The 110,312-nt window shown below is 64.4% G+C and carries 114 protein-coding genes, 1 tRNA gene and 1 other RNA gene (1 of these 116 only partly in view); 62 read left to right on the plus strand and 54 right to left on the minus strand.

Going from position 1 to position 110,312, the window contains the following annotated elements:
• Positions 1 to 33: 33 nt before the first annotated feature.
• Positions 34 to 807 carry an MBL fold metallo-hydrolase gene (locus NP_RS02850; protein ID WP_011322295.1) on the minus strand — a complete coding sequence of 258 codons (774 nt, stop codon included), beginning with the start codon at positions 805 to 807 and terminating at the stop codon, positions 34 to 36.
• Between the two features lie 72 nt (positions 808 to 879).
• On the opposite strand from NP_RS02850, the gene rnpB reads away from it, so the two are divergent.
• An RNA gene (gene rnpB, locus NP_RS13240) (RNase P RNA component) lies at positions 880 to 1,250 on the plus strand.
• Positions 1,251 to 1,278: 28 nt separating this feature from the next.
• Here the strand turns inward: rnpB and NP_RS02855 are convergent.
• From NP_RS02855 to NP_RS02865, 3 genes are all read right to left on the minus strand, one after another.
• On the minus strand, positions 1,279 to 1,662 hold the full coding sequence (locus tag NP_RS02855) for a hypothetical protein (protein ID WP_158303752.1): 384 nt from the start codon (positions 1,660 to 1,662) through the stop codon (positions 1,279 to 1,281).
• 84 nt (positions 1,663 to 1,746) lie between these two features.
• On the minus strand, positions 1,747 to 2,871 hold the full coding sequence (locus NP_RS02860; protein ID WP_011322297.1) for an aminopeptidase: 1,125 nt from the start codon (positions 2,869 to 2,871) through the stop codon (positions 1,747 to 1,749).
• Between the two features lie 24 nt (positions 2,872 to 2,895).
• Positions 2,896 to 3,648 carry an HFX_2341 family transcriptional regulator domain-containing protein gene (locus NP_RS02865; protein WP_011322298.1) on the minus strand — a complete coding sequence of 251 codons (753 nt, stop codon included), beginning with the start codon at positions 3,646 to 3,648 and terminating at the stop codon, positions 2,896 to 2,898.
• Between the two features lie 109 nt (positions 3,649 to 3,757).
• Here NP_RS02865 and NP_RS02870 point away from each other — a divergent pair, with 109 nt between their 5' ends.
• Positions 3,758 to 4,102, plus strand: a complete 345-nt coding sequence (locus NP_RS02870) for an ArsR/SmtB family transcription factor (RefSeq protein WP_011322299.1) — start codon at positions 3,758 to 3,760, stop codon at positions 4,100 to 4,102.
• Here NP_RS02870 and NP_RS02875 read toward each other — a convergent pair.
• Entirely contained in the window at positions 4,099 to 5,853 is a 1,755-nt protein-coding gene (locus tag NP_RS02875) for a nitrite/sulfite reductase (RefSeq protein WP_011322300.1), read from the minus strand. The genes NP_RS02870 and NP_RS02875 overlap by 4 nt on opposite strands.
• A gap of 86 nt (positions 5,854 to 5,939) precedes the next feature.
• Positions 5,940 to 6,281 carry a hypothetical protein gene (locus tag NP_RS02880; protein WP_011322301.1) on the minus strand — a complete coding sequence of 114 codons (342 nt, stop codon included), beginning with the start codon at positions 6,279 to 6,281 and terminating at the stop codon, positions 5,940 to 5,942.
• A gap of 306 nt (positions 6,282 to 6,587) precedes the next feature.
• Here NP_RS02880 and NP_RS15060 point away from each other — a divergent pair, with 306 nt between their 5' ends.
• The 3 genes from NP_RS15060 (at position 6,588) to NP_RS02890 (ending at position 7,551) form a co-directional block, all read left to right on the plus strand.
• The gene (locus tag NP_RS15060) at positions 6,588 to 6,713 is read left to right on the plus strand and encodes a hypothetical protein (protein ID WP_011322302.1); all 126 of its coding nucleotides are present in this window, start codon (positions 6,588 to 6,590) and stop codon (positions 6,711 to 6,713) included.
• A 70-nt stretch (positions 6,714 to 6,783) separates the two neighbouring features.
• Positions 6,784 to 7,437 carry a DUF7119 family protein gene (locus NP_RS02885; protein WP_011322303.1) on the plus strand — a complete coding sequence of 218 codons (654 nt, stop codon included), beginning with the start codon at positions 6,784 to 6,786 and terminating at the stop codon, positions 7,435 to 7,437.
• A 40-nt stretch (positions 7,438 to 7,477) separates the two neighbouring features.
• Positions 7,478 to 7,551, plus strand: a tRNA-Lys gene (locus NP_RS02890).
• A gap of 45 nt (positions 7,552 to 7,596) precedes the next feature.
• Here NP_RS02890 and NP_RS02895 read toward each other — a convergent pair.
• Positions 7,597 to 9,084, minus strand: a complete 1,488-nt coding sequence (locus NP_RS02895) for a sensor histidine kinase (protein WP_011322304.1) — start codon at positions 9,082 to 9,084, stop codon at positions 7,597 to 7,599.
• 99 nt (positions 9,085 to 9,183) lie between these two features.
• On the opposite strand from NP_RS02895, the gene NP_RS02900 reads away from it, so the two are divergent.
• The 4 genes from NP_RS02900 to NP_RS02915 are packed head-to-tail and all read left to right on the plus strand — an operon-like array spanning position 9,184 to position 13,036.
• Positions 9,184 to 10,128: a rhomboid family intramembrane serine protease gene (locus tag NP_RS02900; RefSeq protein ID WP_011322305.1), complete on the plus strand. Its 945-nt coding sequence runs from the start codon at positions 9,184 to 9,186 to the stop codon at positions 10,126 to 10,128.
• 3 nt (positions 10,129 to 10,131) lie between these two features.
• Complete coding sequence (locus NP_RS02905; RefSeq protein WP_011322306.1) at positions 10,132 to 10,878, plus strand: endonuclease V; 747 nt, start codon at positions 10,132 to 10,134, stop codon at positions 10,876 to 10,878.
• 48 nt (positions 10,879 to 10,926) lie between these two features.
• Complete coding sequence (locus tag NP_RS02910) at positions 10,927 to 11,754, plus strand: SDR family oxidoreductase (RefSeq protein WP_011322307.1); 828 nt, start codon at positions 10,927 to 10,929, stop codon at positions 11,752 to 11,754.
• On the plus strand, positions 11,729 to 13,036 hold the full coding sequence (locus tag NP_RS02915; protein ID WP_049939448.1) for a glycerate kinase type-2 family protein: 1,308 nt from the start codon (positions 11,729 to 11,731) through the stop codon (positions 13,034 to 13,036). Before NP_RS02910 ends, NP_RS02915 begins: the two co-directional genes overlap by 26 nt.
• On the opposite strand, the gene NP_RS02920 is transcribed toward NP_RS02915, so the two are convergent.
• The 4 genes from NP_RS02920 to NP_RS02935 form a co-directional block, all read right to left on the minus strand.
• Positions 13,033 to 14,145, minus strand: coding sequence for an ArsA family ATPase (locus NP_RS02920; RefSeq protein ID WP_011322309.1), 1,113 nt, complete (start codon positions 14,143 to 14,145; stop codon positions 13,033 to 13,035). The two genes, NP_RS02915 and NP_RS02920, sit on opposite strands and share 4 nt — an antisense overlap.
• Positions 14,146 to 14,277: 132 nt before the next feature.
• Complete coding sequence (locus NP_RS02925; protein WP_011322310.1) at positions 14,278 to 14,922, minus strand: hypothetical protein; 645 nt, start codon at positions 14,920 to 14,922, stop codon at positions 14,278 to 14,280.
• Between the two features lie 340 nt (positions 14,923 to 15,262).
• Entirely contained in the window at positions 15,263 to 16,564 is a 1,302-nt protein-coding gene (gene aspS / locus NP_RS02930; RefSeq protein WP_011322311.1) for an aspartate--tRNA(Asn) ligase, read from the minus strand.
• A gap of 83 nt (positions 16,565 to 16,647) precedes the next feature.
• Positions 16,648 to 17,223: a cysteine hydrolase family protein gene (locus tag NP_RS02935; protein ID WP_011322312.1), complete on the minus strand. Its 576-nt coding sequence runs from the start codon at positions 17,221 to 17,223 to the stop codon at positions 16,648 to 16,650.
• An 85-nt stretch (positions 17,224 to 17,308) separates the two neighbouring features.
• On the opposite strand from NP_RS02935, the gene NP_RS02940 reads away from it, so the two are divergent.
• On the plus strand, positions 17,309 to 18,715 hold the full coding sequence (locus NP_RS02940; RefSeq protein ID WP_011322313.1) for an Hvo_1808 family surface protein: 1,407 nt from the start codon (positions 17,309 to 17,311) through the stop codon (positions 18,713 to 18,715).
• Between the two features lie 30 nt (positions 18,716 to 18,745).
• Positions 18,746 to 19,882 carry a nicotinate phosphoribosyltransferase gene (locus NP_RS02945; RefSeq protein ID WP_011322314.1) on the plus strand — a complete coding sequence of 379 codons (1,137 nt, stop codon included), beginning with the start codon at positions 18,746 to 18,748 and terminating at the stop codon, positions 19,880 to 19,882.
• 88 nt (positions 19,883 to 19,970) lie between these two features.
• Here NP_RS02945 and NP_RS02950 read toward each other — a convergent pair whose 3' ends face one another.
• Positions 19,971 to 20,249: a MarR family transcriptional regulator gene (locus NP_RS02950; protein ID WP_011322315.1), complete on the minus strand. Its 279-nt coding sequence runs from the start codon at positions 20,247 to 20,249 to the stop codon at positions 19,971 to 19,973.
• 291 nt (positions 20,250 to 20,540) lie between these two features.
• Between NP_RS02950 and NP_RS02955 the strand changes: the two genes are divergently transcribed.
• The 5 genes from NP_RS02955 to NP_RS02975 all read left to right on the plus strand — a co-directional run bounded on the left by NP_RS02955 (position 20,541) and on the right by NP_RS02975 (position 26,013).
• Entirely contained in the window at positions 20,541 to 21,251 is a 711-nt protein-coding gene (locus NP_RS02955; protein ID WP_011322316.1) for a class I SAM-dependent methyltransferase, read from the plus strand.
• 49 nt (positions 21,252 to 21,300) lie between these two features.
• Positions 21,301 to 22,200, plus strand: coding sequence for a glycosyltransferase family 2 protein (locus NP_RS02960; protein ID WP_011322317.1), 900 nt, complete (start codon positions 21,301 to 21,303; stop codon positions 22,198 to 22,200).
• Between the two features lie 145 nt (positions 22,201 to 22,345).
• Positions 22,346 to 23,926 (plus strand): thermosome subunit alpha, encoded by a 1,581-nt coding sequence (thsA, locus tag NP_RS02965; RefSeq protein ID WP_011322318.1) that lies wholly within the window; start codon positions 22,346 to 22,348, stop codon positions 23,924 to 23,926.
• 110 nt (positions 23,927 to 24,036) lie between these two features.
• Positions 24,037 to 25,245: a mechanosensitive ion channel family protein gene (locus NP_RS02970; protein ID WP_011322319.1), complete on the plus strand. Its 1,209-nt coding sequence runs from the start codon at positions 24,037 to 24,039 to the stop codon at positions 25,243 to 25,245.
• Between the two features lie 45 nt (positions 25,246 to 25,290).
• A complete protein-coding gene (locus NP_RS02975; RefSeq protein WP_011322320.1) occupies positions 25,291 to 26,013 on the plus strand; it encodes an SDR family NAD(P)-dependent oxidoreductase in 723 nt (240 codons plus the stop codon).
• On the opposite strand, the gene NP_RS02980 is transcribed toward NP_RS02975, so the two are convergent.
• The 5 genes from NP_RS02980 to ppsA all read right to left on the minus strand — a co-directional run bounded on the left by NP_RS02980 (position 26,014) and on the right by ppsA (position 32,731).
• Positions 26,014 to 26,661, minus strand: coding sequence for an NfeD family protein (locus NP_RS02980; protein WP_011322321.1), 648 nt, complete (start codon positions 26,659 to 26,661; stop codon positions 26,014 to 26,016). It abuts the gene before it with no gap.
• Positions 26,662 to 26,772: 111 nt separating this feature from the next.
• Positions 26,773 to 26,985, minus strand: a complete 213-nt coding sequence (locus NP_RS02985) for a DUF7312 domain-containing protein (protein WP_011322322.1) — start codon at positions 26,983 to 26,985, stop codon at positions 26,773 to 26,775.
• Positions 26,986 to 27,184: 199 nt separating this feature from the next.
• Positions 27,185 to 29,281 carry a methionine--tRNA ligase gene (gene metG, locus NP_RS02990; protein ID WP_011322323.1) on the minus strand — a complete coding sequence of 699 codons (2,097 nt, stop codon included), beginning with the start codon at positions 29,279 to 29,281 and terminating at the stop codon, positions 27,185 to 27,187.
• A gap of 54 nt (positions 29,282 to 29,335) precedes the next feature.
• The gene (mfnA, locus tag NP_RS02995) at positions 29,336 to 30,388 is read right to left on the minus strand and encodes a tyrosine decarboxylase MfnA (protein WP_011322324.1); all 1,053 of its coding nucleotides are present in this window, start codon (positions 30,386 to 30,388) and stop codon (positions 29,336 to 29,338) included.
• Positions 30,389 to 30,451: 63 nt separating this feature from the next.
• Entirely contained in the window at positions 30,452 to 32,731 is a 2,280-nt protein-coding gene (gene ppsA / locus NP_RS03000) for a phosphoenolpyruvate synthase (protein WP_011322325.1), read from the minus strand.
• Positions 32,732 to 33,039: 308 nt separating this feature from the next.
• On the opposite strand from ppsA, the gene NP_RS03005 reads away from it, so the two are divergent.
• Both NP_RS03005 and NP_RS03010 read left to right on the plus strand, forming a co-directional pair.
• Positions 33,040 to 33,948, plus strand: coding sequence for an ABC transporter ATP-binding protein (locus NP_RS03005; protein ID WP_011322326.1), 909 nt, complete (start codon positions 33,040 to 33,042; stop codon positions 33,946 to 33,948).
• Entirely contained in the window at positions 33,945 to 34,745 is an 801-nt protein-coding gene (locus NP_RS03010) for an ABC transporter permease subunit (RefSeq protein WP_011322327.1), read from the plus strand. The genes NP_RS03005 and NP_RS03010 overlap by 4 nt, the downstream gene beginning before the upstream one ends.
• Before the next feature lie 20 nt (positions 34,746 to 34,765).
• Here NP_RS03010 and NP_RS03015 read toward each other — a convergent pair whose 3' ends face one another.
• Positions 34,766 to 35,668: a PhzF family phenazine biosynthesis protein gene (locus NP_RS03015; protein WP_011322328.1), complete on the minus strand. Its 903-nt coding sequence runs from the start codon at positions 35,666 to 35,668 to the stop codon at positions 34,766 to 34,768.
• A 90-nt stretch (positions 35,669 to 35,758) separates the two neighbouring features.
• Between NP_RS03015 and NP_RS03020 the strand changes: the two genes are divergently transcribed.
• Positions 35,759 to 36,451: a phosphoribosyltransferase gene (locus tag NP_RS03020; RefSeq protein ID WP_011322329.1), complete on the plus strand. Its 693-nt coding sequence runs from the start codon at positions 35,759 to 35,761 to the stop codon at positions 36,449 to 36,451.
• Positions 36,448 to 37,044 carry an HD domain-containing protein gene (locus tag NP_RS03025; protein ID WP_011322330.1) on the plus strand — a complete coding sequence of 199 codons (597 nt, stop codon included), beginning with the start codon at positions 36,448 to 36,450 and terminating at the stop codon, positions 37,042 to 37,044. The genes NP_RS03020 and NP_RS03025 overlap by 4 nt, the downstream gene beginning before the upstream one ends.
• A gap of 1 nt (position 37,045) precedes the next feature.
• Here the strand turns inward: NP_RS03025 and NP_RS03030 are convergent, their stop codons facing one another.
• A complete protein-coding gene (locus tag NP_RS03030; RefSeq protein WP_011322331.1) occupies positions 37,046 to 37,609 on the minus strand; it encodes an RAD55 family ATPase in 564 nt (187 codons plus the stop codon).
• Positions 37,610 to 37,785: 176 nt separating this feature from the next.
• Here NP_RS03030 and NP_RS03035 point away from each other — a divergent pair, with 176 nt between their 5' ends.
• A complete protein-coding gene (locus NP_RS03035) occupies positions 37,786 to 39,027 on the plus strand; it encodes an RNA-guided endonuclease InsQ/TnpB family protein (protein WP_011322332.1) in 1,242 nt (413 codons plus the stop codon).
• Positions 39,028 to 39,336: 309 nt separating this feature from the next.
• Here NP_RS03035 and NP_RS03040 read toward each other — a convergent pair whose 3' ends face one another.
• The 3 genes from NP_RS03040 to NP_RS03050 are packed head-to-tail and all read right to left on the minus strand — an operon-like array spanning position 39,337 to position 44,181.
• On the minus strand, positions 39,337 to 40,284 hold the full coding sequence (locus NP_RS03040) for a segregation and condensation protein A (RefSeq protein WP_011322334.1): 948 nt from the start codon (positions 40,282 to 40,284) through the stop codon (positions 39,337 to 39,339).
• Positions 40,277 to 43,855 (minus strand): chromosome segregation protein SMC, encoded by a 3,579-nt coding sequence (gene smc / locus NP_RS03045; RefSeq protein WP_011322335.1) that lies wholly within the window; start codon positions 43,853 to 43,855, stop codon positions 40,277 to 40,279. Before smc ends, NP_RS03040 begins: the two co-directional genes overlap by 8 nt.
• Before the next feature lie 23 nt (positions 43,856 to 43,878).
• Positions 43,879 to 44,181, minus strand: coding sequence for a DUF7518 family protein (locus NP_RS03050; RefSeq protein ID WP_011322336.1), 303 nt, complete (start codon positions 44,179 to 44,181; stop codon positions 43,879 to 43,881).
• Between the two features lie 140 nt (positions 44,182 to 44,321).
• Here NP_RS03050 and gatB point away from each other — a divergent pair, with 140 nt between their 5' ends.
• The 5 genes from gatB (at position 44,322) to mce (ending at position 51,392) form a co-directional block, all read left to right on the plus strand.
• Entirely contained in the window at positions 44,322 to 45,812 is a 1,491-nt protein-coding gene (gene gatB / locus NP_RS03055; RefSeq protein WP_011322337.1) for an Asp-tRNA(Asn)/Glu-tRNA(Gln) amidotransferase subunit GatB, read from the plus strand.
• Positions 45,813 to 45,896: 84 nt separating this feature from the next.
• Positions 45,897 to 48,395 carry a DNA topoisomerase I gene (locus NP_RS03060; RefSeq protein ID WP_011322338.1) on the plus strand — a complete coding sequence of 833 codons (2,499 nt, stop codon included), beginning with the start codon at positions 45,897 to 45,899 and terminating at the stop codon, positions 48,393 to 48,395.
• 76 nt (positions 48,396 to 48,471) lie between these two features.
• Positions 48,472 to 49,179, plus strand: coding sequence for a phosphoglycerol geranylgeranyltransferase (locus NP_RS03065; protein WP_011322339.1), 708 nt, complete (start codon positions 48,472 to 48,474; stop codon positions 49,177 to 49,179).
• A gap of 107 nt (positions 49,180 to 49,286) precedes the next feature.
• Positions 49,287 to 50,957: an acyl-CoA mutase large subunit family protein gene (locus tag NP_RS03070; RefSeq protein ID WP_049939798.1), complete on the plus strand. Its 1,671-nt coding sequence runs from the start codon at positions 49,287 to 49,289 to the stop codon at positions 50,955 to 50,957.
• Positions 50,958 to 51,008: 51 nt separating this feature from the next.
• Positions 51,009 to 51,392 carry a methylmalonyl-CoA epimerase gene (gene mce / locus NP_RS03075; RefSeq protein WP_011322341.1) on the plus strand — a complete coding sequence of 128 codons (384 nt, stop codon included), beginning with the start codon at positions 51,009 to 51,011 and terminating at the stop codon, positions 51,390 to 51,392.
• A gap of 138 nt (positions 51,393 to 51,530) precedes the next feature.
• Here mce and NP_RS03080 read toward each other — a convergent pair whose 3' ends face one another.
• Positions 51,531 to 52,178, minus strand: coding sequence for an FAD-dependent oxidoreductase (locus tag NP_RS03080; RefSeq protein WP_011322342.1), 648 nt, complete (start codon positions 52,176 to 52,178; stop codon positions 51,531 to 51,533).
• A 151-nt stretch (positions 52,179 to 52,329) separates the two neighbouring features.
• Here NP_RS03080 and NP_RS03085 point away from each other — a divergent pair, with 151 nt between their 5' ends.
• Both NP_RS03085 and NP_RS03090 read left to right on the plus strand, forming a co-directional pair.
• Complete coding sequence (locus tag NP_RS03085; protein WP_011322343.1) at positions 52,330 to 54,093, plus strand: 2-oxoacid:acceptor oxidoreductase subunit alpha; 1,764 nt, start codon at positions 52,330 to 52,332, stop codon at positions 54,091 to 54,093.
• Between the two features lie 2 nt (positions 54,094 to 54,095).
• Positions 54,096 to 54,965, plus strand: coding sequence for a 2-oxoacid:ferredoxin oxidoreductase subunit beta (locus tag NP_RS03090; protein WP_011322344.1), 870 nt, complete (start codon positions 54,096 to 54,098; stop codon positions 54,963 to 54,965).
• Between the two features lie 6 nt (positions 54,966 to 54,971).
• On the opposite strand, the gene NP_RS03095 is transcribed toward NP_RS03090, so the two are convergent.
• On the minus strand, positions 54,972 to 55,550 hold the full coding sequence (locus NP_RS03095) for a DUF7090 family protein (protein ID WP_011322345.1): 579 nt from the start codon (positions 55,548 to 55,550) through the stop codon (positions 54,972 to 54,974).
• A 182-nt stretch (positions 55,551 to 55,732) separates the two neighbouring features.
• On the opposite strand from NP_RS03095, the gene NP_RS03100 reads away from it, so the two are divergent.
• Together NP_RS03100 and NP_RS03105 are read left to right on the plus strand one after the other, a co-directional pair.
• The gene (locus NP_RS03100; protein WP_011322346.1) at positions 55,733 to 56,491 is read left to right on the plus strand and encodes an RlmE family RNA methyltransferase; all 759 of its coding nucleotides are present in this window, start codon (positions 55,733 to 55,735) and stop codon (positions 56,489 to 56,491) included.
• 42 nt (positions 56,492 to 56,533) lie between these two features.
• Positions 56,534 to 56,911, plus strand: coding sequence for a hypothetical protein (locus tag NP_RS03105; RefSeq protein ID WP_011322347.1), 378 nt, complete (start codon positions 56,534 to 56,536; stop codon positions 56,909 to 56,911).
• Positions 56,912 to 56,920: 9 nt separating this feature from the next.
• On the opposite strand, the gene NP_RS03110 is transcribed toward NP_RS03105, so the two are convergent.
• Both NP_RS03110 and nasA read right to left on the minus strand, forming a co-directional pair.
• The gene (locus tag NP_RS03110) at positions 56,921 to 57,106 is read right to left on the minus strand and encodes a hypothetical protein (RefSeq protein ID WP_011322348.1); all 186 of its coding nucleotides are present in this window, start codon (positions 57,104 to 57,106) and stop codon (positions 56,921 to 56,923) included.
• Between the two features lie 43 nt (positions 57,107 to 57,149).
• Positions 57,150 to 59,210, minus strand: a complete 2,061-nt coding sequence (gene nasA / locus NP_RS03115; RefSeq protein WP_083761657.1) for an assimilatory nitrate reductase NasA — start codon at positions 59,208 to 59,210, stop codon at positions 57,150 to 57,152.
• 560 nt (positions 59,211 to 59,770) lie between these two features.
• Here nasA and hemL point away from each other — a divergent pair.
• Positions 59,771 to 61,111, plus strand: a complete 1,341-nt coding sequence (hemL, locus tag NP_RS03120) for a glutamate-1-semialdehyde 2,1-aminomutase (RefSeq protein WP_011322350.1) — start codon at positions 59,771 to 59,773, stop codon at positions 61,109 to 61,111.
• Here hemL and NP_RS03125 read toward each other — a convergent pair.
• The 6 genes from NP_RS03125 to eif1A all read right to left on the minus strand — a co-directional run bounded on the left by NP_RS03125 (position 61,108) and on the right by eif1A (position 65,141).
• On the minus strand, positions 61,108 to 61,488 hold the full coding sequence (locus NP_RS03125) for a DoxX family protein (protein ID WP_011322351.1): 381 nt from the start codon (positions 61,486 to 61,488) through the stop codon (positions 61,108 to 61,110). The genes hemL and NP_RS03125 overlap by 4 nt on opposite strands.
• A 79-nt stretch (positions 61,489 to 61,567) precedes the next feature.
• Positions 61,568 to 61,816: a glutaredoxin family protein gene (locus tag NP_RS03130; protein WP_011322352.1), complete on the minus strand. Its 249-nt coding sequence runs from the start codon at positions 61,814 to 61,816 to the stop codon at positions 61,568 to 61,570.
• A gap of 79 nt (positions 61,817 to 61,895) precedes the next feature.
• Entirely contained in the window at positions 61,896 to 63,341 is a 1,446-nt protein-coding gene (locus NP_RS03135; protein WP_011322353.1) for an NCS2 family permease, read from the minus strand.
• A gap of 127 nt (positions 63,342 to 63,468) precedes the next feature.
• Entirely contained in the window at positions 63,469 to 64,185 is a 717-nt protein-coding gene (locus tag NP_RS03140; RefSeq protein ID WP_011322354.1) for a phosphoribosyltransferase family protein, read from the minus strand.
• A 90-nt stretch (positions 64,186 to 64,275) separates the two neighbouring features.
• Positions 64,276 to 64,797: an orotate phosphoribosyltransferase gene (gene pyrE, locus NP_RS03145; RefSeq protein ID WP_011322355.1), complete on the minus strand. Its 522-nt coding sequence runs from the start codon at positions 64,795 to 64,797 to the stop codon at positions 64,276 to 64,278.
• A gap of 50 nt (positions 64,798 to 64,847) precedes the next feature.
• A complete protein-coding gene (eif1A, locus tag NP_RS03150) occupies positions 64,848 to 65,141 on the minus strand; it encodes a translation initiation factor eIF-1A (protein ID WP_011322356.1) in 294 nt (97 codons plus the stop codon).
• 233 nt (positions 65,142 to 65,374) lie between these two features.
• Between eif1A and NP_RS03155 the strand changes: the two genes are divergently transcribed.
• Entirely contained in the window at positions 65,375 to 66,442 is a 1,068-nt protein-coding gene (locus NP_RS03155) for a zinc-dependent alcohol dehydrogenase family protein (protein ID WP_011322357.1), read from the plus strand.
• A 48-nt stretch (positions 66,443 to 66,490) separates the two neighbouring features.
• Complete coding sequence (locus NP_RS03160) at positions 66,491 to 66,700, plus strand: DUF7470 family protein (protein ID WP_011322358.1); 210 nt, start codon at positions 66,491 to 66,493, stop codon at positions 66,698 to 66,700.
• A 4-nt stretch (positions 66,701 to 66,704) separates the two neighbouring features.
• Here NP_RS03160 and NP_RS03165 read toward each other — a convergent pair whose 3' ends face one another.
• Positions 66,705 to 68,678 carry a DUF460 domain-containing protein gene (locus NP_RS03165; protein WP_011322359.1) on the minus strand — a complete coding sequence of 658 codons (1,974 nt, stop codon included), beginning with the start codon at positions 68,676 to 68,678 and terminating at the stop codon, positions 66,705 to 66,707.
• Between the two features lie 123 nt (positions 68,679 to 68,801).
• Between NP_RS03165 and NP_RS15065 the strand changes: the two genes are divergently transcribed.
• Entirely contained in the window at positions 68,802 to 68,936 is a 135-nt protein-coding gene (locus NP_RS15065; RefSeq protein WP_269764017.1) for a hypothetical protein, read from the plus strand.
• Here the strand turns inward: NP_RS15065 and hisA are convergent.
• Positions 68,933 to 69,652 carry a 1-(5-phosphoribosyl)-5-[(5-phosphoribosylamino)methylideneamino]imidazole-4-carboxamide isomerase gene (gene hisA, locus NP_RS03170; protein WP_011322360.1) on the minus strand — a complete coding sequence of 240 codons (720 nt, stop codon included), beginning with the start codon at positions 69,650 to 69,652 and terminating at the stop codon, positions 68,933 to 68,935. The genes NP_RS15065 and hisA overlap by 4 nt on opposite strands.
• 66 nt (positions 69,653 to 69,718) lie before the next feature.
• Here hisA and NP_RS03175 point away from each other — a divergent pair, with 66 nt between their 5' ends.
• Together NP_RS03175 and fer are read left to right on the plus strand one after the other, a co-directional pair.
• Positions 69,719 to 70,870 carry an inorganic phosphate transporter gene (locus NP_RS03175; RefSeq protein WP_011322361.1) on the plus strand — a complete coding sequence of 384 codons (1,152 nt, stop codon included), beginning with the start codon at positions 69,719 to 69,721 and terminating at the stop codon, positions 70,868 to 70,870.
• Between the two features lie 92 nt (positions 70,871 to 70,962).
• A complete protein-coding gene (gene fer, locus NP_RS03180; protein WP_011322362.1) occupies positions 70,963 to 71,352 on the plus strand; it encodes a ferredoxin Fer in 390 nt (129 codons plus the stop codon).
• A gap of 84 nt (positions 71,353 to 71,436) precedes the next feature.
• On the opposite strand, the gene NP_RS03185 is transcribed toward fer, so the two are convergent.
• Positions 71,437 to 72,027, minus strand: a complete 591-nt coding sequence (locus NP_RS03185; protein ID WP_011322363.1) for a cysteine hydrolase family protein — start codon at positions 72,025 to 72,027, stop codon at positions 71,437 to 71,439.
• Between the two features lie 116 nt (positions 72,028 to 72,143).
• Here NP_RS03185 and NP_RS03190 point away from each other — a divergent pair, with 116 nt between their 5' ends.
• Together NP_RS03190 and NP_RS03195 are read left to right on the plus strand one after the other, a co-directional pair.
• A complete protein-coding gene (locus tag NP_RS03190; RefSeq protein WP_232503980.1) occupies positions 72,144 to 73,145 on the plus strand; it encodes an A24 family peptidase in 1,002 nt (333 codons plus the stop codon).
• 83 nt (positions 73,146 to 73,228) lie between these two features.
• The gene (locus NP_RS03195) at positions 73,229 to 75,016 is read left to right on the plus strand and encodes an SLC13 family permease (protein WP_011322365.1); all 1,788 of its coding nucleotides are present in this window, start codon (positions 73,229 to 73,231) and stop codon (positions 75,014 to 75,016) included.
• A gap of 18 nt (positions 75,017 to 75,034) precedes the next feature.
• Here NP_RS03195 and NP_RS03200 read toward each other — a convergent pair whose 3' ends face one another.
• Positions 75,035 to 75,625 carry an RPA family protein gene (locus tag NP_RS03200; protein WP_011322366.1) on the minus strand — a complete coding sequence of 197 codons (591 nt, stop codon included), beginning with the start codon at positions 75,623 to 75,625 and terminating at the stop codon, positions 75,035 to 75,037.
• Positions 75,626 to 76,555 carry a replication protein A gene (locus tag NP_RS03205; protein WP_011322367.1) on the minus strand — a complete coding sequence of 310 codons (930 nt, stop codon included), beginning with the start codon at positions 76,553 to 76,555 and terminating at the stop codon, positions 75,626 to 75,628. It abuts the gene before it with no gap.
• A gap of 160 nt (positions 76,556 to 76,715) precedes the next feature.
• Here NP_RS03205 and NP_RS03210 point away from each other — a divergent pair, with 160 nt between their 5' ends.
• The 4 genes from NP_RS03210 to NP_RS03225 all read left to right on the plus strand — a co-directional run bounded on the left by NP_RS03210 (position 76,716) and on the right by NP_RS03225 (position 78,268).
• Positions 76,716 to 77,159, plus strand: coding sequence for a universal stress protein (locus tag NP_RS03210; RefSeq protein ID WP_011322368.1), 444 nt, complete (start codon positions 76,716 to 76,718; stop codon positions 77,157 to 77,159).
• 37 nt (positions 77,160 to 77,196) lie between these two features.
• Positions 77,197 to 77,505 (plus strand): DUF7091 family protein, encoded by a 309-nt coding sequence (locus NP_RS03215; protein ID WP_011322369.1) that lies wholly within the window; start codon positions 77,197 to 77,199, stop codon positions 77,503 to 77,505.
• A gap of 74 nt (positions 77,506 to 77,579) precedes the next feature.
• Positions 77,580 to 77,819, plus strand: coding sequence for a hypothetical protein (locus NP_RS03220; RefSeq protein ID WP_011322370.1), 240 nt, complete (start codon positions 77,580 to 77,582; stop codon positions 77,817 to 77,819).
• Between the two features lie 44 nt (positions 77,820 to 77,863).
• Positions 77,864 to 78,268, plus strand: a complete 405-nt coding sequence (locus NP_RS03225; protein WP_011322371.1) for a universal stress protein — start codon at positions 77,864 to 77,866, stop codon at positions 78,266 to 78,268.
• 8 nt (positions 78,269 to 78,276) lie between these two features.
• Here NP_RS03225 and NP_RS03230 read toward each other — a convergent pair whose 3' ends face one another.
• The 4 genes from NP_RS03230 to NP_RS03245 form a co-directional block, all read right to left on the minus strand.
• Positions 78,277 to 79,038: a DICT sensory domain-containing protein gene (locus NP_RS03230; RefSeq protein WP_011322372.1), complete on the minus strand. Its 762-nt coding sequence runs from the start codon at positions 79,036 to 79,038 to the stop codon at positions 78,277 to 78,279.
• Positions 79,039 to 79,116: 78 nt separating this feature from the next.
• Positions 79,117 to 79,905, minus strand: coding sequence for an SDR family oxidoreductase (locus NP_RS03235; RefSeq protein ID WP_011322373.1), 789 nt, complete (start codon positions 79,903 to 79,905; stop codon positions 79,117 to 79,119).
• A gap of 52 nt (positions 79,906 to 79,957) precedes the next feature.
• Complete coding sequence (locus NP_RS03240) at positions 79,958 to 80,413, minus strand: Tfx family DNA-binding protein (protein ID WP_011322374.1); 456 nt, start codon at positions 80,411 to 80,413, stop codon at positions 79,958 to 79,960.
• Positions 80,414 to 80,421: 8 nt separating this feature from the next.
• Positions 80,422 to 80,898 (minus strand): TRAM domain-containing protein, encoded by a 477-nt coding sequence (locus tag NP_RS03245; protein WP_011322375.1) that lies wholly within the window; start codon positions 80,896 to 80,898, stop codon positions 80,422 to 80,424.
• Between the two features lie 87 nt (positions 80,899 to 80,985).
• On the opposite strand from NP_RS03245, the gene NP_RS03250 reads away from it, so the two are divergent.
• Positions 80,986 to 81,444, plus strand: a complete 459-nt coding sequence (locus tag NP_RS03250; protein ID WP_011322376.1) for a DUF7109 family protein — start codon at positions 80,986 to 80,988, stop codon at positions 81,442 to 81,444.
• Positions 81,445 to 81,468: 24 nt separating this feature from the next.
• Positions 81,469 to 82,068 (plus strand): NUDIX hydrolase, encoded by a 600-nt coding sequence (locus NP_RS03255; RefSeq protein ID WP_049939452.1) that lies wholly within the window; start codon positions 81,469 to 81,471, stop codon positions 82,066 to 82,068.
• On the opposite strand, the gene NP_RS03260 is transcribed toward NP_RS03255, so the two are convergent.
• The 3 genes from NP_RS03260 to NP_RS03270 form a co-directional block, all read right to left on the minus strand.
• The gene (locus NP_RS03260) at positions 82,065 to 82,802 is read right to left on the minus strand and encodes an HNH endonuclease (protein WP_049939453.1); all 738 of its coding nucleotides are present in this window, start codon (positions 82,800 to 82,802) and stop codon (positions 82,065 to 82,067) included. The two genes, NP_RS03255 and NP_RS03260, sit on opposite strands and share 4 nt — an antisense overlap.
• On the minus strand, positions 82,780 to 84,948 hold the full coding sequence (locus NP_RS03265; protein ID WP_011322379.1) for an ATP-dependent DNA helicase: 2,169 nt from the start codon (positions 84,946 to 84,948) through the stop codon (positions 82,780 to 82,782). The genes NP_RS03260 and NP_RS03265 overlap by 23 nt, the downstream gene beginning before the upstream one ends.
• A gap of 100 nt (positions 84,949 to 85,048) precedes the next feature.
• Positions 85,049 to 85,210, minus strand: coding sequence for a preprotein translocase subunit Sec61beta (locus NP_RS03270; protein WP_011322380.1), 162 nt, complete (start codon positions 85,208 to 85,210; stop codon positions 85,049 to 85,051).
• A 100-nt stretch (positions 85,211 to 85,310) separates the two neighbouring features.
• Between NP_RS03270 and NP_RS03275 the strand changes: the two genes are divergently transcribed.
• A complete protein-coding gene (locus NP_RS03275) occupies positions 85,311 to 85,577 on the plus strand; it encodes a thioredoxin family protein (RefSeq protein WP_011322381.1) in 267 nt (88 codons plus the stop codon).
• Positions 85,578 to 85,583: 6 nt separating this feature from the next.
• Here NP_RS03275 and rio1 read toward each other — a convergent pair whose 3' ends face one another.
• On the minus strand, positions 85,584 to 86,453 hold the full coding sequence (rio1, locus tag NP_RS03280; RefSeq protein ID WP_011322382.1) for a serine/threonine-protein kinase Rio1: 870 nt from the start codon (positions 86,451 to 86,453) through the stop codon (positions 85,584 to 85,586).
• A 71-nt stretch (positions 86,454 to 86,524) separates the two neighbouring features.
• On the minus strand, positions 86,525 to 87,661 hold the full coding sequence (gene citZ, locus NP_RS03285; protein WP_011322383.1) for a citrate synthase: 1,137 nt from the start codon (positions 87,659 to 87,661) through the stop codon (positions 86,525 to 86,527).
• Between the two features lie 144 nt (positions 87,662 to 87,805).
• On the opposite strand from citZ, the gene NP_RS03290 reads away from it, so the two are divergent.
• A complete protein-coding gene (locus NP_RS03290) occupies positions 87,806 to 88,762 on the plus strand; it encodes a succinylglutamate desuccinylase/aspartoacylase family protein (RefSeq protein WP_011322384.1) in 957 nt (318 codons plus the stop codon).
• A 119-nt stretch (positions 88,763 to 88,881) separates the two neighbouring features.
• Here NP_RS03290 and NP_RS03295 read toward each other — a convergent pair whose 3' ends face one another.
• Entirely contained in the window at positions 88,882 to 90,159 is a 1,278-nt protein-coding gene (locus NP_RS03295; protein ID WP_011322385.1) for a tRNA(Ile)(2)-agmatinylcytidine synthase, read from the minus strand.
• 105 nt (positions 90,160 to 90,264) lie between these two features.
• On the opposite strand from NP_RS03295, the gene NP_RS03300 reads away from it, so the two are divergent.
• On the plus strand, positions 90,265 to 91,218 hold the full coding sequence (locus NP_RS03300) for a transcriptional regulator (protein WP_011322386.1): 954 nt from the start codon (positions 90,265 to 90,267) through the stop codon (positions 91,216 to 91,218).
• Here the strand turns inward: NP_RS03300 and NP_RS14940 are convergent.
• Together NP_RS14940 and NP_RS14945 are read right to left on the minus strand one after the other, a co-directional pair.
• On the minus strand, positions 91,215 to 91,988 hold the full coding sequence (locus tag NP_RS14940) for a methyl-accepting chemotaxis protein (protein ID WP_011322387.1): 774 nt from the start codon (positions 91,986 to 91,988) through the stop codon (positions 91,215 to 91,217). The two genes, NP_RS03300 and NP_RS14940, sit on opposite strands and share 4 nt — an antisense overlap.
• Complete coding sequence (locus tag NP_RS14945; RefSeq protein WP_011322388.1) at positions 91,969 to 92,775, minus strand: protoglobin domain-containing protein; 807 nt, start codon at positions 92,773 to 92,775, stop codon at positions 91,969 to 91,971. The genes NP_RS14940 and NP_RS14945 overlap by 20 nt, the downstream gene beginning before the upstream one ends.
• A gap of 219 nt (positions 92,776 to 92,994) precedes the next feature.
• On the opposite strand from NP_RS14945, the gene hemC reads away from it, so the two are divergent.
• The 3 genes from hemC to NP_RS03320 are packed head-to-tail and all read left to right on the plus strand — an operon-like array spanning position 92,995 to position 95,616.
• Complete coding sequence (hemC, locus tag NP_RS03310; RefSeq protein ID WP_011322389.1) at positions 92,995 to 94,080, plus strand: hydroxymethylbilane synthase; 1,086 nt, start codon at positions 92,995 to 92,997, stop codon at positions 94,078 to 94,080.
• Positions 94,077 to 94,859 (plus strand): uroporphyrinogen-III C-methyltransferase, encoded by a 783-nt coding sequence (cobA, locus tag NP_RS03315; protein WP_011322390.1) that lies wholly within the window; start codon positions 94,077 to 94,079, stop codon positions 94,857 to 94,859. The genes hemC and cobA overlap by 4 nt, the downstream gene beginning before the upstream one ends.
• 37 nt (positions 94,860 to 94,896) lie before the next feature.
• Positions 94,897 to 95,616, plus strand: a complete 720-nt coding sequence (locus tag NP_RS03320) for a uroporphyrinogen-III synthase (RefSeq protein WP_011322391.1) — start codon at positions 94,897 to 94,899, stop codon at positions 95,614 to 95,616.
• On the opposite strand, the gene NP_RS03325 is transcribed toward NP_RS03320, so the two are convergent.
• A complete protein-coding gene (locus NP_RS03325) occupies positions 95,613 to 96,227 on the minus strand; it encodes a histidine phosphatase family protein (RefSeq protein WP_011322392.1) in 615 nt (204 codons plus the stop codon). The two genes, NP_RS03320 and NP_RS03325, sit on opposite strands and share 4 nt — an antisense overlap.
• A 90-nt stretch (positions 96,228 to 96,317) precedes the next feature.
• Here NP_RS03325 and NP_RS03330 point away from each other — a divergent pair, with 90 nt between their 5' ends.
• The gene (locus tag NP_RS03330) at positions 96,318 to 97,070 is read left to right on the plus strand and encodes a CDP-alcohol phosphatidyltransferase family protein (RefSeq protein WP_011322393.1); all 753 of its coding nucleotides are present in this window, start codon (positions 96,318 to 96,320) and stop codon (positions 97,068 to 97,070) included.
• Here NP_RS03330 and NP_RS03335 read toward each other — a convergent pair.
• Positions 97,049 to 97,774 carry a ParB N-terminal domain-containing protein gene (locus NP_RS03335; protein WP_011322394.1) on the minus strand — a complete coding sequence of 242 codons (726 nt, stop codon included), beginning with the start codon at positions 97,772 to 97,774 and terminating at the stop codon, positions 97,049 to 97,051. The genes NP_RS03330 and NP_RS03335 overlap by 22 nt on opposite strands.
• Before the next feature lie 40 nt (positions 97,775 to 97,814).
• The gene (locus tag NP_RS03340) at positions 97,815 to 98,189 is read right to left on the minus strand and encodes a DUF7475 family protein (protein ID WP_011322395.1); all 375 of its coding nucleotides are present in this window, start codon (positions 98,187 to 98,189) and stop codon (positions 97,815 to 97,817) included.
• Positions 98,190 to 98,355: 166 nt separating this feature from the next.
• Between NP_RS03340 and NP_RS03345 the strand changes: the two genes are divergently transcribed.
• Genes NP_RS03345 through NP_RS03360 form a run of 4 tightly spaced genes read left to right on the plus strand, consistent with a single transcriptional unit; the run spans position 98,356 to position 101,577 of the window.
• Complete coding sequence (locus NP_RS03345; protein WP_011322396.1) at positions 98,356 to 99,372, plus strand: zinc-dependent alcohol dehydrogenase; 1,017 nt, start codon at positions 98,356 to 98,358, stop codon at positions 99,370 to 99,372.
• The gene (locus tag NP_RS03350; protein WP_011322397.1) at positions 99,372 to 99,743 is read left to right on the plus strand and encodes a 6-pyruvoyl trahydropterin synthase family protein; all 372 of its coding nucleotides are present in this window, start codon (positions 99,372 to 99,374) and stop codon (positions 99,741 to 99,743) included. The genes NP_RS03345 and NP_RS03350 overlap by 1 nt, the downstream gene beginning before the upstream one ends.
• Positions 99,743 to 100,795: a glycosyltransferase family 4 protein gene (locus tag NP_RS03355; protein ID WP_011322398.1), complete on the plus strand. Its 1,053-nt coding sequence runs from the start codon at positions 99,743 to 99,745 to the stop codon at positions 100,793 to 100,795. The genes NP_RS03350 and NP_RS03355 overlap by 1 nt, the downstream gene beginning before the upstream one ends.
• Positions 100,780 to 101,577 carry a class I SAM-dependent methyltransferase gene (locus tag NP_RS03360; protein WP_011322399.1) on the plus strand — a complete coding sequence of 266 codons (798 nt, stop codon included), beginning with the start codon at positions 100,780 to 100,782 and terminating at the stop codon, positions 101,575 to 101,577. Before NP_RS03355 ends, NP_RS03360 begins: the two co-directional genes overlap by 16 nt.
• A 62-nt stretch (positions 101,578 to 101,639) precedes the next feature.
• Here the strand turns inward: NP_RS03360 and tatC (NP_RS03365) are convergent, their stop codons facing one another.
• Positions 101,640 to 102,413 (minus strand): twin-arginine translocase subunit TatC, encoded by a 774-nt coding sequence (gene tatC, locus NP_RS03365; RefSeq protein ID WP_011322400.1) that lies wholly within the window; start codon positions 102,411 to 102,413, stop codon positions 101,640 to 101,642.
• 134 nt (positions 102,414 to 102,547) lie between these two features.
• Between tatC (NP_RS03365) and tatC (NP_RS03370) the strand changes: the two genes are divergently transcribed.
• The 6 genes from tatC (NP_RS03370) to NP_RS03395 all read left to right on the plus strand — a co-directional run bounded on the left by tatC (NP_RS03370) (position 102,548) and on the right by NP_RS03395 (position 108,605).
• The gene (gene tatC / locus NP_RS03370) at positions 102,548 to 104,773 is read left to right on the plus strand and encodes a twin-arginine translocase subunit TatC (RefSeq protein WP_011322401.1); all 2,226 of its coding nucleotides are present in this window, start codon (positions 102,548 to 102,550) and stop codon (positions 104,771 to 104,773) included.
• Positions 104,774 to 104,857: 84 nt separating this feature from the next.
• Positions 104,858 to 105,037 carry a ribbon-helix-helix domain-containing protein gene (locus tag NP_RS03375; RefSeq protein ID WP_011322402.1) on the plus strand — a complete coding sequence of 60 codons (180 nt, stop codon included), beginning with the start codon at positions 104,858 to 104,860 and terminating at the stop codon, positions 105,035 to 105,037.
• Positions 105,030 to 105,749, plus strand: a complete 720-nt coding sequence (locus tag NP_RS03380) for a queuosine precursor transporter (protein ID WP_049939455.1) — start codon at positions 105,030 to 105,032, stop codon at positions 105,747 to 105,749. Before NP_RS03375 ends, NP_RS03380 begins: the two co-directional genes overlap by 8 nt.
• Before the next feature lie 53 nt (positions 105,750 to 105,802).
• On the plus strand, positions 105,803 to 106,396 hold the full coding sequence (locus tag NP_RS03385; RefSeq protein ID WP_011322404.1) for a riboflavin synthase: 594 nt from the start codon (positions 105,803 to 105,805) through the stop codon (positions 106,394 to 106,396).
• Positions 106,397 to 106,446: 50 nt separating this feature from the next.
• Positions 106,447 to 107,571: a 60S ribosomal export protein NMD3 gene (locus NP_RS03390; RefSeq protein ID WP_011322405.1), complete on the plus strand. Its 1,125-nt coding sequence runs from the start codon at positions 106,447 to 106,449 to the stop codon at positions 107,569 to 107,571.
• Positions 107,568 to 108,605, plus strand: coding sequence for a class I SAM-dependent methyltransferase (locus NP_RS03395; RefSeq protein WP_011322406.1), 1,038 nt, complete (start codon positions 107,568 to 107,570; stop codon positions 108,603 to 108,605). Before NP_RS03390 ends, NP_RS03395 begins: the two co-directional genes overlap by 4 nt.
• Here NP_RS03395 and NP_RS03400 read toward each other — a convergent pair.
• The gene (locus NP_RS03400; RefSeq protein WP_049939456.1) at positions 108,599 to 109,837 is read right to left on the minus strand and encodes an MFS transporter; all 1,239 of its coding nucleotides are present in this window, start codon (positions 109,835 to 109,837) and stop codon (positions 108,599 to 108,601) included. The genes NP_RS03395 and NP_RS03400 overlap by 7 nt on opposite strands.
• A gap of 199 nt (positions 109,838 to 110,036) precedes the next feature.
• Here NP_RS03400 and NP_RS03405 point away from each other — a divergent pair, with 199 nt between their 5' ends.
• Positions 110,037 to 110,312, plus strand: partial view of a hypothetical protein gene (locus NP_RS03405; RefSeq protein WP_011322408.1) — the 5' portion only. Its footprint extends 261 nt past the window's final position; the window shows 276 of its 537 coding nt (coding positions 1-276); it begins with the start codon at positions 110,037 to 110,039; the stop codon falls past the right edge of the window.

Below are 110,312 nucleotides of genomic sequence, written 5' to 3' on the forward strand. Positions count from 1 at the left end.
GCCAGACTGCGATAGCACGGCTCCCGAGCCGGCCTAGCCGGCCGGGTCGGCGTGTGCGCCGTCCCACGTTATGTGTCCCTCGTGGGCCAGTTTGTCGAGGTGTGCTCGAACCGTCTGCCCCGCAAGGTCGCGGACGCCGTCGAGGTCCTTTTCGTAGGCCGTATCCAGTATCGATGCCACCGTTCGGCTACCGTCTTCGACGGCCGCCAACACGCGGCGCTCGCGGTCGCGACGATGGTTGATGAGCCGCTCACAGACCTTCCGTGGCTCATCGATGACCGGTCCGTGGGCCGGGTAGAGCCGCTCGGGGTCCATCGCCCATACCCGGCGGAGCGATGTCAGGTAGGCGCGCATATCGCCTTCGGGTGCGCCGACGACAACGCTGCCCGCCGCGACCGCGAGGTCACCGACGACGAGCGCGCCAGCGGCATCGAAAGCGACATGCTCGGGCGCGTGTCCCGGCGTTTCCCGGACGATGACGTTGCTGCGGCCCGCCGGTACCTCCGTTCCGTCCCGGAACGTCCGGTCGGGGCGGATACCCGTTGCCGCCTCGAAGCCGTCGCCACGGCCATACCGACACCACACGGTCGCGTCGGCAATCCGGGCGTACTCCGAAACCGCCCCGACGTGGTCCGGATGGTGGTGGGTGACCGCGATATGTTCGACGCGGTCGAGCACCTGTTCGATTCGGGTGTCGGGTGCCGGCGGGTCGACAAGCAGCGCTTCCTCCCGGCCGATACAGTAGGCGGCGGTTTCGCCGCTGGGCGCCCGGGTCGGCACGGCGACCGGTAGCCGTTCGATGTGCATGTGTGTCTCTCTGGCCGCCGGCGGCTAAACACCACCGAGTCACTTAACCGGGGGAACCGACTAGTTAGAACTGGCAGAGGAAGCCCGGTCCCCGTGGGCGCGCTTTGTGCGCCCATGAGGAAAGTCCCCCCACCCTCCGGGCAGGTGACCGGACGCAAGTCCGGAGCGGGAGACCGCTGGCACTGGAACAGAAACGAGACCCCTTCCGCCGAGCAATGAGGCGTGCGACCCGACCCGCGAGGGAAGGAAGCTAACCCGCCGAGCGCGCGTCGCCGTACGGCGACGCCCGGGCGAGCGGCATCAGCCGCGAGCCGACGCGGAAGAAGGGATGGAACGGCGAATCCTCACCGGTGCAAGCCCGTCGCAACATGGTAGCCCGGAGACGCGACGGGCGCTCAGCCGAATGCCGGGTCAAAACAGAAGGGGGCTTACTCTCCTCAGCCGTGTTTTCTCCGCGAGCCGCCGGCTCGGTCAGTTGAGCTCCCGGCTTCCGGGAATGACTTCGTCAACGGAGCTATCGACGAACGCCGCGTACTCGGCGGCCAGTTGGCTCGTCGAAACCATCGCGGTCAGCACCCGGTCCTCTGTCCGGTTTGAGAACGCCTCGGCCGCCTCGAACTGGCTGCCGACGACCTCGTGGGCCGGGTCGACATCGGCTCCGGTCGTCTCGTCGACCGTAGCCAGCGGTAGCTCCGCCGCCGCCTGCACCGCCCGAAAGCTCTCGCGGTTGAGTGTCGACCCAGTCGAGACGAGGTTGAACGCCGCCCGACTGAGCCGCTTCTGTGCCGTCGTCGCCTCGGGGAGCGGCGAGAGGTCGCCGCCGGGGAAGAACTGACGCATGCTAGTATCTATCACGGCAAAGCAGCCTGACAGTAATAAACATTCGGAAGAAATCACCGAAACGGTGTTCGACAATAGTTGTTCGTTGCTTGCTGCCGTTCAATCCGGCCGCTTAGCCGCCTCGAAGCCGTCTTCAAAGTAAAACACGCCGTTCCGCTGGACGACGTCGCCGTCGACCTCGATGCGGGAGGCTTCCGAGAGGTCGGTAATCAGGTCGACGTGAACCGCCGAGTCGTTGCCGGACTCGCCGTCCGGCAGGTTCGCATCGTACGCCCGTCCCAGCGCCAGATGCGCCGTCTCACCCATCTTCTCGTCGAAGAGGATGTTGTCGGTGACGCGGTCGATGCCGCGGTTCATCCCGATACCGAGTTCGCCCAGTCGGCGTGCCCCCGCATCCGTCTCAAGTACCGACTCGATGACTGATTCTCCCTGTGCGGCCTCGTAATCGACGACTTCCCCCGCCTCGAAGACGAGCCGAACGTCACGGACCCGGCGGTCGGATATCGTCATCGGGACGTCGAAGAATACTTCGCCGTCGGCGTCGGCGGGGGCGGTAAAGACCTCCCCCGACGGCAGGTTGTGTGAATCGTAGGCGACCGATGCCGCGGAGTTGACCGCCGTTCGGTCGGCTATCGACAGTTGGATGTCGGTCCGCGGCTGGTCGTCTCGCTCTTTGACGATGCGGACCCGCTCGCCGTCGTCGAGCAGCGCTTTGACAGTCGCCATCCGCTCGGCGAGCGCTTCCCAGTCTCGGAGTACGGCGTTGTAGACGAACTCCTGATACGCCTCGTAGGCCATGCCGGCCTGCTGGGCGAGGCTCCGGGTCGGATGGACCGTCGAGACCCAGTCAGTGTCCATCCGCGCGTCGCGAATATTGGCCCGGGCACGGGAGTAGGCCTGTCGCGTCTCGCTTTCGACATCGGCTGTCGCGGCGGTGTTCCGTCCGCCGCCGAGCCGGAGATACACGTCGGCCGCCGAAAGCAGCGCCGCCTCGTGGTCGCCGGCCTCGAAGTCGCCGTCGTGGGCTTGGAGGTACGCCCGCTGAAGCTCCGCGGAGCCGTACGTCGTCACGACGTTCGCGCCGACCTCGCCGAGGCGTTCGGCGACGGCGACAGCCAGTTCGTGTGCGTCCTCGGCGACGCTGATGACGACATCATCGCCGGGGTCGACCCGTGCGCTCCAGTCGACGAGCACCGCCGCGTGCTCCCGTACGCGTTCGTCCATGTAACCGCTATGTGGCGTCGGCGCTCAAAGCTTGTGTCGGAACGCCCGCAGCGCGTTCTCGCCGGTGTCGGTTAGCGACACCTGTTTCGTCCGGCCGACCGGCTCGATGTGAACGTAGCCGTTCGCCGAGAGCGGCTCCAGAATCCGGTTGTTCAGCAGCGCGAACTTCGCCTTATCGTTTGCCGGCTCCGAGCGGGTGAGGAAATCCAGCTGCTCGTCTTCGGCGAACTCGATGAGGTCGCTTTTCTTCGGCGTATAGGTCTCGCTGTCGCGTCTGTCGATGTAGTCGAGGACCCGCACCTGGTCTTCGGTCGGGGTCTCCAGCGGATACGAGGGGAGCTGTTCGGCGAACTGCATCCCCTCGGTGCGCGGCTGTTCGTCGAGTGGGTGGGCTCGCGTCTCCGGGTGGACGTGGTAGCCGCTTGCGTCGGTCGCCATACACGCCAGCGCCGCCCCGACTGTCGAGAGCTTCGGGCCGCTGGAGACGTTGACACGGACGATGTCGCCGTCGTGGCCGTGGACAATGGTTGTCACCTCGCCGAGCACGTCGTACATGTCATCGAGGTCGACCTCGCGGGAGCGGACGGTCATTCCTCTGTCTGTCAACTCAGTCACCAGTCGGTCGTGATACGACAGCTCCGTCCGCTCCCGCTCGCGGAGCAGATACAGCGTGTCAGCCCCGTATTCGAGCGCCGGGCGCTTGATGCGGTCGTACTCGTAGCCGACCGGCGCGACGTGGACCTCTTGGACGGGTCGGAGTTCGGTTTCCGAGCGCATAGATAGTATAGACTGTATTGATAGTACTGATACTATAATTGTATCTATTGTACCGATAGTATCTCGGTAAAAACGAATAGAAACTCCCTCGAATAATGGATTGCAAGCCATGTGCGTCAATGAACTGGTCCCCACCGAACTCGACGCCGACAGCGACCGTGACCTCGAAACCGTTACTATCGACGACGGTGACGTACTTGAGGCGCTCTCCTCAGAGACCGCCCGGCGCGTGCTGCAGGCCCTCGACTCGGGGCCGGCCCCCGCCTCAGCGGTCGCCGAGACGGCCGGCGTCTCGATTCAGGTCGCGGCATACCACCTCGACCGGCTCGAAACCGCCGGGCTCGTCCGGACTGTCGCGACAAGCTACTCCGAAAAAGGACAGCCGATGGATATCTACGGACTGACGACGGACTCGTTCGTCGTCGAGCTATCGGGCGGTGACAGCCCGCGCTAGTCGTCAGCCGGCGACGGGGCCGGGGAGGCGTCCATCTCCGTCTCCTCGGCGTACGGATACCACGTCATCTTCGTGTTCTCGAGGTACGGGTCCTCGTAGGAGGTCTCCTCCGGCTCCGCGAGGCCGCCCAACTCGTCTTCGCCGTGGCGGGCAATGAACTCCCGGAACGACTCGTCGCCCTCCCGTTCGGCTTCGTAGACGGCAAGGAGGTTCTGGATGTAGCCGGGCACTTCGTCGGCGGCCACGCGCATCTCGACCCAGTCGGCAAACTGCGGGTTCTCGCCGAGGCCGCCGCCGAGCCCGATGTCGAAGGCCTCGACCGGCTCGCCGTCCTTGCGGGTTTTCATACCGCGCAGGGAGATGTCGGCAATCTGCGGCTGGGCACAGGAGGCCGTACAGCCCGACAGATGGATGTGGAACTCGGAGACGCCCTCGGGGACATCGACGTTGTCCTTCAGCCAGCGGGCATAGCGGACCATTCGGTTTTTCGTCTCGACGATGGACAGCGAGCAGAACTCGGTGCCCGTACAGGCGATAGACCCGCGCAGGAAGGGATGGGGGTCCGGCGAGTGGTACTCCAGCAGGTCCTCCTCGAGGAATGCATCGAGGTCCTCCTCGGCGATGTCGGCGACGACGATGTTCTGTCGCTGTGTGAGGCCGATGAGCTCCGAGCCGTATTCGTCGGCGAGGTCGGCCAGTTCGATGACCTCTTGTGCTCCCATTCGGCCGACAAGCACCGAGAGACCGACGAAGTAGTTGCCGTCCGTCTGCTCGTGGACACCGACGTAGTCGCCGACCTCGTCGTTCCGTCCGGCGTTGTAGCTGTACTGCTCGCGGAGGTCCTCGCCGGCCGTCTTCAGCTCGAAGTCGACGTAGTCTTCCTGCAGCACGCGCCGGAGCTTCTCGGTCCCCCACTCGTCGACGAGGAACTTGATGCGGGCGTTGAAGCGGTCCTCACGGTCGCCGTGGTCGCGGAACAGCGCCGAAATCCCGCCGGCAACGTCGGCGACCTCCCCGGGGGTGACAAAGACGTCAATATCGCGCGCAAAGCGCGGCTCCTTCCGGGAGAGGCCGCCGCCGACGCGGATGTTGAACCCTTTCGTCTCCGTGCCGTCGATTTCCTTGACAGCGGGCTCGAAGCCGAGGTCGTTGATTTCGGCCTGTCCCGACCCACGGGTGTCGCCCGTGACAGCGACCTTCCACTTGCGAGGGAGGTTGGAGTGGTCGTCGTTGCCCTTGAACGTCTCGTTGAGCTCCTTGATAACCGGCCACGCGTTGATGTGCTCTTTGGCGTCCCGGCCGGTCATCGGCGAGCCGACGATGTTCCGCCACGAGTCGCCACAGGCCTGCATCGTCGAGAGGCCGTTCGCCTCCAGCTTGTCGAAGATTTCGGGGACGTCCTGCAGCTGAATCCAGTGGAGCTGAATCGCCTGTCTCGTCGTCCAGTCACAGTATGCCCCGCCGAATTCGGGGTTGTCGACGGGTCCGCGGGCGTACTCGTCGGCGATTTCGCCGACGACCCGAAGCTGGTCGGGTGTCAGCCGACCGTTCGGCGTCCCGATACGCATCATGAAGTAGCTCTCTTGGCCCTTCCGCTGGTGGTACAGCCCCCACCATTTGAACCGCTCGAACCACGCGTCACGTTCGTCCTCGGGGATGGCGCTCCAGCCCTCCTCGGCGAATTCGAAGAGGTGGTCACGGATTTCCGTTCCGTAGACCTCGTCTTTCCAGGCTTCGACCTTGCTCGGCATATCCATTTCCAATACGCCCACCCATATACGACGCCCTCTGTCGTCAATCCTCCCCGTGTCTCGCTACTCCCGGAGATAGTTGCTGACTATTCGGACGCGTCGGCGAGTCGCTGCCGGCGGCGGGGGATGTGGACGCTTTCGGTATCGACCGGGGAGAACGTTCCCTCCTCGGGGTCGACGACGCGGCCGAGCGTCAGCCAGTCGGTGACGCCGCTCTCGCCGCAGGCAATACACTGGCCGGCGATGCGCCCTTCGACGTTCGGGTAGTCGACGCCGATTTCAACGAAGCCCTCTGCCAGAAAGTCGGCCATTGCACAGTCGCAGAACTCGTGTCTGGCGAGCCACCAGAGGTCGCTGACGTTTACCTCCCGGGAGTCGTTGACGCTCAGCCACGCACCGTCGTCGAGTTGGTGTACCGAGGTCGGCATACGGGTACCACGCCCCCTGTCGGCCTAAGGCCGTCGGCCCTCGCAGTGGTTGCCGTCCGTCAGCGAACGCGGTGACGCCGTCTACGACTCGAACCCAACGAGGGCTCCCGAATATCTGCCTATACGGCCGTCAGAGAAACCGGAAGCAGCGGCCGGGACCGGAGAGCAGGGGAAATGGTTACGGGTGCGGAGCGGCTTAAGATACTGCCCCGTTTAGGGTGGCGTGATGACAGCACAACAGCGGGAGTCGGCGCGGCAGCACACCTCTGCCGACGTCGCTCCCGAGCTGTACGAGGTGACGCACCGATGACGGAGACACGCGAAGAAAACGGCGACGATGTCGACACGAGCCACCTCGACAACGTCGAAGACGGCTGTGGCTGCACCGAAATCTGGGAACATATGTCTGACGAGCGGGACGACGCGGAATGACGACGCTATCGGATGTCGCCGTCGCATAACTGCAGGAAATTTTTTAACCCTCGTTACGTACGCGGCAGTAATGACGCCGCAACCTGACGGCGAGCCACCGACGGACCGTGAGTCTCCCGTCGGAGAGCCCGTCATTCGAAGCGACCCTCGTGTCGCGGGCGAACAGGCCGTCCAGTTCGACCCTGACGACCCTGAGAGCCTCAACGAAGCAGCCGATGTCGTTCGGCGCTTCGCGACCAACACCGCCGGCAGCAAAGACAACGTCTTCATGCTCCGCGGCGCGGCGGCGTGTGCGGCGCTCGTCAGGGGCACCGGCTCGTACAAGGCCGCCGCCGAGCGCGCCGGTGGCGAGGCGACGGTGTCGTTCATCCGGAAGTGGGCGCGGGTCCACGACCTGCCTCGCTCCATCCGGCGCCACGTCGCACTCGGCGAAATCGCTCCCACCGCGGCCAAACACATCGCCCGTGTCTCTGGGGAGTCTCGCTTTCTCTTGGCGTGGGCGACGCTCGACCACGACCTCACCGTCCGCGAGGTCCGCGCTATCGCCTCCCGTGTTAACGAGGGCGCAAGCGTCGACGAGGCCCTCGCCGCTGAGGGCATCGACCTCGGTCAGCTTTCGGTGTCGCTGCCGCCCGAGACCTACCGCGAACTCCGACGACACGCCGCGCTTGAGGAGACTGACCCCGACGAAATCGTCGCCCGGGCGCTCGCCGAGTATCTGTAATCGAAAGAGTTTATCGCCGGCCGCAGTAACCACTTGGTGTGGGCCGATAGCTCAGCCCGGCAGAGCGTCTGGCTTTTAACCAGATGGTCGGGGGTTCAAATCCCTCTCGGCCCGTCCTGTATGCGTTTACTCCCCGACAGCGGCGCATACTGATTGCTCTCAGTCGGCGACCGGTAGCCTGACGACGAAGACGCTGCCCTCCGGCTCGTTGTCCTCGACACACACGTCGCCGCCGAAACTCTCGACGAGCGTCTTGACCAGATACAGCCCAATACCGGTCCCCTCGCTTTCGAGGCCTCTCTCGCCCTTGCCGAATATCGCCTCCTTGTGTGCGTCCGGGACTCCCGGGCCGTTGTCAGCGACCCGAATCTCTACCTCGCTGTCGTGTTCGGTGACGCTGACTGTCACCTCGGGGAGGGCTTTGTCGTTGTGCTGGATGGCATTCGAGAGCAGGTTCCGGAACACCGCCTCCAGCATGTCCGTGCCGGCCACGTGGATATCCGGTACCGACCCGTCGATTGTCACCGCTGCCCCGGAGTGTGCGGACCGCACCGCCTCGACCTGCTGTTCGAGCGATCGTTCCAAGGATACCCGCTGTGTCTCGGCGTCATCCTGCAAGAGTACCGTCGCCAAATCGCGGGCCGTCCGCGTCAACTCGACGGCGTTTGCGGTGCTGGACTGCAGAATATCCAGAAACTCCTGGCCCTCCTCGTCGACGTGGTCTTCGAGCATCTCCGCGTAGGCGGTCACAAGCTGGAGGTCGTTGCGGATGTCGTGGCGAACGACCTCGTTGAGCACCTCGAGGTCGGACCGCTGGGATTCGAGTCGCTCCTCGTAGGCCTTTCGTTCCGTGATGTCGCGGGCGCTCACCAGAAATCCCTCGATGGGCGGTGTATCGAGCAGGCTGCGGACCCTCGTTTCGTACCACCGCCACTCGCCGTCCGGCGTCCGGTAGCGGTGCTCGCCGCTGATAACCTCCTCTGGTGAGTCCAGGGCCTCTGCTAACATCGCTTCGACGCCGTCGCTGTCTTCCGGATGGATGTATTCGGTCACGGACGCGCCGGTCAGGTCTCGGGTGCTGTGTCCCAGCACAGCCTCGTCGGCGTGGTTTTGGTATCGGATACGTCCATTCTCATCGACCAACAGCACGACATCGGTCGTGTGCTGTAGCATCGCTTCCTTCCGCTGGAGTTCGGTCCGTCGCTTGTTCCGTTCGGTCACGTCCCGTGCCACCCCGACGATACTGGTCGCTGTCCCTCCCTCGACGACGGGTGTAATCTTCGTCCGCCACTCAACGCTCCCCGTCCCGTGTTCGAGCGTCGTCTCGTAGGTTACCGTCTCCTCTGTTTCGACACATCGCCGGTATTCATCGAGCAGCCGCTCGCCGTCCCCATCAAAAAGCTCCCGTAGTGGCGTCCCGAGACAGCCGTCTGCTTCCATCTCTGTCGCGCGTTCGTGCGACGGGTTGCCGCCCCGGAAGACGAACCGCGGTTCGCCGTCGCCGTCGCGCTCGACATCGAAGAGGAAGACCGCATCCTCGACCGCTTTGAAGACGGTTTCGTACTCCATCTTTCCCAGCCCCGTCTTGGGGTTGTCATCTTCTGCTCCGGTGCCCCCTCCTTCGGTCCCCCCGGTTTCTTCGGCCATCCCGGCTTAAATATGGGAGTTACCGATTAACATGTTTCGGCTGATATATCCGGCTGGGGACCCCAACGACTTTGCCGACCCACCGGCTAGTGCGGCCCAATGGCGACGTGTGACGCGTGCGGCGAACACGAAAACATGCCGTACAACTGCCGGCACTGTGGCGGGACCTTTTGTGCCGACCACCGGCTCCCGGAAAATCACAACTGTCCGGGGCTGGAAAGCTGGAACGACCCCGACAAGGTCTTCGACAGCGGCTTCGATGGCTCGGTGCAAGCCGGCGGCAGCGGCGGTCGGTCGCCCGGCCTGCTCGAACGGCTCGGTATCGATACCGGCCCCGGCGGTCCGCTTGCCTACTTCCGGAACAACGTCTCGTATCTCTTCTTGGCGATTATCGTCGTCGTCTTCGGGCTGCAGTGGCTCATTGCGCCGCTGTTTATGGCCCTGCCGCCCGAGGGCGTAAACCCCGGCCACTTCCTGTGGGGCCAGATATTCACCCTCACGACGGTCCACCCCGAGTACGTCTGGACATGGGTCATCTCGGTGTTCTCCCACGGGAGCCCGATGCACCTGCTTTTCAACGCCATCGTGCTGTACTTTTTCGGCCCGCTGGTCGAGCGACAGATCGGCTCGAAGAAGTTCGTCGGGCTCTTTCTCGCCAGCGGCATCATCGCCGGCCTCGGGCAGGTCGGCGTCGGTCTCGTGACCAGCGAAGGTGTCGCGGTTTTGGGTGCCTCCGGCGCGCTTATGGCGATTATGGGCGTGCTCGCGATTACCTCGCCGGACCTGAAGGTCCTGCTGTTCTTTTTCATCCCGATGTCGATTCGAACGCTGACGATTCTTTTCGCCGCTTTCTCGATTTTCGCCTTCGTCTCCGACGGCGGCATCCTTGATGGGGTGGCCCACTTCGCACACCTCGTCGGTCTTCTCATCGGCCTCTGGTACGGCAACCGCATCAAGGACCGCGTCGGCGGCGGTCCTCGTCAGCTCAACCTCGGTCCGGGCCGCGGCGGTGGCGGGCCGGGTGGCCCCGGCCGGTTCCCCTGACCGATGGAGCTTGCGACCCCGCGATTCCGCCCCGACCCCTCGCTTTCCCGCGAAGCGATGGAGACACTCCAGCACGACATCGCCGCTGCAGCGAGCTTCGAGAATGAGGCCTCGCCTTCCCCGGCAGCCATCCGTGACGGCGACGCGCTTGTCGCTGGTGTCGACCAAGCGTTTCTCGACGACCGGGCGGTCTCTGCGGTGGTCGTCCTCCGGGGTGGCGAGGTCGTCGCCCGCGAGCACGCGGTGACACCGCTTTCGATACCGTACATCCCCGGACTCTTGGCGTTCCGCGAGGGTGGGCCGATAATCGACGCGCTCTCGCGGCTCGACGTGGAGCCGGACCTGCTCGTCGTCGACGGCAGCGGCCGCATCCACTTCCGGGAGGCTGGGCTGGCGACCCACGCCGGTCTTCTCTTCGACGTGCCGGCGGTCGGCGTCGCCAAGCGCTTGCTGTGTGGCGAGCCGAGCCGAACGGTTGCGTCGCTCCCCGAAGGAACGCGGGTTCCCATCGAAGCCGACGACTCGATGACTGCCGCCGACGGAACCGTCGTCGGCTACGCCTACCAGAGCCGACAGTATCCGGACTCGAAGCGTATCAACCCGCTGTATATCTCCCCCGGCCATCGACTGTGCGCCGAAACGGCCGTCGACTGCGTGGCAGCATGCGGCGGCGAGTACAAGCTCCCGCGGCCGACTCGGCTGGCCGACGGCCACGCCGACGACCTGAAAGCCCGCTACGGCGACGGCTAATTCCGACAGACACCAACGCCTAACTACCTCCCCCACGACCGACCCGGTATGAGCACACGGACCGTCCTGATAACCGGCTGTTCGTCGGGCATCGGCCGGGCGGCGGCGTACGCCTTCCTCGAAAACGAGTGGCGTGTCTACGCCACCGCCCGCAACCCCGCCGACATCCAGACGCTCGGCGAGGCCGGTTGCGACATCGGTACTATCAATGTCCGGAGCACCGAAGACGTCGAGCGCGTCGTTGACCGCGTCATCGACGAGGCCGGCCGCATCGACGCATTGGTGAACAACGCTGGGTACGGCCAGCACGGCCCAATCGAGGACATCAACGACGAACTGTTCGAAAAGCAGTTCGATGTCAACGTCTTCGGTCCGCACCGGCTCGTCCGCGCCGTGCTGCCTCACATGCGCGAGCGCCGTGATGGGACAATCATCAACGTCTCGTCGGTCGCCGGCCGGCTGGCCGCGCCCGGCATGGGCGTTTACTCTGCATCGAAACACGCCATAGAGGGCTACAGCGACTCGCTTCGCCGTGAACTGGAGCCGTTCGATATCGATGTGAGCGTCGTCCAGCCCGGTCCCGTCGAGACATCATTCCGCGACCGCGTCGACGACGAGCTCGGTCGACTCGACCGGACCGATGCCTACGAAGACCTCTATGCGTTCCAAGAGGACGCCTCGCTCTTTGGCGGCGACAGCCCCGTTGCTTCCCACCCGGGCGAAGTCGCCGATGTCATCCTCGAGGCGGCTTCCTCGACGGACCCACAGCCGCGCTATGTCGTCGGGACGGCCGCACAGTTGCTCGTCTATGCCAGCTACCTCCCGGACCCCATCGCCGACAGCGTCTTCGATGCCATCAGACGGTTCGTCTCCTGACGTGTTCGACCCGCTTTCGACCCCCTCGCCGGCCCACGAACTCGCTGTCGAGTGTCTGACAGCGGGTGTCCGAGCGGCACAGCCGAAACGGGCCGTCGAACGACACTGCGATATCGAGGGGTCGACGCTCCGCATCGGCGACGGTTCCTACGACCTCGATGCCTACGACTCGCTTCGAATCCTCGGCGGCGGCAAGGCGGCAGACGGGCTTGCGGCCGCGCTCGAAGGGCTTCTCGGAGAGCGGCTCGACGGCGGCATCGTCGTCACTGGCCATCGGACGGCCGCCCCCGACCGCGTCACGGTCCGTGAAGGAAACCACCCGTCGCCCGGCCCTGACAGCGTCGACGGCGCGACGGCACTGCTGGAGCGGGCCGAAGCGGCCGACGGGCAGACGCTCGTGCTCGCGCCGATGACGGGCGGCGGCAGCGCACTGCTTTGTGCGCCCGCTGATGGACTGTCCGCTGCCGACATCCGTACTGTCACCGAAGCGCTGCTCGACGCCGGGGCGTCCGTCGACGAACTCAACGCCGTCCGCCGGGTCTGTTCTGAAATCAAGGGTGGCGGACTGGCGGCGGCGGCCGCCCCCGCAACGGTCGTTGGCGTCGTGATGAGCGACGTTGTCGGTGACGACCCGGCGGTCGTCGCCAGCGGCCCAACTGTCCCCGTCGAGGCGGCTCCGGATGTCGCCGCGACAGTCCTTGACCGGTATGGTGTTGACGCGCCCGCCGTCCGTCGGTGGCTGTCGTCGGCGACCCCCGAATCGCCGTCGGTCGCCGCCCGCAACCACGTCATCGCCTCCGGCTGGGACGCCGTCGACGCGGCGCGTGCCCACGCCGCAGCCGCGGGGTATCAGACCTGCGTGCTCTCGACGCATCTCGAAGGGGAAGCCGAACAGTCCGGCCGGTTTCACGCCGCCGTCGCAACCGACGTGGCGTTGCGCGACGTGCCTGTTGAACCCCCCGCGGTCATTCTCTCCGGCGGTGAGACGACGGTCTCCGTCTCCGGCGACGGCGTCGGCGGGCCGAACATGGAGTTTGCTCTCGCGGCCGCCCCGAAGCTTCCCGACGAGGCTGTTGTCGGTGCTGTCGACACTGATGGCAGCGATGGTAGCACCGACGCTGCCGGAGCGCTCGTCGACGCTGATACAGTTGACCCACAGGTCGCTCGAACGGCCCTCGATGAAAACGACAGCTACCGGGCGCTTGCGGACGCTGGGGCGCTTTTGTTTTCGGGGTCGACCGGTACGAACGTCAACGACCTCCGGGTCGTCGTTGTCGACTAATCGAGGCAGGCCCCGACGACGCCGAGCATCTCCTCGCCGTGGACCGGTTCGGCGAAAAGCGGCACGCGCTTTATCTCGCGGCCGCGGAACAGCCCCTGTGCCCGTTCGAGGGCCGTCCGCTGGACCTCCCAGCGCCGCCGACAGAACGCACAGTTTTCGGTGTCGGGGGCGACAAACCACTCCTCATCGAAGGATGCGACGTCGGCTAGCTCTTCGCTGACGCGGTTGACAACGAGCGTACCGACCGGAATCCCGAACTCCTCGAGCCGGTCGACGAGCCGTTCGCTCTCGACGACGCTCATCTCCTCGGGCACCATCACGACGCGGAAGTCGGTTCGGTCGGGGTCCCGGAGCGCTGTCCGGAGCCGCTCGATTTTCGTCGACAGCTCTTGGAGGTCGTCCATTCCCGCCTCCATCTCCGCTTCGGGGTCGTCGCTGCCGCCGAAGAGGCCGCCGACAGAGCCCATCATCCCCGAAAGCTTCTCGCGGAAGGACAACAACCGCCCCACCATCGAATCCATCACGTCCGGTAGCTCCAGCAGCCGGAGAGTGTGCCCGGTCGGGGCGGTGTCGACGACGACGCGGTCGAACCGCGGGTCGTCGAGATACTCTAACAGAAGCTGGACTGCCGCTGCCTCGTCCGCGCCGGGCATCGCCCCGCCGGCGAGGGGGTGGCCGTCGCCGCCGAGCAGGTCTTCGAGCCCGCCCATGCCCATCCCCAGGCCGCCGTCCTCCGGGCCGGCGGCCCCGTCAGGACCGGCCGCCCCTTCGAGTGGGTCGGCATCCGGGCCGTCCTCTCCGGGAGCGAACGGGCCGGCGGCCGTCTCCGGGTCGATTTCGACCGCAAAAAGCGGTGTCTCCTCGGCGATACGCGTCGGCTCGTCGGGGACGTCGACGCCGAGTGTATCGGACAGCGAGTGTGCGGGGTCGGTCGAGACGACGAGCGTCGGCGTCCCGTCGCGGGCGCTGGCAAGCGCCGTCGCGGCAGCACAGGTCGTCTTCCCGACGCCGCCTTTGCCGCCGTACAGTACGTACTCCGGTGCGTCGACGCCGGCCGGCAGGTCGGCCTCGTCGACGGAGTCGATGGGCTCGACGGAGAGGTCGCTCATATCGGGGGTCGGGGAGGGCCGCTTGTGTACCCGTCGGTATGGGCTGAGAACACGGCGACGGCGAATTCGCCGCCGCCGATGGGACACGACAGAGGGGACTGGTGTATGCCAGAAACGAGGGGGCCGACGACGTTAGGCCGAGTCGTCGTCCGGGTTGGTGGCGTCTTGGACCTGCTCGGTCACGTCTTCGACCTGATTCTGCAGGGTGTCGGCCTGGTCCTCGATTTGCTCTTGGAGGGTGTCGACTTGGTCTTCAAGCTGCGACTGGAGCTCTTCGCCGCGCTCCTCGAACTCGTCTTGCAGGTCCTGCAGCTGGGTTTCCAGCTCTTCGAGGGCCTCGACCGTCTGGTCTTCGAGGTCCTCGTGGGCGTCCAGCAGGGTGTTGACCTGCTCTTCGAGCGTTCCGAGGAAGTCATCGAGCAGTTCGTCGACCGACTCGGAGCCGTCCTGTAGGTTCTCCTCAAGCTGGTCGAGCGCGTCCGTCTGGCTCTCTTCGAGGGTGTCGAGCTGCTCGTCGATGCTGTCGCGGATGTCCGCAACGACATCTTGGCTCCCCGGGACGGCGGACTCGATGGCGTCGAAGTAGGTATCGACGCCCGTGCGGAGGAGACCGCTGCTCCGCTCGGAGAGGTCGCGGGCCGGGTCGAGCCCGTCAACGATGGTCTCGTTGAGGTTCTTCTGGACTTCAACGCCGTTTTCGACGGCTTCGTGGGTCTGCTCGATGGCGCTCCGCTGGAGGTCGAACACGATGCTTACTGGGGAGGTACTTTCGCTCATCTGTACCTGTACCTATTACCCGAAACAATATAAGACTACCGGCTGCTGCCATCTGTTGCCACTGAGATACACTGAGGTACAGAATGGTGTTCAATAGGTGTTGTTGTATCAAACAACGAACCGCGGCGCTCTGCCGACTGGCGATAGATAGCACAGTCGCTCGTGGCGGAGCCACCCAAAAGAAATCGTGGTCGGTCGTTGCCGAGCCGCCGTGTCTTCGTCTACGGGCTCAGACGTTGGCGGTCTCGCGGGAACGCTGGAAGACGGTTCCGCTTGCCTTGCTTCGCTCGGCCGCGCGGACTGCGACTTCCGTGCTCCCGCTCGACAGTTGCGCCTTCGCCTACGGACTCAGGCGCTGCCTGTCTCGCGGGAACAGCACTGCTTCCCGGATGTTATCGAGGTCGAGCATCGTCATCAGCAGCCGCTCGCCGCCAAGCCCCCAGCCGGCGTGGGGCGGCATGCCGTATTTGAACATCTTCGTGTAGTACTCGAAGGCCTCGGGTTCGAGCCCCTGCTGTTCGAAGCCGGCGATGAGCTCCTCGCGGCGGTGTTCACGCTGGCCGCCGGAGACGAGCTCCATCCGCGGGTGCATCATGTCAAAGCCCGTCGAGAGCTCGCCGTCCTCGTGGTCCATGATGTAGAACGGCTTGATTTCGGCGGGCCAGTCGGTGATGAAGTAGTGGCCGCCCACGTCGTCGCCGAGCGCCTTCTCGCCCTCGGTCGGGAGGTCATCGCCCCACACGAGCTGCTCGTCGAGCTCGCCGGTTGCGTTGATGCGTTCGATGGCTTCCTCGTAGCTGAGTCGCGGGAACGGCGTCTCGGGTACCTCGAACTCCTCTGTGATGCCGAGGGCTTCGAGCTGGTCCGTGCAGTTCTCGGCGACCGCCTCGTAGGCGGCGGTGACGACCTGCTCACAGACATCCATCGCGTCGGTGTGGTCACAGAAGGCCCCCTCGAAGTCGATGGAGGTCGCCTCGTTGAGGTGGCGGGGCGTGTTGTGCTCCTCGGCGCGGAAGATGGGGCCGATTTCGAAGACACGCTCGATGTTCGAGCCCGCCACGAGCTGTTTGAAGAGCTGCGGGCTCTGGTTCATGAACGCTTCCTCGCCGAAGTAGGTAATCGGGAAGAGTTCGGTGCCGCCCTCAGTTCCCGTGGCAACGATCTTTGAGGTGTTGATTTCGGTCGCGTTGGCGTCGCGGAACGCCTCCCGGACGGCTCGCAGGACCTCTGCGCGAATCTCGAAGATGGCCTGTCCCTCTTCGCTACGGAGGTCGAGCGTGCGGTTGTCGAGCCGGGTCGAAAGCTCCGCGTCGACCTTGCCGGTCGGGTCCAGCGGCAGTTCGGTGTCGGCTTCCGAGAGCACCTCAACGGTCTCGGGGGTGACCTCGACGCCGGTCGGCGCGCGTGGCTCCTCCTCGACATCGCCGGAGACGGTGATGACTGATTCGCGGGCAACGTTCAGCCCGGTCTCGACCAGTTCGTCGTCCATCTCGTCCTTTTCGAACTTGACCTGAATCTGTCCGGTCGTATCGCGCAAAATCAGAAACGCAATGCCGCCGAGGTCGCGGACTTCGTGGACCCAGCCGGCGACCGTGACGGTCTCGCCGGGTTCGGCGTCCGCGGTGTACGTTCGGTTCTCCATACCCCGCATTCTCGCCGCCCCGACTTAAGCGCGGGGAAACCACACGCATTCGTTCCGCTGCGTTCACAGACACCCTGCCGCGTTCAGCCGTCGAACGACAGCGCTCCGCGCTCGTAGACGTCGCCGAAGAGCCACTCGGCGTGGTCGAGGGCGTACTCGCGGTGGTCGTCTTCGATAGCGCCGACAGCGTCCTCGACGAGTATCGGCCGGTAGTCCCGCAGCCCGGCCGAGCCGGCGGTGTGGAGAACACACACGTTCGCGAGCGTCCCACAGATGAGGAGGTCGTTGATGCCGTGGCTCTCCAGCCAGCCGTCCAGTTGGGTCTGGTGGAAGGCGTCGTAGGTGTGCTTGACGACGACGAGTTCGTCGTCCCGGGGCGAAAGCTCCGCAACGAGTTCGGCGTCCCAACTGCCTTCGAGGACGTGTTCCCCCCAGCGGTCGAACTCGTCGTAGTAGTGGGTGTCCTCGAACTGCTCCGGCGGGTGGACATCACGGGTAAACACCACCGACGCTCCGGCCTCCCGGGCATCCGCAACGAGGTCGGCACAGGGCGTTATTGCCGCCTCGCTCCCGGGCGCGTACAGCGACCCGTCGGGGTGACAAAAGCCGTTCTGCATGTCGACGACGACGACGGCGGTGGTCTCCGGATTAAGCTCCATGTTCGCCCGCAGCTTCGGGTCGAGCCGACAAACCGTTTTCCCGGCATGCGTGGGTTTTTGCCGCCGCGGTGCCGAACCCCACTGAATGGACCGACGCCTGCTGGCGGCGACCGCGCTCGCCGCCGTCCTGCTTTCGGCCGGCTGTACGGTCGGCTACCAGCCGGCGGCGGACGCGCCGCCGACGTCCGAGCCCCCCGCGGAGCCGCATCCGGGCTACCACGACGGCTACTGGTACAACGACACCTTCGACCTTGACGCTGAGGCGGGCCTGACCGACCCGCAAGTCGACGCTGTCACCGCTCGTGCGATGGCGCGGGTCCAGTTGCTGCGGGGCCTTGAATTCGAGTCCGATGTCGATGTCGAACTCCTCACCCGCGAGGCGTTCCAGGCGGAGTACGGCGATGTCTGGGGCGACCCGCCTGCGGACGCCCAAACGCTCGATAACGTCCAGCACGAGGCGCTGTTTCTGGTCGAGTCCGACGAAGATGTCACCGACGCGAGGGCGGTAAACCGTGGTGACACCGTCCTCGGGTTCTACCAGCCGACGACCGAGCGGCTGGTCGTCGTCAGCGAGAACGACCCGGCGACCTTCGACGACGAGATGACATTGGCCCATGAGCTGTTGCACGCGCTACAGGACCAGCACTTCGGTCTCGAAGACGTTGGAGACGGTACGATCGACGGCACCAACGCCCGCAACGGTCTCATCGAGGGCGATGCCGTCGTCATCGAAACCGAATACGAGGCCCGCTGTGAGACCGACGAGTGGCAGTGTCTCGGGACCGACGACGACGGGGGCACGGTCGGTGTCCCGGCGGCGTTCAATTGGGGGCTTTACGTCCTTGATTTCTTCCCGTACACCGCCGGCCCGCCCTTCATTGACCACCACCGCGAGCGGGGCGGCTGGAGCGCCGTCGATGCGGCCTACGACGCGCCGCCGACCGCCAGTGCCGAGGTCATCTATCCGGAAACGTACGGCAGCGGCACCTACGGCGAGGCCCGTATCGAAGACCAGCCCCGAAACGGCTGGCAGCGAGTCACCGTCGACAACGGCACCGACCACGCACGCGTCGGGCAGGCCGGTCTCGTCGCGATGTTCGCCCGAACGGCCTATGACGACCGCGCCTCCGGTGTCGTCCCCCACACCGCCTTTACCGGCGACGACACCCGGTATACGTACGACATCGAATACGCCGACGGCTGGACCGGCGACCGGCTCCACGCCTACCAGCGCGACAACGAGACCGCCTACCGATGGAACGTGACCTTCGAGAACGCCGACGAGGCGGCGACGTTCCGCCGTGGCTACGAGCGGGTCCTCGACTACTGGGGCGGCGAGGAAACCGCCGACGGCCACTGGCGGTTCGACGGGGCGGCCGGCTTCGAAAAGACCGTCAGCGTCTCCGACGCCGACGCATCGGTCCGCGTCGTCGGCGCGCCGACCCCCGAAGCTGTCGGCGATATCTCGCCGGCGGTCGCGCCGAACGCGTAGCTTTTTCGAGCCGGCGACCGATGGCTCGGTATGTTCGATACCGTTCCCGGCTCGGCAATCGAGTCCGGGCGCGCGACCGACGCGTACTTTCTCCGCACAGAGGAGGCGCTGGAACACGCCGGCAGGAACCCCCACGTCGTCGCTGAGGTGACCGCCGACCAGTTCCCGACCGGCGAGTTCGAGCTGCTGGCGGGGCTGGAAGACGCTGCTCGGCTCCTCGAAGGGCGGGACATCGACGTCGACGCGCTCCCCGAGGGAACTCTCTTCGACGGCGGTCCAGTGATGCGAATCGAGGGACCGTATCTGGAGTTTGCCCGGCTCGAAACCTCGCTTTTGGGCTTTCTCTCGCACCCGACCGGCATGGCGACCGCCGCGCTTGAAGCGAGACAGGCCGCTCCCGACACCTCGCTTCTGAGCTTCGGTGCCCGGCACGTCCACCCCTCGATTGCGGGAACGGTCGACCGGAGTGCCTTGATTGCGGGCTTCGATGGCTTCTCCCACGTCGCTGCCGGCGACATCCTCGACCGCGAGGCGTCGGGGACGATGCCACACGCGCTGATGATATGCTTTGGCCCCGGCAACCAAGAGGAGGCTTGGCAGGCCTTCGATGAGGCCGTTGCCCCGGACGTTCCCCGTATCGCGCTGTGTGACACGTACGACGACGAGGTAGACGAGGCCGTCCGGGCCGCCGAACTCGGATTCGACAGTGTTCGGCTCGATACGACCGGCTCCCGACGCGGGGATTTCCGCCACATCGTCCGCGAGACTCGCTGGAAGCTCGATGTCGCCGGCCACGAGGACGTCGATATCTTCGTCAGCGGTGGCATCACGCCGGAGGCGATTCGGAACCTCAAAGATGTCGCCGACGGCTTCGGCGTTGGCAGCCACATAACCAACGCCGACCCGGTTGATTTCGCGCTCGATATCGTCGAGGTAGAGGGCGACCCGGCAGCAAAGCGTGGGAAGCTCTCGGGAACGAAGGCGGTCTACCGGACCACCGATGGCGGCCACCACATCGCGCTGGCCGACGCCGACCCACCGGACGACGCCGACCCCCTCTTGGAGCCGCTGATTCGGGACGGCGACATCGTCGCCGACGTCGAGCTGTCGGCCGCCGCCGAACGTGCGCGAGCGGACGCTGAACGTGTCGGTTTCGGAGAGCACTGACGGCGGCTACTGGCCCCCCGGCTCCGGCCGTCGCTACACCGGCCGGTTGTCGTCTCCGGAAAACAGAATATATCCGCTGGCCTGCCGCTCAGTTGATGAGGAAGTAGACCTGCTTGCGGGCGTCGTTGAACGAGTAGCGGGAGTCGACGAGGTCTTCTTCCTCCAGTCGGTTGAGCGCGTAGCGCACCGTTCGGTCGGGCAGCAGCGACTTCTCGGCGAGTTGTCCCTGCGACATCGGCGAGGCACCCTCAAGAACTTTGGCGACGAGCTTGGCGCTCGGGGGGAGTTCACGGAGCGTCTCGCGGAACTCCGGGTCTGACATCGGCGATTCGGACTGGCGTGAGCGTTCCTCCGTGGTCGTGCTCATATCCTCCAGTGCGGGAAAGCCACTGGTAAAACTTCGCTATATGTGTGTCAAAACAATAAGAACTATCGAATGTGTATAATGTACCCTTAAACAAAACGCGATGACATGATTTGCCGGAACCGTTTAGGACCGTTATGGAACGGATGCTTCATGATAGCTGTCGCGTTCGGGTCGCGAGCAATAAAATTTCAATCATGTTTCTCGTTGTTACCCCGCTCCCGATACCCGCTCCCCACTCGCGCCGCGGTATCCAGCATCCTTTTATGCTCTGGGAAGGTCCGTTGAGGTAGCGTGAAGGGACAGGAGTGGTACCAAGAGGACGACATCGCTGAGGCGTACGACGACAAACGCTTCTCCGGCGGCGGCCGTTACATCGACCGCAGGGAGAAGGAGGCAGTGCTGGACGCCTTGGCCCCAGTAGACGGCAAGCGTATCCTTGAGGTCGCCTGCGGTACCGGGCGGTTTACGGTTATGCTGGCCGAGCGCGGCGCCGACATCGTCGGGATGGACATCTCCGAGGCGATGCTCGAACAGGGACGGGCAAAAGCCCGCGCCGCAGGCGTCGAGGAGACGCTTTCGTTCCTGCAGGGCGATGCGGGCCGGCTTCCGTTCCCCGACAACCACTTCGACGCCGTCTTCGCGATGCGGTTTTTCCATCTTGCGCCCGACCCCGAGGGGTTCATCAAGGAGATGCGCCGCGTCACGAAAGACCAGATATTCTTCGATACGTTCAAGCGATACTCCGCCCGTTCGATTTACAACTGGGCGCTTCCGATGGGGTCGCGGCTCTACTCGACCCGCGAGGCGAAAGAACTCGTCGTCGGTGCTGACCTTGAACTGGCCGACGCGGCCCACGATTTCATCGTTCCGTATGGCTTCTACCGGGCGGTTCCGCGCTGGCTCGCACGGCCGTTCCGCATGGCCGATACGACCATCGGACGGACAACCGCCGGCGACCGCCTCGCGTCCGTCTCCTACTGGGACGCTCGCATTCCAGAATAGCGGGCTACAGACGCGGCACTTTTAGTGGCCGGCGACGCATCTACCTCGCATGGAGGTTTCGGTCGTCGTTCCGACGCTGAACGACCGCGAGGAGCTCCGCGGCTGTCTCGATGCGCTGGCCGCGGAGTCGCCCGCTGAAGTCGTCGTTGTCAACGGCCCCTCGACCGACGGGACAAGCGGGATGGTCAGAGACCGCGACGATGTCGCGGTGTTGGTCGAAGTCGACGACCGGAACGTCAACGCCGCCCGAAACGCCGGGCTCGACCGCGCCCGCGGCGATGTCGTTGCCTTCGTTAACCCCTCGCTCACTGTCGAATCCGGCTGGCATGGGGCAGTTGTCGATGCACTGTCGGACGCCGACGCCGTCACGGGCCCAACCCATGAACAGCTACAGGCCGGCGTCGCCACCGATACCGCCGAATCGCGGCGCATCCGAGGTCGGACGGTCACCTACTTCAACGGCGGCAACGTCGCGTTTACCGACGAGACGCTCGAAGACATCGATGGCTTCGACGAACGGCTCGATGTCGGCGGCGCACGCGATGCTGCCCATCGAATCGCGGGGGTCGACCGCGAGGTCGCGTGGTCCGCAGAGATGTGCGTCGCCAGGGAGGCGGCTGCCGATGGCGGCCGGACTGAGCGAGGCTGGCGAAGTCGGTACCGGTCGCTTACCTACCGGCTCGCAAAGAACTACGGTCCACATCCCACCGTTGTCATCCGGACGCTCCGCCACGCGCTTGACGATGCTGCTTCCGCCTTCCGCGATGTCGCTCGCGGCGATGCGAAGCCGACAGTGTGGCTCGGCAACGGACGTGATGTCGCCGTCGGCGGTGTCTCCGGATTCACGGACGGCCTCCGTGCCCGGTATGCCGACCGCTCGCCGGCCCGAAACCCCGCCGGCTGGTCGGACCGCACCGACCGTGCGGTCGCTGTCTACGACCGTCGGTGACCGACCGGCCGGAGCCACTGCCCGCTCCATCACCGTGATATCCGACCCGGTATCAACCCCTGTCCGAAATCGGGGGTATCACCGCCCCGTCTCCCGGCTGTTGCGGTAGTTTTATATAGAACCGCTGACGACATATCGAACGAACATGTCACAGCAGATGCGCCAGCGGCGCGGACAGCCGCTTTTCATTCTCAGCGAAGATTCGGAGCGTACCCGCGGCAAGGACGCTCAGTCGTCGAACATCACCGCCGGCAAGGCGGTCGCCGAGTCCGTACGGACCACGCTCGGTCCACGCGGCATGGACAAGATGCTCGTCTCCGACTCCGGCGACGTCGTCATCACGAACGACGGCGCGACCATCCTGCAGGAGATGGACATCGAGCATCCGGCCGCGCAGATGATCGTCGAAGTCGCCGAGACACAGGAAGAAGAAGTCGGCGACGGCACGACGACCGCGTCCGTGCTCGCCGGTCAACTGCTCGCACAGGCCGAAGACCTCATCGAAGACGATGTCCACCCGACGACCATCGTCGAAGGGTATCAGGAAGCCTCCCGGCTCGCACTAGAGGCAATCGAAGACCAGACGCTCGGCGGCGACGTCGAGGATGACGACCTCATCTCCGTTGCCGAGTCCTCGATGACCGGCAAGGGAACCGGCGACATCGACGCCGAAGCGCTCGCCGAGACGGTCGTCGGGGCCGTCCAGCAGGTTCGCACCGACGACGGCGTCGACCGCGACGCGATCTCGCTTCGGACCCAGACTGGTGCGGGCGCATCCGCGACCGAGCTCGTCGAGGGCGTCATCAGCGAAGAAGAGCCGCTCCACGAGGACATGCCCCGCGAGCTTGCGGACGCCTCCGTTGCCGTCCTCGACCTCGATATCGAGGTCGCCGAGGCCGAAATCGACGCCGAGTACGACATCTCCAGCGTCGACCAGCTCAACGCCGCCATCGAGGCCGAAGAATCCGAGCTCCGTGGCTACGCCCAGACTATCGTCGACGCGGGCATCGATGTCGCCTTCGTCACCGGCGATGTCGACGATGTCGTTGCTTCCTACCTCGCCAAGGACGGTGTCCTCGCGTTCGACTCCGTCGACGACGACGAGGCCCGCTCCATCGCCCGCGCGACGGGTGCGAGCTCGGTCGCGACCCTCAGCGACATCGAGGCAGACGACCTCGGTAACGCCGACACCGTCTCCGTCGAGACGTTCGGCGACGACGAACTCGCCTTCATCGAAGGCGGCGCGGCAGCCGAGACCGTCACCGTCTTCGCACGCGGCGGCACCGAACACGTCGCCGACGAGCTCGAACGCGCTCTACAGGACGCTCTCGATGTCGTCACCGCAGCCATCGATGCCGGCGGTGTCGTCCCCGGTGCCGGTGCGACGGAAATCGCCGTTGTCGACCACATCCGCTCCAGCGTCGCCAGCGTCGAGGGTCGCAAGCAGCTCGCCATCGAAGCCTTCGCCGACGCCGTCGATGTCCTGCCGCGAACGCTCGCCGAAAACACCGGCATGGACCCCATCGACACGCTCGTCGAGCTTCGTTCGACCCACGAATCCGAGGGTCGTGCGGGCCTCATCAGCGAGGGCCAGTCCGGCAACGTCGGCGACCCGGTCGAACACGGCATTCTCGACCCTGCCGCAGTCAAGCGGGAAGCCATCGAGTCGGCCACCGAGGCTGCGACGATGATCGCCCGCATCGACGACGTCATCTCCGCCGAGTAACCCCCTATCGCTGTCCGACCGCCGTCGGCCCACCGACGAATTCCGTTTTTTCCGGCGCTGTTGCCCCGTAGAGCCGGATTTTTGTATCACTAAAGAATGTACTAGCGTGGATGCAGTTGTTTGAGGACGCCCGGCTCGCGCTTGAGGGACTCGCGACGACCGAGGCACGGCTAGCAGTCAGTGCTATCATCGCTATTGTCGCCATCATCGTTGCGACAGCCGTGTTACCACGCATCATCCGTCGAATCGTCGACGCAGTTGACCACCAGCTAGAGACGGCTGATGAGGAGAGTTTCGCTACGGCCGTCGATGAAGCGGTCCAGTTGCCCTTCCCGACACGCCTCGTTGTCCGGACGCTTCAGACGGGCATTACCGTCGTCGTCGCGCTGGTTCTGCTAATCGTTTGGGGGTATCTCGACATCGCCCGGCTTGTCGCTGCCGTCCTCGCCGACGCGCTCCCGATTCTCGGCCGGCTGCTGCTGTCTATCGGACTGCTTGCGGCCGGTATCGTCGGCACCCGCGTTCTTGAGACGGAACTCGAATCGATGACTGCCGACTCGGAGTTCGTCAACCAGCACCAGCAGGGCGTTCTCTACCGGGTTCTGCAGATAACCGTCTTCACTGCTGTCGGCCTGGCGGCGCTTTCGCTCTGGGATTTCAACCTCGGTGGACTGCTTGTCGGTGCCGGCTTCCTCGGTATCGTCGTCGGGATGGCTGCCCGACAGACGCTCGGCTCGATGATTGCCGGCTTCGTGCTGATGTTCTCCCGACCGTTCGAAATCGGTGACTGGGTCGTCATCGGCGACGAGGAGGGTATCGTCACCGACATCACTATCATCAACACCCGGCTTCGGAGCTTCGATGGCGAGGAGATAGTGATGCCGAACGACGCCGTCTCGGACGGCACCGTCATCAACCGAACCCGCCGCGGTCGCCTCCGGCTTCGGACTGAGGTCGGCATCGACTACGAGGCCGACATCGAGCGGGCTGAACAGCTCGCGGCCGAAGCGATGGCGTCTGTCGATGAGGTCGCCCCCGGCCCGAAGCCGCAGGTCGTACCGACGGCCTTCGGCGACTCGGCGGTGGTTCTGGAGCTCCGATACTGGATTCGCGACCCGAGCGCCCGCAAGAAGTGGCAGACGAAACAGGCAGTCGTCCGTACCGTCAAACAGCGCTTCGACGACGCCGGTGTCGACATCCCCTATCCGCATCGGACGCTCGATAGCCGCCCCGGCTTCGCTGTATCTGGGGCAACCAATGCGAGTGCTCCCTCCCCTGAAGCCCGCGATAGCGATGGCACCCCCAGCCGCGAGGAGTAACCCTCGCCCCGCGAGTTTTTGGCCCCGCCGGACGAGCACCCGCACATGGGACGACTCGACGACGAGACGGTCATCGTCACCGGCGCGAGCCGGGGACTCGGCGCATCGATGGCGAAACGGTTCGCCCGCGAGGGCGCAAACACCGTTCTTGCGGCCCGCAGCGAAGACCAACTCGCGGCTGTCGCCGACGAAACCGACGGCGAGACGCTCGTCTGCCCGACCGACGTGACAGACGAAGCGTCCGTCGCGGCGCTCGTCGACGCGACGGTCGACGCCTACGGCGACCTTACTGGTCTTGTCAACAACGCCGCCGTCGGACTACTGAGCCTGTATGACGAACGGCGCCAGACGACCGACATTGATGCCGACGACTGGCGGCTCATAATGGAGGTCAACGCGACCGGCCCCTTCCTCTGTTCGAAGCACGCCGTTCCCGAGATGGAGGCGGGCAACATTATCAACATCTCGTCAGGGCTCGGCCGCCGCGGTGAGGCTGGCTGGGCTCCGTACGTCGCCTCAAAGTGGGCGCTGGAGGGCTTTACCCGCACTCTTGCCGACGAAGTCGCTCCGGAAATCAACGTCAACGCCCTCGACCCCGGCGGCCGCGCCAAGACCGGCTTCTGGGACCACCTTTCGGCGGACGAGCAGGCATCGATACTGCCCGCAGACGTGATGGACGACGCAGCAGTCATGCTCTTGGCGCAGGGCCCCGGCGGCGTCACTGCTGCGTCGCTGCCGGCACAGGACTGGGAGGACCGCCTCGGATAGTCAGGCCGGTTCGCTCTCGCTTTCGGTGTCGTCGCTGTGGTCCTGTTCGTTGCTTCCACCGTCGCTCTCCGGCTCGCTGGCGGCTGCTGATTCGTTGCCGGGGGTCGGCTCGTCGTTGGACGTCTTTCGCTTTCGGTCGGCCGCCAACTCGCGGTCGATGTCGTCTTCGAACGCCGACACCGCCTCCACGGTGACGACGTTGCCGCCGCCGGGGTCGATGACCATTACTTTTTCACCCTCCCCGATTTCGCCGTCGAGCGCCCGGGCCTGATAATACGGGTTGAACCCGCCCGAATCGAGTTTGATTTCGCCGTCGTCTTCGGTTACCCGCTGTGTAACGCGGCCGGTCTGTCCCTGCAACGACGAGGAGTCGCTGGTTTGGCCGCTTCCCTTGCCGCCGTAGAAGTCGAACTGCCGGTAGCCGTATAGGGCTGCGCCGCCGGCGACGAGAACGACCGCCGCCAGCACCAGCGGTAGCGCAGCGCCGGGTAACACGCCCCCAACGAGGAGCCCGACAAGCCCCGCGGTGAGCAACGCGACGCCGACGACGATAAAGTGTGCCCCGGGTGCGAACCCCTCCATCACCATCAGCACCGCTCCAACCAATACGAGCAGGAACGGTACCGAGTACCCGAGCAGTTCAGCCATACTCTCAGGTAGGGCCGCCCCGCGGTTAATGCTTCTGACGCCCCCACCTCTGGCCGGCACTCTCTTCGCGTTGGGCACGCTCGTGGCTGACTGGCCGGTACGCCGGGCCTGTCAGCCGACGAACAGCCGCGATATGATAAAGAGCGTGAACCCGACCCCGAGCAGAACGAAGAAGACGTTTTCGAGTGATGGGTCGCCGGCCGCAATCGGTTCGGTCTGTCGGCGCTCGCGTTCGGCGTCCGCCTCGGCTTCGGCCTCCCGCTCTTCGATGTCTTCGAGCGTGTAGGCCCACTCCTCGTCGGGCGGCTCCTCGCTGTCGCTCATACCCCTTGGTAGTGCTGACAGCCGCAAATGGCTGTCGGGTCTGTCCCTCCTTCCGTTGGCAGCCGCCGCAGGACGTATCCGACGCTCTCGTCTGCACATGTCGGGGGCTTTCGCTCTGTCTGTGGTCTGATAGTAGCCAATCGGGTAGGTCTCACACAACAGAACGGATAGAGCGAGACGCCGTTGCCGGCTCTAACGGCTACTGAACCTTCGTTCCCGGCTCGGCGTCTTCCAGCGTCGTCAGGAGGTCGGCCTGTTCGCCCGCGGCCAGCAACATCCCGTTGGACTCGACGCCGAAGAGTTCGGCTTTTTCGAGATTGGCGACGACGACGATTCTCGTGCCCGAAAGCGAGTCGAGGTCGTGGAGCTGTTTGATGCCGGCGACTATTTGGCGGGTTTCAACACCGATGTCGACCGCCAGTTTGGCGAGGTCGTCGGCCCCTTCGATGGGTTCGGCTTCGAGCACCTCCGCGACCCGGATATCGAGGTCTTGGAAGTCTCCGAAGCTGATTCGCTCGTCGGCGACCGGTTCGAGGTCGGCAGCCGGCGGTTCCTCGTCTTCGTCTTCCCCTTCTTCGTCGCCGGCGTCTGCTGCCTCGATGCGTTCTTCGAGCTGCCGGTTTAGCTCCTCGATGCGGTCGTCTTCGAGCTTCTCGAAGAGTTCGTCCGGCTCGTCGAACGCCTCCGGCGGCGACTCCAGCGCCGCACCGAGTTCGGCGTCGTGAACGCTGCCGTCCTCGCCGAGTTGGTCCCACAGCGCCGCTGCCTTCCCCGGCAACACCGGCTCGGCCAGCACCGCGATGGCTTTCGCGATCTGGACGCAGTCGCGGATGACCTGTCGGGCCTTCTCGGGGTCGTCGTCGGTGAGCTTCCACGGCTCGTGGCGCTGGATGTACTCGTTGCCGAACGTTGCGAGTTCGACTGGTGCGCGGCCGAGGCCGCGGACCCGATAGTCGTTGACCGCGGTCCGGAAGTCGGCCATTGCGGCCTCGATTTCGTTTCTGACCTCGTCGCTGACCGCGGCATCGGGCGTGCCGCCGTAGTTCCGCTCGGCGAACAGCAGCGACCGATACAGGAAGTTCCCGAGGGTCCCGACCAGTTCGCTGTTGGTCCGTTCTTGGAGCCCGTCCCACGAGAAGTCGACATCGGCAGTGAACTCGCTGCCGGTGATGATGTGGTACCGGTAGAGGTCCGGGTGCAGCCCAGACTCGATGTAGTCGTCGGCCCAGACGGCGCGGTTCCGCGACGTCGAGAAGGCGTCGCCGTCGAGGTTGACGAAGCCGCAGGCCATCACCGCCCGCGGCTCGTTGAAGCCAGCCCCCCGCAGCATCGCCGGCCAGAAGACGGTGTGGTGTTGGATGATGTCGTGGCCGATGATGTGGACAATTTCGCCGCCCTCCGGCGGGACGCCGTCTACCTGATTCTTCCAGACGGCTTCCCAGTCGTACTCGTCGCGTCCGACCTGCTCGGAGTACTGCTTTGTCGAGGAGACGTACTCGATGGGCGCGTCAACCCACACGTAAAGGACGAGGTCTTCGCCGCTTTCGTCGCCGTCGGCGGGGTAGTCGATGCCCCAGTCCATGTCCCGCGTGATACAGAGGTCCTGTAGCTCGCCCTCTATCCACTCCCGTGGCTGGTTTTGGGCGTTCTCGGTGCCTTCGAGTCGGTCGATGAAGCCGCGCAGGTACTCCTGGAAGTCAGACAAGCGGAGGAACTTGTGGGGCCGAGTGCGGTACTCGGCGGGATTGCCGGTGATGGTCGAGACGGGGGCTTCTATCTCGCCGGGTTCGAGGTGGCGCTGACAGCCCTCGTCGCATTCGTCACCGCGGGCTTTCTCGCCGCAGTACGGACAGGTCCCCTCGACAAAGCGGTCCGGGAGCGGCTGGTCGGCCTCGGCGTCCCATGCGACTTCGATTTCCTTCTCGACGACGTGGTCGTCGTCTATCCACGAGCGGACGAACGACCGCGTCATCTCGGTGTTGGTCTCGTCGTGGGTGTGGCCGTAGTTGTCGAACTCGATGTTGAACTGTGGGAACGTCTCTTCGTATTGCTCGTGGTATTCGACGGCGAAGGATTCGGGGTCGACGCCTTCCTCGGCGGCGTTGACCGCGATGGGCGTGCCGTGCATGTCCGAGCCGCTGACGAAGGCGACCGACTGGCCGAGGCTCTCAAGCGCCCGCGCGTAGGCGTCGCCGCTCACGTACGTCCGGAGGTGGCCGACGTGGAGGTCACCGTTGGCATACGGGAGCCCACAGGTGACAACCGCCGGCGTCTCGGTCGGAAACTCCTCGTGCATACTTCTGTTTGGGTACCGTCAGGGGTAAAACACTCCCGTTCTCGCCGGACCACCCTACGCGAGGCGGTCGAGGTCTGTGAGGAACTCTTCGAGCATCGAACGGGTGACGTGTGGCATACAGACGATTCGGGCCTCGTCGGCCTCGGTTCTGGAGAGCCGCCAGCCGCGCTCCCGGAGGTCGGCAACGAGGTCGTAGGGAAGGTCCATCGCCACGATCGGCAACACCGGATCGACGACGTCGAAGCCGCGGCTCTCGACTTCGGCCGCCAGCCAGTGGGCGTTCGTCTGTGCGGTTTCGTACTGCTGCCGATAGCCGTCCCGCCACAGTTCGTCCATCACCGCCGCCGCGCTGGCGACGCCGGCACCGCTTCGGGTGCCGGTCAGCGTCACCTGCGAGGTCGACTCCAAGTACGGCGTGTCGATGGCCAGTTCATCGAGCAGTTCCGGGCCGCGGGCCAACAGCCCACCGGCCGGCACCGCGGCCTGCCCCATCTTGTGGGGGTCGATGGTCATCGTGTGGATGTCCGCGTCGTCGAAATCCCACGCGTGCTCGGTAAACGGGAGGACGAAGCCGCCCCACGCGGCGTCGACGTGACAGAGCGCGCCGGCGTCGGCGGCCATGTCGGCCAGCGCCGGAATCGGGTCGACACGGCCGTACTCGGTCGTGCCTGCGACGCCGACGACCAGCGCGGTGTCGCTGTCGATGAGTTCGGCGACACCGTCGAGGTTCGCGCGGTAGTCCTCAAGCGGCGCAGTTCGAAGCTCGACGCCGAGGATGTCGGCAGCCTTCCGGAACGAAAAGTGCGCCGACGCCGGCGCGACGAAGTTCGGTGTCCGCGTATCGGCTCGGTTCCGGGCGATGCGGACCGCTTGGATGTTCGCTTCGGTGCCGCCGGAGGCGATGTATCCTGCGGCGTCGGGGAGCCCGGCGACCTCGCCGAGCATATCGACGGCCTCGCGTTCGAGTTTCGAGACCGTCTCGTAGGTTCCGGGGTCGCCGGGGTTCGTCGCGAGGAAGCGCTCTGCCGCCTCGCGGGCCGCCGGATGCGGCTCGGTACACATCGACGACAGCACCCGAGAGAACTCCTGCGGTTCGGCCCGCTGCATACCGCTTTCCAATCGTTCGCGTTGTTTATGAGTTGTGTTTTCAGCTGTTTGCTGCCGGACGGGTCAGCGAATCGAATCCAGCAGGAGTTTCTGTTCTTTCCGTTTGACCTCGTGTTGGACATCCCGGACGGCGTCGATGTTCGCCGAGATGGACGAAACGCCCTCGTTGACGAGGAACCGGACCATCTCCGGCTTGGAGCCGGCCTGTCCACAGATGCTCGTCGCGATGTCGTGTTCCCGACAGGTTTCGATAGTGTTGCCGATGAGCTGAAGCACCGCCGGGTGGAGTTCATCGAACCGCTGGGCGACGTTCTCGTTGTTGCGGTCGACAGCCAGCGTGTACTGGGTGAGGTCGTTCGTTCCGAAGGAGGCGAAGTCGATGCCCGTCTCGGCGAGGTCTTCGATACACAGCGCCGCGGCGGGCGTTTCAATCATCACACCCCACGAGCGGACCTCGGGGTCGACGCCCGCCGACTCCATCAGGTTCCGTGCGCGAACGACATCCTCGGCGTCGTTGACGAGCGGGAACATGATTTCGACGTTGTCATACCCCATCTCGAAGAGCCGACGGAACGCCTCTAGCTCGTGTTCGAAGAGCTCCGGCCGGTCGAGACTACGGCGGATGCCCCGGTAGCCGAGCATCGGGTTGTGTTCGTGTGGCTCGTTGTCGCCGCCCTCCAACTGCCGGAACTCGTCTGTCGGCGCGTCGAGCGTCCGCACGCGGACGGGACGCGGGTAGAACTCCTCGGCGACGCCGCGGACGCCCTCGACGATTTCCTCGATGTACGCGTCTTCGCCGTGGTCTTCGATGTACCGCTCCGGCGTCTTGTTCGTCGACAGAATCATGTGCTCCATCCGGAGGAGCCCGACGCCGTCCGCACCGGTCGCGGCGGCTCGCTCTGCGGCCTCCGGAATCGAGACGTTGACCTTCACCTCGGTCGCGGTCATCGGCTTGACCGGACTCTGCGGTTTGACTTCCTCGACGGCGTCGGTTTCTTCGTCTGGCTCGACATCCCCCTCGGTGACGCTGCCCTTGTCGCCGTCGATGGTGACTGTCTGGCCGTCTTCGAGTGCGTCGGTCGCGTTGCCGGCACCGACGATGGCCGGTGCGCCGAGTTCACGGGCGACGATGGCGGCGTGGCTCGTCATGCCCCCCTCGTCGGTGATGATGCCGCTGGCGCGCTTCATCGCCGGTACCATGTCCGGTGTCGTCATCTCGGTGACGATGATATCGCCCTCGCCGACCTTGTCGAGTTGGTCGAGCTTGCGGACGATGCGGACTGGCCCGGAGGAGACGCCCGGCGACGCGCCGAGGCCTTGGACGAGCACTTCGCCGTCGTTTTCGGCGGTCTCGCCCGCGTCGCTGTCCTCCGAAATCGTCGTAATCGGGCGGGACTGCAGCATGAAGACCTCGCCGTCGACGATGGCCCACTCGATGTCTTGTGGCTCGTCGTAGTGGTCTTCGGCCCGCTCGCCGAGCTCGACGAGCGACCCGATTTCGGTGTCGTCGAGGACCTGTGCCTTCCGCTTGTGGTCTTCGACGTCCTTCTCGACGGTTTCGCCCGTCTCCTCGTCTTTGACCATCTTGACCTTCTTGTCCGCGATGGTCGTATCGAGGATTTCGCCGTCGGAGCGGTCGACGACGTAGTTGTCGGGCGAGACAGACCCGGAAACGACGGCCTCGCCGAGCCCCCACGCGGCCTCGATGATAATCTGCGGCTCGCCGGTCGAGGGGTGTGAGGTGAACATCACGCCGGATTTGTCGGCGGCGACCATCTTCTGGACGACGACGGCAATGTCGACCAGGTCGTGTTCGAAGCCCTGCTCGTTCCGGTAGTAGATGGCCCGCTGGGTGAAAAGCGACGCCCAGCAGTGTTTGATACGGTCGACGAGGTCCTCGCGCGTGATGTTGAGGAACGTCTCCTGCTGCCCGGCGAAGGAGGCGTCCGGAAGGTCCTCAGCGGTCGCCGAGGAGCGAACCGCGACGAAGGCCTCGCCGTCGTCGAGGTTGTCGTAGGCCTCGAGAATCTCCTCACGAACGGATTCGGGAATCTCGGTGTCGAGGATGAGCTCCTTTGCGGCCGCCTCCGCCTCGGCCAGCGCCGCCGAATCGTCGGAGTCGACGTCAACGGCCTCGAAGAGCTCCTCGTCGATGCCCGTCTCCTCGATGAACGCCCGGTAGGTCTGTGCTGTCACGACGAACCCCGGCGGGACCGGCAGCCCCGCGGCGGTCATCTCGCCGAGCGAGGCGCCCTTGCCGCCGACCGCCCCGAGGTCGTCGGACCTGATTTCGTCCAGCCAGAGTACGGATTTGCTCGCGCTTCCGGACCCGTCTTCAGTCATCAAATGAGGCTTTACTGGCCCTCAACTTAGGCCATTCGTTCGCCGCCGACGCTGCGTCACACCGTCCAGACCCACAGACACCGCCACAATTTGCTCGGCGTGTGACCGAAATCCGCCCGACATGTCACTGTTCTCCGCACGGAGTGCTTTTGAATTCCGGTCAGTATGGGCCTCGTGATGGCTTTGCTGCACCCAATGCTGCTCCGCAGACTGTCCCGACTCTTTCTATTCTACCGGATTGAAGCTACTACTACTCTTTCTGTAGCTACCACCAAGCCTATATTCGATGCAACGAAACTCGGCTCCGCATGCCTGCCCTCCAGCTAGAGTCCGTCCACAAGCGGTTTGGAGACGTTGTCGCACTCGACGATGTTTCCTTTTCCGTACCGGACGGCGAAGTGTTCGGCTTCCTCGGCCCCAACGGCGCGGGGAAGTCGACGACCATCGACATCGTTCTCGACTACGTTCGCCCGACTGACGGGTCGGTTTCGGTCTTCGGCCACGACGCACAGGCCGACCCGACCGCTGTCCACGCCCGTACCGGCGTCCTCCCGGACGCGACGGCGCTTGCCGGCCACCTAACGGCCACTGAACACGTCAGGTTTGCTATCGACTCGAAAGGAGCCGATGACGACACCGACGCGCTGCTCGAACGCGTCGGCCTCGACGGCGTCGGCGACCGCCGCGTCGGTGGCTTCTCGAAGGGGATGCGCCAGCGGCTTCTGCTGGCGACGGCGCTTGTCGGCGAGCCGGAGCTGCTCATCCTCGATGAGCCCTCGACCGGTCTCGACCCCAACGGTGCCCGCCGGATGCGCGAAATCGTTCGGGAAGAAAACGACCGCGGCGCGACCGTCCTGTTTTCGAGCCACATCCTCGAACAGGTCGAGGCCGTCTCCGACCGCGTCGGCATTCTCGCCGACGGCGAACTCGTCGCCTGCGACAGCATCGACGGCCTGCGCGGCCGACTCGGTTCGAAAGCACGGCTGTCTGTCACCGTCGATGAACTCTCCGATGCGGCTATCGAGGCCGTCGAGGCACTCGATGGGGTCGTTGATGTGTCCGTCACCGGCCGGACGGTCGCCGCCGCCTGTCCCGACGACCGGAAGGCAGCCGTCGTCGACGCCGTCCGGACAGACGGAGCCACGGTTGAGGACATCGAAACCGGCGAGGCCTCGCTTGAGGAGCTGTTCGCCGCCTACACAGGGGAGAGCCAATGAAGCGGTCGCTCAGGACGCTGGCCGAGCGTGACTTCCGGGACCCGTTCCGCTCGCGGTCGGCATGGCCGACGCTCGTGCTCTTTGCGGCGGTGTTTGGCCTCTTCGTCTACGCCTTGGGGCCGTCACCGGGACCATCGCGACCCGAGTTCGGGCAGCTACTGGTAGCTATCGTCTACTTTCTCGTTCCGCTTGCAGCCCTACAGTTCGGCTACGACAGGCTCTCCGGCCCACGGCAAACCGGCGAAGTACGGCTGCTGCTTGCGCCGCCGCACTCTCGGCGGGACCTGCTCTTGGGAACGGCGCTCGGCCGCAGCGCCTTCACGGCGCTTGTCATCGTTGTCGGCTATCTGGCTGCGGCGGCCGTCTTCGTCGTAACCGTCGGCCTCCCCGCGGCCATGCTCACCCTTGGCGGGCTGGCGGCCGCGCTCGGCCTCGGCGTCGCGATGACCGCCATCGCCGTCGGTGCCTCGGCGGCCACGGCGACGACCGCCCGCTCCGGAATGGTCGCTATCGGCGCGTACTTCCTGTTTCTGCTCTGGGATATGGTTCTGTTTGGCCTCCGGTTTGCGCTCAACGGGTTCTCGCTTCCCGAGGGCCCCCAGCCGGCGTGGGCGGAGCTTCTGGCCGAGCTGTCGCCGATGGAGGCGTACATGAACCTGAACGCGTCGCTTTTTTCCGGCGAGGTCGCTCCCGACGTGGTGACTGCCAGCCCGCCGGTCGCGGTGGCGTTGCTGGTCGCATGGACGGTTGCCCCGCTCCTCGTCGGCTACGCCCGGCTCAGAGCGGTCGACCTCTGACCCGGCCGGCCTCCGGGATATCAGGCTTCGATGATATCGTCGTCGCCCGGTTCCGGGACTGATAGCTCGCCGTCGAACGCCGTCGCTGCCTCGCCACCGACAGTGACCGGGTCGGCCTGTGCCTGTACCCGCACCTTCCCCGGTCGGTCGATGAAGTGGCCTTGCTCGACGACGACCTCAGCCGGTAGCTCGCCGTCGAAGGCTTCGAACGCCCGGAGGTACGCCCCGACTGCCGCCGCCGCCGTTCCCGTTACGGGGTCTTCGTCGACGCCCAGCGCAGGGGCGAACATCCGAGCGTGCAGCGTCGTCTCCGCACCGAGCGTATCGAAGGTAAAGGCATAGACACCCGCCACGTCGAGTTCGTCCGACAACGACGCCACGGCGTCGGCGTTTGGGTCCAGCGCCGAAAGCCCTTCAAGGAAATTGACAGGGACGACAAGATACGGCAGGCCTGTCGAGGCGGTCGCCAGCGGCATGTCAGCACCGACATCGGTCAGGGTCGCGGGGTCGGCACCGAGCGCCGTCGCCAGCCGCTCGTAGTCGAGTTCGACAGCCGCAACCTCCGCCGGCCGCTGTGACAGCCAGACGGTTCCCGAGTCGATTTCGACCGCCACCGCCCCGGCATCCGTCTCGACGGTGTAGCTCCCGTCGTCCAACCGCCCCGTCTCAGCCAACCACGCGTGGGCGGCGACGGTCGCGTGTCCGCAGAGGTCGACCTCCGTCGTGGGCGTAAAAAACCGGAGCCGGTGGTCCGCATCGTCGCTTTCGAGGACGAAGGCCGTCTCCGAGGCCCCAAGCTCGGCGGCGATGGCCTGTAGCTGGTCGTCCGCCAGTCCGTCGGCGTCGGGGACAACGCCGGCGGGATTGCCGGCCAGCGGGTCGGTCGTGAACGCGTCGACGAGCAGGGCGCGTCGGGTCTCCATACCGCTTTCCCCGGACCGGGCGGTGTTAACCGCTTGGGCTCGACACCGTGACCCGGCAGGTATTAGGCGCGAGGGCTCCCAGCCGGAGCCATGAGCGACCTCCCGGATGAGTTCAACTGCACCGTGACGAACTGGGAGTACATCTACAGCCTCTGCCGGGACGTGGCCGACCACGTCAAGGCCGCCGAATTCGAACCGGATGTCGTCGTCGCCCTGGCCCGCGGCGGGTGGTTCGCGGGGCGGTGTCTCTGTGACTTCCTCGGTCTCGACGACCTGACGAGCCTGAAGATGGAACACTACGTCGGCACCGGCCAGAAATCCGACGAGCCACAGGTTCGGTATCCGATGCCGGAAGGCAGCGTCGAAGGCAAGAACGTCCTCGTCATCGACGACATCGCCGACACCGGCGGCTCCATCAGCCGCGCCTACGAGTATGTCACCGAACGCGACGCCGCCGAGGTACGAACGGCGACGCTCCAGCTACTCGACACCAGCGAGTTCGAGCCGGAGTTCGTCGGCGAGCGCCTCGAAACATGGACGTGGGTCGTCTACCCGTGGAACTTTATTGAGGACATGATAGAACTCATCGGCGGCGTCATGGAGAAAGCCGACGCCGACACCTTCAGCCGCGACGACATCCGCCACTACCTGTCGGCCTATCACGGTCTCGAACGCATCGAGATGGAGATCGCGCAACCGGACCGGCTGGACGAGGTGCTCGCGGAGATGGAACGCCGCGGGGCCGCCCGCAAGGTCGGCGACGACGCCTGGCAGCCAGCGTGACCGGTGACATCGACGCGGCGCTTTCGGCGCTGGCCGATGCCTACGCCCTGAAGGACGAACGCCGGACCGGCTGGCAGCTCCGGGCTGTCGAGAACCCGGAGTCGGTTGCGGCCCACTCGTGGGGTGTTGCGACGCTTGTCGTCCGCTTTTGTCCCGACGACCTCGACCGGGAGCGTGCGCTCTCGCTGGCGGTCGTCCACGACATCGCCGAGGCCGAGGTCGGCGACATCCCGACTCGCGCCGACCCGGACGCCGACACGGTCGACGACGAGGAGAAGGTCCGTCGGGAACGGGCGGCACTTTCCGGGCCGCTTGCCGGTCTCGGCGACGATATCCGGGAGCTATGGGAGGCATACGAGCGGCGAGACAGCCCCGAAGCGCGGTTCGTCAAGGATATGGACCTGCTCGATACCTGCCTGCAGGCGCTCGTCTACGAGCGGGACGGCCGCTACGACGCCGACGAGGCGAATCCACACTTCGAGGCCTACGACGGACTCGATGAGTTCTTTGCAACGAGCGAGCCGCGACTCTCGACCGACCGCGGCAGAGACCTCTTCGAGCGCGTCCGCGCCCGCTACGAGGCGCTGTCGTAGGCTACGTGTCCTCTGACAGCCGGACCTGCATCGGCTTTTCGGGAACTGCCCCGCCGCGGTGTTTTGTCACCGCCAGCCGGTTTGTTACCGCGTCCGAAGAGACTTCGAGCGAGAGTTGTACGGTCATATCGGCGCGTGCGAGCGTGAGCCACCGCTCCGGTGGGTTCGGCTCCGCCTCGTGGGCATGGAGCACGACGATGCCGTCGCTTTCGGCCGTCTCCCGTGCCGCTGTCTCCAGAAACTCCCGGTAGGTGTCGGTGTCCCGTTCGAGTTCCGTCACCGAGTCGACGACCAGACAGCCGGACGACGGAATAGACAGGTACGTTTCCGGGTCGAACAGTAGGTCGTCGGGCGTCGCGCTCAACACGGATGCCTCGGGGAGCCGGTCCCGAACACGCGCCGCGTCCCGAAGCGTCGTCACGTAGCGCGTCTCGTTTGCTGCCGCCAGCCGCTCGAGCAGCCGCTCCGACTGGGTGTTCGGCGGCGCGGTTAACGCGACCAGCGTCCCCGGCGGTACTCCGCCCCCGAGGTGCCGGTCGAGTTCGGGGAGCCCGGTAGGATACATGCCCGTAGATGAGCGCGATAATAAATAAAACAGGGTGCTACTCTCTGCCACCGAGCCGCAGTCCCCGACTTTTATCAGCGGACAAGGCGAATACCCCGAGGCTTGACCTCGGGGATGAAGCCGACAACTCGTGATACAAACCATTAAGTTAACACATCCATAATCAAGAGACAGCGATGGAACACAGTCACCGCTACCACGCCTACCCGACACAAGAGGTAGCGGAGCGGCTGGAACGCCATCTCGACGTTCATCGCCAGCTCTACAACCACATCCGGTGGGAATACGAACAAGCCCCCGAAGACGACAAACCGAGTGAGTACGACCAAAACAACAAACTCCCCGGGTGGAAACGCAAGTGGCCCGTCTTCAGCGAACTGCACTCGAAGGCCGCCCAAGCCACCGTTGCACGCTTCCACCGGAACCTCTCGAACCTTCGCAAAAAGAAAGAGAAAGGGTACAACGTTGGTCGGCTCAAACGGCAAGCACCCACCGACTACCGGAGCGTGACGTACAACCAGTCCGGTTTCGACCTCGATGAAAAGAGGGGCCACGACAGGTATGCTCACGTTCGCTTCAGCAAAATCGGTTGGGTGAAAATCCGTTACCACCGACCGATTCCAGACCACGCCACCATCAAAGAAGTCACGTTCAAGAAGGAGACGACTGGGGAGTGGTTCGTCTCCTTCGGACTCGAAACCGACGACACAGACCTGCCCGAGAAAACAGACGTGGAGTCGCTCAACGCGAGCAACAGCGTTGGAATCGACCTTGGCATTCTCAACTACATCCACACCAGCGATGGCAAGACCGTGGACTGGCTCGACCTCGAAGACGAGTACGAGCGTCTTCGCCGTGAACAGCGCAAGTTGTCGCGGAAAGAGAGAGGGTCGAGTAACTACGAGAAGCAACGTCTGAAGGTCGCCAAGGTCAAGCGTCACATCAAGCGGAAGGTGCTGGACTACCAGCACAAAATCACGACGTGGCTCGTCAAAGAGTACGCCGCCGTATTCGTCGAGGAGTTGAACGTGAAGGGGATGCTTGAACAGTCGCACAACGCCCGCAACAAGCAGGACGCGGCGTGGCGACAGTTCATCACCCTCCTCGAATACAAGGCCGACCTGTACGGGTGCCACGTCGTTCAAGTCGAAGCCAGAGGCACGACGAAAGAGTGTGCGTCGTGTGGTGTGGAGACGGCGAAACCCATCTGGGTCAGAAAACACTCCTGCCCGTCGTGTGGGTTCGAAACGGACAGAGACGCGAATGCGGCGATGAACGTGTTGCAGAGAGGCTTTTCTGAACTAGGGCTGGGATGGCCCGAAGACACGCCCGTGGAGACTGTGACCGCTACGGACACACCTGAATTTCAGTGTGTGTCTGCAAGTCACGTCGTGGAAACGGGAAGCCTCGGGGCTTGACCCCGAGGCGATTCACCCTCACCTGTTCCCGTGCCCCCCGTCGCTGGTCTCTGTCCTACCGTCGGCCGTCCTCACGGACGTAGGACAGCGCAGCGACGACCTCGTCGGTGTCTACCCGCCCCCGTGTCTCCTCGAGCCGCTCTTGGAACCTGTTTGGCGTCATGGTGTGTAATACCATAACACAGTATATTATAAAAAATCACCGAAAACAACAGTTACGTTCTTTTCGGGCAAGCAGTAGACGGCCTCATCATCGGACTTCCTATCTACCTCCCAATAACGGAGCGCTACAGAAGTGTGCTGGAGCGATTAGTCGTCGGCCGCTGCCTGCCCTTCGGCTGCTGCCGATGTCGGGTCCTGTATCCAGAGGTCGCCAAACAGGTCGTCCTGTCTGAGGCGGACCTGCCCGCGATGCGCCAAAAAGAGCGCGCCGAGGTAGCTGTCGACCGTCGACCCGCCCGCGGTCCGGACCTCGGCGAACAGCACTTCCTCGCGGCCTCTGTCGTAGTGCTGCTGGAGAGAGACGTAGACATCGTTGATGATGTCCTCCATGTGTTCGTCGTGGGTCCGCTCGGTAACGTCTGCGGCGGTCGGCTCTTCGTCCATCCGGAACTCGTCGCTGTCGTGGTAGTCGAGGGTCTGTGTCCCGCGGCTGTAGCCGGACGGCGACTCCGAGGTGTCGTAGCTCCTCGATTCTTTCCACCACGTCTCCCGCTCGCGTTCGCGGAGGTCACGGACGAGTTCGTCGAGCGTCTCAGGTGTGCCGCGGGCGTCCTTTCGCTCGATGCGGCGGTCGATTTCCCGTTCGAGTTCGGCGAAGGGGTCGCCACCGGCTGGCGGCTCCTCGCCGGGCGGCGCTTCCCATGGTGCCGCTTCGGGCTCGTCGTCCGGCTCGTCGTCGTTCCACAGCTCGTCGCTTTTCATCCGCAGCAGCACCGAGGCATAAAACAGCGCCCGCCCGCCGGTTCGGAGGTCTGCTTCGTCGAGCCGGTCGAGGAACTTGTCGGTCACCGTTACCACGTCGATGTCCCACGGGTCGATTTCGCCTTCCTCGGCCAACTGCACCAGCAGTTCGACCGGCTCAACCGTGTCGTCGTCGCCCCCCGGTTCCTCGATGTCGAACTCCGAGAGGGGCTCGTCACGTTCGTCACCGTCGCCGAGCTGTGTCGCCTCTCGTGTGTCGCCGTGGCCGGTGATATCGAGCGGGATTTCGTCGGCGGCCCCGCCATCTGTCGCCGCACGTCGGTCGTCAGTCATCGGCGGGCACCCCCATCTCGGAGAGGTCAATGCCGGTTACCGCGGAGACGTTGTTCTCCTGCATCGTCACGCCGATAGCGCGTTCGGAACGCTCCAAGAGCGCCGACCGGTGGGAGACGACGACGAACTGGGCGTCGCCGGCCAACTCCTCGACCATCTCGCCGACCATCTCGGCGTTGGCGGCATCGAGGAAGGCATCAACCTCATCGAGCGCGTAGAACGGTGCCGGGTTGTGCCGCTGGATGGCGAAGATGAACGCCAGCGCAGTCAGCGATTTCTCGCCGCCGGACATCGCATCGAGCCGCTGGACCGGCTTGTCGCCTGGTTGGGCCTTCATCGTCAGCCCACCCTCGAAGGGGTCCTCGGGGTCTTCGAGCACCAACTCGCCGCTGCCGCCGGAGAGCCGCGAGAAGATGTCCGCGAACTGTTCGTTGATGCTCTCGTAGGCGTCCATGAACGTCTCCCGCTTGCGGTCCTCGTAGGCGTCGATGCGGTCCCGAATCTGGTCGGCCTCCTCGGCCAGCGTCGCTCGTTTCGCTTCGAGCTCGTCGAGGTCGGCTTCGACCTCGTCGTACTCGTCGATTGCGAGCATGTTGACCGGCTCCAGCGCCGACATCTCGGCTTCGAGTTCGGTAATCCGGGTCTCGACAGTGTCGTGGTCGGGAATCGATTCGGGGTCGTACTCGTCGACCTCGGCCTCCAGTTCTTCGATTTCCCATTCCAGTCGCTCCTCGGTCTCGGTCAGCGACTCTAGCTTCGACTTGACTGAGGAGACGGCGGCTTCTGCCTCATCCCGCTTCGACTTCGCCGCTTTGAGGTCGGCTTTGAGCGCCTCCCGGTCGTCTTTGAGCGACGCCAGCTCGTCTTCGAGCTCGGTGACCGCTTCTTTCTTTTCTGCCAGCGTCGTTTCCTTCGACTCGATTTGCGCGTCGAGCGTTTCGATTTCGGCCTCGGCGTCGGCCTTCCGGTTTTGGGCTGTCTCGATGTCGTCGTGGAGCTCGTCGATTGCTTCCTCCGCGTACTGTTTTTCGAGTTGCAGCTCGTTGAGGTCGCCGTCAATGTCGTCGGCGCGTGCCTCCAGCTCGGCGATATCTTCGCGTATCGCTTCGGCTTCGCTCGTTAGCTCCGGTATCTCTGAGTTTTCGATGCGAGCCGCAAGCTCCTCGATGTCATCCTCGACGGCTTCGATTTCGTCGTCTTTGGCCTCGATTTCGGCTTCGACGTCGGACATCTCCTCGGCGACCTGCTCGCGTTCGGCTTCGAGCTCTTCGAGTTCGGCTTCGAGCTCCTCGATGCGTCCTTCGACCTCGCCTCGTTTCTCCTCGATGGCCTCGATGTCGGCCTCGATATCTCGAACCTGCTCTGCGGCGTCGGTCTGTCTGTCCCGTGCGTCATCGAGCCGGGATTCGACATCCCGAAGCTCCTCGCGGAGCGACTGTTTTTCGTCTTCGAGTTCGGTAATCCGCTCGGCGACCCGCTCGAGTTGGCCCTTGCCGCGCTTGCTGAACGAGTATCGGGAGCCGGATTTCGAGCCGCCGGTCATCGCTCCGGACTTTTCGACGAGGTCGCCGTCAAGCGTCACGAGCCGGAACTCGCCCATCAGGTCGCGGGCGGTTGCCATGTCCTCGACGACGAGCGTGTCGCCGACGACGTAGGAGAACACCTCCGCATACCGGCTGTCGAAGTCGATGAGGTTGTAGGCGAAATCGACCACGCCCGGCAGATCCGGTGTGGACGGCAGCGACCGGTTGTGCATCTCCGTCATCGGGAGGAAGGTCGCGCGGCCGGCGTTTCTGGATTTGAGGTGTTCGATACACTGCTGGCCGACGCTATCGTCATCGACAACGACGTTCGCCAGCCGTCCGCCGGCGGCCGTCTCACAGGCGGTGGCGTACTCGGGGTCGACCCCGCCGAGTTGGCCGACGGTCCCGTGAACGCCGTCGATGCTGGCGTTCAGCACGGTCGTCACTGCTCGACCGTATGAGGCGTCGCCGCTGTCGCCCGCGCGAGCTTCAAGCTCGGCGTACTCCTGCTGCTTGGCCGAAATATCGTCTTCGAGGTCTTCGAGGTCGTCCTGAAGCCGTCGCTTTTCGGATTTCAGGTCTTCGACGACCTCGGTAATCGTCTCCCGGTTTGCCTCGGCCTTTTTCAGTTCGTTTTCGAGGTCCGCCCGTTCGGCGTCGAGTTCCGGGAGCTTCTCTTCGGCATCTTCCAGTGCCGACTCGGTTTCCCGCTCCTCTTTGGTCCGACGGCGGGACTCATCGAGCAGCCGGTCCTGCTCGCGCTGGAGGTCGTTTCGCTCGTCTTTCAGCTCCTGTACGCGTTCCCGGTGGGATTCCAGTTCGTCTCTCGTCTCCTCGTACTCGCTGTCGACGGCTTCGATTTCGGCCTCGACAGCTTCGAGTTCCGCTTCCTTTTCTTGGATGTCGGCCTTTATCGAGGATTTCTCGACCTTCTTGTTCCGGATGTCTGCTTCGAGGTCGTCGAGTTCTTCCTGTTTCCGGTCGACCTGTACGAACGCCTGCCGGCGCTCGTTTTCGGCGTCTTCGAGCCGCTCGCGCTCCGCCTCGCGTTTGTCTTCGAGCCGGGAGATGTCGCCTTTTATTTCCTCTATTTCGCGTTTGATTTCGAGCTGTTCGTCTTCGCCCTTGCGCTCGATTTCGGCGTTGAGTTCTTCGAGGTCGTCTTCGAGGCGGCTTACTCGTCCTTGCCGTTCGTCGAGCGTCCGCTGTTTCGTCTCCAGCGTCGCCTCCGTCTCCTCGATTCGCTCACGTACCGAGGAGCGCTCCTCACGCTTGTCTTCGAGTTCCGCGGCCTTCAGATAGCCCTCATACTCCGCTTTTTCTTCCTGTAGGTCCTGATATTCGAGCGCTGTTTCCCGCTCGTCTTCGAGTTGCGAGAGGCGCTGCTGTTTTTCCTCGATGCGGAGGTCGGCCTCGTCGATGCGTTCCTGTACCGTCCCCAGTTCCTCGAAGGCGTCCTCCTTTTTGGCGTCGAACTGTGCCACGCCGGCGATTTCGTCGATTATCTCCCGCCGCGAGCCGGGCGTCATCGTGATAATCTCGGTCACGTCGCCCTGCATCACGACGTTGTAGCCCTCGGGCGTGACGCCCGCCTGCGCGAGCAGGTCCTGAATATCGGAGAGGTTGACCGACCGACCGTTCAGATAGTAGTAGGAGTAGTAGGTCTCTTCGTCGGTCTGCTTGACCCGGCGACGGATGGTTATCTCGTCTATGTCGCCGACGTTCTCGGAGCCGGCCGCCGAGACGACCTGCTCGCGACTGAGCGTCCCATCGCTGTTGTCGAGGACGACCTCGACCGATGCCTCGCGCTCGCCGCCGAACCCGCTTCCGTCGTCGTCGTGGCCGGGGTTGTAGATGAGGTCTGTCAGCTTGTCCGCCCGGATGCCGGACGTGCGGGCCAGTCCAAGCGCAAAGAGAATCGAATCAATGATGTTGGACTTGCCGGAGCCGTTCGGCCCGCTTATCGTGGTGAAGTCCTCGTAGAGCGGTATTTTCGTCTTCTGTCCGAAGCTCTTGAAGTTGTCGAGGACGAGCGCTTTGATATGCATGGGGGTGCTCGTGGCGGCCCCGGTCAGGCGACGATGATGTCGTCTCCCGACTCGGAGTCCGTGTTGTCGTCGCCTCCGGCTTCGTCGTTGTTAACGTCGTCGGCCGCGTCGTCGTCGGTCGTTGTCTCGGGCTGCTGTCCCGCGGCCTGCGATTGGGACTGGACGCTGCGTCCCGACCGGCGGATGCCGTCCGGCTCGACGCCGGTTTCGTCCTCGACGGCCTCCAGCCGCTCTTTTGTCTCGACGAGTTCGTCGGTCAGCCCTTCGATGGTCGCCTCCAGTTCGCGCACCTTCTCTTCGAGTTCCTCGACTCGGTTCCCGGACATACATTGCGGTGGTGTCCCCGAACGTATAAATCTGCGTCAGACATTCCCACGAGCGTTGATAGGTTCGGCGCCGCTTGCCCGCCCGCCACGAACGCGCGGCAACGGTTACGCTAAAGCGTCTGGACGAAAACACCTACGTAATGACCGCACAGACCGCCGAGGAGCACTCCCTCACGGCCGTCATCGGGCTGGAGGTCCACGTGCAGCTCGAAACGGATACCAAGATATTCTGCGGCTGTTCGACCGACGCTGACGACAACGAGGAACCGAACACCCGGACCTGTCCCGTCTGTCTCGGCCTTCCCGGCGCGCTGCCGGTGCTCAACGAAGGGGCCGTCGAGGCCGCCGTCAAGGTCGGCAAGGCGCTTAGCTCCGACATCCCCGAAGAGACCCGCTTTCACCGGAAGAACTACTACTACCCCGACCTGCCGAAGAACTTCCAGATAACCCAGTATGACGCCCCGATATGCGACGGCGGCGAACTCGAGTTCGCCGTCGACGACGAGCGACGAACCGTCGCCATCGAGCGTGCCCACCTCGAAGAAGACCCCGGAAGCCTCTCGCACGCTGGCGGCTCTATCGACACCGCCGAGCACACGCTCGTCGATTACAACCGCGCCGGTACGCCCCTGCTGGAGATTGTCACTGCTCCCGATTTCCGTAGCGCCGCTGAGGTACGGGCGTTCCTCGCGAAGCTCACTGAAGTCCTCGAATACCTCGGCGTCTTCGATGTTACCCGCGACGGCTCCTTGCGCGTCGACGCCAACCTCTCTATTGTCGACAGCGACGCAGTCGGTGAGAACGGCAGCATCGACGAGGCGACGCTCGAAGCCGCCAACCGCACTGAAGTGAAAAACATCTCCAGCCACAAGGGGGCCGAAAAGGCGCTCGCCTACGAGGAGACGCGGCAGAAAAACGCCGTCCAGCGTGGCCGTGAGGTCGAACAGGAGACTCGCCACTGGGATGAGTCCCGCGGCATCACCGTCTCGATGCGCTCGAAGGAAGAAGAAAAAGACTATCGCTACTTCCGGGAGGCGGACATCCCGCCGTTGCGCGTCAGCGACTGGAAGGAGAAAATCGACATCCCGGAGCTCCCCGACGCCCGCCGCGAGCGGTTCCGCGAGGAGTACGGGCTCGATGCGGAGACGGCCTCGAAGCTCACGTCAACGAAGCAGGTTGCTGACTTCTACGAGCGGGTCGCCGACACCTTCGCCCCCGAACTGGCGGCGACGTGGGTTGCGGACAACCTCCTCGGCGAACTCAACTACCGTGACATGGAGATTACCGATATCGAGGGCCGTCTCGATGAATTCGCCCATCTCATCGAGCTCGTCGACGAGGACGAAATCACCGTCAAGAACGCCGAGGAGGTCGTCCTCCGCCGGATGCTCGACGACGGTCAACCGCCGGGCGACATCGTCGAGGCCGAGGACCTCGGTAAGACCGACGACGATGCGGTCGCAGCCGCTGTTACGGCCGCCATCGAGGAGAACCCCGATGCCGTCGAGGACTACCACGCCGGCGAGGACGGCGCGTTGAACTTCCTCGTCGGACAGGTCATGCAGGAGACCGGCGGCAGCGCCGACCCCGGCACGGTCAACGAGCTTCTGCGGGCGGAACTCGACGGCTAGCCGCCGTCCAGCGGATAGCAGCGACCCGTACCTGCTCTCCGCGACGAAACGTTGAAATCCGGAGTCGGCGTACCCGGACACAACGTGGAGCTCATCGTCACCGAAAAGGACAACGCTGCCCGTCGTATCGCAGAAATCCTCTCCGACGGCAGCGCGTCTACGGAGCGACGGAACGGCGTCAACGTCTACCGGTGGGGCGACAAGCGCTGTGTCGGCCTCTCCGGCCACGTCGTCGGCGTCGACTTCCCGCCGGAGTACGAAGACTGGCGCGACGTCCAGCCCGTCGAACTGGTCGAGGCCGACGTCGTCAAGAAACCGACACAGGAGAACATCGTCCGGACGCTCAAGCAACTCGCCGGCGAAGCCGACCGGGCGACCATCGCGACCGACTACGACCGCGAGGGCGAACTCATCGGCAAGGAGGCCTACGAACTCATCCGCGAGGAAGCCGATATTCCGATACAGCGGGTTCGGTTCTCCTCGATTACGGAAAACGAGGTCAAAGAGGCCTTCGCAACCCCTGATGACCTCGATTTCGACCTCGCGGCCGCCGGCGAGGCCAGACAGATTGTCGACCTGCTGTGGGGCGCTGCGCTGACGCGCTTTCTGTCGCTTTCGGCGAACCAACTCGGCGATGATTTCATCTCCGTCGGCCGGGTCCAGTCGCCGACGCTGAAGCTCATCGTCGACCGCGAACGCGAAATCGAGGCCTTCGACCCCGACGACTACTGGGAGCTCTTTGCCGACCTCGCCCGCGAGGGGACGACCTTTGAGGCCCAGTATTTCTACCGCGAGGACGGCACCGAACAGGAGCGCGTCTGGGATGAATCCGGGGCCGAAACCGCCTTCGAGACGCTCCGGAATGCCGGCACGGCGGTGGTCGAGTCAGTCCGCCGCCGCCGGCGGACCGACGAGCCGCCGGAGCCGTTCAACACCACCCAGTATATCAGCGCCGCCAACGGCATCGGGCTGTCGGCCCAGCGGGCGATGAGCGTCGCCGAAGAACTCTACACCGCTGGTTACATCACCTATCCCCGGACTGACAACACCGTCTATCCGGACGACCTCGACCCCGAGGCGCTGCTGTCGGCGTTTACCGACCACTATCTCTTTGCCGACGACGCCGAGATGTTGCGCTCGGCAGATGACATCGAGCCGACGGCGGGCGACGAAGAGACGACCGACCACCCGCCCATCCACCCAACCGGCGAGATCCCCAACAAGGACGACCTCTCGGACGACGAATGGGAGGTCTACGAACTGGTCGTTCGGCATTTCTTTGCGACCGTTGCCGACGCCGCCGAGTGGGAACATCTGAAGGTCGTCGCCGACGCCGACGGCTGTTCGCTGAAGGCAAACGGCAAGCGGCTCGTCGAACCGGGGTATCACGAGGTGTACCCGTACCGCTCGACCTCGGAAAACCACGTCCCGGCTGTCGAGGAGGGCGAACAGCTTGCCATCGAGGACGCCCGCATCGAGGAAAAGCAAACCCAACCTCCTCGCCGTCGCGGCCAGTCGCGACTCATCGAGGAACTCGAATCCCGCGGGCTCGGTACCAAATCGACCCGGCACAACACGCTCCAGAAGCTCTACGACCGCGGCTACATCGAGAGCGACCCGCCGCGACCGACAAAGCTCGCAATGGCTGTCGTCGAGGCCGCAGAGCAGTTCGCCGACCGCATCGTCGACGAGGAGATGACCGCACAGCTTGAGTCGGACATGCAGGCCATCGTCGATGGCGAAAAGGACCTCGAAGCGGTGACCGAAGAATCCCGTGCGCTACTCGGCCGCATCTTCGATGAGCTCCACGACTCCCGGGAGGAAATCGGCGAGCACCTTCAAGAATCGATGAAGGCCGACCGGATGCTCGGTCCCTGCCCGGAGTGTGGCGAGGACCTCCTGATACGGCGCTCGCGAAAAGGGTCGTACTTCGTCGGCTGCGATGGGTTTCCGGACTGCCGGTATACGCTCCCGCTGCCGAGCCAAGGCGAGCCGACGGTCATCGACGAGGCGTGTACAGAACACGACCTCAACCACGTGAAGATGCTCGCCGGCCGGAGCACGTTCGTCCATGGCTGCCCGCAGTGTAAGGCCGACGAGGCCGACGAGACGGACGACCGTATCATCGGCGACTGTCCCGACTGCGGCGACAACGCGGACGGTGAGTTGGCTATCAAACAACTCCGCAGCGGCTCGCGGCTCGTCGGCTGTACTCGCTATCCGGAGTGTGAGTACTCGCTGCCGCTGCCGCGTCGCGGTGACATCGAAGTGCTGGACGAACGCTGTGCGGACCACGACCTGCCGCATCTCCGTGTCGTCGACAACGGCGACGACCCGTGGGAGCTTGGCTGTCCCATCTGCAACTACACGGAGTATCGCGAACAGCAGGCCGCCTCGGCCATCGAAGACCTCGACGGCGTCGGCCAAAAGACCGCCGAGAAGCTCGCCGACGCCGGCATCGAGTCGCTGTCCGACCTCCGTGGTGCCGACGCCGAGGCCGTCGCCAACGAGGTACAGGGTGTCTCAGAAGACCGGCTCCGGGAGTGGCAAGCAGAGGCCAACGTTAGCGCTAGCGCCGACTAACGCGCCGCTGACAGCCACACGCTGTTGCTGCCGTCGAGACGAAGCCGTTTTAGCTACTCCTTGATACGGAGTGCATATGAGCGCGCCTTGGGCAGAGTGGGACCACATCGTCAAAATCGACCCCGACAAGACGCTCGCCGACGGCGAGACGTTTCAGGATGTCTGTGCGACCGGCACCGACGCCCTCGAAATCGGTGGCACGACCGGCATGACAGAAGAGAAGATGGCCCGAGTCGTCGAGGCGACCGCCGCCCACGACATTCCAGTCTACATTGAACCGTCGAACGTCGGCGCGGTCGTCCACGACGAGGACCTCGATGGCTACTTCGTGCCCACCGTGCTCAACGCCGGCGACGTCTTCTGGACGACCGGCGCACACAAGGAATGGGTCCGGCTTGACGGCGACATCGACTGGGACCGGACCTTCACCGAGGCGTACATCGTTCTCAACCCTGACGCGTCCGTCGCTGACTACACCGAGGCCGACTGCAATCTCGATATCGACGAGGTCGCCGCCTACGCCGAGGTCGCAGAGAAAATGTTCGGACAGGAAATCGTCTACGTCGAATACTCCGGTATGCTCGGTGACCCGGAGATGGTACAGGCAGCGACCGACGCGACCGAGGAGGCGACCGTCTTCTACGGCGGCGGCATCCGCGACTACGAGTCGGCCTACACGATGCGACAGCACGCCGATACCGTCATCGTCGGCGACTTGGTCCACGACGAGGGAGCCGACGCCGTCCGCGAGACTGTCGACGGCGCGAAGGACGCTGCCGACTGACACGCGATATCCGCTTTCTCTGCGGTGGCCGACCGCTCGGCGTTGCCAAACGAAACAACGCCTGCGTCCCGCCAACGCTTAAGCCGTCCGGCCTGCTTTCTCCAATGATGTTCAACCCCGACGACCTCGATGCGATTCGCGAGGGGCACGACCAATGGGAGGAGGAGACCTACGGACCGACGGTCGAGCGCTTCGGGGAACGCAAAGACGAGTTCACGACTGATACAGGCGGCCAAGAAGTCGACCCGCTGTACACCCCGGCTGATGTCGCCGACCTCGATTACGAGGACGACATCGGCTATCCCGGCGAGCCACCCTACACCCGCGGTGTCTACTCGACGATGCATCGCGGGCGGCTGTGGACGATGCGACAGTACGCCGGGATGGGGACTGCCGACGAGACCAACGAACGGTTCAACTACCTGATGGATGAGGGCCAGACCGGCCTCTCGATGGCCTTCGACCTGCCGACGCAGATGGGCTATGACTCCGACTCCGCGATGGCTGAAGGCGAAGTCGGTAAATCCGGCGTCGCAATCGACTCCCTGAAAGACATGGAGACTGTCTTCGACGGGATTCCACTCGATGAAGTCTCGACGTCGATGACCATCAACGCGCCTGCGTCAGTTTTGCTGGCGATGTACATCGCCGTCGGTGACAAGCAGGGCGTCGACCGGACGGAGCTGCGGGGAACCATCCAAAACGACATCCTCAAAGAGTACATCGCGCGCAACACGTACATTTTCCCGCCGGAGCCGTCGATGCGGATTATCACAGACATCTTCGAGTTCTGTGCCGAAGAGGTGCCGAATTTCAACACCATCTCGATTTCCGGCTATCACATCCGCGAGGCGGGGGCGACGGCAGCACAGGAACTTGCGTTCACGCTGGGCGACGGCATCGAGTACGTTGAGGCGGCCATCGACGCCGGGCTCGATGTCGACGAATTCGCCCCACAGCTTTCGTTCTTCTTCAACGCACACAACAACGTCCTCGAAGAGGTCGCGAAGTTCCGGGCAGCCCGTCGGATGTGGTATAAGATAATGGAGGAGCGCTTCGACGCCGAAAAGCCCGCCTCCAAGCAGCTGAAGTTCCACACCCAGACAGCGGGCTCGACGCTGACCGCCCAGCAGGTCGAAAACAACGTTGTCCGCGTCGCTTATCAGGCGCTTGCGGCGGTGCTCGGCGGTACGCAATCGCTACACACCAATGGGAAAGACGAAGCGCTGTCGCTGCCGACAGAACAGTCCGTTCGGACCGCACTGCGGACCCAACAGATTCTCGCCCACGAGTCCGGCGCGGCTGATACCATCGACCCACTCGCCGGCTCGTACTACGTCGAGAGCCTGACTGATGAACTCGAACAGGAGGCCTTCGAGCTGCTTGAGGAGGCCGACGACCGCGGCGGGATGCGGCAGGCCGTCGAAAACCAGTGGGTCCAAAAGCAGATTCAGGACGTGGCCTTCGAGCGCCAACAGGAGATCGACTCCGGCGACCGCATCATCGTTGGCGTCAACGAGTTCCAAGTCGATGAAGACCCCAAGGAAGATATCGAGGAGGTAAGCGACGAACAACAGCGAAAGCAACGCGAGCGTGTCCAAGAACTACGGGCGGAACGCGACAGCGAAGCCGTAGAAGACGCCCTCGCGGCACTCCGGGGCGCGGCCGAGGGCGACGAGAACGTCATGCCCTACATCGTTGACGCGGTGAAAGCGTACGCGACGACTGGCGAAATCTGTGACGCCATGCGAGATGTGTTTGGCGAGTACCACGGCTGACTGCCAATCCGTTCCAGCCCGTTTTTATTTGTCGCTGGTGATACCCCCGGTATGCGATTCGACCACGCAGGGGTTGCGACCGACGATGCCGAGGGGCTTGCGTTCCTCTATGAGGACCTCTTCGGCTGTAGCATCGCCCACGAGGAGCGGTTCGGGGAACTGAAGGTGCTCTTTTTGGAACTGGAGAACGGCTACTTCGAGCTGCTCGAACCACAGGACGACGGCACTATCGCGAGCTATCTCGACGAACACGGCCCGGGTCTCCACCACATCGCACTGGAGACGACCGACATCAATGCGGCACTAGAGACGGCCACCGACCTCGGCGTCGAATGCATTGACGAAGCACCGCGACAGGGTGCGTGGGGACATCAGGTTGCGTTTCTACACCCGAAATCGACGGGGGGCGTCCTAATCGAGTACGTCGAACACTGAGCGTACAGGCGGCACACGTCCAGTCCACGGCCCGGATGCCGCACACCCGCCCCGGCGGGCCGTGGTCGAACTACCAGCGCATACAGCCGATGGCCGCGGTATTGTATATAAATAGTCGCGTGTCGAGAGGGGGCGTCCTCACCCGAAGTTTTCGGTCTTTGCCGCGTCGGCGTCGCCGCCCGCCGCCTCGATAGCCGCCGTTGCGTCTTCGAGGAACGACGAGAACCCGTAGACGAAAACCTGCTCGCCGTCCCCGTTGGTGACGGCGTCAGCGACGGCATCCCCGAGCTGTTCGGCGCCGTTCAGCACCAAAACGTTGGCCCCACCCGCCGAGAGCGAAGCGAGCCGGTCCTCGTGGAGCGGCTCATCGTCGACGTACACCACGGCAGCATCGTGTCCGTCCGCGAGCGCGCGCTCGGCGATAGCGACCGCCGGGCCGACCCCTGGCCCGCCGGCGATGATAACTGCTCGCGGCTCACCCTCGTAGTAGTCGTTCCCGAACGGGCCAGTAATTGTCACCGTGTCCCCGGCCTCGATGGCCTGAAGGTACTCGCTGAACGCACCGGCCTCTTCGGCGTCGTACCCGACCGTGATTTCGAACACCGCTTCAGTATCAGGTGACGAGACAGTGTAGAACCGCCCGGTGGTATCGCCGTCGAGTTCGGCCGAGAGCTTGACGAACTGCCCCGGCGCGGCCTCGAACCCGCTCGGCGTTTCGATGTCGATGGCGACAGCGTCGGGGCCGACCTCGCGGACGGCGGCGACGGTCGTCTCGATTGGGTCCATACTATCGGTGGGAGCGTCGTCCGGAAGGCGTTTACGAACCGCCCCGGCTGGTCTGTCGGCTTCGACGGAGGCAGGCGCTGCCGGTTGTCAACGAGCGGTTGCGGCAATATTCAGAAGGCTTAACGTCCGTCGTGCTGAAGCCCTGCCTAGTATGCCAGAGGACCTAAACTGGGCCGTCGGCGGCGAAGCCGGCGATGGGATTGACTCCACCGGGAAAATCTTCGCCCAGGCGCTCTCCCGCGCAGGGCGCCACGTTTTTACCTCGAAAGACTTCGCATCGAGAATCCGCGGCGGGTACACCGCCTACAAGGTACGAACATCTGTCGACCGCGTCGAAAGCGTCGTCGACCGACTCGACATCCTCATCGCGCTCACACAGCGCACCGTCGATGAGAACCTCGATGAACTCCACGAGGACTCCATCATCATCTACGACGGCGAGCGTTCGATGATGTCGGACTTCGAAGCCCCCGGGGAGATGACGGGGCTCGATGTTCCGCTGAAGGCGCTTGCGGAGGATGCCGGCGGCGCCATTATGCGGAACATCGTCGCCCTCGGTGCAGCCTGTGAGGTCGCCGATTTCAACATCGAATATCTCGACGAGTCACTCGAAAAGCGCTTCGGCGGCAAGGGTGAGGCCATCGTCGACAACAACAAGGAAGCCGCTCGGCTCGGCGCAGAGTACGTCCGTGAGGAATACGACCTCTCGACGCCCTATGACCTTGAGACGACCGACAACGACTACGTCCTTCTGAACGGCGACGAGGCCATCGGGATGGGCGCAATCGCCGGCGGCTGCCGGTTCTACGCCGGCTACCCCATTACGCCCGCAACGGACGTAATGGAGTATCTCAAAGGACGTGTCGAGAACTACGGTGGCGTCGTCGTGCAGGCCGAAGACGAACTGTCGGCCATCAACATGGCGCTCGGTGCCGCCCGCGCAGGCGCCCGCTCGATGACAGCGACGTCCGGGCCGGGTATTGACCTGATGGCGGAGACGTTCGGGCTTGTCGCCACCTCGGAGACGCCGCTTGTCATCTGTAACGTTATGCGCTCCGGCCCCTCGACCGGGATGCCGACGAAGCAAGAACAGGGCGACCTCACTGCGATGCTCCACGGCGGCCACGGCGAGGTTCCCCGGTTCGTTCTCGCACCGACGAACATCTCGGAGTGTTTCCACAAGACCGTCGAGGCGTTCAACCTCGCCGAGAAGTATCAGCTCCCCGTCTACCTCACCGCTGACCTCTCGCTTGCGGTCACCGAACAGACCTTCGAGCCCGAGGAGTTCGACATGGACGCCGTCGAAATCGACCGCGGCAAGGTCGTCGACGAGGACAACATCGACGAGTGGACAAACCAGAAGGGGCAGTTCCAGCCGCACGCCATCACCGACGACGGCATCAGCCCCCGCGCCTTCCCCGGCACGGAGGACGGCGCTCACATGTCGACCGGCCTCGAACACGACGAACTCGGCCGCCGAACCGAGGACACGGAGATGCGGGTCAAGCAGGTCGACAAACGCGACCGGAAGGTCGAAACCGCAATCGAGCGCGAGGACTTCGATTACCGCGAGTACGGCGACGCGGACGCCGACACGCTCGTCATCTCGTGGGGCTCCAACGAGGGCGCAATGCGGGAGGCCATCGGCTACCTCGACGAGGAAGACCTCGATGTGCGATTCATTTCGGTGCCGTACATCTTCCCACGGCCGGACCTCTCCGAGGAGATTGACGCCGCAGACGACGTGATTGTCGTCGAGTGTAACGCGACTGGTCAGTTCGCAGACCTGATAGAACACGACGCGCTCACGCGGGTCGAACGAATCAACAAGTACAACGGCGTCCGCTTCAAGGCGGACGAACTCGCAGAGGATATCAAGGCCGCTCTCGGCGAAACAGCGGAGGTCGAAGCATAACAATGAGTTCGAACGTACGTTTTACTGATTTCAAGTCAGACAAGCAGCCGACGTGGTGTCCCGGGTGCGGTGATTTCGGGACGATGAACGGGATGATGAAGGCGCTGGCGGAAACCGGCAACGACCCGGACAACACGTTTGTTGTCGCGGGTATCGGCTGCTCCGGTAAGATTGGGACCTACATGCATTCGTATGCGTTGCACGGTGTCCACGGTCGCGCCCTGCCGGTCGGGACGGGCGTCAAGATGGCCAATCCGGAGCTTGAGGTGATGGTTGCTGGCGGCGACGGTGATGGCTACTCGATTGGGGCTGGCCACTTCATCCACGCCGTCCGCCGAAACGTCGACATGACCTACGTGGTCATGGACAACCGCATTTACGGGTTGACGAAGGGCCAGGCGTCGCCGACATCGCGTGAGGACTTCGAGACCTCGACGTCGCCGGACGGGACCAACCAGCAGCCGGTGAATCCGCTGGCGCTGGCGCTTGCAGCAGGCGGGACCTTCATCGCCCAGTCCTTTTCGTCGGACTCCCAGCGCCACGCCGAACTCGTCCAAGAGGCCATCGAGCACGACGGCTTCGGCTTCGTGAACGTCTACTCGCCGTGTGTGACGTTCAACGACGTCGATACCTACGACTACTTCCGGGATGCAATCGTCGATGTCGGCGACGAGGACGTCGACCACGACCCTTCGGATTACGACGAGGCCAAAGAGCTCATCCTTGACCGCGAAAAGGAGTACCAGGGCGTGCTGTATCAGGATGAGAGTTCGGTGCCGTTCGAGGTCCGCGAAGGCGTCGACGAGCCGATGGTCGACATCCCCGACGGTGCCCCCGAAGACGCCACCGACCTCGTCCGCGAATTCTACTAACCGCAGCTAGAACTGACTTTCAACCGTCCCGTCTTCTTCGAGGTAGACGATACCGTCGAACAGCTCCTTGAACGCCTCGACGTCGGCGTCATCGTGGACCTCTTCGGAGAGGTGGAACAGCCCAACGGCGTCGTACTCGGCGAGCAGCTCCAGCAGCTCCCCGACTGCTTCGAGTGCCCGCTCCTCATCGGCGTAGTAGGCCATTTCGGTCACCGAATCGAGGCTGATGCGGCGCTTGCCTTCGTTTTCGTCGAGGAACTGCCGTGTCGTCTCAACAATGCCGTCGAGGTCGTCCGGCGCGGAAACGTAGTGGACCCGGTCCGAGCTCCGCCGTGAATAGCCCCGCTCGACCGACAGCGTGTCCAGAATCTCGGCCGTTGATTCGTCGACATCGTAGTACTCTAGCTTCTGCTGGACCTCTCTGGCTGTCGTCCGCGTCGAGATGACGAACAGTCGGTCGGTATCGGTTTTGAAGAAGTCGGTGTCGATGCGGTCGGTTTCGCCAGTGCTCGGGTGGATGAGCAGAATGCCGGTGCCGGCCGGGACTGTCTCCGGTGTGTTCTCGATGGCGAGTTCGTAGTCCATGCAGGGAAGGCACGCGGCGTGACCTTAAATCATTACGCGGCGGGCAGCGTTTGCACCCCGGCTGTGGTCGGTTCCGGCGGTATCCGACGGCCCTTTCAGCCTCGGCGGCGTATGCGCGGCATGAACGCGGATTCGCCGCCCGCCCCCACGCGGAGCGTTCGACGGCGTTCGGTGAACAATATATGACACGGAAAGACGATTATTACAACCGGGCCAAACAGCAGGGCTATCGGAGTCGGGCCGCCTACAAGCTCAAACAGCTCGACGAAGCCGCCGACCTCATCAACGAGGGCGATACGGTTGTCGACCTCGGTGCCGCCCCCGGTGGCTGGTTACAGGTCGCCAATGAACTGGCCGGCGAGGCAGGCACTGTTGTCGGCGTCGACCTCCAGCGCATCGACCCGATCGAAGGGGTCGAGACGGTCCGCGGCGACATGACTGAGGATGCAACCCGAGAGAAGGTTCGGGCGCTCGTCGGCGAAGCTGACGTGGTGATATCGGATATGGCACCCAACATGACCGGTGAATACTCCCTCGACCACGCCCGCTCGGTCCATCTGGCGCGGATGGCTTTCGAGACGGCACTCGATTTGCTCGCGCCGAACGGCGACCTCGTCGCCAAGGTCTTCGAGGGACCGGACACCGACGACCTTCGGGCAGACATCGACCGCGAGTTCGAGTACGTCCGGACGATTCACCCTGATGCCTCCCGAGACTCATCGTCGGAGCTGTTCATGGTCGCTAAGGGACGGCTCACAGCCCCGGTCCGTGAGGGCGACACGCTGGAAGTCGAGATCGACAATCTCGGCGACGAGGGCGACGGCGTCGCCAAGGTCGACGGCTACACCCTCTTTGTATCCGGTGCCGAACCAGGTGACGCGCCCGAAGTTCGCGTCACGGATGTCAAGCCCCGGTTCGGATTCGCCGAGACGCTGGAGTAGTTTTACTGAAGATATATCGGGCCGGTGGTGAAACACACAGCCATGACAGACCGCACTCAGTCCGTATTCACAGCCGGGTTCGTTGTTGGCACCCTCTTGAGCGCCCTCGGTGTCGGCGCATGGGTCCTCACTGACTTCGCCAGTATGACGGCGCTCATCCCGGCTCTCTTCGGCGTTCTCATCATCGGGTTCGCGTCGGTTGGACGTGCGACCGACCGTGAGCGTCTCGGGATGTACGGCATCGGCGCGCTGGGTGCCCTCGGTGTTTTGGGCTCGCTGCGTGCAGTGCCCGATATCATCGCGCTCGTGACCGGTGGAGACGGTGACTCCGCTGTCGCCGCGACTTCCCAAGGGCTGATGATTGTCCTCGGGCTCGTGCTGGTGGCTGTCGTCGCCCGCGCCGTAATAACAGACCGCTAACCGCTGGTATCAGTTGTCCTGCTCGGCTTCAAGCCGCTCGATGCGTTCTTCGAGCGCCTCCAGTCGGTCGTTCCGTTTCGACCGCAAATAGACGAGCACGGCGACCGCGACGGCAATCGGGGCGAGCAACAACAGCAGTATCAAAAACAGCACAAAAAGCTCCGCGCCGCTGAACGACATCTGCAACGGTAGCATATGCTCCCGGTCAGAACGAACGGATATAAACCTCCGGGCGGACTCATCGGGCGGTCATGGACTGGTCGGGCTTGTCGGCTTCGCCGACGCGCTCGGCCCCGCCGTCCTCGGCTGCACGGACGCGAACCGAACACTGCTTGAAGTTCGGCTCGCCCGTCGGGTCGCGCTTTCGCGTCGTGAGTTCGTTGACTCGCGGATGGTGGATGGGCAGCCAGACAACACCCGTAGGGACGGCCACGTCGTGTGTGAGGCGTGCCGGGACCGACCCACGCGGTGACTCAACACGAACGGTCGCGCCATCGTCAGCCGTTGCAGTTTCCGGGTGGACTCGCGCCGTCGCCGGGTCGTCGTCGCCGGGGTCGCGCGAGCGGATGCCGGTGTTGTATTCGGCGTCGGTTCTGGCGGTCGTCAGCGTCAGCGGGTACGACTCGGAGGTCGGTTCGGCGAGCCCATCGAACGTGGCCGTCGAGAACCGCGCCCGCCCGGACGGCGTCGGGAACGTCCAGCCGCCGTCGTCGTCCAGATACCGGTAGCCGCCCTGCGTCGTCGCATCGGGGGCGGGCCACCGAACGGCGTGTTCGGCGTCGAGCCGCGCGTAGCTGACCCCGGAGCAGTCGGCAACAGTCCCGCGGGTCAAGGCGGCGAATTCCTCAAAGACGGCTGCGGGCTCGTCGGTCGCAAACAGCCCCGGCTCGAAGGCGTTTCCAAGCGTCGTTATCAGCTCAAGGTCCGTCTTGACGCCGGCTGGTGGCTCCATCACGGGCCGCACCCGGGATATCCGACGCTCCATGTTCGTCGTCGTCCCTTCACATTCCCCCCACGTCGCGGCGGGCAACACCACGTCCGCCAACGCCGTTGTCTCCGTACGGAACGCGTCCTGTACTACGAGGAAGACATCTTCGAGCGCGTCCCGGACGGCGTCGGCGTCGGGCATTCCGGCGGCGGGATTCGTCGCGACGGCGTAGGCCGCATCGACGTGGCCGGCTTCGATGGCCTCAACGATACCGACCGGGCCGGGGCCGGTATCGTCCGGCAGGCGGTCGACCGGCACGTCCCACGCGCTGGCGACATCCCGCCGTGCTTCGGGGTCTGCGAACGGCCGGTGGCCGGGCCACGTTCCTTTCGCGGAACAGACGCGGGTCCCCATCGAGTTCGCCTGCCCGGTCAGCGAGAACGGGCCGCTCCCCGAACCGAGGTTGCCCGTCGCCAGACACAGGTCGACCAGCGCGGCGGCGGTGTCGGTACCCTGAACGTGCTGGTTGACGCCCATCCCCCAGTAGCACAGCGTCGGTCGTGCAAGCGCCGCACAGAGTCGGTCAACAGTCGCCAGCGACACGCCGGCTCTTTCGGCGGCAGTCTCCGCCTCGGGAAGCACGGCTTGGAGGTCGTCGAACCCCACCGTGTGGTTTGCGACGAACTCGCGGTCGACCTCGCCACGGTCGAGCAATCGGGCAAGGACTGCACGGGCAAGCGCAAGGTCGGTTCCGGGGTCCGGTCTGACGTGTTCGTCTGCCGCCTGTGCGGTCTTTGTTTCCACCGGGTCGACGACGATGAGCTCTCCGTCGTCTGTCGCCGAATCGTGAATCCAGCGGAACATGACCGGGTGGGCGACCGCCGGGTTCGCCCCCCACACGAGATGTGTTTCTGCGTCGGGGATGTCATCGTATGTCGGCGGGGGCGCGTCGCTGCCGAAGGCGTCGTAGTAGGCAGCGACGGCGCTGGCCATGCACAGCGTCGTGTTCGCATCGTAGTGTCGGGTTCCGATGCCGCCTCGGGCGAGCTTTCCGAGCGCATAGGCGGCCTCGTTGGTCTGTTGGCCGCTCCCGAGGACGGCGACGCTGTGGGGGTCGTCCGCTATCTGCTCTCGGAGCCCGGTGACGGCCGCTCCGAGCGCGATATCCCATGTCGTCGGCACGAGCTCTTCCGAACGACGAACGAGCGGCCGCGTGAGCCACTCACCGCCGGGGTCCGTGCTCTCGCGGATTCCGCGGCCGCAGGCCAGCCCCTCGTTGGTCGGATGGGCCGGGTCGCCGCGGGCGACGGCGACGCCGTCGCCGATGTCAGCACCGTGGTGGACGTGTCCGCAGCCGACCGCACACCGCATACAAGTCGTCGGAACCGGGTCGCTCACCGCCTTTTCCCCCCGCCAGTCGCCGCTCGCGGACACGCTTCCGGGGATATCCCTCCGCCCATGTGGCCGGCCGTCGAACACTGCCAGTGGTCGTTTATCATCCTCGTTGTATGGCAAGAACCATCACTCCAAAACCGTAGTCGTTGACGTGCGTCCGGCAACAACCAGCGGAATCAAACGTTCGCGAATTGTCCGGCGGCGGGGCGCGGTCATCAGGTACCTGTAGGTGCCGGAGAAACGAAAGTTGTCGGGGTCCGGCCGGACCCCGAACGGAGGAACCGATGGATGCCAGCCGTTACGGTTCGTTCTGAGCGGTGCTGTACAGGTCGCCGCGACCGACCGCGGCAACCTGGTCTATGGTGTGGGAAGGTATTATGCGATTGAATGCGGCAATATCGACACGAAGTGTAGAAACACTGAACGAGCGTCACAATATACTGCTCCAAAAGTTGTGGTTGTTCGCAACACTGTAGTAGCGGCAATCTCGAAACGGACGGCAACGCCTTTCGGCACGGCGGCAGAACCGCTCCGATATGAACCACGAAGGCTCCCGTTCGCTGTACGATAGAGCGCTTTCGGTGCTGCCCGGCGGCGTTAACTCGGCCGTCCGCGCCGCGCCGCAGCCGTATCCGGTGTTTGCCGACCACGGCGACGGCGGGCACGTCATCGATGCCGACGGCAACCGCTACATCGACTGGATTCAGGGACTCGGCCCGCTGTTGCTCGGCCACGATATGCCCGAACAGCTTCAGGCGGCCGTCCAGTCTCGTGCTTCGGAGGGGCCGATGTACGGGATGCCATCCGAAATCGAGGTTGAACACGCCGAGTTCGTCTGCCGGCACGTCCCAAGCGTCGAGATGATACGCTTTGTCAACAGCGGCACCGAGGCCACCGTTTCGGCCTGCCGTCTCGCCCGCGCCGCCACCGGCCGGAACAAGATTGTCGTCATGCAGGGGGGCTACCACGGTGCCCAAGAGTCGACCCTCGTCGAGGGCGACGCCGACGACGTCGCGCCGTCGAGTGCCGGTATCCCCCAGTCCTTCGCTGAGCATACGATTCCCGTGCCGTTCAACGACCCCGAGGCAGCAAGCGAGGTCTTCCGTGCCCACGGCGACGACATCGCCGCGGTGCTTGTCGAGCCAGTTCAGGCCAACATGGGCATCGTGTATCCCGAGGACGGCTACCACGAGGCGCTGCGGTCGCTGTGCGACGACTACGGCTCGCTGCTCATCTTCGACGAGGTCATCACCGGCTTCCGCGTCGGCGGGCTCCAGTGTGCCCAAGGGAAGTTCGACATTGACCCCGACATCACCACGTTTGGCAAGATAATCGGCGGCGGTTTCCCTGTCGGCGCGATTGGCGGGAAAACGGAGTACATCGAGCAGTTCACGCCTTCCGGCGACGTTTTCCAGGCGGGAACCTTCTCCGGGCACCCGGTCACGATGGCTGCCGGGCTTGAGACGCTGAAGTTCTGTGCCGAGGAGGACGTCTACGACCACGTCAACGAACTCGGGCGACAGCTCCGGGAGGGGCTATCGGACATCGTTGCCGACCAGGCTCCCGAATACACCGTCGTCGGTACGGACTCGCTTTTCAAGGTGGTTTTCACCCGCGGTGACGGTACGCCGCAGGGTGAGGCCTGCCGCAACGGCTGCCGACAGTCCTCCGACTGCAGCCGCTACGGCACCTGTCCCACCAGCGCGACGGACGTTCGGGACGCCGAGACTGACCGCTATGCCCGGCTCTTCCGCCCGAAGATGATTGAAGAGGGGGTCCTTGTCTCCCAAAACCAGTTCGAGTCGAACTTCGTCTCCTATCGCCACACTGCGGAGGACGTCGAGGAGACGCTAGAAGCCTACAAGGAGGCCCTCTAGCGGTAGGCTTTTCGGAGGTACGCCAGCGCCGCGCCGAGCATCGCCAGATTGCCGAAGAAGGCCAGTCGCTCTCCGGACCGGTCACCCGGCTCGGCGTTCCAGAAGTCGTGCATCGTCGGCGTCACGACGGCGAGAAACGTCACGACAGCACCGGTCGCTATCCGCGGAAACCGCCACAGCGCCACCCCGATGCCGCCGACGAGCATCATCCCCGAAGCCAGCGGTGCGAGGACGTCCGGCACCGGAACGCCGGCTGATTCGGCGTACTCGACCGTCTCGTCCATCTCTCGGAAGTCTTCGCTGGCCTGTAGCGCTAGTCCGGCTCCGAAGAGTAGCCGGCCGAACGACAGCGATTGGTCTGTGTTATCGTCTACCATTTCACTGTTGGCTACCGGACCGTCGTACAAAAAGCTGCGTCTCGGGGAAAATACGCTGTCAAATCAGCTATCCGTCGCTTCAGCTCCCGTAGGTTTCTTCGAGATACTCAACGATATCGTCTGACTCGGGCATTCCTTCGATACCGTGCTCCTCGTCGATGATGACCGGGACGCCCGTCTGGCCGCTTACGTCTTCGACCTCCGTTCGGTCGCTGTGGGACCGCGGCACCTCGATGCTGTCGTAGTCGAGTCCCAACTCGTCGAGCTTGTCGATGACTTTCTTGCAGTACGGACACCCCGCCAGCTCGTACAGTGTGATGTTTGCCATCGACTTCAGATACGCCCCGCCACCTAAAGAGCACGGCGGTGGCGGCCACAGGGTGTTACGACCCGAAAACGCCGTGGCGTCAGAACGCCACGAAACCGCCGTCGGCGAGGAAGAAGAACACGTAGTAGGCGACAAGCGCCAGCGCCAGAATCCACTGGCCGAGCGTCACGTCACGTCGCTCTCCGACCGCGGTCTTGATGAGCGGATAGCTGAGGATACCCGCCGCGAGCCCGTCGGCGATAGAGGCTGTCAGCGGCATCACCGTAATCGTGAGGCCGCCGGAGATGGCCCAGACGGGGTCTTCCCAGTCGATGTCGGCGACACCCTGCAGCATGATGATACCGACGACGACGAGTGCGATGTAGGTCGCATACAGCGGCATGAGGCTCACGAGCGGCACGACGGCGAGCGAAGCGAGGAACAGGAGTCCGACCACGAGGGCGGTAAAGCCCGTCCGACCGCCTTCCTCGACACCGGTCGATGATTCGATGAACGTCGTCACCGTCGAGGTGCCGATTACCGCGCCAACGGTCGTTCCGACGGCGTCGGCCATCAGCGGCTTGTCGATGTCGGGGAGGTTCCCGTCGTCGTCAAGGAACCCGGCCACGCCGGAGACGCCGATGAGTGTGCCCGCGGTATCGAAGAAGTCCACCACGAAGAACGTAAAGACCACAAGCAGGAAGACAAGCGGGTCCTCGGTTATCTGCCCGAGGCCGCTTACGAACCCCTCGACGAGCGGGAGGAAATTATACTGGACATCGAGGAGATACGGCACGAAGCCCTGTTCCTGAACGTCGGCGTAGGCCGGCGGCGCGAACTGCTCTTCGCCGTTTGGGAGCATCAGCGCGGCGACCCAGCCGGCCGCGGCGGTCGTGAGAATACCGACGATAATCGACCCCTTGATGCCGCGTGCATAGAGAAACAGCGTCAGTCCGAGTCCGGCAACGGCGACGAGTGCCGCCGGCTCAAGCAGGAAGTTACCGAGTTCAACCAGCGTTCCATCAGGATACGCCGCGACAACATTCATCTCCTGCAGCCCGAGAAACAGCAGGAAGATACCGATACCGGCGCCGACAGCGAACTTCACCGGCTCGGGGAACAGTTCGATGACGTACCGCCGTGCGCCGATGGCGGTCAACGCGATAAATATCAACCCCTCGACGAACACCGCTGCGAGCGCGACTTGCCACGGCACGCCCAAGCCGATAACGACGGTGAACGCGAAGAAGGCGTTTAGCCCCATCCCGGGTGCCAGCCCAAACGGCCGTTTCGCGTAGAACGCCATCACGAGAATAGCCGCAACCGACGCAAGGATGGTGACGACAGCGAGCATCTGGATGACCTCGCCCTGATTCATCCCGGCCGGCGGGTCGGTCATAATCGCTTCCGAGAGGATGGCCGGGTTGACGACGATGATATACGCCATCGCGAGGAACGTCGTCGCGCCAGCCACTGTTTCGGTCCTGTAATCCGTTCCGTACTCGTCGAAGTCGAAGTACGCCGCCAGCGAATCACCTACGCCCATACTATGTACTCCGTCATACTATCGGATGCGCTCTTAACGGTTGTTGTCTCGGGACGTACACCGTTCGCCGTCGAAACCGCGAGTTCGTCCAGCGGCCGGGGCGTTCCGTGCCTGACTCTCGGTCTGCTTACCCGTTCCGTTCGACAAGCGCGCCGACCGGGGCGTCGGTGTGGCGACGCGCCCGCTGGATTCCTTCGTCGCCGACGGCGATGAGCGCGAAGACGCCTATCACGTCGGCATCAGCCGACCCGGCGATGTCCAACAGCAGTTCCTGTGTCTCGCCCGACCGGATGAGGTCGTCGACGACGAGCACGGAGTCGCCCGCGTCGATGGCGCTTTCGGGCAAATAGTAATCTATCTCGATGCCCGAAGCGAGTCGCTGTCTGGCCTCGATGAACTCCTCGACGGCTGTCTCCCGGGACTGCTTGGCGTAGGCACAACGCGCCCCGAAGTACCGCGCCATCGCCGCCGCGAGCGTGATGCCGTCGGTTGCGGCTGTCAGTACGGTGTCCGGTGGGTCGATACCGAGGCCCTCAGCCGCGACCGGCGGCACAAGCGACAGCAGCGACTGGTCGAAGACCACTCGGGTGTTGTCGACATAGCCCTCCTCGTCGACGGCGATGCGGGCATTCAGCTCCGTCGCCAGCAGTTCGCGCCCGGCGCTGTCGACGATGTCACGCGCCCGCGTCTCGCTCGGCAGCACGTGGCCGTTCACATACCGGTTTAGGTCACCGGCCGGCAGCCCGGTCTCGTCGGCGAGTTCCTCGTAGGTCCGGGTCTCTTTCAGCGTCCGCAACACGTCGACGGCGCGCAACTGGAGGGCTGCCTTCTCCGAGCGGTTCATACTCCGAACCGGGTACCCCCACGTGTATGAATACTTCGGAGTCTGTTGAAGGAAAGTTACACACGAGAATGGATATCACGCGGCCAACGCCTACCGGTCAGCCAATAGGTCCGAGGCCGTCACGAGCGATTCGAGTTCGATGTCGTGTTCGGCGAGGTTCTCCCGAGCGCCCTCCTCGCGGTCGACGACGACGATGACGCGGTCGACGGTCGCGCCGGCCTCCCGGAGTGCCTCGACTGCGTCGATGGCGCTTTGGCCCGTCGTTGCGATATCTTCGAGGACGACGACCTCCTCGCCGGCGTCGAAGTCACCCTCTATCTGGTTGCCCGTCCCGTACTCCTTTTTTTGCTTTCGGACGATGACGTAGGGGCTGTCCGTCTCAACGGCCGTTGCAGCGACAAGCGGTACCGCACCCAGCGCGACGCCGGCCAGCTTTGCGTCGCCGACACGGTCGGCGAAGGCATCGGCAATCTGCCGCAGACAGCCGGGGTCGGTTTCGAAGACGTACTTATCGACGTAGTATTCGGACGTGCCGCCGTGGGAGAGTTCGAACTCGCCGAACTTCACAGCCTCGGCGTCCCGGAGCGCGTCGATGAGCTCTTGGTTTGCCATACCCGTCCGTTGTGCGGAGGGTACAAAAAGCGGCGCGGAATCCCCCGGCTCTAGACGCTGTCTGTGATGTGGCCTTCCTCGCGGAGCTGGTCGGCTTCCTGCTTTTCGTAGCGCCAGACGACGTCGGCTTTCTCGTCCTGCCAGTCCCACGGCTCGACGAGCACGACGTCGTCTTCCCGTATCCAGATGCGCTTTTGCATCCGGCCGGGAATCCGCGCCGTTCGCTCTGTGCCGTCCATGCACCGGACCTTGACCCGGTTTGCCCCGAGCATGTTTGTCACGACGGCGAACACCTCGTCTCCCTCCGGCATCCGGAGGTTCTTTCGGCCCTCGTTGTCGCTCATAGCTGCCGCTTGGGTAGGCAACCTTTTAATCCTTTATCGGCATCGTCGCCCGCGCGCGGAGCGGAACTGGCCCTGGCGAGGACGGGCTTCGAATGCAATTTGTACCGCGCTTGTGCGTGCCGACCCCGCGCCTTCTACGGCGTATATAAGCCCGTTCCCTGCCAACCCGGCTACATTTATGTATGGTAACAACCGTTAAACCGGTGGCCCGGTAGTGTATGGCCACAATGTCGATGCGCGCTGTCGTCTTCGAGGAGGCGGGCGAACCGATGGAAGTACAGGAGGTCGACCGACCGGAGGCCGACGCCGACGAAATCGTCGTCGAGACCGAGGCCTGTGGTGTCTGCCGGTCCGACTGGCACGCCTGGCAGGGCGACTGGGACTGGATCGGCGTCGCGCCGACCCCGGGGCTTGTCTTCGGCCACGAGCCGGTCGGGACAGTCAAAGAAGTCGGCGAGGACGTCTCGGAACTCAGTGTCGGCGACCGGGTTTGTGTTCCGTTCAACCTCAGCGACGGCACCTGTCGGTACTGCAAGCAGGGCCGCGCAAACATCTGTGAACGCGTTGTTCCGATGGGCTTTGTCCCCTTCCAGCCGGGGGCCTTCGCCGAAGAGTTCCCGGTCAGAAACGCCGACCACAACGCCATCAAGATTCCCGACGGCGTCGACCCGGTCGATGTCGCCGGCCTCGGCTGCCGATTTGCGACTGCGTTCCACGGCCTCGTCCACCGCGTCGATGTCACGCCCGGCGACTGGGTCGCCGTCCACGGCTGCGGCGGTGTCGGCCTCTCGGCGATTCACGTCGCCGATGCGCTCGGTGCGAACGTCATCGGCGTTGACCTCGGCGAAGACAAACTCGACAAGGCCGTCGAACTCGGAGCGGACGCGACCGTAAACGTCACCGAAGTCGAAGATGTCCCGCAGGCCGTCAAGGCACACACCCCGAGCAGTCGCGGTGTCGAGGTCAGCGTCGACGCCCTCGGTGTTGCCGAGACCTGCCGCAACTCGGTGAACTCGCTGGCAAAGGGCGGCCAGAACCTTCAGATCGGGCTCACGACGAGCGAGGAGGAAGGCGAGGTGTCACTACCCGTCGACAACATCGTCATGGAGGAACGCGAGTTCGTCGGCTCCTTCGGCATGCCGCCTCACGAGTACGAGGAAATCTTCTCGATGATGGCACAGGACAAGATCGACCCCGGGAAAATCGTCTCCGAGACGGTCTCGCTGGAGGAGGTTCCGGAGGTCATCGCCTCGATGGACGACTACGGAACGGTCGGTATCCCGGTCTGCGACGAGTTCTGAGCCAGCCGGAACCGCGTTCTTTTAATTATCGCCATCTGAGTTCGAGGTATGAACCAAGAAGTCATCAAAAAGTCGCTCGGAGAGACAGGACAGGCCGGGGTTGTCGCACTCGTCGCCGGGCTGGTGATTTTGGGACTGCGCGACCGGAAGGCCGCCTTCGGTGCGCTTGTCGTTGTCGTCGGCATCGCGCTCGTCGGGTACGGTCTCGGCGACCGGTTCCTCAAATCGATGGGAATGGAGTACGAGGACCTCTACTGACCGGTTAGCTGTGCTCGCGGGCGCGGTGCTCGCTGATTAGCTGGTCCAACTGGGCCTCTTTCTTTTCGCGCCGTCGTTCGGCTGCCCGGGATTCCCAGTCGTCGATGACCGCCTCAATGTCGCTTTCGCGCGCGACGGCGAGTTCGTCGACCTCCTGTATCGTCACTTCGTCGGCCGGGCCGACCGGAATCTCGTTGTCGAACAGGATTTCGTCGGCCTGTTCGGAGAGGCCACCCTCCCGAAGCACGACCTTCGGCTCGTGGTCGACGAGTAGCTCCGCCGTCTCCCGGCCCGCGCCGCTTGCGTCTCGGAGATAGACGACATCACCAGCCGCCAGTCCGTATGCTTTGTCGGCCGCCTCGATAGCGCCCTTGGTAAACTGCTCGACCGGCTTGACCGGCACGAGGTCCCGCTTTTCGTCCGCGACATCGGCGAAGTTCGAGTGGTCGAGCTTCCAGAGTTCCTTGAGCCGTTCGAGCTTGTCATCGAGGGCGGCCTTTTTTGATTCGACCTCCGAAAGCTCTCGCTTGAGCCGCTCGTTTTCCCGCTCGAGACGGGTCACCTCGCGGCGCTCGCGTGCCTCGCGGCGCTCCTCGCGCCGGGCTTCGGAGAGTTCGTCTTCGAGTTCCACAATACGGTCGTCCTTCTGCTCGACGGTGTCTTTCAGGTCCGAGACGTGCGTCTCAAGCCGCTCGACGCGCTCGTTGAGCCGTTTTATTTCCTTTTCTTCATCAGTCAGCTCTCGGGGCTCGTGTTTCTCCGTCGTCTCCTCGTCGGACTCATCCTCTGAGAGGGCTTCAAGAGCAGTCTCGACGCTCTCGCCGTCAGCAACGACGCGGGCGATGACCTCACCACGGTCGAATCCAGCCGGGGTCTTCGCCTGCACCCGCTCGAACTGGTCGGCGTGGTCGTCAAGTGCGAAAAGTGCCGCCGCCATGGCGTCGCGCTCGTGGTCGTTGTCGTAGGCTTCGTTTCTGGTTCGATGGAGCTTCTCGTCGACCGGTAGGTCGGTTTCGGGCCGCCAGCCGGCGGCGTCGAAGCTCCGACGGATTTTCTCGACGGTTTCCGGCATCGGCTCGACGTCGGCGGCGACGATGACCGGCCGCCCGCGCTCGATTATCCATTCGATGACCTCGGCGGTGTCGGCCGTCCGACTCGACCACACGTCGAGAACACCGCCGTCGAGATCAAGCAGCGCAACGGCGGTCGTCGTCCCGGGGTCGATGCCGACGATGACGTGGTCGCGGCGCTGAGCCAGCGGCCGGTACTCGATGCCGTCGCGTCGCTCCCGCTCGATTTCGATGCGGACATCGCCGGACCGCATCGACGAGACCGGCAGTTCGCTGGGCGTCGCCGATACCTCGAAGACGGCCCGCGAGTAGCCGCCGTACTTTTCGGTCCGTTCGACCTCGTAGTCGAGCCCGGCCGCATCCAGTTTCGATTCGACCTCGCGAGTGGTCGTCTTGACCGCTCCATGGATACGTCTGGTGAAGCGGTCCTCGCTCCAGCCGCCGCCCCCGCCGGTCGAGCGTCCGCGTGCGACCTTGATTTCGGTTGTGTCGGTGAACGCTGACACCTCGTAGCCGACGTTTCTGGCCGCAAGCCGGGCGGCCGCTTCGGCCTCTTTCATCGGCGGCTTGGCGTACGGCACGCCGTGTCTGGCGGCGACGCGCGACAGCGGCTCCGGCCGCTCGTCGCCGGTCACCTGCACGAGCTTCGTCTCGGAGGGGAGCTGCCGGAGAAACCGCACGAGCGCACCCTTGTCCTCGGCGAGCTCGTAGGTGTTGTCCGTTGCGATGATGGCCGGCTCCTCGTCGTCGATGCGCCGGTGGAGCTTCCGGCGGGAGACGACATCGCGGTCGACGGCGTCGCCGTCGAAGGCCACAAGCGCATAGGAGGGCGCGTCGCCGCGGACGTCCCCGCTCTGGATGTCGACGCCGAAGATGAGGTCGTCGAGTGCGCTCGTTCGGGTGTTCACACTGCCGGATACGGTATGAGCCAGTATAAGTTCCGTGCCGCGTCCGGTCTCAGTGGCCGGCGGCTCCGGTGTCGGACCCACGTCTGACGGGTGTTTTTAACGGTTGTTAACGAAGCAAGCTGTATGAGCGCACGCCACATGCTCCCGGCCGGTGCTCTTATCGCGGCGTCGAAGCTCCCTCCGACGACGGCCGCGGGGCTTCTCGCCCGGCTTGCGCTGCTGTATGTCCGGGCCCGCGGTCTGCTTCGGTGGCACTAGACGACGGCCGCTGCCTCTTCGAGCGTGAACTCCCCCTCGTAGAGTGCCGTTCCGACAACGGTGGCCGCCGCGCCGGCGTCCTTTAGCGCCTCGATGTCGGAAAGCGTCGAGACGCCGCCGCTGGCGATGACCGGGATGTCGACAGCGTCGACGACGCGCGCAATCTCGTCGGCGCGCACGCCCGAGAGCTGCCCCTCAACATCGACATCGGTAAACAGGACGCCGCCGGCCCCTTCCGCTTCGTAGCGGGCAGCCGCCTCGGCGGGGTCCAGCCCGGTCGATTCGGTCCATCCGGAGACGACGACCTCGCCGTCTTTGGCGTCGAGACTGACGACAACACTCCCGGGGTGGCGGTCGTTGATTTCGCCGACGATGTCCGGGTTCTCGACGGCCGCCGTTCCGAGGATGACGCGGTCGACACCCATCGAAAGCAGGCTATCGGCGTCATCGACGGTCCGGATGCCGCCGCCGAGTTGGACGCTGACATCGGTCGCTTCGAGCACCGCCTCGACGGCGTCGGCGTTCGCCCGTTCGCCCTCGAAGGCCCCATCAAGGTCGACGAGATGCAGCGTCTCGGCGCCGGCGTCGACCCACCGCTGGGCTGCCGCGACCGGGTCGCCGTACTCGGTTTCGGTGCCGCGTTCGCCCCCTACGAGCTGGACGACCTGTCCGTCTTGCATATCAACTGCCGGGATGACTTCGAACGACGGGAACATACTGCCACGGCCGCCCCGTACGGGCAAAAGCGTATCCGTTATCCGCCCGCCGATGATAGCGGTGGTATGGAGCTTCTATTGCTTGTCGGCATTCTCGTCGCCGTTTTCGTCGGCTACAACATTGGCGGCGCGACGACCGCCCCGGCGTTCGGGCCGGCGGTCGGTGCCGGCGTCCTCTCGAAGGTAGCGGCTGCGGCGCTGATGACGGTCTTCTTTCTCGCTGGGGGCTGGACGCTCGGCCGCGAAGTCGTTGATACGCTTGGAGAGGGTATTGTCCCCGGAGAGCTGTTCACCTTGGAGGCGAGTATCGTCGTCCTGTTTTTCATCGGCTTCGCGCTGTTTATCTCCAACAGCTTCGGCGTCCCCGCCTCGACATCGATGACTGCGGTCGGTTCTATCGCCGGGCTCGGGTTGGCAACTGGAACGTTGAACTGGGTGACGATGGGCCAGATCGTCTCGTGGTGGATTGTCGCCCCGATTATCGCGTTCTGGATAAGCGGCGTCGTCGGCCGCTACTTCTATCCGACAATCAACGAGTGGGTAGCGATTCCCGACTCCGAGGGGAACCCGTTACGCGGCGAGGGCAGCCGCCGGGAGCGCGTCGGCGCGCTCGTCGTCATCGGCATCGGCTGTCTGATGGCCTTCTCCAGCGGGGCCTCGAACGTCGCCAACGCTATCGCGCCGCTTGTCGGCAGCGGCGAACTGTCGATGAATCTCGGCATCATCATCGCGACTGTTGCGGTGGGCATCGGTGCGTTCACAATCGCACGGAAGACGCTGGATACGATGGGCAACGACCTCACGGAACTCCCGTTGACGGCCGCCATCGTCGTCGCCGTCATCTCTTCGACAGCGACGGCCGCGCTGGCTGCCATCGGCATCCCGGCGTCGTTTGTCATCATCGCGACGATGAGCATCGTCGGCCTCGGCTGGGGTCGAGCGACACGAACAACGCGCGCCAGAGATGCGGTTCGCGGCGAAGAGACCAACGTTTCCGTCGGCGCGCTCGCAGCCGACGAGGCGGCGACAGTCGGCGACACCGGGCCCGAAAGCGAGCAGTCACCGCCCATCGGCGAGGAGGACCCCGGAGACATCCCCGCTGCCTCGGACCTGTTCGACCCGAAGACGACCGGCCGCGTTATTCTGATGCAAAACGTCGTCCCTGCAATTGCCACGCTCGGCGCATTTCTCGTCTTTCGGTTCGTCCCCGTGGTCTGAGCCGTCACGAGACTGTACGAATTTTTCATTTCAGTTCCGCGCCGACAGACAACAGCAACCTTCAACATACAGGGGTGTGAAGGAACGCGGTGATGCCCACAGTAGAATACCTCAACTACGAAGTACTGGACGACCACGGTTGGGAGATGGACGACGACGACCTCTTCGAAAACGCCGCCGACGCCGACCTCGACGAAGAGGACTACGGTTCGCTCGACGTCGCTGAAGGCGAGTACATTCTCGAGGCCGCCGAGGCGCAGGGCTATGACTGGCCGTTCTCGTGCCGTGCCGGTGCGTGTGCGAACTGTGCTGCCATTGTCAAGGAAGGCGAAATCGACATGGACATGCAGCAGATTCTCTCCGACGAAGAAGTCGAAGAGAAGATGGTCCGCCTGACCTGCATCGGTAGCCCGGCTGCCGACGAGGTCAAGATCGTCTTCAACGCCAAGCACCTCGACTACCTCCAGAACCGCGTCATCTGATTCGGCACGTCCCGGCCGTGGGACGACCCATTGAATCGCCCGCTCAATTTCTCGCCATCCGGAGTACAGACAGCACAGCGGCTGTCACGCTTTTCTTTCCGCAAGCGCCGCCAAAAGCGTCGCCGTCTCGACGACCGTCGCGAACTCGTCGGAAAGCTGCGCCAAAGCGAGCCGGTGGTTCTGTTCTGCGGCGTAACGCGTGCCGCCGAGCTCTCTATCGAAGGTTGCGGTCGCGTCGCTGACAACGTAGGGCTCGAACCCGAGGTTCTCGGCCATCCGGACTGATGTCGAAACACAGTGGTCGGTCGTAAAGCCGACAAACACCGGCCGCCGGACGCCCCGTTCTCTCAGCAGCGCTTCAAGCTCGGTGCCGATGAATGCGCTGTTGACGCGTTTCCCGACCACCGGCTCGCCGGGCTCGGGCTCGCCGGCAGGCTTGAACTCGTTGCCGGACCGGCCGGGCCGGAGCGGCGAATCCGGCTCAGTCGAGTCGTGACGAACGTGGATAACGGGGTGTCCGGCCTCCCGCCACGCCGCAAGCAACTCCGCGATGTGCCGCTCGGCGTCCGGGTTGTTCCGCTCGCCCCACCGCTCCCGGTCGAACCCCTGTTGGACATCGACACAGATGATGGCGCTTTCGGCCAGCGACAGCGATTCGTAGTCGCGGTACGGCATTCCGTCTCACCTGTCTCTCGGCACTCGTAGGGATATACATTGCTTTCGTGTCGATTCTTCACGCCCGTCGCCCGCGACACCGTGGCTTTATACGTGATTCCGACGCAGTATGCCGTGTGTCGTCGCTGTTGTTCGGCACCGCCACTGGCCCCGACCTCCTCCGGCTAGCTGCCGTACCGGCCTTCGCGTGGGCTGCCTATCGAGACATCGAGACCCGGCGGATACCGAACCGGACGTGGCTGCCGTTGCTTGCCGTTGGCATCATCGCCCTGCTGTGGGACACCGTCGCTGTCACTGGCTTCGTGACGCCGACCGAGGTGCCCACCTTCGAACGGCGGCGCTTTGTCGTCCAGACGCTGCTTTCGGTCGGCTTTGTCGCCCCACTTGGCTACATCTTCTGGCGAATCGGCGGCTTCGGCGGGGCCGACGCCAAGGCTATCATCACGCTCGCGGTCGCCTTCCCGGTTTATCCGACGTACTACGTCTTCCAGAGCGCCTACCCGCTCTACGAGGCACCGCTCGGGGTCTTTTCGTTCACCATCCTCTCGAACGCCGTTGTCGTCGGGCTGGCGTATCCGCTCGTGCTCGCCGTCCGGAACCTCCCGCGCGGCGAAATCACCCCTGCGATGTTCATCGGCCGACCAGTCTCCGTCTCTGCGGTCACGACCGAGTACGGCCGGCTGCTGGAGACGCCCGACGGCTTCACCCGCGGCGGCCTCGACATCGATGCCCTGCGGATGTACCTCCAGTGGCGCGGCAGCGACCTCGAATCCCTCCGGGCGGCTCCGGACGACCACCGCCGTACCGTCCCGACCGACCCGAACCGCCCCGGCGACGGCGCTATCGACGAGTGGGATACGTCCCCGGAAACCGGTGGGTCGGTAGCCGCCGCTGACGACCCGTGGGGAGCCGAGATGTTTCTCGACGCCCACGACGCATACGGAACAACGCCCGAACAGCTCCGCGAGGGGCTTGCCGTGCTCGCCGACGCTGAGACGGAGCAGGTCTGGATTTCCCCCGGCATCCCGTTTATCGTTCCGATGTTCGTCGGGCTGGTCGTCGCCGTGACCTACGGGGATGTGCTGTTTGCCGTGCTCGATGCGTTCGGTCTCGCGTGACCTGCGGCGTGTGCCGCGTCCACGTGATTCACACGCCAAGAGATTCACCACGGCTTATACCTTTCAGACGGACCTCATCGTTGATGACAGACACAACAGCGGAGCCGTCGCGTCCATCCGGGCGACTGTGGGCGTATCTGTGGCAGCTCCACGCGGAAACGAAAGCCTATCTCACACTCGATGCACCGGCTATCGCGTCGAATATCGACAGCCTTTCCGAATCGGAACAACAGCTCGCACGCGAGGTGTTCCCCGATGGCGGACAGTCGACTGCGGACAGCGACGGCGGCTCCGCCACCGACGCCGGTAGCCGCGGCGGCGATGACTCCTCGCCGTTCGACGTCGGCGGCTCCTACAGCCTCCGACAGAAAATCGGGCTCGTTCTCGGGCCACTTCTGTTCGCTGCGCTCCTCTTCTCCCCGACGCCTGACGGGCTCCCGGCCGAGGGACAAGCCGTCGCCGCCGTGACCGCGTGGGTCGCCGTCTGGTGGATGTCTGAGGCGATTCCGATTCCCGCTGCCTCGCTGCTTCCCATCGTGCTCTTTCCGCTTGCTGGCGCCCTCCCTGTCGAACCGACGGCGACCTCCTACGGCCACCCGCTCGTGTTCCTGTTTATGGGTGGGTTCTTCCTCGCGATGGCGATGCAGCGGTGGGGGCTTCACCGCCGTATCGCGCTCCGGACGATCAAGCTTGTCGGCACGGAGCCTTCACGGCTCATCCTCGGGTTCATGCTTGCGACCGCAATACTGTCGATGTGGGTCTCCAACAGCGCGACGGTGATGATGATGGTCCCCATCGCGCTCGCGGTCATCTATCAGACAGCCGACCTGATAGACGACTCCGATGTCGACATCGACACCGGCGTCGGTGAGTTCTCCTTCGGCATCGCGCTGATGTTGTGTATCGCCTACGGGGCGTCGGTCGGCGGCGTCGCGACCCTCATCGGCACGCCGCCGAACATCCTCTTTGCCGGGCAAGCCGAAGCGCTGTTCGGGCAGTCGGTCTCCTTCGCCGAGTGGATGCTCTACGGCGTTCCGATAGCCGCGCTTGGTCTCGTTACGGTCTACATCTACGTGACCCGCATCGCAATGACACCGCAGTTCGACTCGTTGCCGGCGGGAACGGAAACCATCGACCGTGAACTCGCCGAACTCGGCAGCATGAGCCAGCAGGAAAAACTCGTCGCCGTTGTCTTCGTCGGAATGGCCGCGGCGTGGATCGGCGCGAGCCTTATCGAGCCGGTTCTCGACATCACGCCGCCCGACGACGCCGACACGATTGTCGCTATCGGCGGCGCGCTGGTGTTGTTTACCTTCCCGACGACCGGCGAGAACGGCGACCAGACGTTCCTGCTCGATTGGTCGAGCGCCGTCGAGATTCCGTGGGGCGTCATTCTGCTTTTCGGCGGTGGGCTTGCAATCGCGGCCGGATTCAGCGAGACTGGCCTCGCGGTCTGGATCGGCGAACAGCTCCAACTGCTCGAAGGCGTCCAGATGGCCGCAATCCTGCTGGCCGTCGTCGTGATGACCATCTTTCTCACTGAAGTCACTTCGAACACGGCAACGACGGCGATGCTGATGCCGATTCTCGGCGCAGTGGCCATCGGCATCAGCGTCCACCCGTTCGGACTGATGATAGCCGGCGCGACGGCGGCCTCGTTTGCGTTTATGCTTCCTGTCGCGACACCGCCGAACGCCATCGTCTTCGGGAGCGGCTACATCACGCTCCCGCAGATGGCGCGTGTTGGGGTCGGTCTCAACGTCATCGGCATCGTTCTGATTACGCTCTTGGCGCTCGTATGGCTGCCGATAGCATGGGGAATCGAGCTGGCGACGCTGCCGGCCGAGTTCGCCGACGCGTTCGACTCCTGATACCAACTGGTTGCGGCCCTACGCTTCAGCCGGCTGCTCGGCGTCCGTTTCGAGGTCTTCGAGGGCGGCGATAGCTTGGTCCCGGTAGACCGACAGGTCGGGGTCGTACTGCGTTTCGGCCATCGCGGCGTACTCGTGGGCCGAGTCGAACGCTTCGATGCGCTCGACGGTTCGCTCGGCCGTTTCGGCGACCCACCGGTCGCGTGTCGCCCCGTCGACGACCGTAATCGATTCTGGACGCAGCGAGACGTTCACCTCACCGCTGTCCGTCTCGTAGGTCCTCGGCTTGCCGACGACAGCGACGTAGGCGGGTGTTTCTGCCTCTCTGAGCACCGATGTCGCTTCAGGCTGATACTGCCCGGCGTAGGTGAAGAACGTCCCTGTCGGGTCGACGATGCGGCCGCGCCAGTATTCGGAGTCTTCGCCGATATCCTCGGTTTCGGTCAGCGTCCCGACGATGAACACGCGGTTTGCCCGCTCGCCGGTCGGCAGCAGTGAGTAGACGGGGGCCCGCTCGTCGTCGGATTCTTTGAACACGTACGTCGCATCATTGAATTCGGCCGCGAACGCCCGGCGGGCGACTTCGCGGCTGGGTTCGGAGTCACTCATTTATATCGACCTCGCTTTGATGAGCACGCTTTCGGCATCGACCGGTCCGTCGAGCCGTTCAGTATCGTTTGCTAGCACGTACCGACCAAGCGTCGGGCCGGTGACGCGGTAGTACTGTCCGAGAACGACCTCCCGCATCTCCTCGACGACCACTTCGGTGTCGAGGGCGTCCATCGCCATCTGTTGGGCCTCTTCGAGGGTGATGCCGGTCAACTCCTCGGTCGCCTCCTTGTCGAAGATGACTTCGGTGACTTCGGTTCCATCGTCGAGGACGCCCTTGATGCGGAGGTCGAACTCGCCTTCGACCTCGCCGTGTTCCGAGCAGCGGCCGTTCTGTAGGACTCGGGTGCAGTCGGGCTTCGGACAGCGCTTGATGAGCCCGGACCCCGACTGGATATCGACGAGTGCGCCCTCTGTCTCGGTCGTGTCGTCGCCGACCTCGATATCCGTATCGAGCCGTTCGATGTTCGTCGTCGAGTTGAGCTTCACCGAAAACCGGCCCTGGTACTCGTCGGTGACGACGTTTTCGAGCCGGTAGACCTCGTCTTCCTCCAGCGCCGGCAGGTCGCTTTTCTGCCATTTGGTGAACTTGACTGTCCCCGTCTCGTCGCCGAGTAGGCCGACCTGTGCGATGGAGTCGGCTCCCGGCTCCCAGAGGTCGACGACCTTGACAGTCAAATCGAGCCACTCTTCCGGGGCGTCGATATCGGTGACCTCGGCCGACTGGCTGCTGCCGCCGGAGAGTTCGTCGCGGTCGATGTCGCTTTCGTCGATGTACGTCGAGACGACACTCCGTCGCGCCTCCTCAACAGGTACTTGGTACTCGGAAACGAGCGTCTCCAGCCGCGATTCGGTCTCGTCGACGCTCTCGTCGATGGCGTCGGAGAACTGTTCGTGTATCTCAGTAGCGTGCTCTCGCAGGTCTGACATGGTGATTCCGTCTCCGCGTGGTTTCAGTGGGAGACGTACGCCGATTGGTGCCGGATGGTATAAAAATCGTCGGTGGCGCGGCGAAAGTGAAACTGTTAGCCCGCAAACGACCGATTTCCGGAAGGATACGCTCTTGGTGCCGTGCCGTCTTTCATCCGGTATGACCCTCGTAGTTCCGTACGACGGCTCCGCGCTGGCCGAGGCGGCTATCGACCGAGCAGAGCAGTTCCGGTCGTCGGTCGACGAGGAGATCGTCGTCGTAACAGTGATTCCGAACAATGAGTCGTACGCACGCGAACGCGGCTGGCTACAGGACGACGAAGCGTTTACGCTCAACGCCGTCGTCTCGACGCTGCGCGAGCGAACCGTCGCAAGCCGGGACGGCGTCTCGTTCCGGTATGTGACTGTCGGCCGATATGCGGCAACCGGGACCATCGCCTCCCGAATTCGAACGGAAATACAGCGGGTCGGGGCCGAGGTCGTCTTTATCGGCAGTGACAACGCCGGCCGGGTTGTCACCTCGATAGCGAGCGTCGGCTCGAAAGTCGCCGCCGAGGACGCGTACGATATCTTCATCGTTCGGCGTCCGTCGGAGGCTGCGTGACTGTGGCTGAAACGGGAGCACCGCCGACGGCTCTTTGATGCTGGCGTTCCTATTGCCCCGTGTGAGTAACCGTCGTCGACTCGAACGGCTCCTTCGGACGAAGCTCAACGACGCCGGCAAGCAGTTCGCGGAGGCACAACGCGCCTACACTGACGCCAAGGCGACATCGCTCGCCGAGCTACCGACCGACGAGTCGGGTCGCGCACGCCTCGTTTGCCGCCGACACGCTGAAAAACGCGCCGTTCGGCTGGATGCTGAGGGGCGTCCGGCCTGTTTTGACGCCGACCACCCCGACTGTCAGGGCTGTCTCGAAGACATCCGTGACGGGCGCGTCGAGACATGGTAGGACGCCTCCGGCCCTAGCGGCATCCGGCGTCGAACCGTCAAGATATTTTACGCGCCGCGGGGTCCTATCTACGTATGTCCCTCCGCCGTCGGTCCGCTGGGCTCATCGACAAGGCCCCCTGGACCGTCCGTGTGCTCGGCTTTACGCTTGCGGTTTCGGTTGCTTTCTTGCTCTGTATCGGCGTTCTGTTCGCCGCATTCTCGCTTGCGGAATCGCTCTTTCCCTCCGAACGGCTCCGTAGTCTGTTCGCTCTCGGCGTCTTCGTTGTGGTCGTTCTTGGTGTCACGCAGGCGCTCGTCGTGATGAGTCGTTGACGCCGACGGGGAACTGTTTTGATTGACCGGCGGATACATTCGGTATGACCTTCGTCGTCGCATTCGACGGGAGCGCCGACTCCGAGGCGGCGCTCGAACGTGCTGCCGACGCCGTGGACTCGGACGACCGGCTACTCGTGGTCTCGGTGCTTCCCGGTGACGACCGCCTCGCTGATGCCTACGGGTTCCTTGCGAACGGTACCTACGACCCCGAGCAGGTTGCCGCCGACCTCGAAACCGCTGTTGTCGCGGCTGCGCCGGCAGCCGATTTTCGTACGGAACAACTCGGGCCGTACGCGGGCAAGCAACGTATCGCGACGGTGATTGCCGCGGTCGCACGTGAGGCTGATGCTGACGCTGTCTACCTCGGCAGCGACAACGCTGGCCGCGTCCTTGACTCGCTTGTCGACGGCACGGCCGACTACGACGTTCGTCTCGTTTGTAGCTAACCGCTCTCTCAGAACGCTTCCTGAATGTGCTGTTGTATCGCGGCGACCTGCTCGGCGTCGTAGGTCCACATCGACCGCCAGACGTTCTCGCCAGTCTCGACAGCGACAAGCGCCGCCGGCTCAGTGTCTCCCTCCGGCGGCGGTGTGAAAACGACGAACCAGGACCGGCGGTACCGCTCGCTGTCGTTGCCATGTACGGTCAGTTCGGGAATGTCGGTCGGCCGTCCATCCGGAACCCCGTACGCATGGACATCAACGGCCGTCGTCGCTAGCCGCTCGTAGACCTTCTTCGTCCCGTACTCATCGCAGAGACGCGAGAGCCGCTGGAAGGCGACATCAAGCCGCCCGTCCCCGGCCTCCAGCGCCCGCCGTTCGATGTGCCGGGAGATGACAATAAGCAGCAGTTTTTCCTTGACCGAGGCCGGGAATCCGCGGAGCGTGACGACCTGCTCGTCTAACTCGGTCAGCACCTCGGGGGCTTCGTGTTTGTCGATGCCGCTGAGCCCGCTGGTGTATAAATCGGAGTTGACAAGCAGAATTGCGTTCCGTATCGCGCCCATCGGTGAGGTGGCGACGACCTCACCGTTTTCGACGAGTGCGACAGTGGCCTCTTCGCCGCCAGACTGGCCCGACGATTCGATACTCACGTCAAGCCCTCCGAAGGATTCTTCGAAAAGCGACTGGACTGGCCCTTCGACATCGCCGACGACCGCGAGCTTCCGCTCCGACCGGTCGTCCGCCTTCAGGAAATCGCACAGCGAATCGGCCATCTGAGTGCCGGATGTTGTGCGGCCAGTTAGTTAAACCGTCCGTGGATTTCCGACGGTGAGTGGCGAACGGCCGGAGGCTCACACGCTTCGTGTTGAGCCGCCGTCGACGGGCAGTGTCGCGCCGCTGACGTAGGAGGCCCGCTCGCTGGAGAGCCACGCAACCGTCTCGCCGAGCTCGCGGGGGTCGCCGACCCGCTCCAGCGGTACGCCCTCCGACCAGTCGTCGAGCCCGGCCTCGTAGTCGTCGTAGTCGCCGCGCTCGACGGCGTCCTCGACCAACTCTTCGATACGGCTTGTCTCGTGTGCACCCGGGAGGACGGCGTTGACGCGGACCTCCGGCCCCAACTCATGCGAGAGACTCTTCATCAGCCCGATGACCGACCGTCGGACGGAGTTCGACAGCACGAGGTCGTCCATGACCTCCTGTACCGACCGCGAGGTGATGTTGACGACGGTCCCGCCGCCGTCCTCGGCAAGTGTCGGCAGTGCCGACCGGACCGTTCGGACGACGCTCATCACAAGTAGGTCGTAGGCGTCGTACCAGTCCTCGTCGTCGGTGTCGAGAAACGACCCCGACGGCGGGCCGCCGGCGCTTGTGACGACGTGGTCGAGGCCGTCGAACGTCTCGATGGTTTTGCCGACAAAGCCCTGCAGCGCCTCCCGGTCGGTGATATCGGCCTGTACCGCGAGGACATCGCCCCCGTCGATGGCTTCCAGCTTCGCCTCCGCACGCGAAAGCCGGTCTTCATCTCGGCCACAGACCGCCACGTTCGCGCCGTTTCGGGCCAGCGCCTCGGCGCTTGCGAGTCCGAGCCCAGCCGTCCCTGCCGTTACCAGTGCTGCGTTGCCGTCAATGTCGAGGTCCATGTCGGGGCTGTCGGCCGCCGGTCGTATAAAAACGGTCGGTGGCGGCAGGCAGCTACGTTCTGACCGAGACGGAGCCATCACCGGCGACGGTGACTGTCAGCTCGTGTCGGACCTCCCGGCCTCTGATGGCGTCGCCAGCCGCGTCGCTGATGAGCTTCATCAGTTCCGGCGCGGTCCGGCTTACCTTCACATCGGCCTCGTCGCAGGCCGAGTAGACACGGTTCGGCACGTCGTAGAGGTCGGTACCGGATTCGATGGTCAGCTGTACCGGTGCCGAAAGCGCCTCGACGAACGCGACGGTCTCTTCGGCCTTGGCGATGTTTTCCCGTGCGCTCGCCTCGACACTGGAGACGTTCGCCCGCGACGTCCCCAGCAACCCGGCGATGTCCGCTTGCGGAATATCCCGCTCACGGAGCGCAAGCACCTCTGCCTGCCGACGCGTCAGGACGTTTGTCGCCTCTTCGAATCCGACCCGGTCAAGCAGCTCGTCAGGGTCCGGAAGCGTCATATCGCGGCTCAGTTGCCCCAAAAGTTCTCTCGGCTGCCCAGCTCTTCGCGGTCGAGCGCCCGCTCGCGGTCGCTTCGGTCGTCGGCCTCTTCGGCTCCCGGGTCACTGTCGTCCGTTGTGTCCGGCTCACTCGACCCGTCCTCGTCTTCCTCCAGCGGAAGCCGCTCGACCTCGTCGGCGCGGGCGTGGTTCGACCGGACCTCCGTAATCCGGACCTTTGCCCGGGCCTCCGGCAAAACACCGTCGACCATTACGATGAACCCGTCCTCGGTGCGGCCGACGCCGGCCCCGGACTCGTGGATATCGCCGACATCGACGACGACTTCCTCGCCGACCTGGACGGGCTGTTGCTTGAGGTCGTTTATCGGCTGGCTGTAGTGGGAACACCATTCGGCACCGCCGCGGTCGCCGTAGTGTTGACAGCCCATTCCTTCGATGCGCTCGGAGAAACTGGGGCAATCGTCCGCGAGTGGGCAGTCCGGCATACCGACCTGTTGCCCCGGCGTCGATTAAACGCTTGTGGGTCTGCCAGCCGGAACGTTCAGGGCCGTTCGCGTTCCAACGACTGCCAGATGCTCTCTGCCGACGAACTGGCCGGCGTTGTCGACCTCTTTGGGGCGCTTTCGCGCCCGGAGCTCTCGGAGGCGCTTTCGGAACTCGCCTACCGACGCGGCGAAGACCCCCCGGAAGAGATAGTAGAAGACGCCGTTGCGGCGTTCGCACTCGTTGGCTTCGTCGACGACGGCCATCGACTCTTTGCCCCCGGCCCGGCGGCGTTCCCGACGCTACCGGAGGGGGCAGAGGACCTCCCACACATTCTCGACCAGCAGCCGCGGTCTGTCGACCGGGCGGCTGTCGCTGAGGCGGCCGCCGACCGACTCCGAACCGAAGCCGCCTGTGCCGCCACCCTTGGCGCAACGGACCGCGCCGAGCGCCTTGTCGACATCAGCTACGACCTCGAAACGTGGGCTGCCCTCGACCTCAGCGGCGTCCGGTCCCGGCTCGATGCGACGCTGGATGGGACAAACTAAGAGTACCCGGCCACTATGACCGGTATGGACTGGGAGCGGGTAGCCGCCCACGAACCGACGGCCGCGGTCGATGGCGACCGAGAGGCGGCGGTGCTCGTCCCCGTTATCGACCGGCCCGACGGCTACCACCTGCTTTTCACCAAGCGCGCTGAACACCTCGGCGAGCATCCGGGACAGATGAGCTTTCCCGGCGGTGGCCGCGAGCCGGTCGATAGTTCGTTGGAGGCGACCGCAACGCGCGAAGCCCACGAAGAAATCGGTCTCAAGCCGTCCGAAGCCGACGTTCGCGGCCGCCTCGACGATATTCCCACTGTTTCAAACTACGCGGTCAGACCGTTCATCGCGGCGATTCCGGACCGGGAGTACGTCCCCGACGAGGAGGAAGTCGCCGAGATCGCTGTCCTCTCGCTGTCGGAGTTGACTGCCTCAGAGAACTACGAATCCGAGCGTCGCGAGCACGCGAACTACGGCAGCGTCCGCATTCATTACTTCCGCGTTGACGGCTACACCGTCTGGGGCGCGACCGGCCGGATGCTCGTGCAGTTTCTCGAACTCGCGACCGACTGGACGCCCCCCGAAACCGTCGACCGGGTCGTCGACCCTGACGCCGACTATCCCGTCTAGAAGACTGCGAAGGAAAACACTACGCCGAGCAGGATAAAGAGGACGGTCAATCCGATGGGGTTTGCGACGTATCGCAGCGGCGTCGCATACAGAAACCGCTCTGTCGGTGTCTCCGGTGGCCGCGACTCCCGTACCGGCCCCGATGCGAGCAGCACCGGCCGAACGGGGGCCTCCGATGCCCGCTCCCGCAACGACTCGGTGTCTAACGCACCGGCGACCTCGAACGACTCGGGGTCGTAGCCGGCCGCAAGCAATGCACCGGCACACGGCTTGCAGAGGACGTGTGCCTGTCCGCTCTCGGTGTATGCGGCCAGCTCTGTTGCCGACTCGGCGACGTGTTGGCACCGCTGGCAGACGTGCTGTCTATCCGACCGCATCGTCGCCACCTCCGGCGGCGCGTCCGGCCGCGGGAACATCGGTGCCGCATCACGCCGGTTGCCGTAGGCCGGGTCATCGCCGTGAAGCGTCGCGTGACACGGTCCACAAACCGTCACGAGCCGGTCGAGTTGTTCCAGCGAGGGGCTTCCGTGCGCGTCGGCGAAGTGTGCTTCGAGCCGCTTGGATGGCTCCCCGCTTTCGGCTTCCTGTTCGTAGCCACACCGCTGGCAGGTGTAGTCGTCCCGTTCGAGTACCTCCTCGCGAATGACTCGCCAGCGGGGTCCCTGTCCGTCCCGTGTTCGTCGCTTGTCGGCGCGTGGTTCGAGTTCCATATCAGGGTGTTGGTGGGTCGCCATCCCAGGCGTCCATATCCGAGTAAAAGTTCAACATCGCGAACTTCAGTTTCTCGGGGCCGATATCGATGTGTTCGTTCCGTTCTTCCGGCGGAAACTCCGGATAGACGCTGTACTCGCCGAGGTCGGCGCGTTTCGATTGTGTGTACCGCTCGTCGACTAACACCCGGACACCGAAATCCGTCGGCGACCGGACGACGCGACCGAGTGCCTGCCGTGTTTTTCGAACCGTCGGAATCTCGACGGCGTACCGCCAGCCAGCGTCGTCGGTTCCGTCGCCGAACGCCCCGTCGTAAGCACCCTGAACGGCTTCCATCCGCTCGTCGAGATGCGGATACGGGACGCCGACCACGAGGACGCTCCGGGCGTCGTCGCCGTCGAAACTGACGCCCTCTGCCAGCGTCCCCCACAGCGAGGTAAAAAGCACTGCTTGGTCGTCCTCGATAAACGACTGGCGTAGCGACTCGGCCTCGACGCCCGGTTCGTCGAGATACGGCGTCGCTTCGCCGGCATACCGATGGTAATACCGCTCGGCCTCCGCGTAACTCGGGAAGAAAGCGAGCGTGTTCCCCGGTGTGAAAGCGACGGTCTCCGCGATGACGTTTCCGACCGTTTCCTGTACCTGCGGGTCGTCACGCTTGCTGGCGAACAGCGCCGGCGTCTCGACAGCATAGGTTCGCCGCCGCTCGTCGGGGAACTGCTCGCCGTAAGCCATCGTCAGCGGCTCCTCAAGGCCGAGAACGTCCTCGGTAACATCGAAGGGGCGGAGCGTCGCACTCATCAGCACGGTTCCGTGTAGTTCTTCGAACAGCGGTTCCGTGACCCGGCGCGGCAGACAGGTGTACAGCTCAGCCCGTCCGACGATACCTGTCTCTGAGCGGCGCACCCCGACGACTGGGTACTCCCCCGGCTCGACGCTTGCGTCCATCCACGTCTCGATGAACGCTGCCGCGGTGAGCGTTGGACACTCCTTTCTCGTCGTTGTCTCGCCGTCCTTGTACTCCTGTTCGTAGCGCCGGTCGAGCTCCTCGCCGAGCGACAGCGCCGATTCGAGGTCCGTTTCGAACCCTTGTCCGGTGTAGGCTTCCAGAAACGCCACGGAAAGGTCGTCACGCCCCGATTCGCTGTCGACCGGTACGTCCTCCCACTCTTCGCCGACAGCCTCCCGGTCGCCGTAGCCGAACGACGACTCGTACGTCTCGACGAGCGCGTCCTTGAACGCGCCGACGACGTTGGCTGCGGCGTCGGCACGGGCGTCGCTTACGTCCTCAAGCTCGTCGAGCGCACCATCGAGTGTCCGCTCGGCGAGCGTCCGCCGGGCGTGGTCTCTGGCGGCGTCGGCGACGTTGTGTGCCTCGTCAAAGACGGCGATGACGTCTTCGGGGTCCCGGCCGAGCCACCGGAAGAACTGCTCGCGTATCATCGGATCGAGCAGGTGGTGGTAGTTACAGATGACGAGGTCGATACCCTCGATGCCGTCCTTCAGGAGCTCGTAGCCGCAAAGACCCTGTCTGTCGGCGTACTCGTATATCTCCTCTGGCGTGCGAACGTCCTCGTAGAGCCACTGGTAGAACTCGTCGGTTTCGCCGGTGAGATTCTTATAATAGCGGTCACAGACGTTTCGCTCCTCGCGGAGCGCCTCGGCGCTTGCCTCCAACTCATCGAGTTCGTCGAGGACGGTCCCCCTAGCTTCGGCTGCGTCCCCGTCTCCCGCTTTGCTCGCATCGCGCAGTTCGCTTTCCCGTGCTTCGAGTTCGGCGATGTCCTGTTCGGTCTCGACGAGTTCGCGCGTGGTGTCGCGAAGCGCCTGACACTCCTCGTAGCCGACATCGATGTGGCACATCGAGGCTTTTCCCCGGAAGACAACACTCCGTATCGGCGTCTGCTCGTTTATCGCCCGCGCCTCCTCGATGAACTGTCGCGTCTGCTGGTGGACGTTCGTCGTGATGACGACGGTCTTGCCGGCCGCACGGGCATACTCTAGCGCCGGGACGAGCGCCGCGAGTGTCTTGCCGGTCCCGCAAGCGCCCTCGAAAAGCACGTCGCGCTCTTCGACGAGCGCTTCGCGTATCCGCTCCATCGCGTCCGACTGGTGGTCGTACGGCTGGTCGTAGGGGAAAAACTGCCGGCTGCCGTCCGACCGTGACACGACTCTACGTTGGTCGTTATCAAATAAAAGGGTTCGGCGGAACTCGCCGTCAGCGCCGAGCCACTGGCTACGCTGCAGCCGCGACTGCGCGGTGCCCGAATCAGGCCAGCGCGTTCAGCATCAGCACGAACACGCCCAGCAGGACGCCGAAGGCGACGACCGTTCGGGGGTCCATCGTGGGCGCGTTGCGGCTCTCTTCGTCGAAGTACCGGACAAGTCCGGCACTGGACATCAGTCCGCCGGAGTTTTGACCACTGCTCATACCCGTGTGTTCGCGTCCTGGGTCGTAAGCGTTTCGGCAGCCGCCGCCCGCGCGTGCCGCTTGGAAAACCCTTATGCGCTCGGCTGGGAAAGCGACTGCTATGTCCGTCACGCTCAAAGACTTCTATGCGGACTGGTGTGGCCCGTGTAAAACACAGGACCCGATTCTCGAAGACCTCGAAGCCGACTACCCGGACGTCGACTTCGAGAAGGTAGACGTAGACGCGGCCCAAGACGTTGCCAACGAGTATCAGGTCCGTTCGCTGCCGACGCTCATCGTCGAGAACGACGACGGCATCGTCGAGCGGTTCGTCGGCGTCACCCAGCGAGACGACCTCGAAGACGCGCTCGACGAGGCCGGCGCGTAATCGGTACTATTCAGCGTTCCCGGAGGGGTCCGGCTCCGGCTCAGTAACGTGTGCCAACAGGTCGTCGGCATCCACGTCGACGCCCTGCCGGGCGAAGAACCCGGCGACGTTCTCACAGTCGCGTTCGAGAAACTCGCGGCTGTTCGGATGATGGACTGTCACCGCCTGTCCTAAATCGAGTAGACACAGCTCTCCCTCGTGGACGACGATGTTGAACTCCGAGAGGTCGCCGTGGACGAGTCCGGCGTCGTAGAGCCGTCGCATGTACTCTCTGACGACCTCGTATGTCGTCTCGGGGTTTTCGATGTGGACCTCGTTGAGCCGCTTTGCCCGTCGGTCGTCGTCGCCGAGATACTCCATAACGAGGACGTTCCGCTCGACGGCGATGGGCTCTGGTACCCGAACGCCGGCCTTGCGGGCGCGCTCGAGGTTCGCATACTCTTTTTTTGTCCACGCGACGACGACCTTCTTTTTGTCGGAGCCGATCCCCTCGAAGCGAGGGTCGCCTTCGAGGTATGCTCGCATCTGCTTGAAATCGGAGGCATTGATGCGGTAGACCTTGACCGCAACCTCGCCGTCGGGAGCCAGCGCCGTGTAGATGTTTGCCTCCTTGCCGGTCGAAATCGGACCGCCGAAGGCATCGACATAGCTGTCCTGAACGAGCTTGTAGAGGGCACCGAGTGTGGCGTCGTCGAAGACCGACGCCTCGACTTTGAACTGCTCTGTGTTCTTGATGCGCTTGCGGAATTCGAGGAACTCCCGGTCCTGCGCCCGTGCGATACGGTCGGCTTCCGTGTCCGAGACGTCGAGTTCCTCCCACTCGTCGCCCGGCTGTTCGCCGTCGTCGGCCGAAAGCAGGCCGTCGTCCTCGGTCATTGGCCGCGACTACAGGCCGACGACGGAAAGCGTCACCGGTGGGTTGCCGGCACCGGGCTACGGCAGAACTGTTACCGCTCGTCGATGGGCGTGACCGTTCGGTCGTCGGGGCCGACATAGCGGCCACGCGGGCGGATGAGCCGGTTGTCGTCGTACTGTTCGAGGACGTGAGCGATCCAGCCGCCGACGCGGCTCATCGCGAAGATGGGCGTATAGATGTCGACCGGGATGCCCATCTGGTAGTACGTCGACGCCGAATAGAAGTCGACGTTCGGCGCGAGGCCCTTTTCTTCGGTGAGGTACTCCTCGATTTCGGTCGAGTAGTTGTGCCACTGCGGTGTGCCGGCTGCCTCGCCGAGCGCCTCGGACTCCTCGGAGAGAATCTTCGCACGGGGGTCCTTGACGTTGTAGACGCGGTGGCCGAAGCCGGGGACGCGTTCGCCGGCATCGAGTCGGTCCTCGACCCACTCGACCGGCTCCTTCCCCGACTCGTCGAGCTCCAGCAGCGCTTCCATGACATCCTGATTCGCGCCGCCGTGGAGGCTCCCCGAGAGCGCACCGACGGCGGACGTAATCGCCGCGTGTAGGTCCGCAAGCGTCGAGGAGGTGACCATCGCGGAGAACGTCGAGGCGTTCAGGCCGTGGTCGGCGTGCAGCACGAGCGCCATGTCGAATGTGTCTGCAAGCACCTCGTCGGGCTCTTCGCCGTTGAGCATGTACAGGAAGTTCGCGGCGTGGTCGAGGTCCTCCCGGGGCTCGACGGGGTCGTCACCCTCTCGGATACGGCTGAACGCCGCCAGCGCGGTCGGAATCTTCGCGGTGATGCGGCGGCCCTTTCGGAGATTCGCCGCCTCGTCTGTCGGCTCGGCGTCGGCGTCGGGGTCGTAGGCCGAGAGTGACGACACGATGCTTCGTAGCGCCGCCATCGGTTCTTCGTCGGCCTCTGCGAGCTCGCGAACGAGCTGCTGGACGCCGTCGTCGAGGTGGCGTTCCTCGGCCATCGACGATTTGAACGACCCGAGTTCATCGGCGGTCGGCAGCTCACCGTGCCACAGCAGGTAGACGACTTCCTCGAAGCTCGCGTTCCGTGCGAGGTCGTCGATCGTGTAACCACGGTAGACGAGTTTCCCCTCGTCGCCGTCGATGTAACTCAACGACGACTCGGCGACTAAAACTCCCTCCAGCCCTTTCTTGAGCTCGTCGGACATGTGCTACCGGTTTCTATGCACGGGAGAAAAGGGTTACCGTTTCCAACGGTCCCGTAAGCCGTGGCTTACGTCCACGTTTGTCATCCCGGCGCGCTCCGCCGGCTATCAGTAGGCCTAATACTCCCCGGCCGACCAATTGTGGTAATGACGACCCTCGGTACGGCGAGTGCAGCCCCCGGCGAGATTGACACCGGTCGGCTCCCCGTCGGCGAAGCACGCGACGGCTCGGAGGTCGGGCTCCCCGTCGCGGTCATCAACGGCCAAGCCGACGGCAAGACCCTCTATATGCAAGCCGTCTCCGACGGTGACGAGCTCAACGGGCTCGGTGTCATCCGCCGGCTGGTCCCCCAGCTTGACCCAACAAAAATCGCCGGCGAGCTGCTCATTGTCGGCATTACCAACTACTACGCCTTCCAGGTCGCCGAGCACCGCAATCCGATTGACGACACCAAGCTCAACCGTGCCTATCCCGGCAGTAAAACCGGCACGGCTTCCGAGCGCATTGCCGCCGCGACGTTCGACGCCGCGAAACAGGCCGACCTCGTTTTGGACCTTCACCAAGGCTCTACTTCCTGCATGATAAACGAGACCCGCGTTCGTTGTGGAACGCGACATCGCCTCCACCGGGACTGTCTGGAGTTGGCGAAAGTGTTCGGCTGCGGCCACATTCTCGACCAGAAGGGACCTGACGGACAACTCGCCCGGGCAGCGCCCGACGAGGGCGTCCCCACCATCGACCCCGAACTCGGCGGTGCGGTCGGCTGGGATGAAACCTCCATCCGAAAGGGTGTCAAGGGTGTCTTCAACGTTCTCTACTACTACGGGTTCCTCGATGGCAACGTCGACCCCGAACCCCAGACGCGCGCGACCGGCTTCGAGCAGTACGGGTCGCCGGCCGGTGGGCTCGTCGACTTCGAGTTCGACCTCGGTGACTCGGTCCGTCGCGGCGACACGCTGTTCAAGATTACTGACCCGTTCGGGACTGTCAAAGAGCGCGTGACAGCCGACTCCGAGGGTATCTTCTGGCGACACCGTCGGCTGCCGCAGGTCGCAACCGGCGAGTACGTCTGCTCGCTGGGCACCAACCTCGACGAGTACTGAGTTTTATATACCGGAACGGAACCAGCCCCGGTGTGCGTTGAGCCCTCACCGGCGGTCGGCCGAGACGGTAGCGCGGGGAACTGCCGCCGGAACCCTGCCCTGCCTGTGTGCCCCCTCACCTACGATTCGGGATGTACTGGCGCGTCAAAGCCGCCCCTAACGAGCGGCTTGGCGATGTGTCGGCGTGCCCGTGGGGGGACCTCGTACCACCCGATTTCGAGGTCCCGCGAGAGCGGCTGTTCTGCTTTCCCTTCGGCTGCGGTTCCACAGTCCCGGCACCGGTAGCCCTGTCCTGCTCCCGCGGACTCCATCGTTCGCTCACAATCCGGACAGACCGGCGTCACGCGCTCGGTCCGGACAAGCCCCCTAACAGCGAACTTTTCTAGTTTCAGTGTTCCGTCGGTGCACTCCCCACAGGCGGTAATCCGGTCGCCGACCCGGAGCTTCCGGACCCGGTCGCGGAACCGCTTTGTCGGCTCGAAGGCCGCACACTGGAGCGTCGCGGTTCCGTCGCCGTCGCCGACCAGTTCGAAGAACACGTGCCCGCCGCGCCTCGTCTCCGGAGCCTCTGCGACGGTCCCGGACAGCCGGTAGGCGTATCCGTCCCGAGCCGCGCCGACCGCGCCATCTTGGAGATGACCGTCCGTTCCCTGATTTGTGACGAACGTCCGTTCGCTATCGGCCGGCTCGCTGTCGATGTTCGCGGCGACCGCACGACAGGCCTCGGGGTCGTCACCACGGATACCGTAGAGCACCGGTCCCGGCGTCTTCGGCACACAGACCGCTTCGCCGGTCCCGCGGTCGACTGTATCCCACACTTCAGGGTAGTAGCTATCGGCGGCGTCGAAGACTGACTCGACGGACACGTCCCGGTCGCTCCCCCAGCGGCTTGGCTCGCGGTAGACGATGTGCTCGTACGTCCAGTCGTCGAGGGTTTTCCATGCCCCGACAGCCGCCAGCGCTCCGATAACGCCGCGGCCGTTCTTCCAGCCGTGCGCCTGATAGCCGACGCTATCGATGACAGCGTGGGCGTCGTGCCGTTCGTGGTGGCCACGGATGGCCGTGCGGCTGAACGACTGGACGGACGCTGGGACTGCCTCCGGCGGCCCCTCGGCGACGACCACCCCCGGGTTCGTCCTGTCGTCGGCTGTTTCGGCCGCGCTCTCGACGATATCCCGTGCCGTCTCCGAAGCGGCTTCGACTGGTGCGTCAGAGTGGACCGCCAGCGCGGCGTTTCCGCGAGTCTTGTGTTCGACGGCGGGATTGCACCGAACGAGCAGCACCCGTCGGACCTCGTGGCCGGCGTCGGCGAGCGCTCTGGCAATCGTATCCGCCACGTACGTTGTACACATTCCGCGTTCCCGGGAGTCCGTGTCGTCGATACCGATGACCGTCACTACGGTTGGCTTTGTCCCCAGCGAGCAACGGCGTTTCGGTTCGAACCGAACGCCGGTACGGCGTCGGGGAAACACATATAACTGGGAAAACAGTTACATACCACTATGTCACGGTCCGCACTGGTCGGCAACATCACCGCGATGCTCGAGGACGCTGGCTTCACGGTGAGCGACCGGTGTGCAATACGGCCGAAAAGCTTCGACATCGCGGCACGGCGCGGCGATGATGTGCTCCTGCTGAAGGTTCTCGCTAACATCGATGCTTTCGATGGGTACACCGGAACTGAGATGCGGCGACTCGGGGAGTACCTCGATGCGACGCCGCTTGTCATCGGGCTCCGGACACGCGATGAGGAGCTCAAACCTGGCGTCGTCTACTTCCGCCACGGCGTTCCGGTCTTTTCGCCGGACACGGCGATGGACCTGTTCATCGAGGAGGTGCCGCCGCTAATTTACGCCGCCCCCGGTGGCCTCTACGTCAATATCGACGGCGATCTGCTGTCCGACATTCGCTCTCAGGAGGACATGTCGCTCGGAAAGCTCGCCAACGAACTCGGTGTCTCCCGTCGCACTGTCTCGAAGTACGAAGACGGGATGAGCGCCAGCGTCGAGGTGGCTGCCGAGCTCGAGGAAATATTCGACCGGAAACTCGCCAGTCCTGTCGAAGTTCTCAGCGGAGCCGAGGAGGTCAGAGACGACGTTGACGAGCCGGAGGCCCCGGAGGCAGACCCGGACGACGCGGAAATTGTCACTGTACTGACTCGCGTCGGATTCGAGGTTCACCCAACGATGCAGGCCCCATTTAAGGCTGTCAGCGAAGACGAAAAGCGGGAACGGAAGGTACTGACCGGCCACTCCGAGTTCAACCGCACTGCCGAAAAACGGGCTCGGATTATGTCCTCGGTCGGCCACGTCACCCGAACCCGCTCGGTCTACGTCGTCGACAGCACCAAACGCGACTCCGTCGACGGAACGGCGCTTATCGAACGCGAGGAGTTCGAACGCATCCACGACTCCGACGAACTGGAGAATCTCATCCGCGAGCGCGCTGAGGGCTAGCCGTCGTCTCCGCTGGCGGTCAGCCGCTGGACCGTCTCGTCGATGTCCCGTATCCGAGCTACCTGTTGTTCGTTGGCGGCGGCGATCGATTCGGCCGCGTCGGCGGCCTCCGTCGCTTGCTCGACGATGTCCTCGACCATGTTAGCGATTTCTTCGGTTGACGACGCTTGGTCGTCGGTCGCGTCCGACACCTCCTGAATCCCCTCCGAGGTCTCGGTGATGGCTGCGGCTATCTCCCGGAGTGTTTCCACCGTCGACTCAACCTGTTCGGCGCCGCTGGCGACATCGTCGGCCATCCGTTGGAGGCTCTCGACGGTTTCTGCTGTGTCCTGTTTGATATCCTCAACTGTCGCCTCTATTTCTTCGGCGTTTGCCTGTGCTTCCTCAGCGAGCCGCTTTACTTCGTCGGCGACGACACCGAAGCCATCGCCGGCCTCGCCTGCGCGGGCGGCTTCGATGGAGGCGTTCAGCGCGAGGATGTTCGTCTGGTCGGCGATATCGTCGATAACAGCGACGACTGAATCGATCTCCTCGACGCGCTCCTCCAACGAGCGGATGTCCGCTCTCACGTCATCGGAGGAGTCCTCCACGCGCCGCATTACGTCGATTGCTTCCTCGGCGGCTTCCCGTCCGGTTTGTGCCAGCGATTCTGCCTCTTTGCTTGTGGCCGCCACTTCGTCGGCTGTTGCGGCGATCTCTTCGACGGTCGCCGAGACGTCTCCTACCTCCGAAGATACCTCCGAGACGGCCTCAAACTGTGACTCGGTCAACGCTGATTTCCTCCGAGGACCTGGCGACCTCGGCGGCCATCTCGTGGGCTTCGCTGACCGCGTCTTCGACCTCGTCTGCGACCTGTTGTTGACGCTCTAGCTCCGATTCAAGGTCCTTGTTGTACGAGTGGATATACGTGTCTGTCACGACCTGCATATCGAGGTTGACGAGCCGGAAAACGGCGAGAATATCGTCGATGGCGTCTTCGACTTCCGATTCGACGATGTCCGAAACCGCTTCCTCTGCCGTGCCGGCCCCACTTGCGACCGCCGTCCCGCCGTCGGGGCTCGCGCCGGCTAGCCGCTCTGTCAACGATTCTGTGAGCCGCTTTCCTACCAGCGGAAGAATGAGGTCGTAGTAGACGCTGTACTGTCCGATGTAGAAATGCATCGGCATATCCAGTCGGTCGTGTATCTTGCCGATGCGAGCGCGGTTTCGGAAGTACTCCTGTCCGTACTCCCCCTGTGTAAGCGTCACTAGGTACGCCGACTGCGTCCGCTTTAGCTGTTCGACCCCTTTCGGCGACCGACTGAGTATCTCGACGGTCTCCTCGTGGTCAGTGATGTTCTCGTAGAAGTCGTCGGCTATCCGCCCCGCGTTCGCCGCGAAGACATCACTGTAGGATTCGAGCCGTTGGATGTCCTCGTCGTCGAAATCGACGAACTCCTTTCGCCACCCGATTTCTTTTTCATCGAGGCCGATTTCGTCGACGAGCGAGTCGACATCGAGCCCGTCGTTAAGCCCTCCCTGCCCGAAGTCGGCCTGTCCGAACTCCTGTTTCCCCATACTGGTATGATATTCGAAAACACGTATCAAACCGTGTCTACCGGTAATACTGACAGAACGGCCGAACATCTTCGGGAAAACTGCTGAAACGGGCACCCACATCCGAGGTGGCCTGCACGTAGCCCCCTACTGCTGTTGGATTCTATATAGCAATTGAGGATATACACCGGGGCCGTGGAAGCCGAAGGGCGTTTCAACCGCCAAACCGGAGTCGTACGCATGACAGAGACGATTCGGCTGGCGACTCGGGGCTCCGACCTCGCGCTGCGACAGGCCCAGCGGGTTGCCGACGCCCTCGATAGCCGCCGTCGGACGGTAGAACTCGTGGAAGTCGAGACCACGGGCGACGCCGTTCGCGACGAGCTCATCCACCGGCTCGGCAAGACCGGTGCCTTCGTTCGAAGCCTCGACGAGAAAGTTATCGACGGCGATGTAGACGCCGCCGTCCACTCGATGAAGGATATGCCGACCGAGTTTCCCGACGAACTCGTCGTGGCCGGGGTCCCCGAACGTGCCTCTCCGGGCGATGTACTCGTGACGCCCGACGGCGACACGCTCGATTCGCTGCCGGATGGGGCGACCGTCGGCACGTCGAGTCTGCGCCGGAAAGCCCAGTTGCTTGCTGCCCGCCCGGACCTCGATGTGCAGCCGCTCCGCGGCAATGTCGACACGCGCGTACAGAAGCTTCTGGCCCCGTCGCTGCAGGCCGAACACGAGCGACGGCTCGAAGCCGAAGACGACGAAGGCGAGGCTGAAGACGAAGACGGGGACGACGCCGACCGCTACGACCGACCCCCCGAAGAGTGGTTTGACGACCTCGCCGAAATCGAACGGCAGGCGCTCGGTCGGGAAATCGAAACCCGGTTCGACGGCATCGTTCTCGCCGAGGCGGGACTGCAGCGGACGGGACTGCTTGCGCAGGTCGAAACCGAACGGCTCCCGGAGACGTTCGTGCCCGCTGCCGGACAGGGTGCGCTCGCGGTGACGGCCTGCGACGGTGATGTCGGACAGACACTCCAGAACGAACTTGACCATCCACGGACCCGCGTCGAAACGACCGTTGAACGAACGATTCTCGGGACGCTCGGCGGTGGCTGTGTCGCGCCGGTTGGGATTCACGCCGTCGTCCGCGGTGAGTACGTACAGGCCTCAGTCCGGGTCCTCTCACAGGACGGTACCGAGGAAATCGAGGCGACTCGCGACCTGCCCATCGAACGACACCCCGAAGCAGCACGTGAGTTCGCCGACGAACTCGCCGACCGGGGCGCAGCGGACCTCATCCAGCGCGCTCGGAGGGACGCATGACCGGCATGGTCTATCTCGTCGGGAGCGGCCCCGGCGACCCGGAGCTACTGACGGTGAAAGCCCGTCGGCTCATCGACGAGGCCGATGTCGTTCTCCATGACAAGCTCCCCGGCCCGGAGATTCTCGAATCCATCCCCGAAGAGAAACGCGAGGATGTCGGCAAGCGAGCCGGCGGCGAGTGGACGCCACAGGAGTACACCAACCGCCGGCTGGTCGAGCTCGCCGAGGACGGACAGACCGTCGTTCGACTCAAGGGCGGTGACCCCTTCGTCTTCGGCCGCGGGGGCGAGGAGGCCGAACATCTGGCTGCCAACGACATCCCGTTCGAGTACGTGCCGGGTGTCACAAGCGCTATCGCGGGTGCCGGCGTCGCCGGCATCCCGGTAACCCACCGTGACCACACGTCATCGGTGTCGTTTGTCACCGGGCATGAAGACCCGACGAAGGACGAATCGGCCATCGGCTGGACGGCGCTTGCCAACACCGGCGGCACCCTCGTCGTCCTGATGGGCGTCGGTAAACTGCCTCTGTACACCGACGAGCTGCTCGCTGCTGGTATGGACTCTGACACCCCTGTCGCGCTCGTCGAACGGGCGACGTGGCCCGACCAGCGGGTCGCAACCGGAACGCTCGATACTATCGTTGATGTCCGCGACGAGGCCGACATCGAGCCGCCGGCAATCACTGTCATCGGCGATGTCGCTGCAACACGAGCGCGTGTCCGTGAGTTTCTGGTGTCAGGCCACGAAGACGCTGGCACGGAGGACGAGGACCGATGAACCACATGCAACGATATCGAATCGGGGGTAGCACCGAATGACAAGTCGCGTCGCGTTCTTCCGTCCTGACGACGAGCGTGCTGTTGAGGCGGCAGTTACTGTCTCCGAACTCGGCGCGGAGCCGCTTTCGGACCCGATGCTCGAAGTCGAGCCGACCGGACGAACGCCGCGTGACGACGCAGCATATACGATTCTCACGAGCAAGACCGGGGCTGAACTGGTCGCTGACACGGGCTGGCAGCCGGGGGGCGAACTCGTCGCCATCGGGACAGCCACTGCCGGTGCGCTGGAGGCCGCCGGGTTCGATGTCGACCGGCTTCCCGAGGAGTTTTCCTCTTCGGGGATTGTCTCGGAACTCGAAGCCGACGCCCCCGGCACGCGAATCGAGGTCGCACGCTCGGACCACGGCTCGGATGTTCTCACCGACGGCCTCGTCGACGCCGGCGGCTACGTCCACGAGACAGTGCTGTACCGGCTCGTTCGCCCCGACGGCGCGGGCGATTCAGCGGTCGCTGCCGCTGACGGCGACCTCGCGGGCGCGTGTTTCACGTCCCCGCTTACGGTCGAGTACTTCCTCGAAGCCGCCGCCGACCGTGGCTGCCGGGATGCGGCGCTCGAAGGACTGAATACGGCGGTCGTCGGCGCTATCGGCGACCCGACACGCGAGGCCGCCGCCGAGCACGGCATCGAGGTTGATGTCGTCCCCGGAACGGCCGAGTTTGCGGCGCTTGCGGAAGCCGTCGTCGACCAACTCTAGCGCCACCGAGTGTCGTTTTCGCGGACGACTTCGACCTCCCTGCCGGCGACCCGGAACTCGGTTACTGCGCAGTTGTCGAGATGGTGATTTTTCAGCGCAGCCGGCAGCGACAGGTCTCTGGCGTAGCCCAACAGCACATGCAGCGGCCCACCGTGTGTGACGACGAGTACCGTCTCGCCGGCATACCGGTCGCGGACGGTTTCGAATTGCCCTGTTACCCTGTCGGCCATGTCGCGCAGCGACTCACCGCCTTCGGGCAGCGCCAGCGTCGCCTCGTAGGCGGTTTCGCCGAGGCCGAATTCCGGGAACCTCGATTCGATGTCTTGGTAGGTGAGTCCTTGATACACGCCGAGGTCTCGCTCCCGCCAGCCCGGGTCGAATCGGACGTCGGCCGGCTCTGTCGCATCGAGGATTCGCTCTGCTGTCTGTTCCGTCCGATGGAGGTCTGAGGCGATGACACGGTCGATATCGTAGGTGTCGCTGAGCCACGACGCGGCGGCGGCCGCCTGCTCGTGGCCGGTTTCGTTGAGCGGGACCGGAGCCCAGCCCTGCATCCGCCCGTTGCGGTTCCAGTCGGTTTCGCCGTGCCGGACGGCGACGATTCGGGTCACGCTTCGGCAGTACGCTCCCGTCGCACATCAGCGTTCTCCACGGCATGTCTCGACCCAAATCCCGAAGACGGTTCCGCACCAGAAACGAGCATGGACGCGCTTCCGGTGTCCGACGCCCCTGTCATCCGCCCTCGGTTTGTTGCCCTCGGCGCGTTCGGTGCCGGCGTTCCCGTGCTGGCTGCGCTTCGGGTGTCGGTTCTGTGGGCCGCCATCGCTGTCGCCGTTTGGCTCTGCATTCTCGGATACGCGTGGCATCTCCTCGGGGTTACGCGCCGCTCTGAACGGGCTCCGTGGGTGCGACTCGGAGTCGCAAACGCGGTAACGCTCTTCCGCGGGTGGTTGCTCGCACTTTTGGCGGGCGCTGCGGTCGTTTCGGCACCGCCGATGGGCCTTGTGACCAGTCTCTTTGTCCTTGCCGTGTCGTTGGATGCGGTCGACGGCGCGATTGCGAGACGGACGCACGAGACGACGCTTGGAGCACGGTTGGACGCCGCGATGGACGCGCTTGCCGTCCTCGTCGGCAGCGTCGTCGCCGTCTCTGTCGGTGCGTTGCCGTGGTGGTACCTGGTTGCCGGGGGCGTCTGGTACGCGTACGCCGGGTCCCTGTCGCTCCGCAAGCGGGCCGGCCGTCCCGTCTTCAGCCTCCCGGAGAGCCGTCTTCGACCAGCCATCGGGGTCAGCCAGTTTCTCATCATCGGCGTGGCGCTTGCTCCCGTTGCCGTGCTCTCTGTGCCGGATGTGGTCGTAGCCATCGCCCTTGGGGCATTGTGTGTGAGTTTCGCCCGTGATTGGGCGGCCGCGACCGGCCGACTCGGCGAGTGTCAGGAGCAACGAGACCGGTGACCGGCGTCGGGATGGGTCGCCGCAACGTCTCCTCTCCGACGCTTCCGCTCCCACTCACGGTGGCGTCGGTGAACGAACACCGGCACCGCGTCGAGATGCAGCGTCTTTGCTATCGCCAGCCGGTGTTGTCCGTACCCACGCCACAGCAGCTCTCCGTTCCGGCCGATGTCGACGTTGATTTCGTCGAGTACCGGCACCCCTCCGGGAAGCTCCTCCTGCCGCCGGTAGCCGTCGTCGCGTATCGACTCGTAGAGCCGTCTCACGGTCCGACACCGCGTCTCGAAACCGTCCATTGAGGTGTGTCCCCAAGCGGTTCCGAACCGGTCGAGCTGGCGGCGGAACGCGGTTCGGAGCTCGGTTTCCGCCCACGGAACGCCTTCATCGACGTGTTGCCGGACCGCCACGGCCACCGGTCGGTCGGCGAACGGTGCCGTATCTACGTCCCACCGCCCGCCCACTGTGCGCCCCCATTGCGGATGTTTTGGTGCTGTCTCCAGAATGCTGTGGGTAATCCGGCTCGGGTCGACAGCGACGACACTGAACGGGTCGGCACTGGTCCAGTGCCGGGGAGCGGCCCGCCGCAGCAGTCGGTGTCCACGCCGTAATAGACCGAACGGAACACGCTGTCGGAGTGGCGCTCCGGCGCGCTGTACCGACAGCGCGGCGACCCCACGGAGTCGTTTCCACGGCGTGTTTTCGGTCATTGTTTGCCGCTCCGCTCGCGTCCGCGGCACCGAGTCGCGCTCACCGTCCCGGGAGTCCCTCGCGGTACAGCAGCACGACAAGCACGGCGACAAGGACCACTTGGGCCACCTTGTCGACGGCTTCGGGGGCCGAAATAGGTGGAATCGGTTGATTCAGCGCGAGCCACAGCACAATCTGCCCGGCGGTAAACGGCACTCCCAAGAGGTACACGAGCCGTCGCCGCCAGCCGACGACAATGGCTGCGATACCGGCGAGAAACCCGATGCCGGCGAATAGAAACGAAATGCCGAAGAGACCGTCGAGGTCCTGCGCGCCGAGGAAGAAATGCACCCCGGCGGTCACGAGTGCCGCACCGATGCCGACCCAGTGGAGCGGCGTTAACTGCCCCGCCTCCCCGCTTGCATTCCGTGTCATCAGCTACCATTACTCGGCGGGAGCCCTTCACGTTTCCCGTCGGCTGTCTCTCTGATTCAGTAACCCGGTTACTAGTGGGTGGTTGCACAAAAACAATGTTGGTGGGTGGCATATCGTGTTCTGTGTCCGCTCACGCAGACGCCGTGTTTCGACTGGGGGATGTTCCGTGAGCACGACCGACGGCCGTGCGGTCCAGTTCATCGGCCCTGAAGACGTCGACGTCGTTCCGTTACAGTCGCCGGAGCCTGACCCGGAGGGCGTCGTCGTCGAAACGCTCGTTTCCGCCATCAGCGCCGGGACAGAACTTCTCGTTTACCACGGCGATGTCGATTCGGAGACGCTTGCCGACGAATCGCTGCCGGCGCTCGACGGGACGCTTTCGTATCCGGTTCGATACGGATACTCCGCGGTCGGCCGTGTCGTTGCGACCGGCGCGGAGGTTGCCCCGGCTTGGCACGACCGGACTGTCTTTGCGTTCAATCCGCACGAGAGCCACTTCCGTGCCGAGCCGGAGGCGCTTCATGTCGTCCCTGAGGGGGTCTCTCCCGAACAGGCGGCGCTGTTTGCCAACGTCGAGACGGCGGTCAACTTTGCGCTCGATGCGTCACCGCGGCTCGGCGAGCGCGTCGCCGTCTTCGGACAGGGCGTTGTCGGGCTCTTGACGACGGCGCTGCTCTCTGAGCTGCCGCTCGAGACGCTCGTTGCCGTCGAGCCCCATCCGTTTCGCCGCCAACTGGCCGCACGAATGGGGGCTGACGAAACTGTCGACCCGACAGCCGAGAACGCCGCGGCAGCCGTCGAAGAGCTGACAGACGGCGTTGACGTCGCAATCGAGGTCAGCGGCCAGCCGCAGACGCTTGAATCGGCGGTCGAGGCGACCCGGTACGACGGCCGCGTGCTCGTCGGCTCGTGGTACGGGACGAAACGCGAACCGCTCAGTCTCGGCGACCACTACCACCGAGGCCGAATCAGCATCGAAAGCAGCCAAGTCAGCACCATCGACCCGTCGCTTCGGGGGCGGTGGGACCGCACCCGCCGCCGAAAGACCGCTTGGCGTCGGCTCCAGTCGCTTGACCTTGGGCCGCTTATCACCCACCGCGTCGATGTGGCCGAGGCCGGCTCCGCGTACCGACAGCTGACCGAACACCCCAACGAGACGCTACAGGTCTTGCTTACCTACTGATGTTCACTGTCACCGTCACCGAAACGTTCGTCGCACAGCATTTCCTGACGCTCCCGGACCCGCCTGCCGACGAGGCGACGCTTCACTCCCATACTTTCGAGGCGGAGGTCACCTTCCGCGGGCCCGAACTCGGACCGCACGGCTATCTGCTGGACATCGACGCCGCCCGCGAGGCGTTGTCAGCAGCCGCTGAGACGTACCGCGACGAGACGCTGAACGACCATCTCGACGGCAACCCCAGCGTCGAGCGGCTGGCGGTCGCTCTCTTTGCGGACCTCTCGTCGCTCGAAGCGCCCGCCGTGACGGAGTTGACAGTCGCCATCAGCGAGGACGACACTGCCGTCGCGAGCTACACCGCAGCCGTCGACTGATGCACGTTGGACTCGTCGTCGCCGGCGACATCGACAGCGGCTCCGGCGGCTTCTACTACGACCGGCGGCTCCGCGAGCGGCTGTCCGCACGCGGCCACGACGTGACCGTCGTTTCCGTGCCGCGTGGCTCCTACGGCCGCCAGCTGCTTGCCGCCCTCTCGCCGCGGCGTCTCGACCTTCGCGGCCGATTCGATGTCGTCGTCGAGGACGGACTGGCACAGCCGGCGCTGTTGGCTGTTAACCGAGTGCTTCGTGTGCCAACCGTCGCAGTCGTCCACATGCTCCGGTCACAGGCGGCGTCGACGGCACCGCTGGCGGTCCGTGTCGCCGAGCGGTCGTTCCTCCGGAGCTGTGATGCCGCCATCTACAACAGCGCCGCGACAAAACAGGCGGGGACACGGCTCGCGTCACCGCCGCATACGGCCGTCATCCCGCCCGGCCGGGACCGCTTCGACCTGCCGCGGCCCAGCCGCTCGTCCGTCCGACAGCGAGCCGGTGAGGGACCGCTTTCGGTCGTCTTTCTCGGCAACGTCGTCGAACGAAAGGGCCTCGATACGCTCTTGGAGGGCCTGGCGGCGCTTGACGCCGACTGGCGGCTGACCGTCGTCGGCGACACGACTGTCGACCCTGCGTATACGGCGTCGACCCGGAAACTGGCCCGACGGCTCGCCATCGACGACCGCGTGACGTATGCCGGCCGGCTTCCCGACGCGGAGGTTGCAGCCCACCTCCGTCGTGGGCACGCTCTCGCCGTTCCGTCGCGATACGAGCCGTTCGGGATGGCGTATCTGGAGGCGATGGGCTACGGCTGCGTCCCGATAGCGACGACCAACGGCGGCCCAGCCGAGTTCATCCGTGACGGCGAGACTGGCTGTCTGGTCCCGCCGGAATCGCCGGCCGCCATCACTGACCGATTGGCCGAACTCGCGGACCGCGAGACGCTTGCTGCGATTTCGACAGCGGCGCTTTCGGCCTTTGAGCAACACCCGACATGGGAAGTGACGCTCGACGACGCCGTCGATTTCTTGGAGGCACAATGTCAGACCACGTGAGCTATCTGGAGGCCAAACGCCCGCTTGATGACCGTTCGCTGGACCGGGATGTACTGTCGGCGTTCGTCGACGCGCTGCCGGCCTCCCCGACGGTGCTCGAAGCCGGCTGCGGCACCGCGACGATGCCGGAACGGCTTTTCGAGTGGGGGCTCCTCGACGCCGGGACGTGGGTCGCCGTCGATAGCCACGCGGCCGCCGTCACGGCCGGCCGTGACCGCCTCGCCGGTCGGCCGGACGCAACGCGAAACGGCGACACGGTGTCGCTCGGAGACCTCACAGTCGAGTTCGTCGTCGCTGATGTCTTCGAGCACATCGGTGGTAGCCGCCGACGCTTCGATGCCGTTGTCGGAAACGCGTTTTTCGATATCGTCGACATCGAGCGGGCGCTTTCGACGTTCCGCCCCTGTACAGACCTCGTGTACGCGCCGATAACGTACAACGGCGAAACGACCGTCGCACCACCGATGGAGCCCGACGAACAGGTGTTCGCCCGGTACGAAGAGCACATGCGGAGCTACCGCCCCGGGCATCCGGAAGCGGCCCGACGCCTGCGGGCGGCGCTCGCGGAGCCGCTTGCCGACGCCGCCTCTCCGTGGCGAATTGAGCCGCCGTACACGGCGGCAGAACGGACTGTTCTCCGGCATCTCATCGAGACGATTCGGACCGCAGTCGGCGAGACGGGCCTCGATGCCGACGCGTGGGCGCGACAGCGGCGGGCACAGGTTGCCGACGGGCGGCTTAGATACGAGGCGGCAAACCGGGACGTTCTCGGGCGCATCTAGCCGCTCCCGAGGGCTTTACAGAATTGCAAGGCGAATGCCACGGGGCTTGACCCCGAGGCACTTCACCGACCGACCCACTTCAGCACGAGCAGCGTCGCCTCGAAGAGCCCGATCATCGTCAGCGCGACGAGGAACGGGGCCATGCCGGTCGGGTCGGGACTGAAGAGGAAGGCAACCCCAAGGAAGCCACCCCAGAAGTAGAGCCGCTTTTCTGCCAACCACGCTCGGGTGGTAAGCCCCATCATAATCGCCAGCATGACGAACAGCGGAATCTGAAACACCGCCGCGAAAAGCCCCATCATCAGGACGATGAGGTCGAACGTCTCAGTCAGCCCGAAGGCGATGACGGCGGCGTCCTGCGAGTAGGTGAGGAAATACGTGAAGATGGCCGGTAGAATGAGAAAGTACGCAAAGAGGACGCCGAAGATTCCGAGCACGAGACTCGCTGGCACCGAGGCGAGATAGTAGCGACGCTCCTGCGGATAGAGCCCCGGGCGCATGAACAGGTACGTCTGATAGACGAAGACGGGAAGCCCGATAACAAACCCAGCAAGCGTCGCCACTTTTAACCGCGCGAGAATGAGCCCCAGCGGGTGATACACCCGCGGCCGGGCGATGTCGCCGCCGGGAAGCACCGAATACCACAGGAAGTCGATAATGTAGGCCGCAAACGGGAACACGACGCCCGCGACGACCGCCACGGCGACGAGAACGACGCCGAGCCGGTAGACCATCTCCTCGATGTGGTCCGCCAGCGGCATCTCCTCGTCGCTTTCGGGGCCGTCGCCGACGACACCCTCGTCGGCGTCGTAGCTCCCGTCGGCGGTCTCTACCATAGGCTCCGGTCGGTTCCCGCCGCTTGTAAGCCTTCTCTCTCGACCATTGCTGTCGACAGCCGACAAAGCAACCCCCGACGCCGTCTCGTACCGAACGGAAAAGGTTGATAACTGCGAGTAGACTACGGGGCACCGTGTCTAGCGCTGTAGACGATGATGTCGCCCGCACGGTCGCGCAGGGCCGTGCCTCGCTCGGCGTTCTTCTGCGGAACGCACAGAAGCATCTGCAGAAGGTCTTTATCGTCTTTCTGCTCGGCTTTCTGGGGACGTTCATGGCCCTGCGGCTCTATATTTGGGATATTCTCAAGCGGGACCTGAACGCCCATCCGGACATCGTCGTCGTTGCCATCACGCCGTTTGAGGTTATTCTCTTGCAGGCGAAAATCGGACTGGCGGCTGGGGTTATCATTATGCTGCCGGCGCTTGCCTACTTCAGCCGCAACTCGCTGAAGGCGAGAGGCTACTGGCCGCAGAACATCCCCCGATGGAAAGCCGTCTCCTTCGTCATCGCCAGCGCCACGCTCTTTGTCGGCGGTATCGCATACGCCTACTACCTCTTTTTCCCCATCATGTTCTCGTTCCTCGCCGGCAACGCGGTCAACGCCGGCTTCCAGCCCACGTACTCGATTTCGATGTGGGCGCAGTTCATCTTCCTGTTGGCGTTTTCCTTTGGGCTGGCAGCACAACTCCCGCTCTTCATGGGGACGCTTTCGTACAGCGAAATCGTCCGCTATGAGACCTTCCGGGATAAGTGGAAATACGCCGTTATCGGTATCTTCGCTTTCGGGGCGCTGTTTTCGCCACCGGACCCCTTCACCCAAATCATGTGGGGTGTTCCGCTCGTCACACTGTACGGCGTCTCGCTGTATATCTCAAAAATCGTCGTTACGGCCAAGCGGTCCAGCGATGCCATCGACCTCAAGGGGACCGCCAGAGCCCGCTGGAATATCCTCGCCGGGCTGTTCGTCGTCGGCGCGGCGGCCGTCTACGCCTTCTACACCTACGGCGGCTACCTTGCGGTCAATGACGCCCTCGCCGCTGTCGATTCGAGCTATCGGTTCCTGCCGCCCGGCGAGGGCTACGGCATCGCCGAGACGATCTATCTTGGTATCGCTGGCGCTATCTACGGCGCTGTCTTTGCGGCCGCAGGATTCGGCTACCTCGTCTACAGCGGCCTGCAGTCGACCGACGACGGCTACGCGCTCATCGCTGACGACCCCGAGGATATCGACCTGCAGGAACTGGACGCCGCGAGCATCCGTGCGGCTCCCGACGCCGTCTTCGAGGACCTCGACGAGGACCGCGCCGTCGCACTAGCCGGACAGGCCATGGAAGCCGACGAGCACGGGCGCGCGCAGGCTATCCTCGACCGCTTCGACCAAGCGCAGGAAGCCGCCGAGGCGTCGGACGCGGACGCCGACCGGGACGTTGACGACGACGCTGCCGACGATGCCGCTGGCGATGGTGCCGCTACTGCCGCCGCTGCCGGCGACGAGGCGGAGAGCAGTTTCCTCGCCAGCCGAGGCGCTGGTGTCCTTGATGCGTTCAGCGAAGACGACATCGACGAAGACGATGTCGGCGGCTACGCCTACGATATCGCTTTCGTCGTCGACAGCATCACCTCGAAGTCATTCTACCTGTTCGGCGTCTTCGCGGGCATCATGGCTGCGACGTTCTTCCTCCTCTACCGCGGGGGAATCGGCGTCCTCCACGAACAGTTCGTCAGCCGGATGCCATCACAGTTCACTGCCGAACAGGTCTCTATCGTTACGCTCCATCCGGTCGAGGCGCTCATCTTCATGGTGAAAGTCTCAGTCGTCCTCGGCGTTGCCGCCGTGTTGCCGTTGTTGCTGTACTTCGCATGGCCGTCGCTGAAGACACGGGGCCTCGCCCGCGGCGACCGGCGGGTACTGCTGGTGTGGGGCGGCACGCTCGTGACCGCGCTCGGCATCGGTAGCTATCTCGGCTTCTTCCATGTCGCTCCGGCGGTCATCTCGTGGCTCGCTGCTGATGTCCTCACGGCGGGCCGAGAGGGGATGGTCATCGCCTACCGTATCAACAACTACGGCTGGATGGTGTTCTTCCTGACTGTCGGTATCGGTATCCTCGCGATGATTCCGGCCACGATGCTGCTGTTCTACCGGGGCGGCATCGTGCCCTACCTGACGATGCGAACCCGCTGGCGGGAGTTCGTCGTCCTCGTGTTCGGGCTCGCGGCCGTCTTCTCGCCGCGCGGCATCTTCACGATGTTCCTGCTTGGTATCCCCGTCGTCTTCGCCTACGGGGTCGGGCTCGGACTGCTGTGGATGCTCACGCTCGACGGTCGGCGGGAGCGGCGACAGGTAGAACCCGCCGACTGACCGGTGCCACGCCGAACAGTTTCACAGAGACCAGCAGCGCGTCGCTTCGAAGCGGTTTTATTATTCCTCGGGTATTCCTCAGGTATGCCCAAGATAAGCGTCGAAATCCCACAGGAGCTGCTTGCGGACCTTGACGAACACGTCGGCGACGACGGCAAGTTCGTCAACCGAAGCGACGCCGTCCGTGCCTCTATCCGGAAAACGCTCGACATGCTCGACGAGATCGACGCTCGACACGACCGGCTCGATGAGAACGATGAGTGATACCGCCCGTCGCCCGTCCCCGCCGGCGGGCGCAGTCTTCCTTGCGGCCGTCTTCGTCGCCTCGCTGGCGACCGCCCAGCTCACCGCCGCGAAGGTACTGTCGTTCGACCTGCCGTTTGCGCTGCCGCTTGCGGGCGCTGAGTTGGCGCTTCCCGGCGCGGCGCTGGCGTATGCACTGACGTTTCTGGCCTCCGACTGCTACACCGAGCTCTACGGCAAACGCGCCGCGCAGGTACTCGTCAACGTCGCGTTCGCGATGAACTTCCTCGTGCTCGCGTTGGTCTGGAGTACGATTCTCGCTCCGGCGGCCCCCTCCAGCATCGACCCCGAATCCTTCGAGCTGGTTTTGGGCGCGTCGACGAACATCGTCGCCGGGAGCCTGCTGGCCTATGTGGTCAGCCAGAACTACGACGTCGTCGTCTTCCATCGCCTCGGCGAGCTGACCGACGGCGACCACCTGTGGCTCCGTAACATCGCCTCGACGGGGACGAGCCAGTTGCTAGACACCGTCATCTTCGTCAGCATCGCCTTCTGGGTCTTCCCCCAATACGTCGGCCTCGGTCCCGAACTCCCGGCTGCCGCCGTCGTCTCGCTGATGGTCGGCCAGTACCTCCTGAAACTGCTCATCGCTGTCGTCGATACGCCGTTTGTCTACCTCATCACGGGCGCGGTGCGGCGCTACACCGACCCGGCGCCGTCACCGGCGCGGTGACTGCAGTGTTCCGCCGACGATAGCCTTTCGGCCCCCTCGCCCCAAGCGCGTGTATGTTCACCGGAATCGTCGAGGCGACCGGCGACGTCGCCGCCGTCGAAGACACCGACGAGGGCCGCAGAATCCGCGTTACCGCCCCGTTCTGTGACGAACTCGAACACGGCCAAAGCGTCGCCATAAGCGGCGCGTGTCTGACCGTCGAAGCGTGGGACGACGAGAGCTTCGAGTTATTTCTCTCCGAAGAGACGCTCGAAAAGACCTATCTCGACGAGGTGGCGGTCGGCGACCCGGTTAATCTCGAACGCGCGCTGCCCGCCGACGGCCGCTTCGACGGCCACTTCGTGCAGGGCCACGTCGACGGCGTCGCCGAGGTGACCGCCATCGAAGGGACCGACGGCGACGACTGGACGTTCGGCTTCTCGCTGCCGTCGTCGCTTGCTCCGTACGTCGTCGACAAAGGCTCGATAGCCGTCGACGGCATCTCGTTGACCGTCGCCGAACTGCGAGCGGACGACTTCTCTGTCGCCGTGATTCCGGCAACCTACGAGCTGACGACGCTGTCGTCGAAGTCGGTCGGGGACCCGGTTCATATCGAGGTCGACGTTGTCGCCAAATACGTCGAGCGGCTGACCGAGGGGTATCGGTAGTGGCCGCTGCTCCGGGCGACTTAACCGCCTTGGACCGGTAGCAACGCGTCATGAGTTCCGGTTCACGCTCCGGGGAGTTCTGTCCGCGCTGTGGCGATGAGATTTCGCGTCCGTCGGACATCGACCTCCCGTCCGGCCCCTCCGACCCCGATGCCGTGCTGTGTGACGGCTGCTACTTCGAGGATTTCGACCTCGTCGACGCGCCGGAGCGCATCGAGGTACGGGTCTGTAGCCAGTGTGGCGCGCTCCATCGCGGCAATCGCTGGGTCGATGTCGGCGCGCGCGACTACACCGACATCGCCGTCGAGGAGACGGCCGACCGGCTTGCGGTCCACGTCGACGCCCGCGAGGTCGACTGGGGTGTCGAACCCGAGCAGGTCGACCAAAACACCATCCGAATGCACTGCCTGTTCAGCGGTGTCATCCGCGGAACCGCCGTCTCCGAGGAAGTTACCGTGCCGGTCTATGTCGCCCGCGAGACCTGCGACCGCTGTGGTCGCATCGCCGGCGACTACTACGCCAGCATCATTCAGGTTCGCGGTACCGACCGGACGCCGACCACGGACGAAAACGACCGCGCGGTCGAAATCGCCGAGTCCTACATCGCAGAGCGGGAGGCGACCGGCGACCGCAACGCCTTCATCACGGAGACGAGCCGGACCGACGACGGCGTCGATATGAAGATATCGACAAACCAGATGGGACAGGGTATCGCAAAGCGCATCGTCGCCGAACTCGGCGGCACAGTCTCGGAGGCTCCCACGCTCGTCACCGAGGACGGCGACGGCAACGAAGTCTATCGGGTTACGTTCACCGCGCGGCTGCCGCCGTACACGCCCGGCGATGTCATCGACCTCGATGACGGCGACGGCCCGGTGCTCGTGACGAGCGCCCACGGCAACCTCAAGGGCGTCCGACTGGCGACCGGTGACCGCTACGAGGCCGACTTCGAGGAGGGAATCGACCCCGACGCCCGGACGCTCGGCACGCGCGAAGACGCCGAATCGACGACGCTTGTCGCCGTCGAGGACGCCCACGCTGTGCAGGTGCTCGACCCCGAAACCTTCGAGTCGAAGACGGTGCCGCGCCCGTCGTATCTCGACCCCGACGCGGATGAAGTGCCGGTCCTGAAACACCGGCAGGGGCTCCACGTCCTCCCTGACGACGAGCTATGACGGACGGCAGCGCCGACGCGGACCTCGCCGCTATCGTCGAGAAACCACAGACACAGACGGTCATCGAGGCGCTCCGCAACGAGGGTCGATACGACCCAAGCCGGCGGATTGAGGCCCACGGCGACGACCACGTCGCAGTGCCGGTGTCGGCCCCGCCGACCGATACGGCCGTCGAACGCGTCGAACACGTCGAGCTACCGCCCCGGTCACGCGATTTGGCTGACCTGCTTGCAGCCCACGGCGTCGATGCGGCGACCATCGAGGCCGCCCCCTCCTCGTGGGCGGTCATCGGCAGCATCATCCTCGTTGATTTCGGTGACGTGTCCGCGCCCGAGACACTCGATGCTGACGAACGGACGCTGGTCGCCGAGACGCTCCTTGAGCTACACGCCAACGCCGATACGGTGCTGGCTCGCGGGGGCGTCTCCGGCCGCTGCCGAGACCCCGACGTAGCGGTTGTCGCGGGCATCGGCGACACGGAGACCGTCCACGTCGAGCACGGGACGAAATACGCCATCGATTTCGAGTCGACGATGTTCTCGCCGGGTAACAAGGCTGAACGCGCCCGGATGGGTGAGGTCGTCACGCCGGGCGAGCGCGTCTTCGACATGTTCGCCGGCATCGGCTACTTCACCCTCCCGATGGCTCGCTCCGGCGCGACGGTCACGGCAGCGGAAATCGACCCTGATGCCTACCGGTTGCTCGTCGAAAACCTCCAGCTCAACGGTGTTTCAGACGCGGTGCGTCCGGTGCTTGGTGACTGCCGCGACGTTGCGACCACGGCCGACCGCGTCGTGATGGGGTATTACGACGCTCACGAGTATCTCGACGCGGCGCTTTCGGCGTTGGCCCCCGATGGCGTCGTTCACCTCCACGAGGCGACGCCCGAACCGGCGTTTCCGGCCCGCCCCCGCGACCGGCTGACCGAGGCTGCTGGGGCCGCCGGTCGGACGGTCGAGATACTCGCGACCCGGACGGTCAAGAGCCACAGCGCCGGTGTCGTCCACGGCGTCGTCGACGCCCGCGTTCACTGATTCGACCGCCAGAGGGCGACCCCGACGGCTGCGAGACCACCCACGGCAGCCAGCGCCGCCGCGGAAAAGACAGCCCTGACGCCGAACGGCGCGACGAGCGGGCCGAAGACGACCGGTGCGGAGAACTGCCCGATGTAGCCGGCCATCGCAACGTAGGAGCCGAACTGCCCCTGTCTGTCTGTCGGTGCGAGCCGTTCGACCCAGACGAACGACGACGGGAAGACGAGCCCCAACCCGATACCGAACAGCACGACAGGAAGGAACGCGGCGGCGGGCGATTCGACGACCGCCGCGGTCCCGAAACCGATGGTCCACAGGAGAAACGCGACGGCGACGAGCCATAGACTCCCGGTGGCCTGCTTGAGCCGGTCGTAGGACGCTCCCGCGATGCCGCCGGCAACGCCGTTGGCCGACAAATAAAGGCTGATTCCGAGCGCAGAGGCGACGCCGAGCGTCTCCAGCAACTGCGGATAGAAAACGACGATGGCGTACAACAGCGCGTTGGCGGCTCCATAGAGCAGATACACCGCCAGCAGCGACGGCCGGGACGCGAACACGCCGACGACGCCGCTGGCCGTTGCGGGTGTGTTGTCGTTGTCGTCGTCCACCGTTGCGGGTGCGTCGTCGCTGGTGGCCGCTGTGGACGCGTCGCCCCCGGCTGCTTCGCTGCTGGCTGCGTCGAGCGGCTCCGGCAGCACGAGGAGCGCGGCCACCCCCAGCGGTGCGGCGACCAGATAGACGGCGAAGGGGACCTGCCATGCAATGACTCCCAGTGCGCCACCGACCAGCGGCCAGACGGCCGCGCCGACGCTGTTTGCTCCCGTCCGGAGCCCCAGCGCTCTGTCCATCGCTTGCCCGGTGTAATACTCGTAGATGAGCACCGTGATGCCGGTGTGGACGAAGGCGACGCCGACGCCGAGGACGGCCCGCGAAGCCAAAAGCGGCACGTAGGCGTCGATACCCAAGCCGGCTCCGCCGCCGACCGCATAGATACCGAGTCCGAACGCGTAGGGGCGGCGCGGCCCGAACCGGTCGATGGCTGCGCCGGCCAGCGGGCTCGCAAGCACGATGAACGCCGCGTGGGTCGTGATGACGAGGCCGGCCTGCGACTCGGTAATATCGAGCCCATCCTGAATCCCCGGCACCACCGGGCCGAGTATCGCCCCTGCCATCACCGTCAGCGTCGCGGAGGCGACAATGACCCACAGCGTCGCCCGTCCGGGTCGGTCCATCCGCGGGCTGTTTCGCCCCGCTGGCATACGGGGCTTCGGGTTCGGCCCCGCCGGAGCCGTTTCGCGCGTTCGTACTGAGCGAGAAGATTATATGACGTGAGAAGATAACTCCACGTATGGACCGACAGAAACTGTTCGCGGTGTTCTTCGCGTTCCTGATGGCGATGTGGATGCTCGCCACCGCGGCAACAATGATCTGATGGGCCCGCTCGAGTCCCTCACTGACCCCGCGGAAAACGAAGCAGTCCGCGCCGTCGCGGCCGCCTTCGCCGGCATGGAGCGTGATTTTCGTGCGGCGATACAGGCCCACTACGCGGCGCTCGGCATCGACCCGCCGCCCGACCGTCCGCCGGCCGAAGAACGCATCGACCAGCTCTGTCTGCTTGTTTCGCATCACTTCCGTGGCGACCTCTGGGGGTACTTCTGCGCCGAGCAAGCGCCCGACGCGCTCGAACGCCCCGACGACGCCCGCGCT

This window comes from Natronomonas pharaonis DSM 2160 (assembly GCF_000026045.1).
GTDB classification, from domain to species: domain Archaea; phylum Halobacteriota; class Halobacteria; order Halobacteriales; family Haloarculaceae; genus Natronomonas; species Natronomonas pharaonis.

Bases quoted from the DNA above. Each gene is read 5' to 3' on its own strand.
- NP_RS02850 (WP_011322295.1), bottom strand. From the start codon at position 807: ATGCACATCGAACGGCTACCGGTCGCCGTGCCGACCCGGGCGCCCAGC.
- NP_RS02860 (WP_011322297.1), bottom strand. From the start codon at position 2,871: ATGGACGAACGCGTACGGGAGCACGCGGCGGTGCTCGTCGACTGGAGC.
- NP_RS02865 (WP_011322298.1), bottom strand. From the start codon at position 3,648: ATGCGCTCGGAAACCGAACTCCGACCCGTCCAAGAGGTCCACGTCGCG.
- NP_RS02870 (WP_011322299.1), top strand. From the start codon at position 3,758: ATGTGCGTCAATGAACTGGTCCCCACCGAACTCGACGCCGACAGCGAC.
- NP_RS02875 (WP_011322300.1), bottom strand. From the start codon at position 5,853: ATGCCGAGCAAGGTCGAAGCCTGGAAAGACGAGGTCTACGGAACGGAA.
- NP_RS02880 (WP_011322301.1), bottom strand. From the start codon at position 6,281: ATGCCGACCTCGGTACACCAACTCGACGACGGTGCGTGGCTGAGCGTC.
- NP_RS15060 (WP_011322302.1), top strand. From the start codon at position 6,588: ATGACGGAGACACGCGAAGAAAACGGCGACGATGTCGACACGAGCCAC.
- NP_RS02885 (WP_011322303.1), top strand. From the start codon at position 6,784: ATGACGCCGCAACCTGACGGCGAGCCACCGACGGACCGTGAGTCTCCC.
- NP_RS02895 (WP_011322304.1), bottom strand. From the start codon at position 9,084: ATGGCCGAAGAAACCGGGGGGACCGAAGGAGGGGGCACCGGAGCAGAA.
- NP_RS02900 (WP_011322305.1), top strand. From the start codon at position 9,184: ATGGCGACGTGTGACGCGTGCGGCGAACACGAAAACATGCCGTACAAC.
- NP_RS02905 (WP_011322306.1), top strand. From the start codon at position 10,132: ATGGAGCTTGCGACCCCGCGATTCCGCCCCGACCCCTCGCTTTCCCGC.
- NP_RS02910 (WP_011322307.1), top strand. From the start codon at position 10,927: ATGAGCACACGGACCGTCCTGATAACCGGCTGTTCGTCGGGCATCGGC.
- NP_RS02915 (WP_049939448.1), top strand. From the start codon at position 11,729: ATGCCATCAGACGGTTCGTCTCCTGACGTGTTCGACCCGCTTTCGACC.
- NP_RS02920 (WP_011322309.1), bottom strand. From the start codon at position 14,145: ATGAGCGACCTCTCCGTCGAGCCCATCGACTCCGTCGACGAGGCCGAC.
- NP_RS02925 (WP_011322310.1), bottom strand. From the start codon at position 14,922: ATGAGCGAAAGTACCTCCCCAGTAAGCATCGTGTTCGACCTCCAGCGG.
- aspS (WP_011322311.1), bottom strand. From the start codon at position 16,564: ATGGAGAACCGAACGTACACCGCGGACGCCGAACCCGGCGAGACCGTC.
- NP_RS02935 (WP_011322312.1), bottom strand. From the start codon at position 17,223: ATGGAGCTTAATCCGGAGACCACCGCCGTCGTCGTCGTCGACATGCAG.
- NP_RS02940 (WP_011322313.1), top strand. From the start codon at position 17,309: ATGGACCGACGCCTGCTGGCGGCGACCGCGCTCGCCGCCGTCCTGCTT.
- NP_RS02945 (WP_011322314.1), top strand. From the start codon at position 18,746: ATGTTCGATACCGTTCCCGGCTCGGCAATCGAGTCCGGGCGCGCGACC.
- NP_RS02950 (WP_011322315.1), bottom strand. From the start codon at position 20,249: ATGAGCACGACCACGGAGGAACGCTCACGCCAGTCCGAATCGCCGATG.
- NP_RS02960 (WP_011322317.1), top strand. From the start codon at position 21,301: ATGGAGGTTTCGGTCGTCGTTCCGACGCTGAACGACCGCGAGGAGCTC.
- thsA (WP_011322318.1), top strand. From the start codon at position 22,346: ATGTCACAGCAGATGCGCCAGCGGCGCGGACAGCCGCTTTTCATTCTC.
- NP_RS02970 (WP_011322319.1), top strand. From the start codon at position 24,037: ATGCAGTTGTTTGAGGACGCCCGGCTCGCGCTTGAGGGACTCGCGACG.
- NP_RS02975 (WP_011322320.1), top strand. From the start codon at position 25,291: ATGGGACGACTCGACGACGAGACGGTCATCGTCACCGGCGCGAGCCGG.
- NP_RS02980 (WP_011322321.1), bottom strand. From the start codon at position 26,661: ATGGCTGAACTGCTCGGGTACTCGGTACCGTTCCTGCTCGTATTGGTT.
- NP_RS02985 (WP_011322322.1), bottom strand. From the start codon at position 26,985: ATGAGCGACAGCGAGGAGCCGCCCGACGAGGAGTGGGCCTACACGCTC.
- metG (WP_011322323.1), bottom strand. From the start codon at position 29,281: ATGCACGAGGAGTTTCCGACCGAGACGCCGGCGGTTGTCACCTGTGGG.
- mfnA (WP_011322324.1), bottom strand. From the start codon at position 30,388: ATGCAGCGGGCCGAACCGCAGGAGTTCTCTCGGGTGCTGTCGTCGATG.
- ppsA (WP_011322325.1), bottom strand. From the start codon at position 32,731: ATGACTGAAGACGGGTCCGGAAGCGCGAGCAAATCCGTACTCTGGCTG.
- NP_RS03005 (WP_011322326.1), top strand. From the start codon at position 33,040: ATGCCTGCCCTCCAGCTAGAGTCCGTCCACAAGCGGTTTGGAGACGTT.
- NP_RS03010 (WP_011322327.1), top strand. From the start codon at position 33,945: ATGAAGCGGTCGCTCAGGACGCTGGCCGAGCGTGACTTCCGGGACCCG.
- NP_RS03015 (WP_011322328.1), bottom strand. From the start codon at position 35,668: ATGGAGACCCGACGCGCCCTGCTCGTCGACGCGTTCACGACCGACCCG.
- NP_RS03020 (WP_011322329.1), top strand. From the start codon at position 35,759: ATGAGCGACCTCCCGGATGAGTTCAACTGCACCGTGACGAACTGGGAG.
- NP_RS03030 (WP_011322331.1), bottom strand. From the start codon at position 37,609: ATGTATCCTACCGGGCTCCCCGAACTCGACCGGCACCTCGGGGGCGGA.
- NP_RS03035 (WP_011322332.1), top strand. From the start codon at position 37,786: ATGGAACACAGTCACCGCTACCACGCCTACCCGACACAAGAGGTAGCG.
- NP_RS03040 (WP_011322334.1), bottom strand. From the start codon at position 40,284: ATGACTGACGACCGACGTGCGGCGACAGATGGCGGGGCCGCCGACGAA.
- smc (WP_011322335.1), bottom strand. From the start codon at position 43,855: ATGCATATCAAAGCGCTCGTCCTCGACAACTTCAAGAGCTTCGGACAG.
- NP_RS03050 (WP_011322336.1), bottom strand. From the start codon at position 44,181: ATGTCCGGGAACCGAGTCGAGGAACTCGAAGAGAAGGTGCGCGAACTG.
- gatB (WP_011322337.1), top strand. From the start codon at position 44,322: ATGACCGCACAGACCGCCGAGGAGCACTCCCTCACGGCCGTCATCGGG.
- NP_RS03065 (WP_011322339.1), top strand. From the start codon at position 48,472: ATGAGCGCGCCTTGGGCAGAGTGGGACCACATCGTCAAAATCGACCCC.
- NP_RS03070 (WP_049939798.1), top strand. From the start codon at position 49,287: ATGTTCAACCCCGACGACCTCGATGCGATTCGCGAGGGGCACGACCAA.
- mce (WP_011322341.1), top strand. From the start codon at position 51,009: ATGCGATTCGACCACGCAGGGGTTGCGACCGACGATGCCGAGGGGCTT.
- NP_RS03080 (WP_011322342.1), bottom strand. From the start codon at position 52,178: ATGGACCCAATCGAGACGACCGTCGCCGCCGTCCGCGAGGTCGGCCCC.
- NP_RS03085 (WP_011322343.1), top strand. From the start codon at position 52,330: ATGCCAGAGGACCTAAACTGGGCCGTCGGCGGCGAAGCCGGCGATGGG.
- NP_RS03090 (WP_011322344.1), top strand. From the start codon at position 54,096: ATGAGTTCGAACGTACGTTTTACTGATTTCAAGTCAGACAAGCAGCCG.
- NP_RS03095 (WP_011322345.1), bottom strand. From the start codon at position 55,550: ATGGACTACGAACTCGCCATCGAGAACACACCGGAGACAGTCCCGGCC.
- NP_RS03100 (WP_011322346.1), top strand. From the start codon at position 55,733: ATGACACGGAAAGACGATTATTACAACCGGGCCAAACAGCAGGGCTAT.
- NP_RS03105 (WP_011322347.1), top strand. From the start codon at position 56,534: ATGACAGACCGCACTCAGTCCGTATTCACAGCCGGGTTCGTTGTTGGC.
- NP_RS03110 (WP_011322348.1), bottom strand. From the start codon at position 57,106: ATGCTACCGTTGCAGATGTCGTTCAGCGGCGCGGAGCTTTTTGTGCTG.
- nasA (WP_083761657.1), bottom strand. From the start codon at position 59,210: ATGCGGTGTGCGGTCGGCTGCGGACACGTCCACCACGGTGCTGACATC.
- hemL (WP_011322350.1), top strand. From the start codon at position 59,771: ATGAACCACGAAGGCTCCCGTTCGCTGTACGATAGAGCGCTTTCGGTG.
- NP_RS03125 (WP_011322351.1), bottom strand. From the start codon at position 61,488: ATGGTAGACGATAACACAGACCAATCGCTGTCGTTCGGCCGGCTACTC.
- NP_RS03130 (WP_011322352.1), bottom strand. From the start codon at position 61,816: ATGGCAAACATCACACTGTACGAGCTGGCGGGGTGTCCGTACTGCAAG.
- NP_RS03135 (WP_011322353.1), bottom strand. From the start codon at position 63,341: ATGGGCGTAGGTGATTCGCTGGCGGCGTACTTCGACTTCGACGAGTAC.
- NP_RS03140 (WP_011322354.1), bottom strand. From the start codon at position 64,185: ATGAACCGCTCGGAGAAGGCAGCCCTCCAGTTGCGCGCCGTCGACGTG.
- pyrE (WP_011322355.1), bottom strand. From the start codon at position 64,797: ATGGCAAACCAAGAGCTCATCGACGCGCTCCGGGACGCCGAGGCTGTG.
- eif1A (WP_011322356.1), bottom strand. From the start codon at position 65,141: ATGAGCGACAACGAGGGCCGAAAGAACCTCCGGATGCCGGAGGGAGAC.
- NP_RS03155 (WP_011322357.1), top strand. From the start codon at position 65,375: ATGCGCGCTGTCGTCTTCGAGGAGGCGGGCGAACCGATGGAAGTACAG.
- NP_RS03160 (WP_011322358.1), top strand. From the start codon at position 66,491: ATGAACCAAGAAGTCATCAAAAAGTCGCTCGGAGAGACAGGACAGGCC.
- NP_RS15065 (WP_269764017.1), top strand. From the start codon at position 68,802: ATGAGCGCACGCCACATGCTCCCGGCCGGTGCTCTTATCGCGGCGTCG.
- hisA (WP_011322360.1), bottom strand. From the start codon at position 69,652: ATGTTCCCGTCGTTCGAAGTCATCCCGGCAGTTGATATGCAAGACGGA.
- NP_RS03175 (WP_011322361.1), top strand. From the start codon at position 69,719: ATGGAGCTTCTATTGCTTGTCGGCATTCTCGTCGCCGTTTTCGTCGGC.
- fer (WP_011322362.1), top strand. From the start codon at position 70,963: ATGCCCACAGTAGAATACCTCAACTACGAAGTACTGGACGACCACGGT.
- NP_RS03185 (WP_011322363.1), bottom strand. From the start codon at position 72,027: ATGCCGTACCGCGACTACGAATCGCTGTCGCTGGCCGAAAGCGCCATC.
- NP_RS03195 (WP_011322365.1), top strand. From the start codon at position 73,229: ATGACAGACACAACAGCGGAGCCGTCGCGTCCATCCGGGCGACTGTGG.
- NP_RS03200 (WP_011322366.1), bottom strand. From the start codon at position 75,625: ATGAGTGACTCCGAACCCAGCCGCGAAGTCGCCCGCCGGGCGTTCGCG.
- NP_RS03205 (WP_011322367.1), bottom strand. From the start codon at position 76,555: ATGTCAGACCTGCGAGAGCACGCTACTGAGATACACGAACAGTTCTCC.
- NP_RS03210 (WP_011322368.1), top strand. From the start codon at position 76,716: ATGACCCTCGTAGTTCCGTACGACGGCTCCGCGCTGGCCGAGGCGGCT.
- NP_RS03215 (WP_011322369.1), top strand. From the start codon at position 77,197: ATGCTGGCGTTCCTATTGCCCCGTGTGAGTAACCGTCGTCGACTCGAA.
- NP_RS03220 (WP_011322370.1), top strand. From the start codon at position 77,580: ATGTCCCTCCGCCGTCGGTCCGCTGGGCTCATCGACAAGGCCCCCTGG.
- NP_RS03225 (WP_011322371.1), top strand. From the start codon at position 77,864: ATGACCTTCGTCGTCGCATTCGACGGGAGCGCCGACTCCGAGGCGGCG.
- NP_RS03230 (WP_011322372.1), bottom strand. From the start codon at position 79,038: ATGGCCGATTCGCTGTGCGATTTCCTGAAGGCGGACGACCGGTCGGAG.
- NP_RS03235 (WP_011322373.1), bottom strand. From the start codon at position 79,905: ATGGACCTCGACATTGACGGCAACGCAGCACTGGTAACGGCAGGGACG.
- NP_RS03240 (WP_011322374.1), bottom strand. From the start codon at position 80,413: ATGACGCTTCCGGACCCTGACGAGCTGCTTGACCGGGTCGGATTCGAA.
- NP_RS03245 (WP_011322375.1), bottom strand. From the start codon at position 80,898: ATGCCGGACTGCCCACTCGCGGACGATTGCCCCAGTTTCTCCGAGCGC.
- NP_RS03250 (WP_011322376.1), top strand. From the start codon at position 80,986: ATGCTCTCTGCCGACGAACTGGCCGGCGTTGTCGACCTCTTTGGGGCG.
- NP_RS03255 (WP_049939452.1), top strand. From the start codon at position 81,469: ATGGACTGGGAGCGGGTAGCCGCCCACGAACCGACGGCCGCGGTCGAT.
- NP_RS03260 (WP_049939453.1), bottom strand. From the start codon at position 82,802: ATGGCGACCCACCAACACCCTGATATGGAACTCGAACCACGCGCCGAC.
- NP_RS03270 (WP_011322380.1), bottom strand. From the start codon at position 85,210: ATGAGCAGTGGTCAAAACTCCGGCGGACTGATGTCCAGTGCCGGACTT.
- NP_RS03275 (WP_011322381.1), top strand. From the start codon at position 85,311: ATGTCCGTCACGCTCAAAGACTTCTATGCGGACTGGTGTGGCCCGTGT.
- rio1 (WP_011322382.1), bottom strand. From the start codon at position 86,453: ATGACCGAGGACGACGGCCTGCTTTCGGCCGACGACGGCGAACAGCCG.
- citZ (WP_011322383.1), bottom strand. From the start codon at position 87,661: ATGTCCGACGAGCTCAAGAAAGGGCTGGAGGGAGTTTTAGTCGCCGAG.
- NP_RS03290 (WP_011322384.1), top strand. From the start codon at position 87,806: ATGACGACCCTCGGTACGGCGAGTGCAGCCCCCGGCGAGATTGACACC.
- NP_RS03300 (WP_011322386.1), top strand. From the start codon at position 90,265: ATGTCACGGTCCGCACTGGTCGGCAACATCACCGCGATGCTCGAGGAC.
- NP_RS14945 (WP_011322388.1), bottom strand. From the start codon at position 92,775: ATGGGGAAACAGGAGTTCGGACAGGCCGACTTCGGGCAGGGAGGGCTT.
- hemC (WP_011322389.1), top strand. From the start codon at position 92,995: ATGACAGAGACGATTCGGCTGGCGACTCGGGGCTCCGACCTCGCGCTG.
- cobA (WP_011322390.1), top strand. From the start codon at position 94,077: ATGACCGGCATGGTCTATCTCGTCGGGAGCGGCCCCGGCGACCCGGAG.
- NP_RS03320 (WP_011322391.1), top strand. From the start codon at position 94,897: ATGACAAGTCGCGTCGCGTTCTTCCGTCCTGACGACGAGCGTGCTGTT.
- NP_RS03330 (WP_011322393.1), top strand. From the start codon at position 96,318: ATGGACGCGCTTCCGGTGTCCGACGCCCCTGTCATCCGCCCTCGGTTT.
- NP_RS03335 (WP_011322394.1), bottom strand. From the start codon at position 97,774: ATGACCGAAAACACGCCGTGGAAACGACTCCGTGGGGTCGCCGCGCTG.
- NP_RS03340 (WP_011322395.1), bottom strand. From the start codon at position 98,189: ATGACACGGAATGCAAGCGGGGAGGCGGGGCAGTTAACGCCGCTCCAC.
- NP_RS03350 (WP_011322397.1), top strand. From the start codon at position 99,372: ATGTTCACTGTCACCGTCACCGAAACGTTCGTCGCACAGCATTTCCTG.
- NP_RS03355 (WP_011322398.1), top strand. From the start codon at position 99,743: ATGCACGTTGGACTCGTCGTCGCCGGCGACATCGACAGCGGCTCCGGC.
- NP_RS03360 (WP_011322399.1), top strand. From the start codon at position 100,780: ATGTCAGACCACGTGAGCTATCTGGAGGCCAAACGCCCGCTTGATGAC.
- tatC (WP_011322400.1), bottom strand. From the start codon at position 102,413: ATGGTAGAGACCGCCGACGGGAGCTACGACGCCGACGAGGGTGTCGTC.
- NP_RS03375 (WP_011322402.1), top strand. From the start codon at position 104,858: ATGCCCAAGATAAGCGTCGAAATCCCACAGGAGCTGCTTGCGGACCTT.
- NP_RS03380 (WP_049939455.1), top strand. From the start codon at position 105,030: ATGAGTGATACCGCCCGTCGCCCGTCCCCGCCGGCGGGCGCAGTCTTC.
- NP_RS03385 (WP_011322404.1), top strand. From the start codon at position 105,803: ATGTTCACCGGAATCGTCGAGGCGACCGGCGACGTCGCCGCCGTCGAA.
- NP_RS03390 (WP_011322405.1), top strand. From the start codon at position 106,447: ATGAGTTCCGGTTCACGCTCCGGGGAGTTCTGTCCGCGCTGTGGCGAT.
- NP_RS03395 (WP_011322406.1), top strand. From the start codon at position 107,568: ATGACGGACGGCAGCGCCGACGCGGACCTCGCCGCTATCGTCGAGAAA.
- NP_RS03400 (WP_049939456.1), bottom strand. From the start codon at position 109,837: ATGGACCGACCCGGACGGGCGACGCTGTGGGTCATTGTCGCCTCCGCG.